This is a genomic window from Winogradskyella sp. ECml5-4 (assembly GCF_036903175.1).
GTDB classification, from domain to species: Bacteria; Bacteroidota; Bacteroidia; order Flavobacteriales; family Flavobacteriaceae; genus Winogradskyella; species Winogradskyella damuponensis.
This window is the reverse complement of record NZ_JAYJLF010000008.1, coordinates 57672-173014: the sequence shown is the minus strand read 5'-3', so window position 1 is coordinate 173014 and position 115343 is coordinate 57672. Positions and strand designations below refer to the sequence as shown.

110 protein-coding genes (2 of these 110 cut by a window edge) are annotated in these 115343 nt (G+C 33.1%); 49 read left to right on the top strand and 61 right to left on the bottom strand.

Features of this window, described 5'->3' with window-relative positions:
• From VDP25_RS09660 to VDP25_RS09635, 6 genes are all read left to right on the top strand, one after another.
• Positions 1-457, top strand: partial view of a M16 family metallopeptidase gene (locus tag VDP25_RS09660; RefSeq protein ID WP_334469227.1) — the final stretch only. Its footprint begins 2516 nt before the window's first position; the window shows 457 of its 2973 coding nt (coding positions 2517-2973); its start codon lies off the left edge, out of view; its stop codon occupies positions 455-457.
• A 230-nt stretch (positions 458-687) separates the two neighbouring features.
• Positions 688-1434, top strand: a complete 747-nt coding sequence (gene fabG, locus VDP25_RS09655; RefSeq protein WP_215925702.1) for a 3-oxoacyl-[acyl-carrier-protein] reductase — start codon at positions 688-690, stop codon at positions 1432-1434.
• A gap of 50 nt (positions 1435-1484) precedes the next feature.
• Positions 1485-3518, top strand: a complete 2034-nt coding sequence (locus VDP25_RS09650) for a VWA domain-containing protein (RefSeq protein WP_334469224.1) — start codon at positions 1485-1487, stop codon at positions 3516-3518.
• 10 nt (positions 3519-3528) lie between these two features.
• Positions 3529-4344 (top strand): prohibitin family protein, encoded by an 816-nt coding sequence (locus tag VDP25_RS09645; protein WP_334469222.1) that lies wholly within the window; start codon positions 3529-3531, stop codon positions 4342-4344.
• Positions 4345-4541: 197 nt separating this feature from the next.
• Positions 4542-7643 (top strand): GEVED domain-containing protein, encoded by a 3102-nt coding sequence (locus tag VDP25_RS09640; protein ID WP_334469219.1) that lies wholly within the window; start codon positions 4542-4544, stop codon positions 7641-7643.
• 275 nt (positions 7644-7918) lie between these two features.
• Positions 7919-9592, top strand: coding sequence for a T9SS type A sorting domain-containing protein (locus tag VDP25_RS09635; RefSeq protein WP_334469216.1), 1674 nt, complete (start codon positions 7919-7921; stop codon positions 9590-9592).
• A gap of 91 nt (positions 9593-9683) precedes the next feature.
• Here VDP25_RS09635 and VDP25_RS09630 read toward each other — a convergent pair whose 3' ends face one another.
• Complete coding sequence (locus VDP25_RS09630) at positions 9684-10631, bottom strand: DUF5694 domain-containing protein (protein WP_334469213.1); 948 nt, start codon at positions 10629-10631, stop codon at positions 9684-9686.
• A gap of 96 nt (positions 10632-10727) precedes the next feature.
• A complete protein-coding gene (locus VDP25_RS09625) occupies positions 10728-11525 on the bottom strand; it encodes a LytTR family DNA-binding domain-containing protein (RefSeq protein ID WP_334469210.1) in 798 nt (265 codons plus the stop codon).
• A 70-nt stretch (positions 11526-11595) separates the two neighbouring features.
• Here VDP25_RS09625 and truA point away from each other — a divergent pair, with 70 nt between their 5' ends.
• Positions 11596-12381, top strand: coding sequence for a tRNA pseudouridine(38-40) synthase TruA (gene truA / locus VDP25_RS09620; protein WP_334469207.1), 786 nt, complete (start codon positions 11596-11598; stop codon positions 12379-12381).
• A 91-nt stretch (positions 12382-12472) separates the two neighbouring features.
• On the opposite strand, the gene VDP25_RS09615 is transcribed toward truA, so the two are convergent.
• Positions 12473-12694 carry a hypothetical protein gene (locus VDP25_RS09615; RefSeq protein WP_215925694.1) on the bottom strand — a complete coding sequence of 74 codons (222 nt, stop codon included), beginning with the start codon at positions 12692-12694 and terminating at the stop codon, positions 12473-12475.
• Positions 12695-13077: 383 nt separating this feature from the next.
• Between VDP25_RS09615 and VDP25_RS09610 the strand changes: the two genes are divergently transcribed.
• The 3 genes from VDP25_RS09610 (at position 13078) to VDP25_RS09600 (ending at position 15022) form a co-directional block, all read left to right on the top strand.
• Positions 13078-13980 carry a mechanosensitive ion channel family protein gene (locus VDP25_RS09610; protein WP_334469202.1) on the top strand — a complete coding sequence of 301 codons (903 nt, stop codon included), beginning with the start codon at positions 13078-13080 and terminating at the stop codon, positions 13978-13980.
• 101 nt (positions 13981-14081) lie between these two features.
• The gene (locus VDP25_RS09605; protein WP_334469199.1) at positions 14082-14270 is read left to right on the top strand and encodes a hypothetical protein; all 189 of its coding nucleotides are present in this window, start codon (positions 14082-14084) and stop codon (positions 14268-14270) included.
• Positions 14271-14341: 71 nt separating this feature from the next.
• Positions 14342-15022: a DUF2461 domain-containing protein gene (locus VDP25_RS09600; RefSeq protein WP_334469197.1), complete on the top strand. Its 681-nt coding sequence runs from the start codon at positions 14342-14344 to the stop codon at positions 15020-15022.
• 2 nt (positions 15023-15024) lie between these two features.
• Here the strand turns inward: VDP25_RS09600 and VDP25_RS09595 are convergent, their stop codons facing one another.
• Positions 15025-15441, bottom strand: coding sequence for a glyoxalase (locus VDP25_RS09595; protein ID WP_334469195.1), 417 nt, complete (start codon positions 15439-15441; stop codon positions 15025-15027).
• A 179-nt stretch (positions 15442-15620) separates the two neighbouring features.
• Here VDP25_RS09595 and VDP25_RS09590 point away from each other — a divergent pair, with 179 nt between their 5' ends.
• Together VDP25_RS09590 and VDP25_RS09585 are read left to right on the top strand one after the other, a co-directional pair.
• On the top strand, positions 15621-16514 hold the full coding sequence (locus VDP25_RS09590; protein ID WP_334469193.1) for a DUF72 domain-containing protein: 894 nt from the start codon (positions 15621-15623) through the stop codon (positions 16512-16514).
• A gap of 36 nt (positions 16515-16550) precedes the next feature.
• Entirely contained in the window at positions 16551-16934 is a 384-nt protein-coding gene (locus tag VDP25_RS09585) for an acyl-CoA thioesterase (protein WP_215926074.1), read from the top strand.
• Positions 16935-16942: 8 nt separating this feature from the next.
• On the opposite strand, the gene VDP25_RS09580 is transcribed toward VDP25_RS09585, so the two are convergent.
• Both VDP25_RS09580 and VDP25_RS09575 read right to left on the bottom strand, forming a co-directional pair.
• Positions 16943-18181, bottom strand: coding sequence for a mechanosensitive ion channel family protein (locus VDP25_RS09580; protein ID WP_334469191.1), 1239 nt, complete (start codon positions 18179-18181; stop codon positions 16943-16945).
• Positions 18174-18470 carry a DUF3817 domain-containing protein gene (locus tag VDP25_RS09575; RefSeq protein ID WP_334469188.1) on the bottom strand — a complete coding sequence of 99 codons (297 nt, stop codon included), beginning with the start codon at positions 18468-18470 and terminating at the stop codon, positions 18174-18176. Before VDP25_RS09575 ends, VDP25_RS09580 begins: the two co-directional genes overlap by 8 nt.
• Positions 18471-18606: 136 nt before the next feature.
• On the opposite strand from VDP25_RS09575, the gene VDP25_RS09570 reads away from it, so the two are divergent.
• The 4 genes from VDP25_RS09570 (at position 18607) to VDP25_RS09555 (ending at position 22691) form a co-directional block, all read left to right on the top strand.
• Positions 18607-21075, top strand: a complete 2469-nt coding sequence (locus VDP25_RS09570) for a zinc-dependent metalloprotease (protein ID WP_334469185.1) — start codon at positions 18607-18609, stop codon at positions 21073-21075.
• A 2-nt stretch (positions 21076-21077) separates the two neighbouring features.
• Positions 21078-21539: a hypothetical protein gene (locus VDP25_RS09565; RefSeq protein ID WP_334469183.1), complete on the top strand. Its 462-nt coding sequence runs from the start codon at positions 21078-21080 to the stop codon at positions 21537-21539.
• Positions 21540-21700: 161 nt separating this feature from the next.
• On the top strand, positions 21701-22162 hold the full coding sequence (locus VDP25_RS09560) for a cold-shock protein (protein ID WP_334469181.1): 462 nt from the start codon (positions 21701-21703) through the stop codon (positions 22160-22162).
• Positions 22163-22232: 70 nt separating this feature from the next.
• Positions 22233-22691 carry a GyrI-like domain-containing protein gene (locus tag VDP25_RS09555; protein ID WP_334469179.1) on the top strand — a complete coding sequence of 153 codons (459 nt, stop codon included), beginning with the start codon at positions 22233-22235 and terminating at the stop codon, positions 22689-22691.
• A gap of 1 nt (position 22692) precedes the next feature.
• Here VDP25_RS09555 and VDP25_RS09550 read toward each other — a convergent pair whose 3' ends face one another.
• Complete coding sequence (locus VDP25_RS09550; protein ID WP_334469177.1) at positions 22693-24921, bottom strand: type IA DNA topoisomerase; 2229 nt, start codon at positions 24919-24921, stop codon at positions 22693-22695.
• A 59-nt stretch (positions 24922-24980) separates the two neighbouring features.
• Positions 24981-25904: a peptidoglycan DD-metalloendopeptidase family protein gene (locus tag VDP25_RS09545; protein ID WP_334469175.1), complete on the bottom strand. Its 924-nt coding sequence runs from the start codon at positions 25902-25904 to the stop codon at positions 24981-24983.
• A gap of 207 nt (positions 25905-26111) precedes the next feature.
• Between VDP25_RS09545 and VDP25_RS09540 the strand changes: the two genes are divergently transcribed.
• The 5 genes from VDP25_RS09540 to lpxD all read left to right on the top strand — a co-directional run bounded on the left by VDP25_RS09540 (position 26112) and on the right by lpxD (position 32171).
• Entirely contained in the window at positions 26112-27665 is a 1554-nt protein-coding gene (locus tag VDP25_RS09540) for a DEAD/DEAH box helicase (RefSeq protein ID WP_334469173.1), read from the top strand.
• A gap of 79 nt (positions 27666-27744) precedes the next feature.
• A complete protein-coding gene (locus VDP25_RS09535; protein WP_215925681.1) occupies positions 27745-28194 on the top strand; it encodes a KTSC domain-containing protein in 450 nt (149 codons plus the stop codon).
• A 30-nt stretch (positions 28195-28224) separates the two neighbouring features.
• Complete coding sequence (locus tag VDP25_RS09530; RefSeq protein ID WP_334469169.1) at positions 28225-29775, top strand: SDR family oxidoreductase; 1551 nt, start codon at positions 28225-28227, stop codon at positions 29773-29775.
• 92 nt (positions 29776-29867) lie between these two features.
• The gene (locus VDP25_RS09525; protein ID WP_334469168.1) at positions 29868-30986 is read left to right on the top strand and encodes a DEAD/DEAH box helicase; all 1119 of its coding nucleotides are present in this window, start codon (positions 29868-29870) and stop codon (positions 30984-30986) included.
• A gap of 195 nt (positions 30987-31181) precedes the next feature.
• Entirely contained in the window at positions 31182-32171 is a 990-nt protein-coding gene (lpxD, locus tag VDP25_RS09520; protein WP_334469165.1) for a UDP-3-O-(3-hydroxymyristoyl)glucosamine N-acyltransferase, read from the top strand.
• 117 nt (positions 32172-32288) lie between these two features.
• On the opposite strand, the gene VDP25_RS09515 is transcribed toward lpxD, so the two are convergent.
• Positions 32289-32552 carry a hypothetical protein gene (locus tag VDP25_RS09515; RefSeq protein WP_334469163.1) on the bottom strand — a complete coding sequence of 88 codons (264 nt, stop codon included), beginning with the start codon at positions 32550-32552 and terminating at the stop codon, positions 32289-32291.
• Positions 32553-32753: 201 nt separating this feature from the next.
• On the opposite strand from VDP25_RS09515, the gene VDP25_RS09510 reads away from it, so the two are divergent.
• The 4 genes from VDP25_RS09510 to VDP25_RS09495 all read left to right on the top strand — a co-directional run bounded on the left by VDP25_RS09510 (position 32754) and on the right by VDP25_RS09495 (position 35092).
• Positions 32754-32945 carry a cold-shock protein gene (locus VDP25_RS09510; RefSeq protein ID WP_215925676.1) on the top strand — a complete coding sequence of 64 codons (192 nt, stop codon included), beginning with the start codon at positions 32754-32756 and terminating at the stop codon, positions 32943-32945.
• 200 nt (positions 32946-33145) lie between these two features.
• A complete protein-coding gene (locus VDP25_RS09505; RefSeq protein ID WP_334469159.1) occupies positions 33146-33652 on the top strand; it encodes a redoxin domain-containing protein in 507 nt (168 codons plus the stop codon).
• A gap of 127 nt (positions 33653-33779) precedes the next feature.
• Entirely contained in the window at positions 33780-34664 is an 885-nt protein-coding gene (locus tag VDP25_RS09500) for a YihY/virulence factor BrkB family protein (RefSeq protein ID WP_334469156.1), read from the top strand.
• 182 nt (positions 34665-34846) lie between these two features.
• On the top strand, positions 34847-35092 hold the full coding sequence (locus tag VDP25_RS09495) for a cold-shock protein (protein WP_334469154.1): 246 nt from the start codon (positions 34847-34849) through the stop codon (positions 35090-35092).
• Positions 35093-35745: 653 nt separating this feature from the next.
• Here the strand turns inward: VDP25_RS09495 and VDP25_RS09490 are convergent.
• A complete protein-coding gene (locus VDP25_RS09490) occupies positions 35746-36540 on the bottom strand; it encodes a hypothetical protein (protein ID WP_334469152.1) in 795 nt (264 codons plus the stop codon).
• Positions 36541-37173: 633 nt separating this feature from the next.
• Between VDP25_RS09490 and VDP25_RS09485 the strand changes: the two genes are divergently transcribed.
• Positions 37174-37500, top strand: coding sequence for an HNH endonuclease (locus VDP25_RS09485; protein ID WP_334469149.1), 327 nt, complete (start codon positions 37174-37176; stop codon positions 37498-37500).
• 111 nt (positions 37501-37611) lie between these two features.
• On the opposite strand, the gene VDP25_RS09480 is transcribed toward VDP25_RS09485, so the two are convergent.
• From VDP25_RS09480 to VDP25_RS09465, 4 genes are all read right to left on the bottom strand, one after another.
• Positions 37612-39111: a BCCT family transporter gene (locus VDP25_RS09480; RefSeq protein ID WP_334469146.1), complete on the bottom strand. Its 1500-nt coding sequence runs from the start codon at positions 39109-39111 to the stop codon at positions 37612-37614.
• 317 nt (positions 39112-39428) lie between these two features.
• Positions 39429-39848, bottom strand: a complete 420-nt coding sequence (locus VDP25_RS09475) for a GNAT family N-acetyltransferase (protein WP_334469143.1) — start codon at positions 39846-39848, stop codon at positions 39429-39431.
• Positions 39848-40255 (bottom strand): GNAT family N-acetyltransferase, encoded by a 408-nt coding sequence (locus VDP25_RS09470; RefSeq protein WP_334469139.1) that lies wholly within the window; start codon positions 40253-40255, stop codon positions 39848-39850. The genes VDP25_RS09475 and VDP25_RS09470 overlap by 1 nt, the downstream gene beginning before the upstream one ends.
• 198 nt (positions 40256-40453) lie before the next feature.
• Positions 40454-44002 (bottom strand): prolyl oligopeptidase family serine peptidase, encoded by a 3549-nt coding sequence (locus VDP25_RS09465; protein ID WP_334469136.1) that lies wholly within the window; start codon positions 44000-44002, stop codon positions 40454-40456.
• 217 nt (positions 44003-44219) lie between these two features.
• Between VDP25_RS09465 and VDP25_RS09460 the strand changes: the two genes are divergently transcribed.
• Positions 44220-44606 (top strand): DUF302 domain-containing protein, encoded by a 387-nt coding sequence (locus VDP25_RS09460; RefSeq protein ID WP_334469134.1) that lies wholly within the window; start codon positions 44220-44222, stop codon positions 44604-44606.
• 108 nt (positions 44607-44714) lie between these two features.
• Here the strand turns inward: VDP25_RS09460 and VDP25_RS09455 are convergent, their stop codons facing one another.
• From VDP25_RS09455 to VDP25_RS09425, 7 genes are all read right to left on the bottom strand, one after another.
• Positions 44715-45314, bottom strand: a complete 600-nt coding sequence (locus tag VDP25_RS09455; protein ID WP_334469132.1) for a DUF6642 family protein — start codon at positions 45312-45314, stop codon at positions 44715-44717.
• 243 nt (positions 45315-45557) lie between these two features.
• The gene (locus VDP25_RS09450) at positions 45558-46646 is read right to left on the bottom strand and encodes a hypothetical protein (protein ID WP_334469129.1); all 1089 of its coding nucleotides are present in this window, start codon (positions 46644-46646) and stop codon (positions 45558-45560) included.
• A complete protein-coding gene (locus VDP25_RS09445) occupies positions 46639-47493 on the bottom strand; it encodes a DUF6602 domain-containing protein (RefSeq protein ID WP_334469127.1) in 855 nt (284 codons plus the stop codon). The genes VDP25_RS09450 and VDP25_RS09445 overlap by 8 nt, the downstream gene beginning before the upstream one ends.
• Positions 47486-49627: a ThiF family adenylyltransferase gene (locus tag VDP25_RS09440; protein ID WP_334469124.1), complete on the bottom strand. Its 2142-nt coding sequence runs from the start codon at positions 49625-49627 to the stop codon at positions 47486-47488. The genes VDP25_RS09445 and VDP25_RS09440 overlap by 8 nt, the downstream gene beginning before the upstream one ends.
• A gap of 1 nt (position 49628) precedes the next feature.
• Positions 49629-50642 carry an SMODS domain-containing nucleotidyltransferase gene (locus VDP25_RS09435; protein ID WP_334469120.1) on the bottom strand — a complete coding sequence of 338 codons (1014 nt, stop codon included), beginning with the start codon at positions 50640-50642 and terminating at the stop codon, positions 49629-49631.
• Between the two features lie 102 nt (positions 50643-50744).
• The gene (locus tag VDP25_RS09430; RefSeq protein ID WP_334469117.1) at positions 50745-51734 is read right to left on the bottom strand and encodes a helix-turn-helix transcriptional regulator; all 990 of its coding nucleotides are present in this window, start codon (positions 51732-51734) and stop codon (positions 50745-50747) included.
• Positions 51727-53688 (bottom strand): DUF2779 domain-containing protein, encoded by a 1962-nt coding sequence (locus VDP25_RS09425; RefSeq protein ID WP_334469115.1) that lies wholly within the window; start codon positions 53686-53688, stop codon positions 51727-51729. Before VDP25_RS09425 ends, VDP25_RS09430 begins: the two co-directional genes overlap by 8 nt.
• Positions 53689-54257: 569 nt before the next feature.
• On the opposite strand from VDP25_RS09425, the gene VDP25_RS09420 reads away from it, so the two are divergent.
• The gene (locus VDP25_RS09420) at positions 54258-54695 is read left to right on the top strand and encodes a TlpA family protein disulfide reductase (protein ID WP_334469112.1); all 438 of its coding nucleotides are present in this window, start codon (positions 54258-54260) and stop codon (positions 54693-54695) included.
• A 117-nt stretch (positions 54696-54812) separates the two neighbouring features.
• Here VDP25_RS09420 and VDP25_RS09415 read toward each other — a convergent pair whose 3' ends face one another.
• The 7 genes from VDP25_RS09415 to VDP25_RS09385 are packed head-to-tail and all read right to left on the bottom strand — an operon-like array spanning position 54813 to position 60332.
• A complete protein-coding gene (locus tag VDP25_RS09415; protein WP_334469109.1) occupies positions 54813-55625 on the bottom strand; it encodes an SDR family NAD(P)-dependent oxidoreductase in 813 nt (270 codons plus the stop codon).
• Entirely contained in the window at positions 55622-56599 is a 978-nt protein-coding gene (locus VDP25_RS09410) for an LLM class oxidoreductase (protein WP_334469107.1), read from the bottom strand. Before VDP25_RS09410 ends, VDP25_RS09415 begins: the two co-directional genes overlap by 4 nt.
• A gap of 8 nt (positions 56600-56607) precedes the next feature.
• On the bottom strand, positions 56608-56985 hold the full coding sequence (locus VDP25_RS09405) for a nuclear transport factor 2 family protein (protein WP_334469105.1): 378 nt from the start codon (positions 56983-56985) through the stop codon (positions 56608-56610).
• Positions 56986-57039: 54 nt separating this feature from the next.
• On the bottom strand, positions 57040-58146 hold the full coding sequence (locus VDP25_RS09400) for an L-dopachrome tautomerase-related protein (protein ID WP_334469103.1): 1107 nt from the start codon (positions 58144-58146) through the stop codon (positions 57040-57042).
• Between the two features lies 1 nt (position 58147).
• The gene (locus tag VDP25_RS09395; RefSeq protein ID WP_334469101.1) at positions 58148-58621 is read right to left on the bottom strand and encodes a cupin domain-containing protein; all 474 of its coding nucleotides are present in this window, start codon (positions 58619-58621) and stop codon (positions 58148-58150) included.
• Between the two features lies 1 nt (position 58622).
• Positions 58623-59630 (bottom strand): zinc-binding alcohol dehydrogenase family protein, encoded by a 1008-nt coding sequence (locus VDP25_RS09390; protein WP_334469099.1) that lies wholly within the window; start codon positions 59628-59630, stop codon positions 58623-58625.
• Positions 59631-59657: 27 nt separating this feature from the next.
• Positions 59658-60332: an NAD(P)H-dependent oxidoreductase gene (locus tag VDP25_RS09385; protein WP_334469097.1), complete on the bottom strand. Its 675-nt coding sequence runs from the start codon at positions 60330-60332 to the stop codon at positions 59658-59660.
• A gap of 254 nt (positions 60333-60586) precedes the next feature.
• Between VDP25_RS09385 and VDP25_RS09380 the strand changes: the two genes are divergently transcribed.
• On the top strand, positions 60587-60931 hold the full coding sequence (locus tag VDP25_RS09380; protein ID WP_334469401.1) for a winged helix-turn-helix transcriptional regulator: 345 nt from the start codon (positions 60587-60589) through the stop codon (positions 60929-60931).
• Between the two features lie 84 nt (positions 60932-61015).
• Here VDP25_RS09380 and VDP25_RS09375 read toward each other — a convergent pair whose 3' ends face one another.
• From VDP25_RS09375 to VDP25_RS09345, 7 genes are all read right to left on the bottom strand, one after another.
• Complete coding sequence (locus tag VDP25_RS09375) at positions 61016-62278, bottom strand: S41 family peptidase (protein ID WP_334469095.1); 1263 nt, start codon at positions 62276-62278, stop codon at positions 61016-61018.
• 37 nt (positions 62279-62315) lie between these two features.
• Entirely contained in the window at positions 62316-63416 is a 1101-nt protein-coding gene (locus VDP25_RS09370) for a type 1 glutamine amidotransferase domain-containing protein (RefSeq protein WP_334469093.1), read from the bottom strand.
• 38 nt (positions 63417-63454) lie between these two features.
• On the bottom strand, positions 63455-64327 hold the full coding sequence (locus tag VDP25_RS09365) for an SDR family oxidoreductase (RefSeq protein ID WP_334469091.1): 873 nt from the start codon (positions 64325-64327) through the stop codon (positions 63455-63457).
• A gap of 153 nt (positions 64328-64480) precedes the next feature.
• Positions 64481-65608 (bottom strand): serine hydrolase domain-containing protein, encoded by a 1128-nt coding sequence (locus VDP25_RS09360; protein ID WP_334469088.1) that lies wholly within the window; start codon positions 65606-65608, stop codon positions 64481-64483.
• Positions 65609-65643: 35 nt separating this feature from the next.
• Entirely contained in the window at positions 65644-66294 is a 651-nt protein-coding gene (locus VDP25_RS09355) for a hypothetical protein (protein WP_334469086.1), read from the bottom strand.
• Between the two features lie 33 nt (positions 66295-66327).
• Complete coding sequence (locus VDP25_RS09350; RefSeq protein WP_334469084.1) at positions 66328-67443, bottom strand: serine hydrolase domain-containing protein; 1116 nt, start codon at positions 67441-67443, stop codon at positions 66328-66330.
• A gap of 238 nt (positions 67444-67681) precedes the next feature.
• Positions 67682-69427 (bottom strand): tetratricopeptide repeat protein, encoded by a 1746-nt coding sequence (locus tag VDP25_RS09345; protein WP_334469082.1) that lies wholly within the window; start codon positions 69425-69427, stop codon positions 67682-67684.
• 458 nt (positions 69428-69885) lie between these two features.
• Here VDP25_RS09345 and VDP25_RS09340 point away from each other — a divergent pair, with 458 nt between their 5' ends.
• Entirely contained in the window at positions 69886-70752 is an 867-nt protein-coding gene (locus VDP25_RS09340; protein ID WP_334469080.1) for an outer membrane beta-barrel protein, read from the top strand.
• 28 nt (positions 70753-70780) lie between these two features.
• On the opposite strand, the gene VDP25_RS09335 is transcribed toward VDP25_RS09340, so the two are convergent.
• From VDP25_RS09335 to VDP25_RS09300, 8 genes are all read right to left on the bottom strand, one after another.
• Positions 70781-71785: an LLM class flavin-dependent oxidoreductase gene (locus VDP25_RS09335; protein WP_334469078.1), complete on the bottom strand. Its 1005-nt coding sequence runs from the start codon at positions 71783-71785 to the stop codon at positions 70781-70783.
• A gap of 237 nt (positions 71786-72022) precedes the next feature.
• Positions 72023-72631: a DUF6515 family protein gene (locus tag VDP25_RS09330; protein WP_334469075.1), complete on the bottom strand. Its 609-nt coding sequence runs from the start codon at positions 72629-72631 to the stop codon at positions 72023-72025.
• 261 nt (positions 72632-72892) lie between these two features.
• On the bottom strand, positions 72893-73621 hold the full coding sequence (locus VDP25_RS09325; protein WP_334469072.1) for a LytR/AlgR family response regulator transcription factor: 729 nt from the start codon (positions 73619-73621) through the stop codon (positions 72893-72895).
• Between the two features lie 2 nt (positions 73622-73623).
• Positions 73624-74661 (bottom strand): sensor histidine kinase, encoded by a 1038-nt coding sequence (locus VDP25_RS09320; protein WP_334469071.1) that lies wholly within the window; start codon positions 74659-74661, stop codon positions 73624-73626.
• Between the two features lie 6 nt (positions 74662-74667).
• Positions 74668-75888, bottom strand: coding sequence for an ABC transporter permease (locus VDP25_RS09315; RefSeq protein WP_334469068.1), 1221 nt, complete (start codon positions 75886-75888; stop codon positions 74668-74670).
• An 89-nt stretch (positions 75889-75977) separates the two neighbouring features.
• The gene (locus VDP25_RS09310; RefSeq protein ID WP_334469066.1) at positions 75978-76721 is read right to left on the bottom strand and encodes an ABC transporter ATP-binding protein; all 744 of its coding nucleotides are present in this window, start codon (positions 76719-76721) and stop codon (positions 75978-75980) included.
• A gap of 6 nt (positions 76722-76727) precedes the next feature.
• Positions 76728-77933, bottom strand: coding sequence for an efflux RND transporter periplasmic adaptor subunit (locus VDP25_RS09305; protein ID WP_334469064.1), 1206 nt, complete (start codon positions 77931-77933; stop codon positions 76728-76730).
• 11 nt (positions 77934-77944) lie between these two features.
• Positions 77945-79273: a TolC family protein gene (locus tag VDP25_RS09300; protein WP_334469062.1), complete on the bottom strand. Its 1329-nt coding sequence runs from the start codon at positions 79271-79273 to the stop codon at positions 77945-77947.
• A 486-nt stretch (positions 79274-79759) separates the two neighbouring features.
• Between VDP25_RS09300 and VDP25_RS09295 the strand changes: the two genes are divergently transcribed.
• The 9 genes from VDP25_RS09295 to VDP25_RS09255 all read left to right on the top strand — a co-directional run bounded on the left by VDP25_RS09295 (position 79760) and on the right by VDP25_RS09255 (position 88049).
• Complete coding sequence (locus VDP25_RS09295) at positions 79760-81370, top strand: glutamate synthase-related protein (RefSeq protein ID WP_334469060.1); 1611 nt, start codon at positions 79760-79762, stop codon at positions 81368-81370.
• Positions 81371-81376: 6 nt separating this feature from the next.
• Positions 81377-82120: a hypothetical protein gene (locus VDP25_RS09290; protein ID WP_334469058.1), complete on the top strand. Its 744-nt coding sequence runs from the start codon at positions 81377-81379 to the stop codon at positions 82118-82120.
• Between the two features lie 111 nt (positions 82121-82231).
• The gene (locus VDP25_RS09285; RefSeq protein WP_334469055.1) at positions 82232-82861 is read left to right on the top strand and encodes a Pycsar system effector family protein; all 630 of its coding nucleotides are present in this window, start codon (positions 82232-82234) and stop codon (positions 82859-82861) included.
• Between the two features lie 227 nt (positions 82862-83088).
• A complete protein-coding gene (locus VDP25_RS09280) occupies positions 83089-83673 on the top strand; it encodes a TetR/AcrR family transcriptional regulator (protein WP_334469053.1) in 585 nt (194 codons plus the stop codon).
• A 1-nt stretch (position 83674) separates the two neighbouring features.
• Positions 83675-84337: an NAD(P)H-binding protein gene (locus VDP25_RS09275; RefSeq protein ID WP_334469051.1), complete on the top strand. Its 663-nt coding sequence runs from the start codon at positions 83675-83677 to the stop codon at positions 84335-84337.
• A 15-nt stretch (positions 84338-84352) separates the two neighbouring features.
• Positions 84353-84985, top strand: coding sequence for an NAD(P)H-dependent oxidoreductase (locus VDP25_RS09270; protein WP_215925612.1), 633 nt, complete (start codon positions 84353-84355; stop codon positions 84983-84985).
• A gap of 15 nt (positions 84986-85000) precedes the next feature.
• The gene (locus VDP25_RS09265; RefSeq protein ID WP_334469048.1) at positions 85001-85999 is read left to right on the top strand and encodes an NADP-dependent oxidoreductase; all 999 of its coding nucleotides are present in this window, start codon (positions 85001-85003) and stop codon (positions 85997-85999) included.
• Between the two features lie 101 nt (positions 86000-86100).
• Positions 86101-87261, top strand: a complete 1161-nt coding sequence (locus VDP25_RS09260; protein ID WP_334469045.1) for an iron-containing alcohol dehydrogenase — start codon at positions 86101-86103, stop codon at positions 87259-87261.
• A 104-nt stretch (positions 87262-87365) separates the two neighbouring features.
• On the top strand, positions 87366-88049 hold the full coding sequence (locus tag VDP25_RS09255) for a type 1 glutamine amidotransferase domain-containing protein (RefSeq protein ID WP_334469043.1): 684 nt from the start codon (positions 87366-87368) through the stop codon (positions 88047-88049).
• A gap of 187 nt (positions 88050-88236) precedes the next feature.
• On the opposite strand, the gene VDP25_RS09250 is transcribed toward VDP25_RS09255, so the two are convergent.
• The 6 genes from VDP25_RS09250 to VDP25_RS09225 are packed head-to-tail and all read right to left on the bottom strand — an operon-like array spanning position 88237 to position 95172.
• A complete protein-coding gene (locus VDP25_RS09250; protein ID WP_334469041.1) occupies positions 88237-89121 on the bottom strand; it encodes a carbohydrate kinase family protein in 885 nt (294 codons plus the stop codon).
• Positions 89122-90621, bottom strand: a complete 1500-nt coding sequence (locus VDP25_RS09245; RefSeq protein ID WP_334469039.1) for a mannitol dehydrogenase family protein — start codon at positions 90619-90621, stop codon at positions 89122-89124.
• A gap of 22 nt (positions 90622-90643) precedes the next feature.
• Positions 90644-91612 carry an ABC transporter permease gene (locus VDP25_RS09240; protein WP_215925606.1) on the bottom strand — a complete coding sequence of 323 codons (969 nt, stop codon included), beginning with the start codon at positions 91610-91612 and terminating at the stop codon, positions 90644-90646.
• 12 nt (positions 91613-91624) lie between these two features.
• Positions 91625-93157 (bottom strand): sugar ABC transporter ATP-binding protein, encoded by a 1533-nt coding sequence (locus VDP25_RS09235; protein WP_334469035.1) that lies wholly within the window; start codon positions 93155-93157, stop codon positions 91625-91627.
• A 19-nt stretch (positions 93158-93176) separates the two neighbouring features.
• A complete protein-coding gene (locus VDP25_RS09230) occupies positions 93177-94238 on the bottom strand; it encodes a substrate-binding domain-containing protein (protein ID WP_215925604.1) in 1062 nt (353 codons plus the stop codon).
• A 40-nt stretch (positions 94239-94278) separates the two neighbouring features.
• Complete coding sequence (locus VDP25_RS09225; protein WP_334469029.1) at positions 94279-95172, bottom strand: hypothetical protein; 894 nt, start codon at positions 95170-95172, stop codon at positions 94279-94281.
• A gap of 237 nt (positions 95173-95409) precedes the next feature.
• Here VDP25_RS09225 and VDP25_RS09220 point away from each other — a divergent pair, with 237 nt between their 5' ends.
• Together VDP25_RS09220 and VDP25_RS09215 are read left to right on the top strand one after the other, a co-directional pair.
• Entirely contained in the window at positions 95410-96147 is a 738-nt protein-coding gene (locus tag VDP25_RS09220; protein ID WP_334469026.1) for an NUDIX hydrolase, read from the top strand.
• A 104-nt stretch (positions 96148-96251) separates the two neighbouring features.
• Positions 96252-97151, top strand: coding sequence for an EamA family transporter (locus VDP25_RS09215; RefSeq protein ID WP_334469024.1), 900 nt, complete (start codon positions 96252-96254; stop codon positions 97149-97151).
• A gap of 63 nt (positions 97152-97214) precedes the next feature.
• Here the strand turns inward: VDP25_RS09215 and VDP25_RS09210 are convergent, their stop codons facing one another.
• Entirely contained in the window at positions 97215-97640 is a 426-nt protein-coding gene (locus VDP25_RS09210; protein ID WP_334469021.1) for a hypothetical protein, read from the bottom strand.
• A gap of 960 nt (positions 97641-98600) precedes the next feature.
• Here VDP25_RS09210 and hpf point away from each other — a divergent pair.
• Both hpf and VDP25_RS09200 read left to right on the top strand, forming a co-directional pair.
• Positions 98601-98912 (top strand): ribosome hibernation-promoting factor, HPF/YfiA family, encoded by a 312-nt coding sequence (gene hpf / locus VDP25_RS09205; RefSeq protein WP_334469019.1) that lies wholly within the window; start codon positions 98601-98603, stop codon positions 98910-98912.
• A 1-nt stretch (position 98913) separates the two neighbouring features.
• Entirely contained in the window at positions 98914-99300 is a 387-nt protein-coding gene (locus tag VDP25_RS09200; RefSeq protein ID WP_334469016.1) for an arsenate reductase family protein, read from the top strand.
• 266 nt (positions 99301-99566) lie between these two features.
• Here VDP25_RS09200 and VDP25_RS09195 read toward each other — a convergent pair whose 3' ends face one another.
• Both VDP25_RS09195 and VDP25_RS09190 read right to left on the bottom strand, forming a co-directional pair.
• Entirely contained in the window at positions 99567-99968 is a 402-nt protein-coding gene (locus tag VDP25_RS09195; RefSeq protein WP_334469013.1) for a VOC family protein, read from the bottom strand.
• 618 nt (positions 99969-100586) lie between these two features.
• Positions 100587-101681, bottom strand: a complete 1095-nt coding sequence (locus tag VDP25_RS09190; protein WP_334469011.1) for an alkene reductase — start codon at positions 101679-101681, stop codon at positions 100587-100589.
• Positions 101682-102456: 775 nt separating this feature from the next.
• Here VDP25_RS09190 and VDP25_RS09185 point away from each other — a divergent pair.
• The gene (locus VDP25_RS09185) at positions 102457-102978 is read left to right on the top strand and encodes a 5' nucleotidase, NT5C type (RefSeq protein WP_334469008.1); all 522 of its coding nucleotides are present in this window, start codon (positions 102457-102459) and stop codon (positions 102976-102978) included.
• Between the two features lie 176 nt (positions 102979-103154).
• Here the strand turns inward: VDP25_RS09185 and VDP25_RS09180 are convergent, their stop codons facing one another.
• The 3 genes from VDP25_RS09180 to VDP25_RS09170 all read right to left on the bottom strand — a co-directional run bounded on the left by VDP25_RS09180 (position 103155) and on the right by VDP25_RS09170 (position 104373).
• Complete coding sequence (locus tag VDP25_RS09180; protein WP_334469006.1) at positions 103155-103604, bottom strand: pyridoxamine 5'-phosphate oxidase family protein; 450 nt, start codon at positions 103602-103604, stop codon at positions 103155-103157.
• Positions 103605-103821: 217 nt separating this feature from the next.
• Positions 103822-104199 (bottom strand): hypothetical protein, encoded by a 378-nt coding sequence (locus tag VDP25_RS09175; RefSeq protein WP_334469004.1) that lies wholly within the window; start codon positions 104197-104199, stop codon positions 103822-103824.
• A 39-nt stretch (positions 104200-104238) separates the two neighbouring features.
• Positions 104239-104373, bottom strand: a complete 135-nt coding sequence (locus VDP25_RS09170; RefSeq protein ID WP_262510799.1) for a hypothetical protein — start codon at positions 104371-104373, stop codon at positions 104239-104241.
• Positions 104374-104586: 213 nt separating this feature from the next.
• On the opposite strand from VDP25_RS09170, the gene VDP25_RS09165 reads away from it, so the two are divergent.
• A complete protein-coding gene (locus tag VDP25_RS09165) occupies positions 104587-105552 on the top strand; it encodes a sugar phosphate isomerase/epimerase family protein (protein WP_334468998.1) in 966 nt (321 codons plus the stop codon).
• 77 nt (positions 105553-105629) lie between these two features.
• On the opposite strand, the gene VDP25_RS09160 is transcribed toward VDP25_RS09165, so the two are convergent.
• A complete protein-coding gene (locus VDP25_RS09160) occupies positions 105630-105830 on the bottom strand; it encodes a CsbD family protein (protein WP_215925594.1) in 201 nt (66 codons plus the stop codon).
• Positions 105831-106043: 213 nt separating this feature from the next.
• Between VDP25_RS09160 and VDP25_RS09155 the strand changes: the two genes are divergently transcribed.
• From VDP25_RS09155 to VDP25_RS09140, 4 genes are all read left to right on the top strand, one after another.
• Positions 106044-106616, top strand: a complete 573-nt coding sequence (locus VDP25_RS09155) for a Crp/Fnr family transcriptional regulator (protein ID WP_115816498.1) — start codon at positions 106044-106046, stop codon at positions 106614-106616.
• A 64-nt stretch (positions 106617-106680) separates the two neighbouring features.
• On the top strand, positions 106681-107421 hold the full coding sequence (locus VDP25_RS09150; protein WP_115816497.1) for an acyl-CoA desaturase: 741 nt from the start codon (positions 106681-106683) through the stop codon (positions 107419-107421).
• Positions 107422-107533: 112 nt separating this feature from the next.
• Positions 107534-108871 (top strand): exonuclease domain-containing protein, encoded by a 1338-nt coding sequence (locus tag VDP25_RS09145; RefSeq protein ID WP_334468991.1) that lies wholly within the window; start codon positions 107534-107536, stop codon positions 108869-108871.
• Positions 108872-108960: 89 nt separating this feature from the next.
• On the top strand, positions 108961-109563 hold the full coding sequence (locus VDP25_RS09140) for a hypothetical protein (protein WP_334468987.1): 603 nt from the start codon (positions 108961-108963) through the stop codon (positions 109561-109563).
• Here the strand turns inward: VDP25_RS09140 and VDP25_RS09135 are convergent.
• The 5 genes from VDP25_RS09135 to VDP25_RS09115 form a co-directional block, all read right to left on the bottom strand.
• The gene (locus VDP25_RS09135; RefSeq protein ID WP_334468984.1) at positions 109560-110459 is read right to left on the bottom strand and encodes an EamA family transporter; all 900 of its coding nucleotides are present in this window, start codon (positions 110457-110459) and stop codon (positions 109560-109562) included. The genes VDP25_RS09140 and VDP25_RS09135 overlap by 4 nt on opposite strands.
• A gap of 24 nt (positions 110460-110483) precedes the next feature.
• Positions 110484-111800 carry a DEAD/DEAH box helicase gene (locus VDP25_RS09130; RefSeq protein WP_334468982.1) on the bottom strand — a complete coding sequence of 439 codons (1317 nt, stop codon included), beginning with the start codon at positions 111798-111800 and terminating at the stop codon, positions 110484-110486.
• A gap of 150 nt (positions 111801-111950) precedes the next feature.
• Entirely contained in the window at positions 111951-112463 is a 513-nt protein-coding gene (locus tag VDP25_RS09125) for a hypothetical protein (RefSeq protein ID WP_334468980.1), read from the bottom strand.
• A gap of 202 nt (positions 112464-112665) precedes the next feature.
• Complete coding sequence (locus VDP25_RS09120) at positions 112666-114423, bottom strand: helix-turn-helix transcriptional regulator (RefSeq protein ID WP_334468978.1); 1758 nt, start codon at positions 114421-114423, stop codon at positions 112666-112668.
• Positions 114424-114586: 163 nt separating this feature from the next.
• A protein-coding gene (locus VDP25_RS09115) for an ABC transporter permease (RefSeq protein ID WP_334469399.1) crosses the window boundary here: on the bottom strand, positions 114587-115343 show its final stretch. Its footprint extends 1739 nt past the window's final position; the window shows 757 of its 2496 coding nt (coding positions 1740-2496); the start codon falls outside the window, past its right edge; it ends in the stop codon at positions 114587-114589.

Below are 115343 nucleotides of genomic sequence, written 5' to 3'. Positions count from 1 at the left end.
TAACAATGCTGCAGAAGTAGGAAAACCAAATTATACAATGGCTTACGTTGGTACACAAGCCAATAAATTGGAGCAAGCCGTTGGTGCTATGATGGAATTAATGACTAATATGCCAGAAGCAGAAGATCAATTTAACCAAGCTAAAGAAGCAACTTTAAAGAAAATTGCCTCACAGCGTATCACTAAATCTAATATTTTCTGGACCTATGAAGGCTTGAAAAAACGCGGAATAGATAATGATAATCGTGAAGAAATTTATAACACGATTAAAAACATGACCATGGAAGATCTTAAAACATTCTTTAACGATAACATTAAAGGAGAAGAGTATAATGTCATGGTTATTGGAAATAAAAAGGATATGGATTTTGATGCCTTAAGTAAATTAGGAACAATAAAAGAATTAGATATCGATTATCTTTTCAATTACAATCAACCTGAAGCACTAAAGCAATAACAATATCTTTAGCATTAAAATTAAACCTCATATTTATGTTAAAATATGAGGTTTTTTTTATTTCGTACAGTTAGTAATTGGTATATTTGAAACTGTTTAAATACTCTTATAAACGTTAGTTCTAATGATTTTTTTAACTTTTATTAAGTTGAAAATAGTATTGAGTACATTATTTAGAAAAAGACGTTTAAAAGACTAACTTAGAAATAACTAACCAAACATATTAAATTATGAAACTTTTAGAAGGAAAAACAGCCATAATCACAGGAGCAAGTAGAGGTATTGGAAAAGGAATTGCAGAAGTTTTTGCAGATCATGGAGCAAATGTTGCATTTACATATAGTTCTTCAGTTGAAGCGGCAAATGCGCTAGAAAAAGAATTAAACTCTAAGGGCATAAAAGCCAAAGGCTACCAAAGTAATGCCGCTAATTTTGATGAATCTCAAAAACTAGCCGAAGATGTTTTAGCCGAATTTGGTTCTATTGATATCCTAGTAAACAATGCAGGTATCACAAAAGATAATCTTTTAATGCGAATGGGCGAAGAAGATTTTGATAAAGTAATAGAAGTGAACTTAAAATCAGTTTTTAACATGACTAAAGCCGTACAGCGCACCATGTTAAAACAACGAAAAGGTTCAATTATTAATATGAGTTCTGTAGTTGGTGTAAAAGGTAATGCCGGACAAACTAACTACGCAGCATCTAAAGCAGGAATCATAGGCTTTTCTAAATCTGTAGCATTAGAATTAGGATCGCGTAATATTAGAAGCAATGTCATTGCACCAGGTTTTATTGAAACTGAAATGACAGCAAAACTAGACGAAGAAACTGTAAAAGGTTGGAGAAGTGCCATTCCTTTGAAAAGAGGCGGTACACCAGAAGATATTGCTAATGCATGTGTGTTTTTAGCAAGTGATTTAAGTGCTTATGTTACAGGACAGACGCTTAATGTAGATGGTGGTATGTTAACTTAAACTGTCATTCCTGCGAAAGTAGGAATCTTATGATATTTCTCGAGATTTTAATGAATAAACTAACAATTATATACATAACAATTGCTGCAATTACAGCGCTTTTATTAGCGCTGTTTCAGTATTTGTATAAATCGAAATTAAAGTCTAATCTAAAATATATACTTATAACACTTAGGAGCATTTCAATCTTTGGCATTTTGTTATTGCTTATTAATCCTAAGTTTGAATCCTTTACCTATTTCGACGAAAAACCAACTTTAGTCATAGCTGTTGATAATTCGGAATCTGTCTCATATTTAAAACAAGATGAAAAGGCTAGGGAAGTGGTTGCTGCTCTAAAAGGGGATTCAGAATTAAATAAACGTTTTAATGTTCAGTCTTATAGCTTTGGTAAATCTGTTTCAACCTTAGATAGTTTAAATTTTAAGGAGCGTCAATCAAACTTAGCAATGGCTCTAAAGCAGTTTGGAGAAGTTTATGCCAATCAAACGGCTCCAATTATAGTATTAAGCGATGGGAATCAAACCTATGGTTCAGATTATAGTTATATAGCAAAAGGAGTTAAGCAACCCATTTATCCTATTATCCTTGGAGATTCTACTATTCATTCAGACTTAAGCATTAAACAACTCAATGTTAACCGTTATGTGTATTTAAAAAATAAGTTTCCTGTAGAAATTATTGCTAATTATAGTGGTAACGCATCTATCAATACTGAGCTTAAGATTTGGTCGGGAAATACTGTTGTCTTTAGAAAAACACTGCAGTTTAACGCTTCAAAACAGTCTGAAATTATCTCTACTGCATTGTTAGCAAATAGTGTAGGTGTTAAAACATGTAGAGTAGAATTAGTTGCTTTAGACAGTGAAAAAAATACCGTAAATAATTTTAAAAATTTTGGTGTAGAAGTTATTGATCAAAAAACAAATATTGCAGTAGTTTACAATCGGTTGCATCCAGATTTAGGAGCTTTAAAAAAAGCGATTGAAAGTAATGAACAGCGAAGTATTACGCTTATAAAACCCAAAGCATATTTAAATAAAATTAATGACTTTCAATTAGCAATATTATATCAGCCAGATAATAGCTTTAATGTAGTCTTAAAAGAAATTAAGGAACAAAAAGTCAATACGTTCATTATTTCTGGGGCTACAACCAATTGGAATATCTTAAATGAAAGTCAAGATTATTTTAAACAAAAAATTACCAATCAAACAGAGAACTACCAGCCAAGTTTAAATAGAAATTATGGCACTTTTATTGTTGAAAATTTAGACTTCAATAGTTTTCCTCCTTTAAAATCAGAGTTTGGTGCACTTCAAATTTCAGTTCCGCATGAAACTTTATTATATAAAACCGTCAATGGTATCACCACGGAAGATATATTATTAGCCACTTTTGAAGCAGATGCTACTAAACACGCCATTTTAAATGGAGAAGATATTTGGAGATGGAGAGCTCAATCATTTCTAAACACCAATGGTTTTAATGCATTTGATGAGTTTATAAATAAACTCGTTCAGTATTTAAGCTCAAACAAGAAACGAAAAAGAATTAATATCGATTATAAATCGTTTTATAATGGTAATGATGATGTAATTATTTCTGCACAGTATTTTAATAAGAATTTTGAGTTTGATAATTCGGCATCATTAAGTGTTGTGTTAAAAAACAAGGATACTGAAAGCGTTAAAGAAGTTCCGCTGTTATTAAATAATGGAAATTATAGCGTAGATTTAAGTGGTATTGATGCTGGTTTGTATGATTTTACGGTTAAACATAATTTAGAATCTGTTGCTGCATCTGGAAGTTTTCAAATTTTAGAATACAATGTAGAACAGCAGTTTTTAAATGCAGATGTTATTAAGTTAAATGCCTTGGCAAATAATAGTAATGGTGAAGCGTATTTTACATCTCAATTAGAGCTATTAACAACCAATATACTTAGTGACAATCGTTATAAAACCATTCAGAAAAGCACTAAAAATATCGTATCTTTGATTGATTGGAAATATCTACTCGGTTTAATAGCTTTAAGCCTTTTTATTGAGTGGTTTATTAGAAAATATAACGGATTAATTTAAATAAATAATAATGGAAAAATTACCAAAAATAGGATTGCCAATTTTAATAGGAGTGATACTTTTAATTATAGTTTTAGCTAAATCTGCTGTAACCTTAGATTCTGGTCATGCAGGTATATTATATGAAACGCTTAATGGAGGTGTAGATCCTGATAAAGATCCATTGGGTCCTGGTTTTCATATAATAGCACCATGGAATCGTGTAATTGATTATGAAACACGTCAGCAAGAAGTACCTGAAAAGATGTCTGTTTTATCTTCAAATGGATTAGATATTAAACTGGATGCTTCTGTGTTATACCAACCAGATATTAAAAATTTAGGACGATTACACAACCAAAAGGGTGAAAGTTACTTGAGTCGTGTTTTACAACCTGCTATTAGAAGTGCAGCTAGAAGTGTCGTAGGAAGATATACTCCTGAGCAGTTGTATTCTAGTAAAAGAGATGCAATTCAAGAAGAAATTTATGAAGAGACTAAAAAAATCGTAGAGCCACAATTTATTCAACTGAATGATATCTTAATTAGAGACGTTACTTTACCACCAACAATTAAGGAAGCTATTGAAAGAAAATTAAAACAAGAGCAAGAATCTTTAGAATATGAATTTAGATTGGTAACGGCACAAAAAGAAGCTGAAAAAGTAATTATTGAAGCACAAGGTAAAGCAGATGCTAACCGAATTCTAAGCGCATCTTTAACGGATAAAATCTTACAAGACAAAGGAATTGAAGCAACAGTAAAATTATCTGAATCACCAAATAGTAAAGTTATTGTTATAGGATCTGGTGATAGTGGAATGCCAATTATATTAGGTAATCAGTAAAACAAAATTACCCTATTCATATTTAAAACCCTTTTGAGATATCATTAGGGTTTTCTTTTTTTTTATAAATAAAAAATGATAACTAATGGCAATAATATATTAGGTTAAATGTATGTTTTTAACGATTAAGTTGAGGATTTTGTATTTTTTATATATAAAAAATGTATTTTGTACATGTTTAATGAATCCCAAATCTTATGAAACCGATAAACCTACTAATTGTATTACTATTTTTTTCTTTTATATCTAAAGCTCAAGAACAACAATGTGCTTTTGATGTTATAAGACAGCAACAGCGTCAAAATTCAAATTTTGTTGAGTTAGAAAGACGCGCTGAAGAAAAAATAAAAAGCGCCATTCAGAGTCCTGACTTTTACTCAAGAAGTACAGCTGGTTCTGTAATAACAATTCCTGTGGTTGTACATGTTTTACATTTGGGGGAAGCTGTTGGATCCGGTACTAATATTTCTGATGCTCAAATACAAAGTAGTATTGATAATCTAAATGATTATTATAGAGGTCAAATTCCAACTAGTCCCATAGATTTTGAAATAGAATTTGCATTAGCACAAAGTGACCCTAGTTGCAATGCTACAACGGGTATAAATAGAATAGATGCTTCTGGTGTGCCAGGCTATTTATCAGATGGTGTTTCTTTTGAAGGCGCAGGAGCAGATGAAGGAGTCTTAAAAGATTTAAGCCGTTGGCCAGAAACAGACTATTTTAATATTTGGATTGTCACAGAAATAGACGGTAATAATGGTGGTTTTGGTTATCAAGGCTATGCAAATTTTTATTATGGAAGTGCGTATGAAGGTTCTGTAATGATGTACTCTGTTTTTGGTTATGACCCTACTAATGCTAATCCGTCTTGGCCATTACATTCTGCTAGAGACAACGGAACAGTAGTACATGAAGCAGGTCATTATTTTCACTTATTTCATACGTTTCAAGGTGATGACGGAGGAGGAACATGTCCTGGAGACAATGTTGTTGGTACAGATAGTGATGGTTGTGCAGATACAGTACCTCACAAAAGAGAGACAAGTACATGTCCTGCTATAAATAGTTGTACGCTTGCGCCCTGGGTAGATAATAATACCATAAATAATATAATGAGTTATTATTATTGTGCAGATAGACTTACTAATGATCAAAAAACAAGAGTAAGAGCTGCTATGGAAGGTACATCGATTGCTAATTCTAAAGCTTCAGAGTCACCAAATTTAAGTTATGCATCTCCAAGTTCGGTATGTGCAATAAATACAGCAACAAATTTAACCAATTCTGCAGGTATCGTAAATGTTGAGTTAAATGGTTTAACATTTAGTTCTAGCACAACAGGCGAAGATGGTGGTAATATTAATAATGCTGCCAATTGTAATAATTATTTTGAAATTGACACAGCTATTTCTAATACTATTAATGTTGATCTTTGGATTAATTTTCATCAGCTTGGTATATGGATAGATTGGAATGATGATGGAGACTTTGATGATGAAGCAGAGCAACAACATCTTTCACAAGATATAGAAGATTATGGTTCAGTTTCTGTTGCTTTAACCTATCCAACAGTGATTCCTTATGGAGAATACGTAAGAGTACGTTTAATCACAGAACTGGATGACAGATATGGGTTCCCGGTATTAAGTTCGGCATGTCCTCCTTCTTTAGTTTATGGTCAATATGAAGATTACACCATTTATATAAAACCAGGAGGTCCTGTTACCTATACTTATGATAATGGTTGGTTGCCTAGTGATCCTATAGGTGTATCTAATTCTAGTGATACCATTATAATTGAGTCTGGTACTGCTAATATCTCAGCTGATACTAATTGCAATACATTAACTGTAAATCCTGGTGCGGCTTTAACTATAGATTCAGGTGTTACGCTTACGGTAACCACGGTAGATTTAAACTCGACATCACAACTTTTTTCAAGTTTAATATCTGATGGCACAATTACGGGTGTTGTAAATTATCATAAGTATACATCGCAAATAGGAACAAACGATTTAATTTCTGCACCAATTTCAGGACAATTATTTCCTGCTTTTGCTGCTTTAAATACAAACTTGGCAGCAGCTGCTATTACAATAAGAGCTTTTGCACCTTATAATACATCGGTTGGAGCTTATCAAAATTATGATGTAGCTGCAAATGCATTAACTACAATTGATGCAGGAACAGGTTACAGAGCAGCAACAACAGATGGAAGCAATTTAACTTTTACAGGTATTGCTAGAACAGATGACGTACTTGATGTACCTATTTCTGATGCAGCCGCAGGTTATGCGTGGAACTTAATTGGAAATCCTTATCCTTCGTATATTGATTTTGAAACCTTTTTTACGACTAATGCAAGTGAGTTTGATCCCAATAGTGCGTTTCAAGCCATTTATGGTTACGATGGAGATGTATCTAATGGTTGGACCGTTTGGAATTTAGCAACTATAGCAGATGGAACTGTTACCGAGTTAATTGCGCCAGGACAAGCGTTTTTTGTTAAATCTAAATCAGGAGGCGGTATGGTTGATTTTACCAAAGCAATGCGTCGTACAGGTAGTTCTGATGATTTTATTGTAGGCAGAAACCCTTCAGCAAATGTTGTTTCCTCTCAATTAAATTTAACTAGCACGTCTAAAAAAGCATCAACACAAATTTACTTTATTGAAGGTACCACTAGAGGCTTAGATGTTGGTTATGATGCAGGTTCTTATAATGCAGGTAGTGTAGATTTTTCAATATTTTCAAATTTAGTAGAAGATAATACTGGTGTAAATATGACAATACAGTCTTTACCTTATAATGATTTTAATGATATTATTATCCCTCTTGGTATAAAGGCTAATGCTAATGAAGACTTGACTATTTCTATTGACAATATTTCGGCATTACCTGTTGGTGTTAATATTTATTTAGAAGATAGTTTTGAAAACAGTTTAACCTTATTAAATGATAATGCTTATACGTTTAATTCGCCATCAGAATTAAATGGAACAGGTCGTTTTTATTTAAGATATTCGTCTGCTGTATTAAGTACAAAAACGAATGAATTTAATCATTTACATATTTATGCGACTTCAAAACCAAAAGAAATAGTCATTAGTGGTTCATTAGGTACTAAGACAGAAGCTAAAATTTACGATTTACAAGGTCGATTAGTTTTGTATACTAATTTAGAAACTACAAATGCATCAAATTATATTGATGTGTCTACTTTGTCATCAGGGATTTATATTGTTAAGGTTTTTGATGCTATTAAAGTGAAAACAAAAAAAATAATTATTAATTAAAAACTTAATTGAAAATAAAAACAGTCTTAATCTATGATTAGGGCTTTTTTTTATTCTTAATTTAAGGTGTTTTATTGAGTGAAATAGAGGTTCAACTTTAAATAAAAAACAAAAAAGCACTTAATCGTTAAAATTATTATTTTTGTCGGATAAAAAGTAGTTTAAACGATTATATATTTTTTTTAATCGATTAAATATGTGTTTTGACGATTTATTTCAACGTTTTTATAAGTTTGTGGTACTGAAACTATTAACTATATCATAACCCCAAATTTATGAAAAACTTTACACCTACTTTAACTTTATTATTTCTGTTGTGCATTTTTAATTTGTCAAAAGCACAAGGACAAGATCAAAATTCTGTAGAAAGCGAAAATGCCTCTATTACCTTTACTTATGATAATGGATGGTTGCCAAGTAATCCCTTGGGTATAGCCACGTCACTTGATAATATTATTATTAAGTCGGGTATTGCTAATATTACAATAAATACGCTATGTAGTATTTTAACTGTAGATCCTGGTGCAGCATTATATGTGGCTTCAGGTATTACACTAACGACTGATGTATTAAATTTAGAATCTACTTCTCAGCAATATTCGAGTTTAATTTCAGATGGTACTATTGTTGGGGTAATATCTTACCATAAACATACAGAGCAACTAGGAATCAATGATTTAATTTCGCCACCAATCTCTGGTCAGCTCTTTCCTGAATTTGCAGCAGAAAACTTAAACTTAGGTTATAGTGGTTTTACAAGAGCGTTTGCTCCATATAATACAGCAGCTGGAGCTTATCAGAATTATGGCATACTTTCAAATGCATCAACCCTTCTTGAAGCGGGAAAAGGTTATAGAGCTGCAACAACAGATGGAGGCACATTAACTTTTACTGGTATTCCTAGAACTGATGATGTTTTAGATATTTCAATTTCAGATGCATCAGCAGGTTTTGCATGGAATTTAATAGGAAACCCTTATCCTTCATATATCGATTTTGAAACGTTCTTTATATTAAATAAATCTCAATTTAATACAGGTACCTATCAAGCCATATACGGTTATGATGGAGATGCATCTGATGGATGGACAGTTTGGAACCAGGCAAGTATTGATTCGCCAGTAATAAATGAATTAATTGCTCCAGGTCAAGCCTTTTTTGTGAAAGCAAAATCGGGTGGCGGACTTGTTGATTTTACAACCACAATGCGTTGTGAAGGATCTTCTGATGATTTTATTTTAGGACGGTCATCGTCATCTCCACACCATGGACATATACAATTAAAATCTTCGTCTAGCGAGTCTAACTTTAGTACAGATTTTTATTTTAATAGTAATGCAACACAGGGTTTTGATCCTGGTTATGATTCTGCTTTATTCAGTGAAAATCCTCCTGCATTTTCTATTTATTCTCATTTGGTTGAAGATAATTCAGGTACTCCACTTGCTGTTCAAACATTTAATCCAATTGCAATGTATGATGTTGTAATACCATTAGGTGTTAATGCCAGTCAAGGACAAGAAGTAACACTTAGTATTACTGAAACTGATATGCCAGAAGATATCATCATATATTTAGAGGATACTTCTAATAATTCGTTTACTTTATTAAACACCAACGATTATGTGTTTACTGCTAATGATAATTTAACAGGTACAGGTCGTTTTTATCTTAGATTTAGTGGAGATGCACTAAGTGTTGATAAGTCAAACTTTACAACGGTTAATATTTGGTCTCATGATAAAACAATTAACATTAGCGGACAATTATTGAGTGAAACTAAAGCTAGATTGTATGATGTTAATGGTCGTGTAGTTTTAACTAATACATTAAATGCCAATAGTGCTAAACAAACTATAGATGTTAGTCATATAAGTGCTGGTATTTATATAATGGAATTAGATAGTAAAACAAACGAAAGACGTATTGAAAAACTAATAATTAGATAACAATTGTATGTTGTAAAACAATGTTTTATAAGAAACAGCCATAATTGTAAAATTATGGCTGTTCTGTTTTTGCGGTAATTGTTAAGAAAGTTTATTCACCAGCAAGCACAATTTTTAAATCAGGATAATTAGTCTGTAGTTCTTTTTCTAAACCAATAACATGAGAAGCTCCCACAATAACAATATTACGTTCTGAATCTGAAGCCATAACTTGTTCTCCTATGTTTTTTGCCATTCTCATATTACGCTCATTCCAATAACGTTCACCTTCTGTACAACCTTCTGTTTTTACAGCGACATAGGTAAATGAACTAGATTTATGTAATTGTTCTAATGATTTTCTTCTATTAGTGTGTTTTCCTAATCCTCTAAAAATAGCAGGAATTATAGCCGAATTGTATGCCTTTTTATTCATTTTGTTGTTAATGGCATTATTACCGTTAGATTGTCCTTCTTTACCACATTTAGTCCAAGCCTCATGATATTCTTCATTGGTTCGTTGGTCGTCCATAGACGTCAATAATTTTATATTTTGATGTAATGCGAGTTTAAAAGTAAGGTCGCCATCTTCATGTTGTGTTGGTTTTTTTGAGCCTTCAACACCATATTTCTTTATATAAGTATAAAATTCATGATTAGCATTATCTCTATTATAGGCAAACGTAGTAATCATAAAATCTAAGTCTTCAGTTGTCATATCTGAAAAAGATTTTTCTAGAATAGAATTATACGTTTTAAGATTTGGTGTAAATACCTTTTGAATAGAATCAGATAAATAATAAAAAGCTTTATAGTTTTTAGACCAGCCATCTTTTAAATATTCCCAACTTAAGGTGTCATTTCCGCTTGGGCTTTCGACATAAATTGCAGTAGGGTTATATTTTTTGGCACGTCTTAGCATTGGTTTGTAACTGCGCTTTACAATATTTGGAACAGTATGCATTGTGCCTACAATTAAAATTTCTTTTTGTGAATCTTGTGCATTTACATTTAGTGTTGAAATACATAATGCGATAATAAAAGTGATTAGCGTTTTCATAATTAATGTGTTTTTGGTGTTAAACTTTCTTAGAGCAAACTTAATTATGAAATGGCTCAAAACTCAATAATAATAGGTGTTTGGGGTGAAATGACCTTAGTTTGTGGTAGAATTAATGGTCGCTTTTATATCTTTTTGATAGGTTTTAGAAATAGGGACTTCTATATGGTGATTTAGTATTACATAAAGCTTACCGTTTTCTGTTTTCCATTGTTGGAAATGAAACGGATTAATAAGATATGAACGGTGTGCACGACGCAATTCTGGAAATTCATCTGCAATAACTGAAAGTTTATTTCTAATTAATGTTTTCTTCAAGTCATGTCCCGATAGATAAAAAACTTCGATGTAATTATCTGAAGATTGAATGCTAATGACTTCATTTAGCTGTAAGCGTAACCCTTCATAATTACCTTCGCCTTTAATTTCAATTTTTTGATCTTCTAATTGTTTTTCATAATATTTTCCAAATCCAAAACGGCCAATTAATATAATAGGCAATATGGTAGCAATTGCAGGAAGAAATATAGTTGCAAGCATATAACCTAAGGTGTTAGGATTAGGCTCATTGGCTACCACGATGAATAAATAATAGCATCGCGCAATAGCAATGCTAACTATGGAAAAGGTAATAATAAATGTTAGTTCGCTAAAAATGTTCCATTGATTTTGAAACTTACGATATAAATAGCTCTGAAAAGGTAAGAACAACAAATAGCAAAAGCCAGTAACTAAACCATAACCAGGTAAATAAATTAGTTTCTCATTGTTTGGTAATTCGCTAACATCTAAAGGTTCTGTGAAGTACAAAAATATAAAGACCCAAAGTGCCAGTAGCAAACTAATTATAATATGATGTTTTATTAACGGATCAAAGGGGTAAAGTCTTTTCAAATTTCAAGTTTTGAACTATAAAAGTAAGCATTGCTTTTGGAATCGTCAATAAAATTACGTTCTTGTGATTATGTTTGACAAGCGCTACTATTATCTTATTAAAATACAATATTTAGGCTATCGTTTTCATGGTTGGCAAAAGCAACCTGATGTAAAAACGGTTCATTTAATGATAGATCGTACATTAAAGTATATTCTTCAAGACATACGATTTAAGACTTTAGGTGCCGGCAGAACTGACGCTATGGTCTCGGCCAACGAAGCAGCTTTAGAATTATTTATTTACAACGAACCTATTCAAGATTTTGAGGAGTTCTTAGGTTTATTTAATCATAATTTACCTCAAGATATACGTGCTTTATCCATAGAGGAAGTCGATAAAACGTTTAATATTATTCAAGATTCTAAGTTAAAAGAGTACCATTATGTGTTTTCTGAAGGTCAAAAAAATCATCCATTTTGCGCACCAATTCTCACTACAATTCTAGAGCCTCTTGATGTTGATCTTATGAAACAAGGTGCCAAATTATTTGAAGGTACTCACAATTTTAAAACCTACTGTTATCGTGCTACAGATAAAGGTGAGTATATTAGAACCATTGAATCCTCAGAAATAGTCAATAATGATATTTACACGGCTAATTTTTTTCCAGAAAAATCGTATGTTTTTAAAGTGGTTGGAAAAGGGTTTATGAGAAACCAAATCCGACTAATGTTTGGATGTTTAATAAAATTGGGTAGAGGAGAAGTAACACTTGAGTATATAGAAAACACTTTAAAACACGAAAGCACTGAAGTTATGGATTATATTGCGCCAGCTTCAGGGTTAATATTACATTCTGTAGATTTTGAATAAAAAAAGAAGGCATTAAATTTTTTATTTAATGCCTTCTTTTGGATTTGTTATGATCATTCTCTTTTCAATAAGAAAAAAATGAATTCAAGAATTAATCAGCCACATGATGTTTTGGCTCTTTATCTAAAAATTTTCCGTTTACAGATTCGCCTAAAATGATCACTTCTTTAGAGCGCTCATACATTTTAATAGCGCGATGCATCTGTAATTTAGTACCACTGTATAATTTTACACCTGATCTTGAGCCTTTGTTTCTAATTTCAATATAAAAACCGTCTTTAAGTGCTGTTGGTCTTGTTGCTGGTCTACCCATAAATAATAAATATAATATCTGTTTATAAATTAGTGCATGATAGGGAAAAATATGATAACTCACAAGTTTATTTTATAACATTTATTAATGTAGTTATCCACGTTGTTAAAATCTGTTTAACAATCAGTACTTTACTAAATAAGTATAGCAATATTTTAAGGCTCAATAATTCAAGCTATTTATAAAACAGCTTGGATATCAGTGGGTAGGTTGTGTTAAAGCAAAAAAATAGACTCACAATTTGAATAAGGTTAAAACCTATAGTATAAGAGCTAAAGACAATCATTAATCATTACGATATTTGAATTCTAAGAGTGAAAAGTTCGAATTTAAAACTTAAATACTCAAAATTTATTTCAAATAACAATACAAATATATTCAACATGAAAGAGCAATTTAATACAGCACTAAGCAACCTTGTAGATAAATTAATAGGTTGGTTTAATGCTATTATAGAAAGTATTCCTAATTTAATTTTGGCTATTTTGGTTATGGTTGCAGCATATTTTACGGCTAAATATGTCAGCAGATTAGTCATTAGACTTATTGATAAACGTGTAGAGCAGGAGTCTATTAAAGGAGCCATTTCAAGAGTAAGTGCTGTTATTGTTGTGGCTTTAGGGTTATTTATGGCACTAGGTGTTTTAAATTTAGGCAAAGCCTTAACCTCCTTACTTGCAGGTGCAGGTGTTGTTGGTTTGGCTATTGGTTTGGCACTACAAGGTACATTGGCTAATACCTTTGCAGGACTTATATTATCCTTTAGAAAGAAAATACAAATAGGACATTGGGTTGAAACCACAGGATACTCAGGTGAAGTAATGGATATTAATCTTAAAGATTTTACACTTAAGGAGGCAGATAATAATATTGTTATTATTCCTAATAAAACAATCTTAGATAATCCTTTAAAAAACTATTCTTTAACAACAAAAATGAGAGTGTTTATAGAATGTGGAGTAGGTTATGAGTCTGACTTGGAGAAGGTAGAGCAACTTACCAAAGAAGTTATTGCTAATACGTTTGACCAAGTAGAAACTGCCGAAAATGTAGAGTTTTATTATACAGAATTTGGTGATAGTTCTATAAATTATTTATGCCGATTTTGGATAGATGCAGAAAATATGCTCGAAAAATTAAGAGCTAAAACTAAGGCTATTATTGAGATTAAAAAAGCCTATGACAAAGAAGGTATTAACATTCCATTCCCAATTAGAACCTTACAATTTGATAGTAAATTAGATGTTAATACATCTGATATCAAAGAGACTTTTGCTAAGAACTAGTACTAAACATTCAATTGAGTTAAAACTGATAGGATAAGAGCAAAAGGAATGGCATAAGGATAACGATATTTGCTATATATATTAATCACTAAAAACCAAAAATGATGAAGAAATTAAGTTTTTTATTTATAGCCTTATTTAGTTTAAGTATAATCACAACCAGCTGTAGAGAACAAAAATCTACAGGAGATAAAATTGAAGAAGCAGTAGATGACACAGGAGATGCTATTGAAGATGCTGCAGATGATGTTTCGGATGAAGTTGAAGATGTAGTAGACGACAACAAGTAATATTTCTGATATTTATATAAACAAAGCCATCAATTGAGATGGCTTTTTTTATTTTTATACAAAAAAATAATATGAAGAGTTATCCTGTACCTAAAGACGTCTTTACGTTCTTTAAAAAGTTAGAAAAAAACAACGATAGAGATTGGTTTAATACACATAAACCAGAATTTAAAGCGATTGAAGCTAAAATGAAAATAGCTTATAATCATTTGGGTGAGTTAATGAGTGCACATGATCAGATTGAAAAAATCAAGATATTCAGAATTTATAGAGATGTGCGATTTTCTAAAAATAAATTGCCCTATAAAACCCACTTTGGAGGTTCATTTGCCAGAAAAAAGCCAGAATTAAGAGGTGGTTACTATTTGCATATTCAGCCTAATAACGAATCATTTATTGCTACAGGTTTTTGGGACCCAAACAAAGAAGATCTATTACGTATTAGAAAAGAATTTGAAATGGATGATAGCGAAATCAGAACGATTCTTAATGACAAAACATTCAAGGCTACTTGGGGAAACTTTGTTGGTGATGAACTAAAAACAGCACCTAAAGGTTTTGATAAAGAACACGCAGCTATAGATTTAATAAGAAAAAAACAATTTATATTCACTAAAAAATATACAGATAAAGACGTTCTAGCAGAGGGTTTCCTAAATGATGTTGATGATGCCTTTAAAAAAATTAGACCTTATTTTGACTATATGAGCGATGTCCTTACAACAAACTTAAACGGCGAATCGTTGTTGTAAATTTAAACGGCTTGTAAAACATCAGTTTTAGTAAATACTTGAATACTATCAATTAGTCGTTCCTTAACAATAGTCATCATACGTTTGTTTAAAGAAGATGAATTCTGAATATATAAAGCGTACTCTTCAACCGTAAACTGACCAATAAGCATGCCTTTTACAGCATTTCTGAATTTTGTGTCTTTATGAATCGTATTATCTATATAGGCCAATTGCTTTTCTAAAGAAAGTTCATAAAACACGTTTTTATGTTTCGTAATGTAATTTTTAAAAACGACGATGAGTAAATCGTGTTGAAGTTTTACAATTGGTCGTATCGTTTTATTTTGAAATAACTCTTCAGAACCTATTGTATCATAGATTTTTGCAGATGAAATATTTGGACGAATAGCTAATAAATCTTCGGTTCTAGAAGTCATAATGAGGTTATTAAGGTGAATTCGGAATTAAATTTACTCAATAACTTACCTCGTTTAATTGAAGTGCAATTATCTTGTTAACGTGGTTATTAACAATGGTGATTATTGTATTCAATATTCTAATGCTTTTCTATTTTCAAATAAAGTGATTACACTTATCTTTGAATAAACGCAAATTCATGAAATTCGGAAGTGTCGATAATCCAAGCGATATAGATTTTACTTTACCAGCAGATCATCCAGATACTTTAAAAGTGTTGCAGAACAAACCTTCAGAAAGGTGTAATGTCTTTGTTGGTTGTGCAAAATGGAATAAAGCAGATCTAAAAGGATTTTATCCTAGAGGTACTAAAGACGAATTAGAATATTACTCGCGTCAGTTTAATTCTATTGAACTCAACGCTACATTTTATAGAATATTTCCTCCAGAGCAATTTGCAAAATGGTACGATAAGACTCCTGATAATTTTAAGTTCTTTCCAAAGCTAAACCAAGAAATTAGCCATTGGAAACGGTTGAGTGACACTATTACGCCTATTGTAGACAATTACCTCTACAGTGCCGTAAATTTAAAAGAAAAGTTGGGTTGTGTGTTTCTTCAAATGCATAACAATTTTGCACCAAAAGACTTTAATCGTGTTGTAAATTTTGCAGAGAGTTGGCCAAAAGAAATTCCATTAGCTATGGAGTTTAGACATACCAATTGGTATAACGACAAAGCCGTAGCCGAAGATTTATATCAACTTTTAGAAGCAAATAATATTTCAAATATTATAGTAGATAGTGCTGGCAGACGCGATATTATGCATATGCGTTTAACAAACTCTAGAGCTTTTGTACGTTATGTTGGCGCTAATCATCAAAGTGATTACGCAAGGTTAGATGATTGGGTAGAACGCTTAAAACTATGGAAAGCTAATGGTATTGAAGAAATAGACTTTTTTGTACATCAAAATATCGAAAAAGAATCACCATTACTTTCTGCTTATTTGATAAAACAATTAAATGCCGAATTGGGGACTCATTTAAAAATCCCAAACGACGATTCAGATAGACAACAAAAACTTTTATAAAAACATATTAAGATGGCTAATAACAACAATAAAAATATGAGATTTCATACAAGAAAATGGGTAAAACCCGAAGATTTAAATCCTAATGGTTCTTTATTTGGAGGACAACTTTTAGCATGGATAGATGAAGAAGCTGCGCTTTATACCATCATTCAGTTCGAAAATTCAAAAATTGTTACCAAATTTATATCTGAAATCAACTTTATGAGTTCTGCGGTACAAGGAGATATTGTAGAACTAGGAATTGAGGTACTAAAATTTGGTAAAACATCGCTAACATTAAAATGCGAAGCCAGAAATAAAATGACCAGAGAAACCATACTAACCGTAGATAACATTGTTATGGTTAATTTGGGAGCCGACGGAAAACCTGCACCACACGGTAAAACACAAGTGGAGTATGTTAAAGATAGATTATAAATCTGTTCTTAATTTTTGTTACCTAAGGACAGCTCGTAAATTTCTAAATCAAAATATTTTACAGATGCGAGGACATGGTCAAAGATATCACCTAATATATACTCATAATTTTTCCATCGTTGATCACTGCTAAAGGCATAGATTTCCAACGGAATTCCTTGTGAAGTGGGCTCTAGTTGACGCACCATTAATGTCATATCTTTATTTATGGCAGAATGGTTTTCAATATACGTTTGAAGGTATTTTCTAAACACACCAAAGTTGGTTAGGTTTCGTCCGTTAATTAAAACAGACTTATCTATATTGTGTTGTGCATTATAAGTATTTATTTCGGTAGAGCGTGTTTTTAAATACTCTGAAACCAATTGAATCTTGCTAAAACGTTCAATGTCTTCAGCAGATAAAAAGTTAATGGTAGAGGTCTTTATAATCACAGAGCGTTTAATTCGTCGTCCGCCAGAATCCATCATACCTCTCCAGTTCTTAAACGAATCTGAAATTAAGGCATAAGTAGGAATTGTTGTTATTGTTTTATCCCAGTTTTGAACTTTTACAGTGGCTAAATTAATTTCAATAACATCACCATCAGCACCATATTTCTCAAAGGTAATCCAATCTCCAATCCTTACCATATCGTTTATAGAGACTTGGATGCTGGCTACAAAACCTAAAATGGTATCTTTAAAAATTAAGATTATAACAGCAGAAGCAGCACCTAATGTCGTCGCAAATTTTATAAAAGAGACACCTGTTATAATGGCTAAAATTGAAAATAAGCCAAGAAGCCAAGCAAAAATCATAAAGACTTGTACATAACTATCAATAGGCTTGTCTTTGTAATTAGGTAATGTTTTAAGGTAATCTTTAATAGAACTTAAAAAACTTCTTATAATTTGAAGGGTGAGTACAATGGTAATAATCACCAAGGTTTTTTCGATAATAATATTGGCAGTTTCAAAATCTGAAAATACCTGAGGTACAAATTCAATTAAGATTAACAACGGAATTACATGCGCTATATTTCTTGGTAATTTGTTAGTGATTAGTATATTGTCAAAATCTGTTTTGGTACGTTTAGCTACACTTGCCGAGAACCTCCAAAGTAGACGTTTGGTAATATAATCAACAATAAAGGCTAAAATTAAAAGTGCCAGGAGAAGTCCAAGCATATTAAGATACTTTGCTGTATCTTCAGATAAGCCATTTTCTATTAAAATATCGTATAAGATGTGTTTAATATTAAGCACGTTTAGACTTGTTTAAGTATTTTTTTTCAATATAAAAAGTTCCAAAAGGAATAATAGAAGCCAATAAAACAATCCAAAATGTTCTTGTTGGCCATTTCATGTCTGAGCTAATTAAAACGGCTATTACAACATAAGCCATAAATAAAATACCGTGTGGCATTCCTAATAATTTCACATATTGTGGGTCTTCATATAAATACTTTATTGGAGTAGCAATAAACAATAATAAGATATAGGAAACACCTTCTAGTAAAGCCACAATTCTAAAAACAGGCAATAATTTTAGCATGATATTAAATTTTGTGCAAAAATACTTTAGAATTAAGTAATAAGAGAAGATTTTAACAGCTTTTAAGAAATTTGATAAAACTAAAATTCTATTATTTATATTTAGCAATATCTTTAATCTATTAGCATTTTAATTCATGAGAAAAACTTTAACACTAACACTCTGTTCATTCATCTTATTGTCTTGTGCAACAGCGCAAACGGCAAGCAAGAAAAAAACAAAAAACAACACAGCACAGGTAAAAACACAACCATCTAAAAAAAGCAATGAAAAAATAAAAGATTACGATAAAGTCATTACAAAAGAAGCCATTTCAGATGAAGGGCTATTTGATGTGCATTTAGTGGGAGAGAAGTACTATTTTGAAATCCCAATGGCATATTTAAATACAGATATGTTGTTGGTAAGTCGTTTTTCTAAATTACCTTCAAACTTAGGTGGTGGTTATGTAAATGCTGGTACAAAAACCAATACACGTATGATTAATTGGGAGCGTTTTAAAGATAAAATTCTCATTAAAGAAAAATCATCTAGCGCTGTTGCTGCAGATAGTTTACCTATTAACGTATCTGTAAAGTCTAATAATTACGAGCCCACCTTATATGCTTTTGACATTGCTGCGTTTTCTAAAGATTCTTCTGCTGTAGTTATAGATGTAACCAGCTTTTATGGATCAGATGTGAAAGCCATTAGTGGATTATCGTCAAGATTAAGATCGACTTACAAGGTTAAGAATTTAGATAAATCAAGAAGCTTTATCAATTCGGTTAAGAGCTTCCCGGAAAATATAGAAGTTATACAAGATTTTACCTATAACGCTTCAAACCCTCCAGTAAATACAGGAGATGAAACCATTAGTATACAAATGAATCAATCTATGATTCTTTTGCCAGAAACGCCAATGCAACCACGACTTTATGATGATCGTGTAGGTTGGTTTACTTTAAGTAAATACGACTACAGTAGCGAAGAATTAAAATCGGATAGAAAAACTTATTTAAGACGTTGGAAATTAATCCCAAAAGATATTGAAGCTTATAATAGAGGAGAGTTAGTTGAACCTGTAAAACCTATTGTTTATTATTTAGACCCAGCAACTCCAATGAAGTTTAGGTCGTATATGAAAGAAGGTATAGAGCTTTGGCAAAAAGCTTTTGAAGCTGCTGGGTTTAAAAATGCAATTATTGCAAAAGATCCACCAACTAAAGAAGAAGATCCGGATTTTAGTCCTGAAGATATTAGATATTCTGTAGTAAGATATGTAGCGAGTACCACAAGAAATGCCACAGGACCAAGCGTCTCAGATCCAAGAAGTGGTGAGATTATTGAAAGTGATATTATTTGGTATCATAACCATTTACGTTCGTACCGTAATCGTTACTTATTAGAAACTGGTGCAGCAAATCCGTTAGCAAGAACCTTAAATACTCCAGATGAAGAAATTGGTGAAATGATGAAAATGGTTATTGCTCATGAGGTTGGTCATACTTTGGGTTTACCACATAATATGAGTGCAAGTTACGCTTATGATGTAGAAAGTTATAGAGATGGTGCGTTTACGCAAAAATATGGTATTGCAGCAACCATTATGGATTATGCTCGATATAATTATATAGCGCAACCTGGAGACGAAAATATAAGATTTATAAGACAGTTAGGGCCTTACGATGAATACGCAATTAATTATGGGTATAGATATATTGACGGAGCAAAATCTGCAGACGATGAAAAAGCCATATTAAATGGTTGGGTGATGGAAAAGGCAGGTAATCCTATTTACAAATTTGGAGGTCGCGGTAGTTATGATCCTACAGCACAAACGGAAGATATAGGAAACAATAGTATTAAGGCGAGTACATATGGACTTAAAAATTTAAAGATAGTCGCTAAAAATTTACCAAGTTGGACAAGTGATCAAACAGATAATTATGAAGATTTAGAAGAGCTTTATGGTGAAATGCTTAGCGTATGGAGTCGATATATTGGTCATGTGGTTACACATGTTGGTGGAGTAGTAGAAGAAACTAAAAATCCGTCACAAGGAGGCATGGTTTATAATCCTGTATCTAAAACATATCAAAAGTCGGCAATACAATGGTTGCATAAAAACGCATTTGAAACTCCAACATGGCTAATTGATAAATCTATACTTCAGAATATAAATTATGCTGGTTATACAGATCGCATAAGAAGTTTACAGTCTAGACATTTAAATAATTTATTGCATTTTGAACGTTTAGGAAGGCTAATAGATCATAATGCAATGGATGCTAATAGTTATTCGGCTTTAGAAATGTTAAGAGATTTACGTTCAGGAATATGGTCTGAAGTAGATTCAGGATTGAATGTTTCAGTTTTTAGACGTAACTTGCAGCGTGTGTATTTAGATGCTATGGCAAATTTAATGACCAAAGATTTAGATCCAAATCGCAGCAGACAGTATTACAATGTTAACCAGTCTGATGTTAGAGCTCTGGTTAGAGGTGAGTTAAATATAGTAAAGCGTATGCTTACTTCAGCTTCAAAAACTAATGTAAACACAGAAACCAAATACCATTATAGAGATGGTATCGAACGAATTAATTTAATTTTAGACCCAAAATAATCATGAAAAAAATTATTTATTTAGCCTTACTTCTATGTTTTTCTGCAACAACCATTACAAGTGCGCAATCAAAACCAAGTCAAAAGGAAATATTTGCTTCAACATATCACAGCTCTAAAACAGCTATTAAAGCACAACAATATCAATTTGTAGGTTTAGTTGTTTATAACAATAAAGAAAGACAAAGGTTAGAAGCAGATTCTAATACGCTAAAAATTGAGTCTGATAATATTAGCGGAACACTAAGCTCATTAGGTACTTACACATTTTTAACAGATACCTCAAAGAATAAAATTACAAATTATAAAGCGTCTTTTAATGATGATGCACAAGAAATTGTGATTGAGTTTAATGTAGGTGAAGCTAAGTTTCATATTAATGTTAAAGCTAATGGCAATGCTTTTTTAACCTTAAAGTCTGGTGTTAATAATATTACTCAAACAGGAAAGATTGAAAGGATATAAGTTGTATCTTTGCAACTAGTTTATTGAAAATATACTACACAAGTAACTTTTTTCTTAAGTTATTTTACTAGATTTTAATACGATTCATTGTTAAGTTAATTAACTTGTCTGCATTAGCAATATTTTCATGAGCACACACATATTAATTTTTAAAACAACGAATGGCTAAATCACAACAAACTTTTAGTAAAAGCGAAAAAGAAAAAAAGAGATTAAAAAAGAGAGAGGATAAGCGTAAGAAAATGGAAGCGCGTAAACTCGAGAAAGAAGAAAATGGAACAGGTGGTATTCCTTTGGCTTATGTAGATCATAACGGAAACCTTACAGATACACCTCCAGATCCTTCTATGAAGGTTAAAGTAAAAGCAAAAAATATTGTTATAGGTATTCCTACAAAAGAAGAATCTGACGAAGATCCGTTTGATCCAATTAGAAACGGGAAAGTATCTTTCTACGACAGTTCAAAAGGTTTTGGTTTTATTATAGATACAGAAACTAACGAAAAGCACTTTACACACGTCAGTGGTATTATTGATGAAATTGCAGAAAACGACAAGGTTACTTTCGAGTTAGAGAAAGGACAACGTGGTATGAATGCCGTTAGAGTAAAACTAGTTAAATAGTATACCTTAAATATCATATATAGAACCATCATAATTAATACTTATGATGGTTTTTTTATACTTCTTTTTTATGCATCCACAAATAATAACAATTGAAAGCAAAATAGTCGTTGGAATAAAAAGTGCTATGCATCATAGTGAGTTTGGTAATATTGTTGCCTTATGGAAACGTTTTATGCCAAGACATAGAGAAATTCACAATAGGTTGAATAACGAATTTATAGCGTTACAAGTTTATGATGATTTTAATACTATAGAAAAACCATTTGATATTTGGGCTTGTGTTGAAGTTAAAAACTTAGATCACATACCAGAAGGTATGAAGTCGTTTACAATTCCTAAAGGTATGTACGCATTGTGTCTTCATAAAGGCATGGATGCTTCTAAAACCTATGAGCAAATCATGAAGAAATGGTTACCACATTCTGGATACACAATTGATAATAGACCACATTTTCAAATTATGGGCGAAAAGTATATAAATGGAAGTCCGGATTCTGAAGAGGACTTTTATGTTCCTGTAAGATGAATTAAAAATTAACTCTAAAATCACAACCTACCTTATAATTACTACAACCAAAAGCTGTTTTGCCTTGTAGTATTTTCCCTGTTTTACACTTAGGACAAACATCACCGGCTTTAATTGTTGGTTTTTTTACGGTTTGCTTTGGTTCAAATTTTAATTTAAAATCAGTATCAAAGCGTAATAAACCTTCCTGAGAGCTGCCTTCAATTTTAAAGCCTTTTAAGTTTACAGTAGATCCTTTAGTTAATAATCTAATAAATTGTTTTTCAGAAATTTTCTTGTCACCAAAACTAAAGGGTAAGGTAAAATCGCAAGATTTTCCATAAAGGTTACAGCCATAAGCCGATTTCCCTTTTAATAAAGAACCCGTTTTACATTTAGGACAAGAATTACCCACTAATGATTGGGACTTTGATTTCGTTTTTGCTTTCGATTTTGGTTTTCCTACAGGTTTATTATTTACCGCCGAAATTCGAGTTTGTACCTTTTCACTTCGGACTTCATAAACTAAGGCATCAACCATGCGTTTCATTCCTCTAATAAAAGCACTTGCGCTAAACTCACCTTTTTCTATATCTTTTAATTGCTTTTCCCAAGAACCCGTAAGTTCGGCAGATTTAAGCAATTCATTCTGAATTGTATCAATAAGTTGAATTCCTGTTACCGTTGGTAATATCTGTTTTTTATTTCGCTTTATATATTTCCGTCTAAACAGTGTTTCAATAATATTGGCTCGTGTAGATGGACGTCCAATACCATTTTCTTTCATTAAATCTCTAAGCTCTTCATCTTCAACTTGCTTTCCTGCGGTTTCCATTGCTCGTAGGAGAGTCGCTTCTGTATATTGATTTGGTGCTTTTGTCTGTTTCTCTATAAATGAAGGTTCATGAGGTCCTTTTTCACCTTTTACAAAAGTAGGCAGTAAGGCATCCTCTTTTTTGTTGGACTTTTCAGACTCAAAAACAACACGCCATCCTTTAGATAAAATTTCTTTTCCTGTGGTTTTAAAGTTAACATCAGCCGCTTTTCCTATAACTGTGGTGTTTGATACTTTACAATCGTCATAAAAAACAGCTATAAAACGCTTTACAATAATGTCGTAAACTTGTTGCTCATTGTATTGCAAATGGGTTTGCATTCCGGTTGGAATAATAGCATGGTGATCTGTTACTTTCTTATCATTAAAAACACGAGAAGATTTCTTTATTTTTTTATTTAAAAGAGGTGTTATAAGAGTCGAATAATCAGTTAGTTTAGATAATATGTTTTTTACTTTAGGATATACATCATCAGGTAAAAAAGTGGTATCAACTCTAGGGTAGGTTACCGCTTTTTTTTCGTATAATTTCTGAGCTATTTTAAGCGTATCGTCTGCCGAAAATCCAAATTTCGTATTACAATAAACTTGCAATCCTGTTAAATCAAACAGTTTTGGTGCGTATTCTGTCCCTTTCTTTTTAGTGGTGGATACAATCTCAAATTCGTGTTCTTTGACTTTATTAGCTAAAATTTCACCATCTTCCATTTTAAGAAAACGGCCTTCCTCATAACTAAAAAGGGTAGCTCTATATAGTGTTTGTAATTCCCAATACGGTTGTGGTACAAAGTTTTCAATTTCCTTAAACCGATTTACAAGCATTGCCAAGGTTGGTGTTTGCACACGTCCTACAGACAGTACTTGCTTATAACCTCCATGTTTTACCGTATATAAGCGTGTGGCATTAATACCTAAAAGCCAATCTCCAATAGAACGCGAAAAACCAGCATAATACAGGTTGTCATAATTTTCTGAAGGCTTTAAATTCTTAAATCCTTCTTTTATAGCTTCAGTAGTTAACGACGAAATCCATAACCGTTCTACTTTTCCTTTATAGTTAGCTTTATTAATTACCCAACGTTGAATTAATTCTCCTTCTTGGCCAGCATCACCACAGTTAATGACAACATCTGCTTTATCAAATAAACTTTTTACAATCTTAAATTGCTTTTTTATACCATCATTGTTAGCCACCTTAACCTCAAACTTTTCAGGAAGCATAGGTAAGTTGTTTAAATCCCAACTTTTCCAATAAGGTTTATAGTCGGCAGGCTCAAATAAGGTACAAAGATGCCCAAAAGTGTATGTCACAGCATAGCCATTGCCTTCATAGTAGCCATCACGTTTTGTGGTAGCTCCTAGTACAGAGGCAATTTCTCTAGCAACACTTGGTTTTTCGGCAATACAGACTTTCAATTAAAATGAATTTAATGAGTGCGAAAATACAGAAATTTATAAATGAAAAGGCTATTTTTTTAGAGTTCTAAAACTAATTTTTGCCCAATTTTTAATGGAGACGATTGTTTAATGGAGTTGGTTTTGCAAAGTTGTGATACAGACATATTATTTCGTCTCGAAATGCCATAAAGCGTATCTCCTTTTTTTACCACATACACTTTAGGAGTCTTAATTAAACTAACCAATGCAGCTTCATCGGCAGATTTAATAACTTTTACTTTACTGACACGCCTTGAGTTGTGAAACCTAGCATGCGTCCACTTTTGTGTCACCCAAACTTGTTGTGATCTGATGGCATTTTTAGATGAAAAATCTAAAAGGTATTCCGGATGAATGTATTCACCTTTATAGCTTAATTCCAGATGTAAATGGCTTCCTCTAGAATTCCCCGTATTTCCACCTTTACCTATATACTGACCCTTATAAATTGTATCGTTAGCTTTAACACCAATGTGTGATAAGTGTGCGTATGTAGATTCTAAGCCATTAAAATGGCGTACAACAATTACATTTCCAAACCCATTTGCATATTTTGCAAAACGTACAATACCATCTAATATCGTTACTACAGTATCTCCAGTTACCAAATCAATATCAATACCTTTATGAGGTCGCCCTCTGCGCCAACCATATCGTGATGTAACGACTTTTTTATGAGGAACAGGAGAGGCATAAGTGCTATCTGTAAAACTTAATTCAATTGGAAACTCTTGAATGGTATTGGCATAAGGATTGTAAAGTGTCGTATCCCAATGTTCAGCTTTAATATCTACAACTTCGGCTTTTTTTGTTATTAGAGGTATTTCAATAGCTTCAATAACAACCCGTTTAAATTTAGTTGTTTGTAATTCTATTTTTAAAGACTTAGAAATTGAATCTTCTTGGGCGAATGTTTGAATTGTACAGTAGAAAAATGTGATACAGAAAACAATGTATTTCATAGAGGGCAAATAATCTAACAAACTTTGGAAACGTAAATATATAATAAATATTATTTGAAAATTAAATTTTTGAAAGTCCTGCGAATTTTTCTAACAAAAAGATCGTTTTCATAAAATTGAATAGGTATCTATTGTTCTGAGACTTTTTTTGTGAACCAAAGTGTTGTAAATTTGCAACTTCTAAAAAGTTAACCCGAAACTAAATTTATGTCTGTAACAAATCAAGCAGTTCAAGAAAAAAAAACCGATAAAGAATTATACGACTACCAACAAGGAGCCATAAGCCAAATTTTCGAAAAGTTTGACACAGAGCGCGAAGATTATCACTTGTTATACCAATTACCAACAGGTGGTGGAAAAACAGTAATTTTCTCTGAAATTGTACGTCAATACCTTAAAAATCACAAAAAGAAAGTAGTGATTATGACGCACAGAGTAGAACTTTGTAACCAAACGTCTAAGATGTTGGATGGTTTTGGTGTGACAAATAAAGTGGTCAATAGTAAGGCAAATTTAGATGATCAAGGAGACTATTCTTGTTTTGTGGCCATGGTTGAAACCTTAAATAATAGACTAAACGATGACATGTTAGATATTTCTGATGTTGGTTTAGTAATTATTGATGAGGCGCATTACAATTCATTTACCAAACTTTTTAAGTTTTTTGAAAAATCGTTTATTCTTGGAGTAACTGCAACGCCTTTAAGTTCAAATAAGGATTTGCCAATGAAGGATAATTACGATGAACTTATTACAGGTGAAACGATTGAGAATCTTATAGAAAATGAGTTTTTGGCAAGAGCAGAGACTTATGCATACGATATGGGATTAACGTCTTTAGAAGTGGGTTCTAATGGAGATTATACCGTAAAATCGTCTGAAGATTTATACTCTAGTCCGGCAATGTTGCAAAAACTAATTGATGCGTATAAAAAACATTCGCTAGGGAAGAAGACCTTAATCTTTAATAATGGTATTAACACATCTATTAGTGTGTATTATGCATTTAAAGAAGCAGATTTACCAATTATGCACTTGGATAACACCGCGACAAAGAAACAACGTAAGCAAATTTTACAATGGTTTCATGAAACTCCAGATGCTATATTAACATCGGTAAGTATCTTAACTACGGGATTTGATGAGCCAACTATTGATACCATTATCTTAAACAGAGCAACCAAATCCTTGACATTATATTACCAAATGATTGGTCGTGGGTCTCGTATTTTAAATAATAAATCGAAATTTACAACTATAGATTTAGGAAACAACCTGTATAGATTTGGACCTTGGGGTGCAGATTTAGATTGGCAATTAATCTTTAAATCGCCAAACTGGTATGCAGATCGTATTAAGGATGATGAAGCGATTGAATCAAACTTTAAACACGATTTATCCGATGAAATCAAAGAAGAATTCTCTAAGTCTGAAGAGACTTATTTTGATATTAAGCAAACGTACAAAGATGCTGTAGATAGTGGAGAATCTTCAAAAGTAGTACTTGAACGTTCTATAGAGCAACACGCTAAAATCTGTATAGAAAATAGTGAAGATGTTTACGATGCTTTGGCATTAGCGAAACTATTAAAGGACGATATCAATCAACGTATTGAAACTTATGCCAAATGTATTAGTAGAAGTACGTATAATTTCTTGAAATGGTTAAAGGACGACTACCAAAAGAAATTAAACTCGTATTTAAGAACTAATTTTGATGAGAAATTTGAAGAAATCCATGGATTTCCTCCTGAGGATTAAAGGTTTATAATAAACAGAATTAAATTGATTTTGTATTATAAAATAGCGTAGTTTCGCGCCTTATTTTAAAACACTATAAATGAAACGTATTAATCAATACAAAAAGCTTTTTTCTGTAGAAGATTCAATTAATCTTAAAGATTTAAAAAAGACCTACAGAAACTTAGTTAAAGAATGGCATCCAGATAAATTTCAAGATGGTGACGCCGGACAGGAAGAAGCTGAATTAAAGAGTGTTGAAATCATTGATGGGTATCATTTTTTAGTGAGCATTGCGCCAGAAACTAAAGCTGCAAACCTTGAAGAATATACTGCTACTATTACAGATTCTAGCATTTTAGATTTTCAGCATAAAGGACAGCTTTTAGAAATTACATTTTTAGATGGCAGCACTTATGAGTATTTTGGTGTTCCTAAAGGAGTTTTTATTAAATTCTTAAATTCAGATAAACAAATGCGTTTTGCAAGACGAAGTATTTTCAATTCGTATTTGTACAGAAAATCTAAAAAAGAGCTTCAGGAAGCTTAGAAAAGAGTAGACTTAGTATAAAATATAGTTATGAGCAACGAAAATTCCGATACAAACGAAGACATTTCAATCCATGAGATTGAAAACTGTATTTCTATATTAGAACGATTAGTTGCTAATACAAATCAAATTTTTGAAATTCCTAAAGCCCAACGTACGGCTTTAATCAAAGCATCAGGACAATTATCACGTCCAAGTAGAGAGGAATTTTCGCGACGTAAAAAAGACGCCAAAAAAGCCGCAAAACGTAAGCAAGCGGCTAGAGATAAAAATGCTAGAAAAGTAACAGGTATCAGAAGTGCAAGAGAAGCACATATTTTTGTAGCTCCTAAATTGTTACCTGAAGCCGATTTAAAAGCTAAAGAACAGTTAGAATTAGAATCTCCAAGAAACTGCTACGTTTGTAAAACCCTTTTCACCAAATTACATCATTTTTATGATACCATGTGTGAAGAGTGTGGCGATTTTAACTATGCCAAACGTTTTCAAACGGCAGATGTTAAAGGTCAAGTTGCTGTCATTACAGGGTCGCGTTTAAAAATTGGATACCATATCACCTTAATGTTATTACGTGGTGGCGCCACAGTTATTGCAACCACACGTTTTCCTGTAGATTCTGCCTTGCGTTTTTCTCAAGAAGAAGACTTTACAGAATGGGGCCATCGTTTAAAGATTCACGGTCTTGATTTAAGACATATTCCTAGTGTAGAAATTTTCTGTAACTTTATAGAACAACGCTACGAAAAACTAGATATTCTTATTAATAATGCAGCACAAACCGTAAGACGACCAGCAGGTTTTTACAGTCATTTAATGCCAAACGAAGAACGCCCAATAGAAGAGTTACCTAAGTTTGCACGCGATTTACTAAACGATCATACCGAATGTTTACAAGAGTTACAACAATTAACTTCTGGAGCATCTTCTAATAAAAATATGCCAGTAACTTGGCATGGACCAGAACCAGGTATTGGTTTAAGAGCGTCTGCTAAATTATCGCAGATTCCGTATAGTTTTGATAATACTTTAGTAGCTCAAGAAGTCTTTCCAGAGGGAAAATTAGATGCCGATTTACAACAAGTGGATTTAAGAAAAACCAACAGTTGGAGATTAAAACTAGGTGAAATTGAAACCACAGAAATGATTGAAGTACAGCTTGTCAATTCTGTAGCACCATTTGTTTTGTGTAATCGTCTATCTGAAGTAATGAAGAAAGAGAATACAGGTAAGAAGCACATTATCAATGTTTCAGCCATGGAAGGAAAGTTTCATTCTTTTTTTAAAGAAGACCGTCACCCACATACCAATATGGCCAAAGCCGCTTTAAATATGTTAACGCATACCGCTGCTGGTAGTTTAGCTAAAGAAGGTATCTATATGAACGCTGTGGATACAGGTTGGGTAACTGACGAAGATCCTGCGGAATTAGCAAAACGAAAACAAGAATTACACGATTTTCAACCACCTTTAGATATTGTTGATGGTGCAGCACGTGTACTGGATCCTTTATTTGATGGTATTAATACAGGTAAACATTGGTCTGGTAAATTCTTAAAAGACTACCGACCTATTAGTTGGTAATTACACTTCAAACATTATCTAAATTTTAATTTTGTACTTAAATTTTCGGATTATCCAAAGTACAAATTACCTTTGCAACATAATAAAAGACTATGGCATCATTTTCAGAATTAGGAATACATAAGAATTACATCAAAGGTTTAAAAGAACTTAATATTGTAAATCCTACAGAGATACAAGAAACCGTAATTCCTATTTTATTAAAATCTAAAACCGATTTAATAGGATTAGCACAAACCGGAACGGGTAAAACAGCAGCCTTTGGCTTACCTGTGTTACACGCTATTGATACTAATAACTCTGACGTACAAGCTTTAATTATTGCGCCAACACGTGAATTAGTTCAACAAATACAAAAGCAACTCTTTAGATTTACAAAGTATATTGACCAAAAGATTTTTGCTGAAGGTGTTTATGGAGGTGAAAAAATTGACAAACAAATTAAAGCCTTAAAAAGAACCACACATATTGTTGTGGCAACACCAGGGCGTTTACTTGATTTGGTAGAACGTGGTGATGTTGATATTTCTAAAGTAAAGATTTTAGTCTTAGATGAAGCTGATGAAATGCTAAGCATGGGCTTTAAAGAAGATTTAACTAAAATCCTTAAATTCAATACGTCTAAACGTAATACGTGGTTGTTTTCAGCAACGATGCCAGAAGAAATTAAGCGTATTGTAAAAACGTATATGTCTCCAGATGCTGTTAAAATAGAAGTGAATAAAAATGCTTTAGTTAACGAAAACATTTCTCATCATTATGTAAATACGTCTATCAAAGACAAGCTCAATATGATTATTCGCATCTTAGACAAGCGTCAAGATGAAAGAGGTATTATTTTTTGTAAAACCAAAGCCGGTACACAAGCATTGGCACATCAATTACAGCAAGAAGGTTTTGCTGTTGGTGCCTTAGAAGGTGATATGCAACAAAAGGAGCGCGATAAAGTGATGCGTGCTTTTAAAAACGAAAGTTTACAAGTTTTAATTTCTACAGATGTTTCTGCACGAGGTATTGATGTTAATAATCTCGCTTTTGTATTGCATCATCAATTACCAGAGCATTTAGATTATTACACGCACCGAAGTGGAAGAACCGCAAGAGCTGGTAAAACAGGGCAGTCTATTGCTTTAATTATTCCTGGCGAAATGCAGAAGGTATTAGAGATACAAAAAGCTTTAGGAATTACGTTTAAAGAACTTACAATGTAAAAATAGAGTTCACTAAGCTTTTAAGCTAAAACCAAACGTTTTAATTTTTGATGGAATTTTATCAAAAAGCATAAGGACTAAAGGTTTGTTTTAAATTAGTGTAGTTCTTAAAACTCTTCAAATTCATAATACAGCACTTTCATATTTTAGTATTATATTGTGTCTTTAATTAATTAACACACAATTTTAATACACATGAAATCATTTTCAATAGAAGATATAAACGCCATTGTACAAGGTGAAGTTATAGGTGAAACCACCAATAAAATAAAAGGATTAGAACAAATTCAAAAAGCAAACGAAAACCAAGCAACCTTTATTGGTAATCGGAAGTTTGCTGGTTTATGGGCTACTTCTAAAGCCAGTTTAGCCATTGTTAATGATAATATAGATATTGATCCTGGAGAGAACCGTGTGTTTATTAAAGTTAAGAATGCCGATTTAGCCATGGCTAAATTGTTAGAGACGTTTACTCCAAAACCTCCACATTTTGAAACCGAAATTCATCCTTTAGCCACCATTGATAAGTCTGCTAAAATAGGGGAAGGCACTAAAGTAGGTGCTGGTTCTTATATTGGTAAAGATGTGGTTTTAGGAAGTAATGTTATTATTTACCCTAACGTGACTATTTTAGATGAAACAACCATAGGCGACCACACTGTAGTTTGGTCTGGTACTGTGATTAGAGAGCGTTCTGTAATTGGCAGCTATTGTATTTTTCATAATAATGTGAGTATTGGAGCTGATGGTTTTGGCTATCGTCCGAGTGATGATGGTAGAGGCTTAGTAAAGATTCCACATATTGGAAATGTGGTTATTGGTAATGCTGTTGAGATTGGAGCTAACTCTTGTGTAGATCGTGGTAAATTTAGTTCTACGATTATTGGTGACGGATGTAAGATTGATAATTTGGTTCAAATAGCACATAACTGTGTGCTAGGACGTTCTTGTATTATGGCAGGAAGCTCAGGACTAGCGGGTTCTGTAACCTTAGGAGATGGAGTTATTATTGGAGGTTCGGCTTCTATAAAAGATCATACTACTATTCATTCAGGAGCTACTGTAGGAGCAGGCTCTGGCGTAATGAATGATGTCGCTGCAGGGAAAACGGTATTAGGTTATCCTGCTGTAGACTCTAGAGAAATGCTAAAACAATGGGTGGCGCTTCGTAAGTTGGCTAGGTAATTAGTTAGCTATTAGCGACAGTATAAGCTCAGAAATTATATACATATATTGACGTCAGTTTGAATGCGGTTCCTTTTTAGGATTTCATTCTAACTGACGTTATTTTTTGCAATACACTTAAGCAGATTTCTGTTCTACATTTTGTTTTAAATGTAATAAACCAGCGACCATACCATCTAATTCGTGTTCTAAGAAGTTAGCGTTTCTTTTGCTAAATCCTTTAATGGTATTGGAGTATAGTTCTACACCACAATGCTTTATACAAACACTATAAGTGTCATTTTCTGCATCTAATTTTACTGAAGTTCTGTAATCGCTTGACACTAATAACCAGTAACATAAACTATTAATCTGGTTAAACAAAGAGAATTTTGTTTCCATAATATTTAGATTTAATAGATAGAGGGAGATCTACAGCAAAGGTATGTGCAAAGCTATTTGGACTCAAACTTGTTTGTTGTAGGGCTTAGTTTTATCGGTAAGCTGTTTTTAATCGCTTATAAATCCGATAATTAGCAGTATTTAATTTGTGGCATCATATTTGAATACTATTAAGTAATTATTAAAATTAAATATAATACAATGAGTAAAGGAACAGTAAAATTCTTCAATGATGCTAAAGGTTTTGGTTTTATCACCGAAGAAGGTTCAAACAAAGAACATTTTGTCCACATTTCTGGATTAGTCGATGAAATTCGTGAAGGCGATGACGTAGAATTTGATCTTACAGAAGGCAAAAAAGGTTTAAACGCAGTAAATGTAAAAGTTATCTAATATATATTACTTAACCTAAATTATGGAAGCTCATCACTATGTGATGGGCTTTTTTACGTTATAAGCGTTCTGTTTTAAGTGTGTCTTTCAATACCATTAAGATTATTATTAAATGCGGTAATGTATGGTTAGTGTTCTTTCTAATTTTATAATATTAAGACGCTTAAAAATTTAGTTGAATATTAAAAAACAAATACAAGATGTTAAAACCAAGACAGCAAACACCAGACTTAAAGATTAATTTAGTTAATGGAGCAGAATGGGAGCTAAGTAAACAGCAGCCCGAAGCCTTTACATTACTTATTGTTTACAGAGGTCTTCACTGTCCGGTGTGTAAAACATACTTAGAAACGTTACAGAGCAAATTATCTAAATTTCAAGATTTGGGAGTTAAGGTTATCGCTGTAAGTAGTGATACAGAAGCTAAAGCAAAACAAACCTATGAGGAATGGGCTATTACTGATGTCCCTTTAGGTTATGCGTTTCCTATAGCAGAAGCCCGTAAATGGGGATTGTTTATATCTAAAGGTATTAAGGATGAGCCTGATACATTTATAGAACCAGGATTGTTTGTTATACGACCAAATCAGGAGTTGTATTGTGCTTCTATACAGACGATGCCGTTTGCACGACCAGGATTGGATGATGTGATTAATGCCATCAAATTTGTATTGGATAAGGATTATCCGGCTAGAGGTGAGGCTTGATTTTAGGTGGTAGGGATTAGGTGTTAGGTGGTAGGTGTTAGGTGGTAGGGATTAGGTGTTAGGTGTTAGGTGTTAGGTGGTAGGTGTTAGGTGGTAGGGATTAGGTAAATTAACGACATTGGATTTCATGAGTGAAACACAAAATTTTAAGATTCAACATTTGCCACGTTTATTAGTAGCTGCTGGTAAATCATGGTTTGATGGTGCACCGTTTCAGCGTAGTGCTATTGTGGCGTATTATGCGGTGTTGTCCTTACCGGCTTTGGTGATTATTATTTTAAAAGTAGTTGGTAGTTTTTGGGGTGAAGATATTGTACAAGGGGAGTTGCTTAGTGAAATTTCGAGAGCTATTGGTCCAGATGCGGCTGACGCAATTAGAACTATGATTGCGAATCAAAGTGGCGCGAAAACCTCTGTTTTTGCTACTGTTATAGGTATTGGTACGTTGCTTTACGGTTCTACAGGTGTGTTTTTTCAGTTACAGTCTGCTTTAGATACCATTTGGGAACAAGAACCCTCTTATAAAAACGATGTTGTTGCAACTTTAATGAGTCGAGTAAAAAGTTTTGGTTTTATACTTATTTTAGGTTTTTTATTGTTGACTAGTTTTATACTGACCTCTTTATTAAGTACGTTTAGCAAGCAATTGAATCGGTTTTTGCCAGATAATCTCTTTGATTATGTGTTTGTAGTTGACTTTTTAGTATCGGTAGGATTCATTTATATTTTATTTGCTACGATGTTTAAATATTTACCTTCAGCTAAGATATCATGGCTGTCTGTAAGAGTAGGAGCTGCACTAACCACTTTGTTTTTTCTCATAGGTAAATATTTGTTAGCCCTCTATTTTAATACTATGGAACCAGGATCTACATACGGAGCTGCAGGTTCTATTATACTTATTATGCTTTGGGTATCTTACTCGAGTTTGATTTTATTATATGGTGCACATTTTACCAAAGCCTATGCTGATGATTATGTTTCAGGAGATTACATAACTGGAAAGGATTAGAATTTGATGTCTTTATAGGTGCTGTTTTTATAATCCTTAACATTTATAAAACGTATTTTTGTTTCTAATAGCTGTCATAATTGCTGTAAAATGGTTAGTTTTGCCGCACATAGAAGCATTGGTATTATAATTGGATACGAAAGAAAACTAATTCATGCTTATTTTGAATAAAAACAATTACTGTGTTAAAACTATTAAAGAAATTATTTTCATCTCATAAAGGAACGGCTCAACAAGAAGGCACCGTTAAATTTTTCAACTATGCAAAGGGGTTTGGTTTTATAACCATTACAGATTCTGGTGAGGAAATCTTTGTACATAAGTCTGATCTTAAAACAAGAATTAAACAAGGTAACAAGGTTTCGTTTAATGTTGAAAAAAGTGATAAAGGACCAGTTGCTGTAAATGTGAGCAAGATTTCTAAATAAGTTATAGGAATCGTATAGGCCTTTATTTTTATTTATTTCCCAGAATACATAAGTTATACTTGATACTTTATTAGAAGTAAGGCAACTCTAATGGTTTTAAATAATATTTTACATAATATAAATTATAGGACAAACTAGGTTTAAGACTTATATAGTAATCATTTGGATATTTAGTTGATTATAGGCGTTTATGTATATGCGGTATATTTTCCGTATTTGAGTATTTGTACGGTTTATTTCTTTTTACGCGATTCTCAGGACGCTTAAAACTTTTGGTTTGTTGTGATTCTAATTATTACACTTCAGTTTCTTGTAGACGTTTTATGGTGTCTTTATAGTTTAATAAAAAAAGCAAGTAAAATAGATTTGTTGTTTGGTCTAATATGTTTTGAACTTGTAGTGTCTTACATCTGTTATACCGTTTATATTGTTTTGATTTCGTGCTTAACTAGATACACAGCTTATCCGAGTGTTATCTGAAGGACACCCGACGCATACCCGAATGAGACCCGAAGGAACTACGGGTGAACCTCATATTTGATATGACAACAGATTGCTATTGCACCCAGGCTATTACTGGCTTTAAGCGCTATTAGTTGGTCTGTATTCTATTTTACATAATATTATGTAGCATTGTTTTTATTTTTATGAGCTTAGATTATGGCTATACATTGCATGGCTTGTGGGGTTTGGTATGCTTGGTAAGATTGATGTTGTTGTTTTAGATATGCGATGCCTAACCATACTGTAATGGCCACATCTGTTGGAATGCCACTTGGTGTTGGTGCCTGCCATTGCAGACTGATATTGTGGTGTGTTGTATGTAGTTCTAATGGCTGACTTTGTACAATGCCACCTAAGGTGTTATGTTTTGGATGTGCGGGTTTATACGTTTTTATTTTGGCATGCCATTGCCATTTAGATACACAACTGATGGCTGCTGAAAGCTGATAATGTGTGGCTTTTTTGGGAACTTTAGAATGTTGGTTTGCTGTGCTTTGTGGACACTTTATTGTAATTACAGTCCGTTGTGTATTGGTTGAAACTTTTGTTTTTGAGTTGTGTAAGTGGTGGAACGCTAAGTCACTATTGAGTTGAAAGCCTATGAGGTCTGAAGGGCTATTGAAAAGATTGGCCTCTCTTTCTCCGAAGGTACCACTCCCCTTTTGAATGATTTTACGACAACAACCTGTTAAACGACTCGCCATATAGTTGTGTTTGAATTGATTGGCTTTGTCTGCTAAGCCTTTTCTGATGGCTTTAGATAGTTGTGATGCTGCTGCAAACTCTTGGTTGTTGCGTTTTATGTTTATAAAGGCTGGATCGTTGTTAATGCGCTCTCTTGATGGTCCAACGGCTTTGCGTACAATGTATTGGCCATTGAGTTGGTAAAAGCACTTTCCATTTAAGGTGCCTACGAGTTTTAGGATGCCTTTTTGTCTGGACATTTGGTTTTGAGCTTGTTAGAAGTTACAAAATAGTAAAAAAAGTTTTTTTATTGGTATTAAATTACTTAGAATTAGGGTTTTAGGTGTGTACTTGTAAAATATGTTTTTAATATCTTTTGTCTTGAAACAAAAGAAACAAAAATTCAAGGCGGCATATAATTTTGGAAACGATTACGGCTCTTTTCGCTATATTTTAAGAAACATGGGAACTCCTTAAGATTGCTTTGAAATCCTATGAAAGACTAAAATTTTTAAGTGTATGTATTATTAGCCCCTTAAAATATGGACGCTGCACTCACCTATCGTTTTGCCAAAATGATATGAGGCCAGGCTAAGCATTGGAACTTTACAGGGTATATGGATCATTGAGTTGATAAAAGCACTTTCCATTTAAGGTGCCTACGAGTTTTAGGATGCCTTTTTGTCTGGACATTTGGTTTTGAGCTTGTTAGAGCTTGTAAAATACGGAATTTTTTGGATTTCTAGAATTGGGGTCAGGGTTCAGTGTGAAGGCTTTTAGAATCAAGAACCTAGAACCTAGAGGTAAGAATTAAGACAGTATATGATTTTTTCGTTTAGAAAGTTGTCTGTTAACTTGTTGATTGTTAAATTTATAGATCTAAGACCATAATCATGGAGCAACTATTTCATCTTAATGTTGAGGCTTACCGACTCATACTACTCGTTGTTTGTGTTATTATAATAGGTGTTGTCTATAGATATATATCCTCTAAAATATTATCTAGACGCCAACTTTACTACAGAAATGTTTATTTAAAATCGGATGCTTGGAAACGTAAACGCTATGTCGTTTTAAAAAGAGATAATTGGAGTTGTGTGCGTTGCGGTGCCTATGCTACGCAAGTGCATCATAAGCGTTATGCCAAGAAAAATATTGGTAAAGAACCTATAAAATGGTTAGTGTCTATTTGTAAGCCGTGCCATGATCGATTGCATTAGTTATTCTATTTTAGATTCGTTGTTGGTATTTGTTTGATGGTGGTTGATTATACACCCAATAGTTTATATATTAATCACATAAAAAGTAAAAACTAACAGATCAACGTCGTGTTATTTGCTTTCTTCAATCTTGTTTTTTCTAAGGTCTTTCATAAAATAGCCAAACATAATGATGATAAAAAAGGCAAATGGTAATGAGGTTATAATTAACAGTCGCTGCACGGCTTCTAAAACATTAATATTTGCTTTTACATTACCTAATAACACTAAAGCTATTGTGGCTAATAAAATGAAAATAGACCAAATGACGCGATGTGTTTTACTCGGATTTTTAGCGCCATTATCCGTAAACATACTTAAAACAAATACGGCAGAATCTACAGAAGTGATTAAAAAACTGATTAATAAGAGAACCGATGTTATATTTAAAAAGGTGGCATAAGGATAATGCTCAAAAAAGGTAAATATGGATGAAAATACATTACCGAATTCATTGTTATAGACGCCCCATTCATCAATTAAATTAAAAGCAGCGGTGCCAAAAACAGAAAACCAAAAGAAGGTTCCTAAGCAAGGAATAATTAAGACACCTAATAGCAATTGTCGTATGGTACGCCCTTTGGAAATACGTGCAATAAAAATGCCCGTAAAAGGCGCCCAAGCCAACCAGAATGCCCAATAATAGAATGTCCAATCCGTTAAAAACTCCGTTCCAGGATTGTAATTTCCAATGGCCAGACTCATTGGTATAAAATCTATGATATAATAAAACGTCGCTGTAGCAAAAGCCATTAAAATAGCACTCATATCGCTAGTGATAAATATAAACATCAGGATAGCAAACGTGGTTATGATATTTAATTTAGAAAATATTTGAATTCCTTTGTTTACTCCTTGCCAAGCCGAATAACAGGCTACGGCAGAAATGAGTATACAAAGTAAAATGGTTGCAATTAATCCGAAGTTAGCCCCCATTATATGATTGATACCCTCTTTTATTTGGGTTGTTCCCAAGCCTATGGCCGCAATTAAGCCAAAAATGGTGGTAATAATGGTGATAATGTCTACTGCATTTTTGGCCGTATTACTTTTTATATGATCCTCTATGGTGGCACTAATACTCACTTTCTTATTTCTTATGTATAAGCCATAACCAATAATTAAGGCAAAAAGGCCATAAAACGCCCAAGCTGTTAATCCCCATTGGTAAAAGGTAAATTCTAATGCTAAGGTATTTGCTGGTAAATTAGATGTATAAGGCGGATTCTGTTGCATAAAAACAGGCTCTTGTACGGCACGCAACAAAATGCCAGATCCCATACCTGCACTGTATAGCATGGCCGTCCATGCCCAGAGGGAGTATTCAGGTTTGGCAGATGGTTTGCCTAGTTTGATATTTCCGTAACGCGAACATGCTATCGCCAATAATGCTAAAACACATGCAAACCCTAAGTAGAGATAGAAATACCCAAAATAATTGCGGACCCATAGTGACGCTTTATCAATAACGTTATAACTCGTTTCGGTAGCAAAAAAGACCAGTATGGTACAGCTGAAAATGATGGCCACAGAAATAGATAAAATGGCATGTTTCTGAATGTATTTGAACATTAAGATGCGTTGTGTTTTTACAAAAATAAGGATTAGAATGTAAATCTTAATTCCTAAAGCTGCTGTTGTGTTGGTTTAGTGGGTAAAAAGGTAAACGTTGGAACTTTATTTTTCATTATGATGACTGGTTTATATCGTTTATAAAGTTGTTTTCTTTATATCTTTTTTTCTTGATAAAAAAAGACATCGAAGATTCACGAACACTTAAAACAATATTAACGTGTGAGCTAAACAAAAAAATCAAGGCAACATATAATTTTGGAAACGATTACGGTTCAATATACTTGTGTTACCCGTGAGTTATTTTAATCAGAGTGCTATTCGCAATGGTCATTGTGTTGTTTTTGATCTTTTGGTATGATATAAGCCGATTTTTGTTTTTTCCATCCCAGTTTTTGGTAAAACCCTTCTTTGTTTGGTGCTGCGGTTAAGGTGATAAAATTATAGCCTTTTAAATGTTCTGTTAATGTGTTAACAATAATTGTTCCTACCCCTTTTTTATGATGATTAGGATGCACCACCACATCTACCAGTAAAGCATAATATTTAGCGTCATCTACGGTTCTGCCAAAACCAATAATCTCATTATTCATCTTAATGATACAAACTACGGCACTTTTTTTAAAAGACTGTTTAATATCTTTTGGGCTTCTTTTGTCCCAACCTACCAATTGAAAAAGCTCAGACATGTGATTCCAGTCTTTTACATTCAATCTTGGATTAATTTCTACTGTCATTATTTTAAATCGTTTAGATCCTTTAATAAAAAGCAAACGTCAATTTGCGTCATTCCGATATGTGGATAGTAATTAACAGCATCTGGTGCAGCCAACAGAATTAATGTCGCTTTAGGAGTTTCTTGTTTTGTTAATCTAATGAGTTCCTTCCCTATGCCTTGTTTTTGATAGGCTTTATCTACTGCTAAATCTGATAAATAGGTACAATACACAACATCTGTAACGGCTCTTGAAACTCCTATTAATTGGTTGTTATGTCTTGCCGTAATGATTAAATCGGCATTTTTAACCATATCGATTATTCTATCCATATCATCAATTGGCCTGCGCTCACCTAATGTTGATTTGATGAGTACGTCTCTAAATTCAGTTGGCGATAGGTTGTTTTCTATTTTATAGGTTATCATGGTTTTAATTTATATGATGTGCTAATATTGGAGAATGCTACTATGACAAATAGCAATAACAAAAGCTATTTTGAGGTTATTATTGATTGATTATTAAGGTTTTGATGTTGTAATAATAACTTCTTAAAATTGTCCTCGATTTAAAAATAGCATTTTTTATGACAAAAAATTGCGTTTGAAAGGTGTATTTATATGCTTTTAAGGCTTCTGTATCTTTAACTCTTCAGCGCGTCGTAAGCGATCTAATTCATAAATCAAAGCCAATTGATAAGCACTATCTCTAAAGCCTGCGAAGCGTCCGGATCCGCCACCATGACCGTTTGAAAAGTCGGTTTTTAATAAAAGGACGTTATCATCGGTTTTAGTCGCTCTTAGTTTGGCTACCATTTTAGCCGGTTCCCAATACCCTACTCTGGTATCGTTGAGTCCGGTGAAGAACAACAAATTGGGATAGTCTTGCGCTTTTACATTATCGTAAGGGCTGTACGATTTAATGTATTGGTAGGCTTTTTTGTCTTTCGGGTTGCCCCATTCGTCAAATTCCCCTACGGTTAGTGGTAGGTTTTCGTCTAACATGGTATTGATAACGTCTACAAATGGCACATCTAATATCACGGTACTGAAAAGTTCTGGGCGTTCGTTAATGACCGCTCCCATGAGTAAACCTCCAGCGCTTCCACCTTGAGCAACAATACTACCTTTTTTTGCATAGTTTTCTGCAATGAGGTAGTCTGCACAAGCTATAAAATCGGTAAAGGTATTTTTCTTATTGAATAGTTTACCCTCTTCGTACCATTCGTTACCCATATCGTCTCCACCTCTAATATGTGCAATGGCATAGACGTAACCTGCGTTAACCAAATGATATACAGAAGCGCCACCAGGAATGCCTTGGCCAGAGCCATAAGAGCCGTACGATGTGAGGTAGACTTTGCGGTTATTGCCTTTTCGTTTTGCACGCCATTTGTGGCTGATGAGGGTTAACGGAATTAATTTTCCATCTTTTGCCGTCACCCATTTGCGCTCTACCACATATTTGTAATACTGACGTGCAAGGGGTTTGCTGTGTTGTTTGACCAGACGTTTCTTTTTGGTTGCCATGTTGTATTTGTATGTGCTCAATGGAGTCTCAAAGGAACTGTAGCTGAACTGTAAACTGTCTGTGGCAAACTCTGGGTTGTAGCCTATACCAATATTATAGAAGTCCTCTTTGAGTTTTAAGATGTGGCTTTCTTGTGTGGTTTGGTCAATGATTTTGAGTCGTGACTGTGCATTTTCTTTTTCGTTAATGACGAAGAAGTTATCAAAGACCTGAAAATTTTGAATCAATACCCCTTTTTGATGTGGTATGATATCGGTCCACTTTTCGGAAGCCACCGCATTAACAGGTACTGTGGCGACTTTAAAATTAATGGCCTCTTTATTGGTAAGGATATAGAACAGGTCTTTGTGGTGTGCTACGGCATAGATATGATCCTTTTCGCGTGGACGGATAATTTTAAATTCGCCCATAGGGTTATCTGTTTTGAGGTACCAATTTTCGGAAGCCGTTTTACTTGATGTATTTAAGAAAATATAATCTTTAGATTTTGATTTTGCGATAGATACACCAAATTTTGGATCTTTTTCTTCGTAGATGATGGTATCGGTATTGGGGTCGGTGCCTAAAATGTGGCGTTTTACTTGAGACGAACGGTAGGTGTCTTTTTCTACATTTACATATAGAAATGTTGCGTTATCTAACCAAACGGTGCCTCCTACTCTATGAATTGAATCGTTTAAAAACGTTTTGTTGCTAAGGTCTTTTATTTTTAGCGTGTAGGCATCTGTACCTGTGGTGTTTTCGTAAACCGTAATGAATTGGTTGTTGGGACTTACAGAACCGAGACTAGCGGTGTAGTAGTCTTTCTCTTTAGCCATTTCATTAACGTTTAATAAGACTTCGGTAAGGGTATCTTTAGTGATGCCTTTTCTGTAATAGATAGGATATTCATCATCTTCGGTGTAGCTGCTGTAATAGCTGTAGCCATTTTTTTCAACGGGTAGTGAACTGGTGTTTTTCTCGACGGTTTGTACCAAATTTTGGTAAATGATACGTTGCGCTTTTTTGAGTGGAATGTTATAGTTTTCGGTGTATTTATTTTCTTGACGTAGATACTCCATAACGGCTTTATTGTGTTGTGGCGCTTTAGTATCTTTTAGCCAAGCATAATTATCGGTATAGGTTTCGCCATGAATCTTAAAGCTAGACGGTTTAATTTCAGCTATTGGTGCAGGCATAGTATCATTACGAATGTGTTTGTCTCTAAATTGCTGTTCTAGAGTTTTTTCGAATTCCATATCCTTTCTAATTGCTGCATCGATGGTGGCTACAGGATTTTTGAGGGTATAATTTTGCCAGTATTCCTTGTCGTAGTCTAATGGAAACTCGTATAAGTGATTAGACATGGTATTGGCAAAGTTGTCTTCTCTAGGGAACTTTTTGACGTTTGTGGTGTTGATTTTTGAGGTCTTAAATTCGGATATCGCCGAATAATAGGTTGTGGTTTGGTTGGTGCTGTCTTTATAGATGAATTCGTCTTCGTGTCGCATATGATCAATGTAATATTTTGCTCCTTCTTTTTTGAAGCGTACATCGAGTTTATAATCGAAATGCTTGACATGGTTGTATTTGTAACCACAGAAGTATTCTTTAAGTTGGTTAGGCACCATGCACTCGTAACGGACTACAGCATAATTCTCTGGATTGATATAGATTTTACCTTTAAGTAATTTACGGTTGTTGGCCTTTCGCCATTGTTTTCTGTTTCTTGAGTTGGGAGATGCTAAATCATCAAGTTCTTCTTTGGTAGTTTTGGTTTGAAATTCTAAGACATATACCCAATTGCCAGAGTCGTCTAGTTCTTCGGAGATAGTATAGTTGAAATCGCGCGTTGCTTTTTTACCTAAAAAACTCTCTTGGTATTTTACGCGATTTCTACCGAATAACCCTAAAGGACCACCTTCAATATTGCCATGAAATTCGCGCTTGCTTAAACTAGCACTAGATCTAGAATTTATAATGTTGACCTGTTCTTCTTTTAAGGTTTGATAATGAAAGTGAAGGCGATGTAAAGAGCTGGCATCGAAACTAAAGGTACCGGCACTTACGGAAAAATCGTAAGGACTTTGGTAGTCTCTCCATTTGTATTTCTTTTTAAGGTATGGCGCTTCGTAATACTCACAAGCGGCATCAGTGTATTTGATGTATTCGCCATTTTCTTTCATGGTTTCGCGGTAGTAGCCTGTAATAAGGCTTGGAGCGTTGGAGTAATTAGAGGGGATGTTTTTAATCACTTTTCTCAGTAATGACTTGGCACTAGGTAGTTTTTCTTTTTTTTCTTCAACAAAAACTTCATCTAGAGACACAGATTCAGGAGTCATGTTAAAGGTGCTACCGTTTAGTGCTTTAAAATCTGAGATGTTAAGTTTTAAATCTTCAAAGCCTAAGTAACTTATAGTGATGGTATAAGTATCGTATTTTTTTGGAATGGTGATTTGAAATTTACCGTCCCCTTCTGTTACGGTACCTAAACCTACTTTATCTATTTTTAGATAGGCATAAGGTAGCGGAGTACCATCGGTTTTGTCTACGACGGTGCCTTTGATGGTTTCTTGGATAGTGCTGTTAGTAGACGAGTTTGTGTTTTGGGCATTAGAGAATGTTGCTATGATGAATAGCAATAGTAAAAGCGGTTTAGATGTCATGATTGTTGGGTTGATTGATTTAGATTGCTGGTTGGTGATTGATTTACAAGGTTTTGATTTTGTAATAATAGGGTCTTAAAATTAACCTTGATTTATAAATAACATTTTTTTGTGAAAAAAATTGCGTTTGGAAGGACTTGGGGTTTGTTTTGGGTTGATTTTTTGTATCTTATGGTATGTGATTTGTGTTTATTATTAACCTTGAAAACAACGTATTATGAACTATTATTTTAGTAAAATTTTAAAAGGTAATTTTAACGATACCGTAGAAAAAGTTACCGCTGCACTTAAAACAGAACAGTTTGGTGTCTTAACGGAAATAGACATTAAAGACACGCTTAAAAAGAAGCTGGATGTTAATTTTAATAATTACAAAATACTAGGGGCTTGTAATCCGCCTTATGCTCATAAAGCCTTATTAGCGGAAAATAAAATTGGGACCATGCTGCCTTGTAATGTTATTGTGCAGGAATTAGATTCTGGTGACATTGAAGTGGCTGCTGTTAATCCTATGGCTTCTATGCAAGCGGTGGAAAATGACGCTTTAAAAGGGATTGCTGAGGAGATTACTATGAAGTTAAAGGCTGTTATTGAGGGGCTTTGAGGGAAGTGTTAAGTTTAAGGAGCTAAGAGTTATGAGTTATGAGTTATGAGCCAAGAATTTATAATGGATGTGGGTTGATTGTTGGTGTTTCTTTGCCAAACAATGGGTTTAATAATACAATCTAAAGTCCAATAATTGGCAGGCGCTATAATGTTTTTGGTGCAATTCTTCTACCACAGCGAACATATCATCATCTTCTTTAAATAGATTAAAGAAGGCTTCATCTAGTTTTGTGCTGGCTATACCATTATAGGGATGACCATAGCCAGAAATCGCTTTGGCTCCTGTGATATCTAAAAAATATTGTGCTTCTTCTTCGTCTAAATCCAAAAGTTTAGCATTTGAAAAATGTAAAATCTTTCCGTTTAATTGGCCTTCAAAGAGTTCTGCTATTTCTTGTAAACTATAGTAGTAGTCATTTAAACAAATGTTATTGGCTTCTCCCCTAATTACCAAATAGATGATTTCATAATCCTTAAAGTTATGATCATCTAATACCAGTGCGTTTAAGCTGTCTTCTAGGCCTTCAATGGTGTCGCAGGTTTTATAGATACTTGCTATGCCATAGTTTAGGGCCAATTGCTCTAAGTTTTTTTGTGCTTCGGTTACCGTGTTGGCGTCTACATCATCTACCCCTTCTAAGCAATAAATAAAGTATTCTGTTTCTGTGATCTGTTCTTGGGATACTTGTGGTCTTTTTTCTAGCAAGCTTCTAAATTTATGCAGCGTTTGTAAAGTGCGAAATTAATGGAATGTTTTTAATGGTTTTAGTGGTTTGGTATTAAATTTTGTGAGGTCTTATTAACAACAATATAAACTTGCCTTTGCTTACTGTAGATGCTATTGTTGACTGTATGAAGGTGTCTAGAAGTACACTGAACTGTAGTATTTGTTTGATGAGTTGAAGGAACGGTATGGGGTTTAGGAGAGATTATTTGTTAAGTGGTTTAATTATAAAAAATCAAAGTATTTTAAAATTGAATTAGGTTGATATTTATAATCATTAAGGATATTATTACATTCTTTTTTGATAAGTAATTTATCCGATTCATCAAAATCAGTAAGTATATTATTTGTATTCTCAATACTGGTGATTCGTCTATACATTATATTTTCTTCAATATATGTAATTATCATTAGAATCTTTTTTGTAAAATCTTTTGGTATATTTCCTTTATTGAATTCAAATGCATCAATAATCAACATTTTTAATAGATGTGAACTAATTGGTATTGAATATTCTTTTTTCCAGCTTTTTAATGCTATTAATAGTTTTTGTTGAATTATAGTTAGTTTAATACTCTTCAAACTAATAATATCAGTCTTTGTGTAACTATCTTTTTTAAATAGTGAATTATTATTTACGTACAAATAACCAGCTGTTTTATTGTTAGTAGTATTACTTAATTTATAAGGAACAACATCAATCTTATAATCATCGCCATTAATGCGATAAATTATGCCTATTGATTTTTTTTGCTTTCTAAGTTTAATAAAATCTTTATCTGAATAGTTTTCGTTAAAATACTCATATAGTGTATTATACATTTCAGAAGTTGAGTTAAAACTTTTAGAACTAAAAGGAACACTTATATCGATATCAAAAGAATCTGAAAGCGATGTTCCATCTTCAGTAGAACCTATTTTTAGTGGTGAGCCACCTAAACTGTTATTAAAGTCTATTTCTAAATCATTTATAATACGATTAGATTTTATAGAAAGTTTTTTATAAATAGGATTATCTTTATCTAATCTAATGTTTGAAACAACAGTTGATAATATTGCACTTGTATTTAGACGCTCCTTTCTAGCGTTGTTGGAATCTACTATTCCGCCAACAAAAGCACCTCCTACTCCACCTAATAGAGCACCATTGCCTCCTGCTTTTAATAATTTTGACCAATCAAACTTTTGCTCAGGATTATCTTTAATTAAATTTATTTGATGTATTGCATTTATTAGAGCATTACTCAATCCAAAAATGAGTGCGCCTTTTTTTGCATATTTAATACTTTTTTGTTCAATTTTATTATTAGACATCATCATCTATTTCAAAGTTAATTGAATCAGCATACGCACCTAAATCTATTGCTGCAATAGTTCCAATACTTTGTTGAAGATATCTCATTAATTGTAAAAAAAATGAAACTAGTGCTGTATCATCACTACTAAATACTATTGAATCATCAGAATTAATCTTTCTATTATTATAATAATCAGAAATGTTACTATTAATCTTTTGATATGAAGCTTTCCATTCTGCATTATATTCTCCCTCATAATCAACATAAAAACTTCCGAAACCTACAGCACAACCCATATCAATTCCCTTAAGACCTTTAAGGGGTTTTAAATGATTTTTAACAGTCTGTTCCTTCTGCGTACTACTACTCGATAAAATCCCTCCAATTATTTTTGTTAAAGGACGAGCAGCTCCAACAACACCTGCATTAATTATTGAAGCAGACGTTCTTTTAAGTTTTCTAACACTCTCTATTTTTCTTCCTGCATATTCAATATAACTAATTGATTCTTCTTTAACTTTTACACTACCTTTTAAATCAGGTTTAACTTCAAACACAGCATAGACTCCTTCTGCTGGAATATAATGGATTCCGTTTTGAGTAAATACAAATGGCGTAAAATGTTGGTCATAAATCACTAAATCAATTTGATCACTTAGGTTGCCTTTACTATCAATTATTATAGCTTTATCAACACAATATCTATTAGGCAGATATTTTCTTAACCAATCTATCCATACATTTTCTAAAGAATCTCCTTTAGAACCTGGATGAGAAATAAACTCTCTATTAGTATTTAGTTGGGCAATCATTTGAGATTGAAGACCAACAAACAAGTCTTTCAGTTTTACTTTTTTACTCATATTTTTTTAAATTTTTATTATCATATATATATAAATCTTTACCAAAAGAGATATTGTCAACCTCTGCAATCATTAATAGAGGTTTATCAATATTAATGTTTTTATCCTTAGCAATTTCTTGCATCGCATTTATATCTGTTCGACTAGGAGTTGTTGGCCCATTAGGATGAGAATGCCATTCTCCTAAATATTCAATTTCACCATTAGTCATTTTATGAATTTCACTCAACCTTTCGTTTAAAGTTCCTGGTTCTCTAATAAAAATAGTTTTTCCATTTTTATATTGATCAGGTATTAATATATCAGTAATTATAAAGTGTAAATCTGACTTATAACCTATAAAAACTCCTCCAAACTCTTTTGGATAGTGAAACTTGGTTTCTTCTTCTATTCTCTTTAAAACACTTTTAGATATGTGTATAGCACTATTAATATTATTAAGAATATAATATTCATACTCTTGAATATCTATTATTAATTCATCTCCAAAATCTGGTTGAATAATAAAGGACTCATGTTCTTTTCTTTTGGAATAATTATTATTTATAACTTTTACACCAACATTTAGTAAGGCATTTATGTCATTATAATTAGCCTCAAAAGTTGGATATCCACATCCTGTTCCTTCAAAATAAGAAGGCTCTTCATTTTCGACAAATTCAAAAATAGTTTTAGCTTGTTTTGTTAAATTTTCACCTGTTATTGAAACAAATGATTTTGCATTATTAGTTATGGCAAGACTAAATGTTTTTCCAGTAAAATTGAGTTTGTCAATTATATATGTAACTTCTGTATCTGTAGAACAATCAAAAATAATATCAACATTATTATTAAAAACCTCTTTTATTTTTTCAATATCATAATTGTTAAGTTTAACAGATATTGTTTTTATATTTACAAAAGGAGATATAGCTTTTAGTCTTTTAGTTAAACTATTAGTTTTATGAAAGACCATATCATTTAAATCATAATTTGCTCTACATAAATTACCACCTTTAATGGTATCAAAATCTTCAAGAACTATATTCTTTGCTCCTCCTCTTACCAATATTTCTGCTAATGAACTTCCTAAAGCACCACAACCAATAATTAAAATATTTGAGCTTGTGATTTTGTTATCTAATTTTCCTCGACCAAAAAATCGACTATAATCAATGTTTTCAGTTGTTCCCCAATTGATTTTATTTCTTTTTAGGGTATACTTAAATCTTTTGTTTGAATTCTGTTGTTCGTTTTTAGGTATTCTATTATAATCAATTGGAATATTTTTTTTTGGTATCCTTATTAAATCCCAATGCTCTTCATAAGTTTCATTATTAGGGATTTTATATCCAATTATTAAGAATAAGCTGTTTTCGTGATAGTAATTATTATTAAATTCTCTTTTTAAGCCTTTATATAAATACTCAATAAATTCATCTGACAGATAATCTTTTAGTTCATTCCAATTTTCTATACCTTTTCTTCCAACATTATTCTTTCTTAAAGGTTCTTCTTCAATAAAATAATACAATCCTTTTTTGTAGGTTTTACTTTTTAATTCTTCAACAAAAGTATGCGACCAAGCATCATTTTTACCATCTTCAAAACCTAACCTGAATAATTTCTTTATAGCGAATTTTTTAATTCCAAATCTCTCGTCTGAGAATATGGAGTATCTAAATGTACCAAACGTATTTTTACGAAAATTGTTAACTGTATTAGTAAAGTATAGTTTGTCAATACGATCACTTTCTGTATTATGAATTAAGTATGAGTAATTATCATCTTCTTTTTTGTAAATGTAATAGTCTTTAATCCACTGTTTTAAGCATTTAATCTCATAAAGAAGTTTCCTATCAAAATTATCATCTTTATTAGGATGAAAACATACTGAGCCATCAGGGTTTATATGAGAAAGGCCTATATAATCCCTGTTTTTGAAAATAATAGATATGTTATCAGAATTTGGATGAGTTAAAGGATAGTTGTTAGGAATAGCAAAATTAAAGCTCAACTTTTCATTTAGATAGTTTACCTCAATTTTACCTTTGTAATAGTTATCCACTTTTTTAATCGTATCAACAATTACTAAATCTTTATCTTTTTTTAATAGACTGTATATTTTTCTTATTGTGTTATCCTCTGCTTTCAAACTATCCGAATTTACTTGTACTTAAAACTGAAGCCTTAGAAGAACTATTAGAATTTGAGTTATCTTCATTATCGAACTCATCATTTATTGGGAAATATTCTTTTATTTTATCAGAATCGTTTTCTATATCTTTAAGCGTGTTTTTCATGTCACGCTTAGTTTGAGTCTTAGCTGTATCACTCATTGAATCTGAAATAATATTACTTGAATTTGCAGGATCTACTAAATCAGTTGTTTCAATATTATCAATGATATGATTCATAACCAACTTAGTTTTTTCCCAAAGTCCACTTGGTATCTCATCTGTATTATCAAAAGCTTCTTTAGTATAGAGTTCCATCATAAATGATTTTATAAGTTTACCTCCATTTTTGTTCTTTCGTTCAGTCTTCCATACTTTGAGAAGTTTTGTTACTTTTCTTTCGTGAGTTCTATCTGCTCCATTTAATAACCCAATGTGAGTTTTAATGTTTGTTTTTATTCTAGTTTTTCCTTCATCCTCCTCTTTTTTTGATCTGTTAGAAGGATTTATATATAAACTTAAATCAGTATTGCTGTCATTATAATCATTATTGTTTGGTCTCTCTCTTCCAGGAACAACATCCATATCAAACTCTTCTCTATCAATATCAAATTTCAAGCCTATTGATACCTTTTGTTTTCTTACATTGTCTTTACTTAAATCATTATCTTCTTCAGTATATTCATTTTTTAAATATTTATATACTTCATCAAACATTTCACTTAAACTTTCAAAACCTTTTTCATCATTGTTTCCAAGAGTTTTCTTTTTAAACGGAATACAGCAATCTATATCAAATTTTGTATTAATAGCTGTGTTCTTTGCATAAGATCCTGAATCTATAGAATTAGAAGCTTTTTGGTCTGAAAACTTTTTGTTTAAAGCATCTTTAACTTTATTTTTCTTTTCAATGAACTTACTTAAATGTTCTACTTTATTTATATCGTGAGTATCAAGTACCTTTTTAAGATGTTCGTTTTTGTTTGTTGCCATAATTATCGTTTTTTTATAGTTTGTGAATTCAAACTATTTAACGTTACAAATAAACAACCACATAGCGCACTCTATTTGCGTGATAAAAAAACAATTCAAATTTTAATATTTTTCAAGGGTATTATTAAGCATTTCTTTGATTTTTGAACGAAGACTTTCAGGTTCTAAAACCTTAACAGAGCTTCCATAGCTTAATATTTTGGAGTGTAATTCATGAAATGGAACTACTTTAAAAGAAAAAGTCAATTTACCGTTTTCTTCTTTTATTAATTCTTGTGATTTATGAATTGGGGATGAAAGCAAGTATTTACCTCTCCAAGCATCAAATTCCAATATAACATCCTCCACTTCTCCGTCAGGTACTGAAATACCAAAGGCATGATTAAAGTATTTATCAGAATCAAAGCCTGTTATTTCTTCACAATCGACGTCAGTCAATTCAAAATTTATTATTCTATCAAGGGCAAAAATTGTTACAAATTCTTTTCCTTCTATTTTACCTATTAAGTACCACAAGTGGTCATACTCCTTTAATAAAATGGGGGTTACTGTATGATTCTTTATTTCTTCTGAATTATGCTTTTTATAATCAAAATTGAATTTAAAATTAGTGTCAAAACCAGCTATAATTTCTGGGATTAATTCACTTCCTTGAAATTTGGGGAAGTTTTCAGGTTGTATAATTATTCTCTTGGATGCCTTTTGTTGACTAGCTTCAATCTTAACTGCATCTACGACCTTATCTATTGCATTCGTGAAATCCTTAAAAATTCCTATATCTTTATAATGTGCTATATTCTTTGTATAAAATAATAAAGCGTTTAGTTCATCATTTTTTAATTCTATTGCTGGAAATATATCGTCAACATCATCTGGATAATAATATGCTTTTTTTTGATTAGAATATTTGATTGGTGCATGTAATTCCAATTGCATATCTCTTATATCTTTATTAATTGTAGTAGATCCAACTGAAATATCATGTCTTTCATAAAGTCTATCAATTATGTCATTAGTCTTAACATAATCCCTGTCCCTTAATAGGCTATCAATAAGTCGATGTCTTATATAAGCATTTTTATTTCTAGGCATAAACTAATTCTTTAAAGTGTTCATAAACCATTACCATAGCTAAAGTATCCAACTCACAATATTTTAGTAAAGCCGCACTCAATTCGTCGATTTCTATTTGAGTCATATCTGTATATTGCATTTTACTATAGGTGGTCATTGCTGCACCACCATCAGCTATTCCATCAATTTCAGAAAGAGTATTCTCAATTTCATCTTCAGTCCAGTTTTCAAAAACAGGGGGTAATACTTTGTATGGGTTTAATAAATTTTCTTTTTCTTGTTTTAGCCATACATGATCATCGGTGAAATTTTTACTCGTTAAATTTATTTGACCTATTGGTTGAGAATATTTATTTAATAAAAAAGGACTAGAATTGATTGAAGCTGGCAAAACTTCTTTTAAAGAATTAGAACCATTTGTTAAAGGGTTATAATAATAACGTTTTTCAATGTCCCATAAATCTACCATATCTCTTTTTCCAGACCACTGAATTGCACTATCTCTTTTGGAATGTGAAATCGTTTTAATAAAATTCATTAAATCTTCTTTATCTTTTTCATTAGAAGCTAATAATTGTATGTAAATAGCATTTAAAATTGTATTCTCATGATGAGAGTATCTAAAAATGGTACCTTCATCACTACTCAAAGCGTTCCTTAATTCTCTAATAAATTTGTAGTTTGGAAACTCTCCAATTGTATTATTAATGTATTCATTGGCATGCTCTATTTTTCCATTTTTATGATAAATATGATGAGAAAATTGGAATGCAACTTGTTCATAAGGCTTAAGGCCCTTATTAAAGGGTAAAGCAGAGGTGCTTGTTTCAAAATCAATAAAATGTAATGGGAATTTCCATTTTTTGAATTCATTCTTTAGTCCTTCTTTATCAACAAAAATTGAAGAATCTTTGTTTACTTCTTTCTCTATTTGTAGCCATTGTCGATTGGAGGTTGTAAGTTTTTCTGCTTCTATTTTTAGACCTATATTATCTTCTGTCAAATCCTTTTTAAAAATTATACCCTCTTGAAATAATTTGTTACCTTTTCTAAAATCATAAATATTAAAAATATTAGGTTGCTTAAATTCATATTCTCTCCATTTATGTTGCTTAAAAAAGCACTCTTTAAAGCCGGATTTTAATTTTGTGTCAGTCACATCTGTTAATTTAAACTCGCATTTCTTGCAAGAGCTATATGAAGTTGGCCAATTAGCATAAGTATTATTTACATACAAGTCTTTGAATAATTCAATAGATTCTTGAAAGGTTAAATTTGCGTGGTACTGATATTTATTCGACTCAATTTCATCTATAATTTGTGTAACATTTTTTCTCCCTAAAACTGAATTCCCTATTTCCTCTACTGTATCGACTTTGTTAATTATGCCAGTTCGATTATTTCCTTTTTTAGTAATCCTAAACGATTGATTTAATCCATCAATACTTGCTGTTTTGGATTTATCAGCCATCATTATAAAAGAATTTATTTTCCAGTTAGGATAACATAATTGCATAACATACTTTTGAAACGCAACATCAAATAAATAAGGTTTCCAACCTGCGACCATTCCTCCTTTTTTACCAATGAATAGATAATCATCATCTGGTAAAAATGATTTAGACTTTACTTCAATTAATTCGATAACATCACCTCTTTTTACTAGAATATCTGTTTTTATATATAATCCTTCAAATAAAAAAGCGGCTTCATATATTATTACATTCTCTTGTGTTAAAAGATTTTGAGTTAGATTCCATGCTTTTTCATACTCCCAAGTATCTTCATCTATCAGAACTCCACCTGGAAAATGCATCCTTGCAAGTTCCTCAACTTGAAAACCGCCTTGAGCTAATGCTTCTAAAAAGGTGTCTTCTTTTTTAATATTGGCATATTCTTTATTACTTGTATAGAAAAGTTTGTTCGGACATTCTAGCCCAAGCTTAAATCTTGATTTTGATAATACTTTCATAATTTTAAACACAGGTTTTAGCTATAGTATAGATACTACAGTCAGTTATGCTTATTAATTAAGGGTATAATCAAATATAATGTAATTTGTAGTAATTATCTTTACTGGAAACCGTAAACAACTGGAATTAAATTAATTTAAAACCATTCCTCATTCATATAAATGAATAATAAAGTACTTATTATCTTAAATAAGAATTCGAAAAACTTTTTCCTCTATAAAGAAATACCTACTCTTTAATCTTAGCCAACCATTCCAACTCAAAAATCAAAGCCAAATGATATGCACTATCTCTAAACCCAGAAAATCTGACAGAATCACCAGAATGTCCATTAGAAAAGTCTGTTTTTAATTGTTTACAAGATTCTCGATACATCCCAACGGAACAATCGGGACACTCCAACTCACGTCATTAAAAACAAGTTGGTATATCTCAATAATCAGAGTAACTTTATATGTGTAGTCGAGAGGTTTATTATAACATCTTTCAGAAAAATGACGTTATTAGTCTGTAATGTTTGTCGGTCTTTAGAAAACGATTATCTTCACTATTCCCTATACGTTGTACCATGACCAACCCTATTACCTCCATAAACGTCGTTGATTTAGATGGTGTTCCTGTAGATTTGATGCAAGTCTATAAACACAAGATTCTGTTGCTAATTATTTATAATAATGATTGTTTAGGTTGCACAGGTCGCGCTATTCCCTTGGCTTATGAGTTTCAACAGACCTTTCCTATCATACAAGTTGTAGGGATTCATGCGGATTTTCCGGGTAGAATAGGTACCAAAGCTAATATCAAAAGTATTTTTACTAGTGGTGACATTCCGTTTCCTATTTATATAGATAAGAATCATCACGTATTTGATCAATTTCAATCTGAAGGGACGCCACAATGGGTTTTACTTTCTGAAGATGGTGTGCTGTTTCGTTCTATTTTTGGTTCTCAAGGCAATGCTAAAAACCGTTTGTTTTATGCTTTAGAAAGTCTTGTAGAAAAATGATATTGGATTGGATTATGTAATACCCGACTTTAAGCTATTAGTCTTCTTTATTGAAACAATTTAATTTCTCTAAACCTTTTGGTCTGATACTTGTACAAGTTTTTTGCTGTAATATGTTTACTTTCCTGTTAGGCTATCTGTTAGTGCTACTAAATTTTTAATTTTTTCGTTACTGTAAGCATCGGCATGTGCTGGTGAAAAATACCCTTTTGGATCGCCCTTATCATTGTCAAAATATTTACCTGAATCGTTTTTATAGTCTTCCGATAAGGCTAAATCTACCAAAACATCCACGCCTTTTTCTGCTGGAGACCAATGTTGTCCATAGGCTTCATTAGCCATTTTGGTATTTAATAGAGACCCTGGATTTACAGCAATAACTGTAATGTTCGGTTCTTGTTTTGCTAAATGGAAAGTCCACATCGTTAACGCCAACTTACTTTGTGCATAGGTGCTATTTTCCGAGTCTTGCTCCTTCCCTATTAAAACAGCTTCAGAAACTGGAGCTTGTGCCGCAGAACTTAAATTGATAATTCGTGGTGCTTCGGATTGCTTTATGTTTGGAAGTATAGCATTGGTTAATACATAAGGTGCTAGATAATTTACCACCATCCTGATGTCTAATCCGTTGTTATTAAGCGTTTCTTTTGTTTTAAAAATTCCTGCATTATTGATGAGGATATCTATTTTAGGAATGTCGTTTTTTATTTGTTCTGCTAATTTTGAAACGGCTTCTAAATCTGAAAAATCGGCCACCAAACCATAAATGTTTTGATTGTTTGTTGCTGTTTTTATTTCTGATACTACTGCAGCTACTTTTGCTTCACTTCTACCATGTGTATAAATGGTATGTCCTTGTGTGGCTAAGTTTAGAGCGGTTAGTTTTCCTATGCCGTCTGTACTTCCTGTGATTAGTATTGTTTTACTCATGATGTTGTATGTTCTTTTTTATTGGAATGAAATTCGGGTAACACCTGTTTAGCAATGCGTTCTAAAGTCGCATCCATATTCATGGCATTGTATCTTAAGTTTAATGCTAAATGGTTGACTCCATAGCTTCTTAATTTTTCGATATAATCAACTAAATAATTGGCCCCTAATCTGAATCCTAAATGGATAGGTTCTGGTTTAAAATTATCATTCTTGTGCAAATCGATATACATAGGTTGCATAAAGGGTTTATCGAAGTCTTGCGAGGCAGCCACTAATGCTCTATACTGTCTGATTGTATTCTTTTGAGTGTATAGATCTCTGGGGTAGTTCATCCAACCATCAGCATGTTCTGCATTCCATTCTAAGGATTGTCTGCTGCTTCCCGTCATTAATAACGGAATTTTGTGTGCTGTTGGTTTTGGTAGCATGTCTATGTGGCCTTGTAAGCTTCCGTAGTTTTTCGTTTCAAAAATGGGGAAATCATCTTGTGCTTTTCTTATATAGTTGAATGCCTCTCTGAATAATTCGCCTCTGTTTCCATATGCGATTCCCATAGCTGGATATTCGTCATAACGATCGCCTGAAGCTACGCCTAGTAATAATCGTCCACAAGATAATTGGTCTATAGTCGTTGCTGCTTTTACAACGTTTAAAGGATGATGCAAGGGCAAGGCAATACTAGAAGCACCTAAAGCAATTTCTGAAGTCTGCCCCGCAAGAAAGCCTAAATATGTAAAGGGATCGAAGGTTTGTCCGGCATCTCCAAAACTAGGTACATTGAACGGAATATCTCTAAGCCAAATTGATTTAAATCCTAGCGCTTCTACCTGTTTAACACGTTGTAAATGGCCTTGCATGGTTGGAATGGCACTATCTGCATATTTTTCGATAGGTACTACGATTCCAATGCTTAGTTCGTTTGGTTTAAAAACGCTATTGTAGGCTTTGTTTATGTTTTCGAATGGTTTCATTTTAAAATTTAATACATCGTATTTTCATTCGCTGCTGTTTTAGGAATCTGTTGGATAGCGTCCCAATGTTCAACTATTTTTCCGTTCTCATCAAATCTAAAAAAATCCATGGTGACATATTGGTCATCATCAGGCCAAATTTGATGCGTATGCAAGGCGACTAAATCTCCTTGGGCAATGCTGCGTACAAAGTTTATGGACTTATTAGGGAATTCTGATTGCATACGTTCAAAATAATCAATGAATCCTTGTGTCCCATTAGCAACTGCTGGGTTATGCTGAATATAGGTGTCACCAACATAAAGTGCTATGGCTTTTTTAGGATTTCCTTCGTAAGCCATTTTATAAAAGGCAATGGCATTTTGCTTGTTTTGTTCTAAATTCATAAGGTTTGCTTTTTTATTATTGAAGACCTCAGTTCCCTAAAGGTCATCGCTTATTTATCTAAAAGATACACCTTTTACTATTGGTTTAAATCTGAAAATGTAAAATGGTTTTGTAGAGCTGTCTTTACCGTTATTAAAGACAGCACCTTTGTTGACTTGCGCTGCAGATACATACATATACCCATCTATATGATTATAACTTACGCCGTCTGGCCACACCATATTCGGGTCTTTAACCATGGTTTTTACGCTTTTATCTTTTGCTAAGACCACTGCGACGCTGTTGGTTTCTAAAGCGGTTAGGTAAATGTTTCCGTCTTTGTCAATACTCATGCCACCATTGTTTGGTTTTTCGGAATAGGTTTCAATTTTGCTATCTAATTCTGTTTCGGTTAAGGCTTCATTTACTAAATCTAAGGTTTTAATTCTGTAGATTTTAGTGCCATTTAAGGGACCATAATAGATGTATTCGAAATTGGCATCGGCAGTAATGCCATCGTTTCCGACTAATAAATCGGTACCGTTAACCGCTAAATGTTTACCGTTAATAACTGTTGGTGTGTTTTCTGGTAAGGTGGTGCGCGTCCCTTCTAATAGTCGACGTGTTTTACCGGTTTTCATATCTACAATAATAAAGGCTGCCTTGGTGCCATCGCCTCCATTTCCGATACCTTCATCTGCAATTATAAAATAACCGTTTTTGGTATCGACCACCATATCGTTAGGTTGCGCATGTTTAGGCACTGATGATTCTGGTAAATAATAAATACGTTCTAGCTGATTGGTTGTGGTATTCCAACCTACTATTTTAGGGGTTACATTATTGCGTTGTGCCATGTCTAACATCCAAACTACACCGTTTTCATCGTTTCTTATTCCTAACACATTACTTAGATAATTATCGTCTGTAGTTCGTGGTGTATTCCACGCTTTGTTAGGAAATGGTTTGCTTTCTTTGGTTTTAGCATCCATACGCATGACTCTGTTTTCTGGTGCAAAAAAGGGATGATGGCTGTAAACTAAATCGCCATTATCCGTAAAGGTAATATTACCAACGGCTTGCTCTGTAGTTGCAAAAACTTCGGTTTCGGTTACAGTGTTTTGTGCTTTTAATGATATCACTGATGTGATTACAATTAATAAAACGCTAATAGTTTTCATATTACTTGCTCTTTTTTAAATATTCTGGTAATTCTTTACTTAACCAATCTTCACGTACAGGCACGTGAACATCTAAATCTACGGTGTCTTCTAAAGCCCAAAACTCATGCGGTACATTTTCTGGAAATACAATGACTTCTCCTGCTCCAACTTCTACAAACGTTTCTTTTCCATCAATAATGGTTTTGATTTTTACTTTTCCAGACATGATGTATGTGATCTGTTCATTTGGATGATGGTGCCAAGGAATATGCGCGCCTTTTTCTAAATTAAAAATGGTCATTTGGCCTTTTTCGCCATGAAACCATTTACGTTGGATGCCTTTTCCTATCGTTTCGGATGCCATGTCATCAAAATTGAAATGTTGCACTTTTGACGTGGCAATAGTATCTTTGGTGGCGACTTGCGCATTTGCAGTATTACCTACAAATAATGCTGTTACTGCTACTGCAGCTATGATTGATTTATATTTCATATTAAAATCCTTCTAAAACCATTTTACCTTTAGCTTTTCCTGTTTCTAGAAATGCATGTGCTTTACGAAGGTTTTCTGCATTGATAACTCCGAAATTTTCACCTAAGGTGGTTTTGATGGTTCCGTTATCAATTAATTCAGCCACTTTGTTTAAAATGTTGTGTTGCTCTATCATATCTTCAGTTTGAAACATAGATCGTGTGAACATAAGCTCGATATGCGTAGACACTGCTTTTGCTTTAAAAGGCATCACGTTGAACGTTTTTGGATCGTCAATAAATCCGAATTTACCTTGAGGTTTAATTAGTTTAACGATCTCATCTGCGTGTTGCTCCGTTCCGTTTAAACTCACTACATAATCTGGCGCAGGAAGGTTGTGTTTCTCAAACTCTTCGCTTAATTTATGTCTGTGATTTATAACAGCATCTGCTCCTAAATCTTTTAGCCAGGCTGTGGTTTCTTCGCGAGAAGCCGTACCAATAATGTTCAGTTTTGTTAGCTTTTTAGCCAATTGTACCAAAATAGAACCTACACCTCCAGCAGCACCAATAACTAAAATGGATTTACTCGCATCATCGGTTGCGACTTGCAATCTATCAAACAACAGTTCGTACGCTGTAAGTGAAGTTAAGGGTAAGGCCGCAGCTTCAGCATAAGATAAACTTGAAGGTTTTTTACCTACAATACGTTCATCTACTATTTGGTATTCAGCATAACTGCCTTGACGTGTAAAATCTCCAGCATACCACACTTCGTCACCAACTTTAAATAAAGAGACGTCCTCTCCTACTTCTTTTACTATTCCGGTTGCATCCCAACCAATAACTTTCCAATCGTCACCTTCTACCGGCATACCTGCGCGGACTTTGTAATCTGCAGGGTTTACAGAAATTGCTTTTATAGCTACTAATAGATCTCTACCTGTTGCTTTTGGTGTGTTTAATTCTATGTCTTGCAATGAGTTAACATCTTCTATTGGAAGATTCTCTTTATATCCTATGGCTTTCATGTTTTTGTGTTTTTTAGATGGAATTGCTTACTTGAATGTTACGATATCTTCAAAGTTTCGTCTTGATTTTCCGAATTCTGGATCTGCTTTTCTGTATCCAAAAGCAGCCATAAATGACAAACCGTATTTATCTGTATCTACTCCAAATTTCTCTTTTAATAATGCTTCTGCTTTTTCTTGATGGAAACCTTCAATTGGACAAGAATCAATTCCTGTTAATGCTGCAGCGGTCATCATATTCCCTAAAGCAATATAGGTTTGTTTAGACGACCAATCGAATAATTTTTTGTCGGTATCTAAATCGAAATCACGCTCTTGAAACTCTCTGTAGAATTTAGAATACATTTCAATAACATCCTCTGGTAACTGTTTTACGTCCTTCATCATGTGCATAATATAGTCGGCATCATGCTTAACCATAGGTGCTTTCATACTTAAACCCAACACAAAATGACTTGCTGTATCTAATTTTAAAGGCGCTCCCCAAGCCACAGGTTTTAATAACTCACGTAATTCTTTGTCTTGAACTACAATAAAATGCCAAGGTTCAAAACCAAATGAACTTGGTGATAAATGTGCTGTTTCTAGGATGAATTTCATGTCTTCATCTGATACTTTTTTAGTCGCGTCAAATTCTTTAGTCGCATGTCTAAAATTAAAGGCGTTTAAGATGTCTTCTTTTGCAATGTTTGGTGTATTCATAATTATATATTATTATCTGATTTATTATTTTATAATTGATACTATCAAAAGTATAGTGACAAAAGTATATATAGTTTTAGTTTCTCACAATAACGGTCAAAAATGATAGTATAAAAATAATTTTACAAACACCTGTTATTCAGCATTATAGATGTTAAATAAATTACTATAAAAAGTATAGTTGTGTAATTTAATATAGTATTATATCTTTGCACTTACATAAACTATGAATACTATAATTTTTTAATTGTATGATGTATCACTATAAAGGAAAAGACTACCCTTGTTGCGCAAGTTTAACCATGGGCATTATTGGAGGTAAATGGAAGACTGTTATTTTATACCATTTAATAGGTGGTACACTTCGGTATAATGAGTTAAGAAAAGAAATGCCTACTGTTACAGAGCGCACCTTAAGTTTACAATTAAAGACTTTAGAGGAAGATGGCATTGTAAAACGAAAGGTATATACTTCTAAGCCGCCTTTAAAAGTAGAATATTCGTTAACCGATTTGGGAAAAACACTCATTCCGGTTATTCAATCTATTGCAGATTGGGGAGTGTCTGTTGTTGAAGAACAAGGAGGTCTTGTAGCGTAAGCGTTGGTTGTTATTTTTAACTATAACATTTTTACTATATACACAAATGGTATGCAATGAAGACGCTTTACAATAAAGCTGATCTTAATCTTTTGTAACATCCACATTAGAAATGTCTTTTAACACCCAATTTAAAACTGCATCTATGCTATTTTTTTGATTCGTCCATTTTGAAGAAATGGCTATATCTGGTTGAACCCCATTGCTTTTTGTCTCTTGAAAACGAAAGAGACGCTTAGAATATGTTATTAATAATTTAGAATTTGGAAGGCTAAATTGTCCTAAATCTTGATATCCATTAGGGTTTGCACCTGTAGTTTCGCCTACAAGTTTGGCGTTTAAGATTTGTTTAAATTGCATGGCATTTACCATTGCCGCAGAATATGTTTTTCTATTGATTAGTACATAAACATTAGCATTCCAATTAATAGAGTCGCAAGTGTTTAAATAGCTAGAAAGAATTAATCCTTTAAAAAAGTCACCACCATAATTATCTCGTAAATCTATGATGAGATGTTCTGATTTGTTTTCTTCGATGAATTGATAAATTTGTTTTGAGAAATTATTCATTTCATCTTCTGGAGGATATGCTTTAAAGTTAATATAAATAGTTTTGGAATCGTTTAATGAAGAAAACCAAAGGTTTTTATTCTTTGCATCTTGAGGCGGAGTAATATTGGGGTGTGTATATTTTAATTTTTCATAGCTAATACTAGCCAATGCATCTTTATTGTATGATTTTAATTTGATGGACTTATCTATACCTTGCGCATCTGTAAATGTAAATGCTGTTTGTTCTGAGTTTGTTATGATATTTAATGCTTTTAATATTTCAGAAACAAGCATATAACTACAAGTTCTATCCATTGCTGAATACTTATTTTCGGTAAATGGTGTTAGTTTTAAGACTTTTTTATAAATATCTTCAACAGGTATACCATTAATACTTTTTAGTTTTTTACCAAGAAACTGTTGGTGCGCTTTAGGAATACTAATCACTCTGATGTCTCCATCATAATTAAAAAGCTCTATTGGATATCTTGTAAGCTCCCTATTCCATAACGGCACTGAAGTATGTCCATCGCCTTTTCCTCCACCTACTTTTTGCGTAATTCGCATGAGTTCAACTATAATTTGAAAATCATTTAAGCTAGATAATTTATGCTTCAAGTTTTCAATTTCAGAATTCAATTCATTTTTTGAAATTGTATGATACAGGTTAATATGCTTTTCTTCTAATGTCTTTTGATAATACGTAATATCTTCTATCCATTCCTTTCTATTTTGAGCATTACAAAAACATCCAAAAACAAGGCTGTATATTATGGAAACAATTATGTGTTTCATTTTAGTTTATCATTTTCATTAACTTACATATAAGTACCTAAGCCGTATGATGTTCTTCGATTTCTTTTGTATAAGCTGCCAAACGTAACATATCATAAAACTTATTCAATTTACCTGTAAGTACAGCGATGGCACTGTGATCTATAAATAAGCTTCTAGAGATGTTTTGTTTCTTTTGAATACGTTCTTTAATTAAGGCCTTAGCCTTATTAATTCCTTGCGTTTCATAAGTATACAGAATTTTAACTGCATTTTCCTCGGCTGTTATGGTACGTGCTTTAGGTGTATAGCCTATTTGTTTTACCATAGCTTCCGCTAATGCCCAAACCGACCATGGGTTTTGACCTGTGATTAAATTATTATCATGACTTATTTTTTCTAAATAGGTAATACCTTCATTAAATTGGGCTCCTTGTTCTGTTAATTTGTCTTGCAACAAGAATGGGAAAATAGATTTTGCATCAGGAATTAGCAATAGCTCTTCTTTATTGGTAAATCCACTGACTTGTTTGTTTTTTAAAAAGGATTCTCCATTATCTAAGGTTATATTAACCAATGCCGCTGGTCCGTGGCAGACTGCTCCAATTACTTTATTAGATTTATGAAAGTCTTGTATTAAAGTCTGTATGTGTTTGTTATTTGGAAAATCGAACATGGCTCCTTTACCGCCCACAAAATAGACCGCTTCATATGTTTCGGACTTAACCTTTTGCAATGCAATTGTATGCTTAAGTTTACGACGAGGTATACTATCATTTAAAAAGGCATAATCAAATACTCCCATATCGTCATTATCTAGAACCATAGGAGGCTTTCCTCCCAAAGGGCTTGCCACATCGACATCAAAACCATTAGCTTTAAAGACGTAGTAGGCTCGCGCTAATTCGGTAAGCTCGAAGCCTGTCGCTTTTCCACTTAAACCCATAGTGTCCGTACTAGTAACTACTGCTAATATTTTTCCACGATACGATGGCATGGCGTCATTAATATAGGCGATGTCACTGGCATTACTATTGCTAATGTTGGTGCTTTCTTGAGGCAAAAGGCTTGCGATATAGAAGCCTAATACGATTATAAATACGATGATAAAGCCTAGACCTGTTAAAAGCCATTTTAAAATTTTATACTTTTTAAACATGTGAAGTGTATTAATTTGTTTTATATGGTTTTAGGTTATTATCGTAACGATGAAACTTCATCTTTAAAAAACGTATGCAAACGTTTGGTGCCAAATCTTGGTGCAATGTTATCTTCTGCCATTAAGGTTAAAAAAAACTCTATGGGGCCATACACCTTAGACGACGCAAAGGTGCGTAAGCTCGATATAGCAAATCGCCTTATCCAATCTGGTAAGTGCATTATTTTTATTGGTTTTTGCCAAGCATCTAAAGCCATCTCTCCTATTTCATTTAATGTTAAAATATCTGGACCACCAACTACGATTTCTGTATTTTTTGCATTAATAGCTTGCAGGCACACAATTGCCAAATCCTCTCCATGAATGGGGTTAAACTTTTGCTCACCATTGCCAAAAAGATATATTTTACCTCGTTTTGCCATGTCTAAAAAGTCTTTCATATCAGAAAAAAAGCCATTTGGTCTAATAATGGTATAATCTAATCCTGAGTTTTTTACAGCATCGACAAACTTTTCTTTAGCTTCAAATATTTTAAGATGTCTATATTTATGTCCATTAATTGCTGAGATGTAAATAAACTTTTTCACCCCCGCTTTTTTCGCTTCGTTGAGTAAGTTAAGGTTGGCCTGATAATCGACATCCATATAAGTTAAATCTTCTTTTTGTCTTGTAATGCCAACCGTAGAAATGACAGTAGTGACCCCTTCACAAATGCCTTTTAAAGTTTCGGGTTGTGTCACTTCTGCTTTTATAATTTTGACCGTTTGTTGTTCTAATGCTTGTAGCTTTTGGACTGATCTTGCTATAAGTTTTGCATTATACTTACCTTCTACTAAAGCTTTAGCGATATAGCCACCTAAATAACCTGTTGCTCCAGCAAGTAAAACGGTTTGAGTATTTGTTATATTCATTATGCTTCTATTTTTAAATTATAATTTGAGGAAGTACTACCGTACGAATGGTGAGTTTTTGACAACATAAATCTCTTACTAAACAGACACTTAAAAAAGTGCATTTAGATGGTACTTTAGTGTAACATGCTTAATATGAAAATTAAGATCATACTAATTTTTATTTTCTATGATTTGGAGTACATCGTAAACTAATATTAATGCGCTTTTGGAAGCTTCTAATTGATTTAAAGTACCAGATATGTAGGTATCTAACTGTGGGCAATACCATAGAAAAGCCGCAGTGCTTCCTGAATGTCCAATCAGTTGTACGTCTGAGTTCGTATCCATTAAATCTTTAATTGAGATCTTTCTTATTCCAAATCCGTAGGTCATACCTTTTGTTTCGTGTGTCCAACTTTGCATAGCTAAACGGGTTGCTTTGGTTACAATTTGATTAGTATTAAAAGCTTTAAGAAATGTGATTAAGTCTTTAGTTGTTGAAACTAATCCGCCACCACCCCAATCAGCGCTTAAGCTTTTAAGCGATGATAACTTTATATCTCCTGCATAAAACTCAGTCATTGAAAATGTATTTTCTATAGGCGCAGATTTTAAGTTGATATAAGAGTTATTCATTTGTAACGGCTGAAAAATATGCTGTAGCAAGAACTGATGGAACGTTAAACCACTTATGTTTTCTATTATCAATGCTAAGAGCACATATTCTGTATCTGTATAATGATAGCCAGCACCAGGACTAAAATGTGGTGTCATTTTTTGTTTAGTAAACGCAATCATTTCCTCTGCAGACCATGATTTATGAGGGTTTAATAATAACTGATTAATAATATTAGGACTCCCATCTGTAGTGTGGTCGGTAAAATAGTCTGGTAAACCTGAAGTATGTTGCAACAGGTGTGCAATGGTAAGGTCTTTTGAATAGTCGACACTATCTAAAACATGAATATTATTCAGTAAGGATTCAGGTAAATACTGAGCAATTTTGTCTTCAAACCTCAGTTTGTTATCATCCTTTAAAATTCCGATAGCTGTTGCTGTAAACATCTTGGTAACACTAGCGGTGTAAAATGTGCTGTTGTTATTAATACTATCTTCTTTACTTTTGGCTAGTTGTATATCAATTCCTCGAGATTGAGAATACACGTGCAGTATGCCACTTTTAACATGTTCTGTTTCTAATGCGGCAGTAAATAGCTTCTGTATACCCTCATCTGTAGTTTGTTGACTAAAACCGAGACATCCAATCACAAGTAGTATTGTTAAAATAATGCTTTTCATAATGTTAAACTACTTTATTTAAATTACTTATTGATTTAAAATTTAATGCCAATATAGAGGTTGGGTTCAAATAAAAAATGAGATTTCCATTTGTTATCTAGTTGTTTAAATTCATCAGGAGTATTGGTATCAATCATCCAATTTTGACAATGAAATTGAGGCTCAATAAAGAATTGTTTCTTTTTACCAAAAGCCAAATGATAACCAATATGATAAGAGGTATATAATTTAAAGCCATTGGCTATTTCTTTATTATCCAAATCTACATAGGTTTTGTATTGTGGCAACACTTCTACAGACGCAAATAGCCCTTTCCATAACATGCGTTGATACGACACCCCTATTCCGGTTTCTTTTAGGTAGCCAGGATAGAACTCACTTTCAGAATCTATTTTATCTAATAGTCCGTCCCACCATTGAATGCCCATAGGTTGAAATAAGCGCCAGGTGGCTAATTTTATCCCAATAATATTTTTAGCGTCTAATTGGCGTTTTACGTGTAATTCGATATGTTTTGTGTTTGTTCTTTCTCCACCTTTGCCAATATTACCTAGAATTATGGCGGGAAAACTTACTCTGTATTTGTGATTTGGTGTTTGATCTTTTAGTTGTTCTTGCTGACTTTGTGCAAAAACAGCATTTGTTAATAGTGTGAAGAGTATAACTATCGTTGATAACTGTTTCATGGGTAATTGTTTTAATTGTTGTTATTAATGTTTTTAATTGAATTCATTGGTTAATAGCTGTTGTATAATGGTACTGCGTTGTGTACCTGAATCATCTTGCTGGTTACTTAATAGTACGATTGTAGCATTGTATTTTGGTATAAAGCCAATCATGCTCCAATAACCATTTATGTCTCCGCCGTGCCAGTATAAGGTGGTATTACCTTCTTGTGTAGTGAACCAACCTAAACCAAAATCTACATAACCACTTGGGACGTCTTCAGCCAATATTTCGGCTTTTTCTTCATCGGTAAACCAATTGGTTTTAACAGCATTGGTCCAAGTTTCCATATCGTTTGGTGTACTACTGAAGTCACCAACCCCAAATGCAATCGCCATAGGATAGGTGCTATTACTGCTACCATTGTTATATCCTTCGGCATGTGTTTCAGTATTGATACTATTATTGCCTCTATGGGTCCCTGTCATTTCTAAAGGAGTTAATATGTTTTGCTGAATGTAGTCGTGGTAAGTCATTTGAGATAATTCTTCAATCAATAATGCTGCGATAAGAAAGTTGGAATTGCTATATTGTTTACTAGAACCGGGTGTGAAATTGAGACCGTTTTCTGAAATCATTTCGATAATAACCTCGTAAATGTCTTCTTCATCTAAGGTTTCTCCTTGTTCGTAAGCGTCTTCAACTACAAACTGATAATCTGGAATGCCAGACTGATGGGATAATAATTGGCTGATAGAAATTTGATCACCGTTTGGAAATGCGTCGTCAAATTCGTCTAAGGTTTGATTGAAACTTGTAATTAACCCATCGCGTTTTAACTGTACGATAGCCGCTGCAGTTATTGTTTTGCTTACTGAACCGATGCGGTAGGCTAAGTTATAACTTTGTGGCATTGCTGTGTTCTCATTTGCATAGCCATAACCTTGACGTACGAGGTTATTTCCGTCTTTAGTTATAATGGCATAACCTTGAAAGTCGATAGCGGTTAATAAATTTTCAGCTGTCGTATAACTTGTAGAAGGTGAATTGTCGTCATCATCTTTAGAGCATGCTGATATTAAGGTGATCATACATAATGTACAGAAGATCATAAGACGATGAACTGTAATTATTTTGACCTTTTTGGAGGTTTGATGAAATGATGTCATAATTGTTCGTTTTTTGATTGATTTAAAATATGTTGAAAGTGCAAAGTTGCCGCATAAGTTGCCTCTAATCGTTCGAAATTATAATTTAGAACGTTCGGAATTATGGTTTGAAGTTTTTTAATAAAGTTCTTATTGACTGATACTTTCCGCTGAATTTAAGATGCGCTATGTTCTACTAAGTAAGAACAGTAGTCTATAAGCTGTATTTATTGTAGAAGAAAAATGAGCTATAAAACAGTTAGTTGTTGTTTTGTTTTACCCATTGGCTAGGTGTTATACCTTCTATTTTTTTGAAGAAAGTATTAAATACACTTTTAGAATTAAAACCACTATCATAGGCTAATCCTAAAATAGTTATATGCTTAAATTTTGGATTTAAAGCCACTGTTTTAAAATGACTTAACCTAAATTGATTTATATAATCGTTGAAGTTCTTATTGAATTCGGCATTTAATAACCAAGACAATTTATTAGGATGCAAAGCTATATTTTTAGCGAGTTCTTTTAAGGAAAGGTTTGGATTTAAATAAGGTTCACTGTTTTTTATGAAATTTTCTAAAATTAACTTGTATTTAGCTATTTCGGCTGTATTTAAAGGTTTGGAATTTTCCTTGGGTATATTATAAGCAGTGTCTTTGTTTACAGCTACCAAGCCAGACGACAAAACTTGTTGTTCAATTAGCTGAAAACGTTTATACTCACGTAATGGATTTAAAAAAGGATCTAATTGGAAATTAACTAATTGTCCTATTTTTAAATTCATTTTGTCTTCAAATAGTTGTAAGGCCTGTTCTGTTTTTCCAGTATGTATAAGGAAATAGAAATGCCAAGGATAAATACTTTTAAAACTTTCTTCAATATTAATCGTGATGGATTCAATCGGAGTAGATAATGGTTTTTTATTAATAAGACAGAATAGTATTTCACACACCTCAGGGGCAATAAGTTGCGGCATTTTGGCAATGTAATCTCTAAAATTATAAGCGTCATTTAGAAGCATATAACAAGCTAACTTTGTCTCGATTGCTAAGGTAAAATTAGGATCAATTCTTAAACATTCCTCTAAATACACTATGGCTTTATTATACTCCTTATCTAAAAAGTAAATATTGCCTTTGGTAAAAAGATGATTAGGTGATAAAGGGCTTATTTCTATGGCTTTATTAATATTTAGCAATGCTTTGTCTAATTGATTTGTAGCCATATAAACTTCTGCTATTCCTTCATAAGCAATAGCGTAACTTGGATTTATTAAAAGTGTTTTTTTTAAAAACTCTATCCCTTTTGTATAATTCCAATTCAGCCAAAAACTTAGTGATGATTGAGAAAAATAACTCAAATAAGATTTAGAGTTAATCTTTAAACCTTGATTTAAAAACTGTCTCGTATTATACTCTCCGGTCTTTCTTTCAATACATCCCCAACTCGATAAAATACTGTAAGACCTAGATAAGGCAAAATAGGCATCATAAAAATCTTTATCTATGGCGATACTTTGTTTGTAGTAATTAATGGCTTCAATGTAATCTTCTAAAGCCCAATTGAGTTGATATGCCCTACCCTTTAAATAGAGCTTGTAGGCATTAATGTTTTTGGTTCCAATGATAGAAATGTTATTAGAAATATCAAAGTGACCAAAATTTTCTCTTATCTGTTCTGCGATTATTAAACTTATTTCATCTTGAAGTTCAAAAATATCGTCTAATTTGCGATTAAAATTTTGAGACCATACCTGAAAGCCATCATTTGTTCTGATTAATTGAATATTAATACGGATCCTATCCTTAAATATTCTAATACTCCCTTCTAAAATTGTAGCCACACCTAATTGATTGCCTATATGGCGCACATCGACATTGTTATTCTTAAACGAAAATGAAGAGGTTCTTGCTATAACTTTAAGACCCTTAACTTTAGTTAGTGCATTAATGATTTCTTCTGTAATTCCATCACAGAAATAATCGTTGTCAATATTATTACTCATATTGACAAAGGGTAATACAGCTATAGATTTTTGGTTAATCAAAGTATTGGTTTACATGCGCAAATGTATAAAAAGTTAATGAAGATTATCTTAGCATTTTTTTAGAGTCAGTGATTTAAACAATCATTTCTCTCTATATTTAATGGTTTATTAAATATGTAAAATCATAATTAGAGATTTGCTTAAATCTATTTTGTGAAATATGCTGAATCTTCAAGAATTTGAATAATCTCACTTATAATGAGGTCTTTGATGGAAGACGTTTTTAATAGATGAGTAAGAATTATAACTGCTTTAAATATACTATATAATTTTGGTTGTGTTCACTTGTATTTGAGGGGTAATATGGTTCTTAAATTATGTTAAGGTTAACAGAATAAAACTTAAAAACAAGTACCTTTGTAACCATTGTCATTTGAAGTCCAAATCTTCAATTTATTTTTATAAAATCTTCAATTATGAAACAGATACTTATCGTATTTACAGCCTTATTATTAAGCACAACATCTTATGCACAATTTGAAATTTCGGTTAGTGGTGGTTACGCCATTGGAAGCGCTGGAATGAAAATAGGTGAAAAACAAACGACTGGTGGTACCGAAAATACCTATGGTAGTTATGGGGAAGGATTTAACACACAATTACGTGGTACATATTTTTTTAATGAGCGCTTTGGTGCAGATTTGAGTTTAGGGTATTTGCATGGTTCTGATCAAACGGTCTCTGAGGTTCGTTTGCCAGGTTATGACGTAGATGCTATTGCAAGAGCTCGTGCTTATGGTGCTTCTGCTTCATTAGTTTACAGGTTTAACGACAATGTATATGGTCGTATTGGTGCGCTTGTTAAATTAGGAGGTAAAACTGAAGCTGTTGTACATCAGAAAGTTAATTTTTCGCAAGCAGAAGCAGATGCTTTTGGTGTCCCATTAGGATCGTATTCTGAAACCAATTATGTAGAAGACTTTCACGGTCAGTTTCCTTTAGGCTTTGTTGCTGCTATAGGTTATAGACATGACTTAAGCACATCGTTTAGTGTTTTTGTAGAAGCTGAGTATTACGGTATCAGTTTAAAACGAAAAGATTCTGAAATCACGGAGTTTAATACCAATGTTGTTTTACCTGACGGAACGGTTGCTGTAAAGGGGCTTTATTCTTTAGATAATTTACCTGCAGGTATAAATAAAACCACAACTTATGTAGATGAGTTACCTAGTGGAAATACCGATTCGTCAAAGAAATTAGCCGTAAAAGTACCGTATTCTTCCTTTGGTGTTAACTTTGGTATAATTTATAAGTTTAAGCGTTCGAATTCAGAATCTAAATAGATATTTAGGCTGGCATTATGCTTTGCTTTTAGTTTAACTCATTCATAATTTCTGCGAATAATTCGTAAGATCGAATTCTGGCATTGATATCATACAGATGCGTTACTGCAATGAGTTCGTCTGCATTTGATTGAGCTAAAAATTCTTTAACCTGTGCTTTAACTGTGGCTTTGCTACCAATAAAACTGTACTTCAGCATTTGATGGACTTGCGGGTTACGCATGATATCCTTTAAATCTTCGGTCATTTCTGTTGGTGGCTGCACGTTAGCCCGTCTTCCTGTAAATATGCCTACAATCATTCGGATTAATGAGGTCGCTAAGCGTTCTGCTTCTTCGTCTGTATCAGCAATAATGATGTTAACGCCTGCCATAAAATATGGTTCTTGTAAGGCTTCAGACGGTTTAAATTCTTTACGATATATAGCTATAGCATCCCATAGATGTGTGGTTGCAAAATGACTCGCAAAGGCATAAGGCAGTCCTTTTTTAGCTGCTAAATGCGCACTATCTGTGCTAGATCCCAAGATATACAATGGTACGTTGACGCCTTCGGCAACAGTAGCTCTTACTTGAGATTCGTCATTTTCGGATGAAAAATAGGTTTGTATTTTGTCTACTTCAGTTGGAAATGAGTGTGCGGCTTGCATAAAATCGGTACGAATAGCTTCAGCCGTTTCTCTGTCTGTGCCAGGAGCTCTGCCTAATCCTAAATCTATTCTATTGGGATAGATGGTTCCTAAAGTCCCGAACTGCTCGGCAATAATTAAAGGTGAATGATTAGGTAACATAATACCGCCAGAACCTACTCTTAAGGTTTTAGTGCCTTGCGCTACATAACCAATTAATATAGAAGTTGCACTACTCGCAATATTAGCTGCGTTATGGTGTTCTGCCAACCAATAGCGTGAATAACCATAAGTCTCTGCATGTTGCGCTAGTTTTAATACGTTAGTATAGGTGTCTTGTAATGTATGGTCTTCTGATACTAAAGCCAGATCTAATATAGAATATGATGTATGTTTAGTGCTCATAACGTTATCAATTGTATAATTGGGGTCTAAGTAAGTGTGTTAAGACTGCTTTAGTCGCTTTTTTTACTTACGAGTTACAAAGGTAAATACATTTCCATTTCTATTGTTTTTTATGTCTTTATTTTATGATTATATAAGCTGTTTTTTTTTGAGTGCTATTTATAAAATTCAAAAAGGAGCGTCGTTTTTAAAAACAACTCTCCTTTTCTACTCATCAACCAATCAATCTAACTCTTGTTATTCCATATCTATAATACCAACGACTTCATAAGCTCTAGTACCATCTACTTGTACTTTTTCATATAATACATTAGCGTATTCGTAATAGGTTTGTCCGTCTATGGTTACTTTTTCATAATCTTCTGGAAGCTCGTAAACAACAGTTCCTATTTCTGGATCTACGACTTCATACGCATTATTAATTTGAATATAAAAGATGCCTTGTGAGATGTAATAATTATGTGTGTTAAAACGTACGCGTTTGTGGTTTGCTGGTAAAGTCTTTATTCTAAATCCTACTTTTGGAGCAATAACAATGTAACGTCCTCTAGATTGGGTATAAAACTTATTATTTGCATAATAGTAATTTTGCCCCTTATGTTTTACAATGGTTTTGTTTGGTATAGATCTTACAGAAACGACTTTACGTGTTGGTTTTTTGTAAATAACCTTAGTGCTTGAGACTCTTCTGTTATTAGCCTTATTAACGGCTGTGGTCGTTCTTTTTGTTGTAGTAACTACCGTTTTTTGTTTTGCATTACTACGCTTTGTTTGTGCTGAAACCTGTGTTGCTGTCCCTATTAATACCAGTGCTGGTAATATGATTGTTTTTATAAGTGTTTTCATAATCTTAATATTTAATAATTCAACGTTTTCAATCTGTACCTAAGACTTTATTTCTGTTTGATGGTTTAAAGGTATTTGTAATATTCATGTTAAAAAAAGCCAATAGACGTATGCAGAGATTGTGTCTACCAATGCAATAATTATATAGATTAGATTTGTGAATAATGGCTAATAGCGGCTTTGTGGTAGCACCATAAAAAAAGACCTATCGTTTTAAATAGGTCTTTTTATATCTGTATAGACATTTATATATGGCTGTTTTTATAAGGAGTTGTTATTGATAAACTCCAAGAATTTAGATTTGTATTGTTCAGATACTGTAATTCGTTGTTGGTTGATAATAATTTGACTGCGTTCAATGACATCTATATTATGTAAGGATACAATAAACGAACGGTGTACACGCATGAATTGTGTTTCGGGTAGTTCTTCTTCTAGAGATTTTAAGCTCATGAGGGTTAAAATAGGCTTTGGGTTGTCTTTTAACCATATTTTGATGTAATCTTTTAAGCCTTCAAAATATAAGACGTCTGCTAATTTAACGCGTAGTTGTTTGTATTCTGATTTTACAAAGAGGAATTCTTTTTCTTTAGAAAGGATACTTTCTCGTTTCCCTTTTACTAGCTCAAACCAGGTATTGGCTTTGTTGGCCGCGGCTAAAAATTCAGCATAATCAAACGGTTTTAATAAATAATCTATAGCTTCTACCTTAAAACCTTCTAAGGCATAATGATCGAAGGCTGTGGTAAAAATAACACGAGTGTCTTTTGGAAGCATTTTAGAAAACTCAATACCGGTAAGATCTGGCATTTGTATATCTAGAAAAAGTAAGTTCACCGGATTGTTTTTAAGAACTTCCATGGCTTCAATAGCACTACTAAACTTATGCTTTAGATCTAGGAACGGCGTTTTCTCTACGTAACTTTCTACTAAATTGAGTGCCATTGGCTCATCGTCTACAATACTACAGGTGATTTTAAAGTTACTCATGTTTAGTTGGTTTGAATTTCTAAAGTGACTATAAAGCGATTGTTTTTTAAGATGGTTTTAAAGCTGAACTTATCTGGGTACAATAATTCTAGTCGTTTTTCTAAGTTTTGAAGTCCAATTCCAGACCCACTTTTATCATCTGTCTTCTTTGGAAAATTATCGTTTTCTATAGAAAATAAAACCGTATTATCATCACAAGTCATGTTAATATCAATACTACTAGTTTGAGATGCAGAAACACCATGTTTAAATGCATTTTCGATTAGTGAAATAAATAATAACGGCGCTATTTGAATGCCTGTTTCTTTGATAGGAAAACTATAACTCACAGTTGTTTTGTCTGACACCCTTAACTTCATTAGATCGATATACTTTTTAAGAAAATCAATTTCTTTAGTAAGCGGAATGGACTCTACATTGGTTTCATACAGCATATAGCGCATCAATTTGCTTAAACTATGTATAGACGATTTGGCTTGGTCTGGGGAAATATCGACTAATGAATAAATATTATTTAAAGAGTTAAAGAAGAAATGCGGTTGCAATTGGTAGTGTAAATGCTGTAATTCTGACTTTAATTTTATATTGGTTGCCTCTTTGCGTTCTGCTTCTGTTTTACTCCAACGTTTTGTTGTTTTTAAAGCAATTGAAAACAACAGTGGCGCCATATAAGACAAGATTTGTATATAGATGGCCATTTTAAATGGTGGTGCAACTCTGTTCTTGTTTTCAAGTCGTTTTTTTATGATTTGTTGAAAGAAGTTATCTTCAATATATTCTTTTAAAAACAAGAAGAAGGCAATTAATGCTGCGTTTATAAGTATAAACTGCAGCATTTTTTTAGGAAACAAAAAGCGATCTACTAAGACAAAGTAATTGAAGTAGAAGATTATGGTAGAAAAGAACAAGGGAATCCAAAAATGTGCTTTTACTCTATCTAACTCTTGTTCTTGGCCATACGACAACAAGTAAGGTAAACTAAATAGTGTTAACCAAACTAGTAGATGTGTAAGGATTGTAATTGTTTTATTCTTGTACATGATTTATTATTCGTAACGTAAAGCTGTTATTGGATCTAAAGCTGATGCTTTTCGTGCAGGATACCATCCAAAAAAGATACCAGTTACCGCACAAACGGCAAACGAAATCACAATGGAATACAGTGCCACGCTTGTAGGCCAATTTAAGAATTTTTCTATGAACACAGTTGCTCCAAGCCCTAATAATACTCCTAAAACACCACCTGTGATGCTAATTAAAATGGCTTCGATTAAAAACTGCATTAAAATGTCGGAGCCCTTGCCTCCTACTGCCATACGTAATCCAATCTCTTTAGTTCGTTCTTTTACAGAAACATACATAATGTTCATGATGCCAATTCCGCCAATTAATAGTGAGATGCTAGCGACTGCCACGAGGAGAATGGTTAACATTTCGCTGGTAGAACTAAAGGTAGAAATTAATTCTTCCATAGAACGTACATGAAAATCATCCTCTTCAGTATCCATTAGTCTATGTTGTTCGCGTAAAATTTGAGAGACTTCTATCACCGCATTTGGCGCTTCTTCTTCGCTTACCGCAGATGCCATAATTTGATTTAAATGCGTGATAGCCAAAATACGCTTTTGTACTGTGGTGTATGGTGCAATAACCACATCATCCTGATCTTGTCCAAAGGTGTTCTCCCCTTTTTCTTCTAACACACCAATCACTTTAAATGGAATATTATTAAAACGAATCATTTGCCCAATAGGATCTTGACCGTCTGTAAACACATTATCAACGACGGTCTGGCCAATTAAAGCCACTTTAGCAGCCGTTTGTACTTCAGCATCTGTAAACATACTTCCGCTTTGTAAGTCGACAACTTTAATTTTTAAATACTCCGGATTTACTCCGTAAATAGAAGAAGGCCAGTTGTTAGAGCCGTTAATAACTTGACCTTTACCTTCTACTACAGGTGTACTGTAGCTCAACAGTGAAGCCTGTTTTTTTATCGCTTGATAATCACTTAATGTGAGTGATTCCATAACACTTGCTTCTTGTCTTACTCCACCTCGCGTATCTGCTCCTGCTTTGATGGTAATCATATTAGAACCCATAGCGGAAATAGTAGTACGGATACTTTCTTTAGAGCCTTCACCTATGGCTAACATGGCAATTACAGAGGCTACACCAATGATGATGCCTAACATGGTTAGCAAGGTTCTTGTTTTATTAAGAACAATAGCTTTTGTAGCGATTTTAAATAGATTTAATAGTCTCATCTGTTTAGATTTATTATTTTTTAAAGGTCAAATGGAATACCACAATTACATATAAGTTTATATTGGAATTTTGATATAGCATTTCCTAATTAATGGTCTTGTTTGGGTAGTTTAGCCAATTCATTTGCTGCAGATTGTATATTATCATTGTTATAATCTTGCATAATGTCTCCGTCTTTTAATACAATAGTTCTGCTACTAAACGTGGCTATATCAGGTTCGTGCGTTACGAATGTGATGGTAATACCTTGTTTGTTTAATTCTTGAAATAAAGACATGATTTCGTACGAAGTTCGTGTATCTAAGTTTCCTGTAGCCTCATCGGCTAATATCATTACGGGATTGTTAACCAACGATCTGGCAATGGCCACACGTTGTTGTTGTCCTCCTGAAAGCTGCGAAGGTGTATGGTGCAATCGTTCACCCAAACCAACCATCTCCAAGGCTTTGATTGCTCGTTCCCTTCGCTCTTCAGAAGTTACTTTACTATTGTATAATAAGGGTAATTCAACGTTTTCAATAGCCGATGTTCTAGCTAATAAATTATAAGATTGAAAAATGAATCCAATCTTTTCGTTTCTAATGGTTGCTAATTCATTTCTGCTGAGATCTTTTACACGGACCCCATCAATTTCATAAGTTCCAGAGGTGGGTTGATCTAAACAGCCTAAGATGTTAAGCATGGTACTTTTACCAGAACCACTCGATCCCATGATGGTTACAAATTCCCCTTCTTTGATATCAAACGAAATACCTTTTAAGGCATGAACCGTTTCGGTTCCCATGGTAAATTCTCGTTTTAAATCTTCAATTTTTATGATTGCTTTACTCATGATTCTTTATTTTTTCTTGCCTCCTGGACGTTGTGGTATAAAAGGACTTGTACTTTTTTTAGTCGTAATAGCTTCAGATTTTGACACACCTTTTAAGCTATACACTAGTTTTTCACCTTCTGAAATTCCGCTTAAAATTTGAACATTAACACCATCACTGGCACCAAGAATTACTGGTTTAGGAGTTATAGCTCCGTTGCCTTCTAATACCCAAAGCGTAGTTTCATCTCTAGGGTATTCTGCTGTATTCCCCTCTAATTGATGTTGTAGATTATAGGTATTTAGAACTTCTCTTTCAGGATCAAAGTTGATGGCTTTAGCTTCTGCCGTTAATACATCACTTAATTCTAAAGTGTAAATTGAGATGGTTGCTGTTAATCCTGGTTTTAGTTTTAGTTCTGGGTTATGTGCTTTAATAACAACAGTATAAGTTACAACATTTGAAGTAACAGTTGGATCTAATCGTACTTGAGTAACTTCACCTTCAAAGGTCTCACCTATGTAAGCATCTACAGTAAATTCTACACGTTGGCCTTCTTTAACTTGCCCTATATCTGCTTCATCAACATCGGCTTCCACTTGCATTTCTTTTAGGTCTTGTGCAATGGTGAATAAGGTTGGGGTGCTTAAACTTGCCGCTACGGTCTGCCCTTCGTCAATCGCTCTCGATAATACGACTCCGTCTATAGGAGAATAAATATTGGCGTATTCTAAATTGGTTCTTGCCTGTTGTAAGTCAGAATAACGTTGTGTTACTGTTCCTTTTGCAGTTTGATAATTGTATTCGGCATCATCAAAATCGGATTTGCTTATGACTTGATTATCGTATAAGGTTTTCTGTCTGTCGTAAATTGTCTTCGTGTAGTTTCTTTGGCTTACAGCATTGTCATAAGCTGCTTGTGCTTGGGTTTTAGCTGCATTGAGATTGGTTTTATCCAATTCGGCAATCAATTGACCTTCCGTTACCACACTGTTATAGTCTACATATATTTTTTCTACGACACCAGACACTTGTGTTCCAACTTCTACTTGCGTAATTGGTTCTATAGTTCCTGTTGCAGTAACCATTGTGGTGACGTCTGCTTTTTTTGCTACTATTGTTTTCGCTTCAATAATCATAGCATCGTCTCCCTTTAGAAAAGCGTAGCTTGCAAAGGCTATTACTATAACAACTATGCTGGTTATGATTATGGTTTTTTTATTTTTTTTCATGATGGTTATATTTAAAGTTTGATAGTGTTTCCTTGATAAAATTGTAATAATTGATGGTATAAAATGCTTAAGTATTTCGCTTGTAAATAGTTTTGCTGCGCATTGGTATATGTGTTTTGACTAATCACTAAATCGGTAGTACTTAAGCCACCTAATTCGTATTTCTTCTGCGCTAGATTATAAGATTGTTCTGCCGCTGCTTTAGAGGCTTCGGCTGCTATAAGCTGCTCTTGTGCAGATACGGCGTTTTGGTAAGCCGTCTCCACTTTTTTATACACTTCTTTTTCGGTTTGTTGTTGATTAATCTGTGCTTTTTCTATACTAATCTGTGCCGATTGTACTGCTGCTTTAGTCTGATTTCTATTAAAGATGGGAATGTTTAAAGACAGTCCGATACGCTGATTAAAATTGACATTAAACTGATCTGAGAAGTTATTATCATTTATGCTGGTATATCCAGAACCTAAACTGCTCACCAGCGATAAGGTTGGTAAATACGCTCCTTTGGCAATGTCTAACTCTTTTTCACTAAGCTGTATTCCTATTTTACTAGCATTAATTTCTGGTAAAATACCAAGTGCTTTATTGTAAATTGCCAGTTTATCGAGCTCTAAGGCTATATAGTTATCATTGTCACCTAAGGTTTCAATTTCTATATCTTGCGTTGGGTCTAACTCTAATAATTGTTTTAAGGCGATAATATATTGCTGATAAGTGTTTTTAGCCGTAATAACAGCATACTTATTTGTTGCGGCTTGGCTCTGTGCTTCAGTGTAATCACTTAAAGCAATAGTACCAGCATCTAATCTTGCTTTGGCACGTTCTAGTTCTTTTTCTGATGCTAATACGTTATTTTCTGCTATTGTAATACCTTCTTTAGCATATAAAATTTGTAAATAATTTTCTAAAATGCTTAAGATGATGTTGTTTTTGGTTTCTTCTTTTAGAAACACACTTTGATTCACTAATAATGCATTTTGCGCAATTTGATTATTAATCTGATTGCCTTGAAACAAGGTTACAGAGCTATTAAGGCTAACGTTAGTACTGTAAATTTGCTCAGAAACAAAATCACTAGTAATTGGATCAATAGAATTTCCGTTTGAAAATGTTTCGGATGCAGAACCATATAGGTTGGGTAGTCTAGATGATTTTGCCTTGCTAAAATTTACAGCTGCTTGTTCGTAATTTAAAGCCGCATCTTTAATAGTGATGTTGTTTTCTAAAGCATACTGAAGACATTCTTCTAATGTCCATAGTTTTGATGGTTCAGAATTGCTGTCTTGCGATAAGGTAACTTGAGTTACTAATAGCATTATGATGATAAAAAACTGTTTCATTTTTAGGTGTATTTAATTTTACACTACAAATATGAAACGATATCCTATCCTAATATAAAGCGATAGACGTTTGCACTGATTCACTATACGAATTGTAGGATTGTATCGATGAGATTTTTGGCCATATTAAGACATCGTGAATAGCGGTTCTGTTAACTGTTTAAAACGCACAGCAACGAAACCATTAACTGACACTACTTTTTTTGAAAGGAATTTTAACATCTCTCGACAAACGCAAAACCAACTGATTAACAACAATATGCAGTTCACCATTTTTTTTTAGGCTATCTTGGTGTTTTCGCTTTTAATATCGTCAGGTTGGACGAATATTTCCTAGGCTATTTAAATTCAATTTTAAAATATTCTGAGAATTATGAGCTTTTTAAAGTGTAAGCTTAGAGCCTCTTTATACTGAATATTGATAAAATAAGACTTTGTATTAGTCTTTTGCCTTTTAAATAAATTAATAACATATACGATACTCACATGAAACAACCCATAGTCATTGCTCAAGTAAGCAGCTTAGAAAATAAGCAACCAGAACACGCTCTAGTTAACGGATTAGATTTAGTCATTGTAAAATTTGATGATGCTATTTCTGTACTCTACGGCAGATGTTTACACAGAGGAGCGCTAATGTCTGATGGTTATGTAGATGGAGATAATCTAATTTGTGGAGTTCACGGATGGGATTATCGTGTAGATTCAGGAGTTTCAGAGTATAATAATAAAGAGGTGCTTCATAAGTTTTCAACTAAAGTTGAAGGAGATGATTTACTTGTAGACGCCTTTGAGATTGATGCCTTTTTAGTAAGTAATCCCCAACCTTTTAATCGTGATACGTATTTAGGAGCATACGCAGACACACATCCAGAAGAGACAGAGCCTTACACGGGCTATATAAAAGAATTGGCTCAAAATGGTTTAAAAAACATAGGACATCATGGATTTTCTGCCTCTATGGGAGTGGATAGAACCACGCTTCCTCAATGGAACGATATTCAGTTTCTACCAGCGCAATTAGCTTCGAGACCTTTATTAGATCATGAAGCTGTTGCTACTAAAGTGGTAATTGGCCCTAAAGCAAAAAAGCCCTTAGAATTAGATATACCACTTTTTGTAAGTGATATGAGTTTTGGTGCTTTATCTCGTGAAGCTAAAATTGCACTATCTAAAGGAGCTGAATTGGCAGGAACAGGCATTTGCTCTGGTGAAGGAGGTATGTTACCAGAAGAGCAAGCGAGTAACTCCAAGTATTTTTACGAATTAGCTTCGGCACAATTTGGTTTTTCTTGGGACAAATTAGACCATGTACAAGCTTTTCACTTTAAAGCAGGTCAAGGTGCAAAAACAGGAACAGGTGGTCATTTACCAGGTACTAAAGTTAGTAAAGAAATTGCTGAAGTTAGAGGCTTAAAAGAAGGCGAAACAGCCATTTCACCAGCTGCAAACCCAAACTTTCATACTGTTGAAGACTTTAGAGTATTTGCCGAAAAAGTAAGAACACATACAGGCGGGATTCCTATTGGATTTAAACTGGCTGCAAGTCATATTGAAAAAGATATCCAGTTTGCACTCGACGTTGGTGTGGATTATATTATTTTGGATGGTCGTGGTGGCGGAACAGGCTCTGCACCTACTATTTTAAGAGATCATATTAATGTGCCAACTATTCCTGCCTTAGCTAGAGCGCGAGCTTATATGGATAAAGTTGGAGCAACAGATGTTACTTTAATCATTACAGGAGGTTTACGAGTAGCCGAAGATTTTGCAAAAGCGATGATGCTTGGTGCAGATGCTATTGCAGTATCTAACTCGGCCTTACAAGCTATTGGTTGTTTAGGGATGCGTGCTTGTGGAAGTAATAACTGTCCTGTTGGTATTGCTACTCAAAAAGAATCTTTACGTAGCAGATTGCTTATTGATGCTTCAGCAAAGCAATTACAAAATTACTTTGAAGCAAGTAACGATTTAATAAAAGTTGTGGCACGCGCTTGTGGTTATAATGATATCTCTAAATTTAATCAAGAAGACCTTTCAACTTACGATAACGATATACATCAACTTACAGGAATTAATTACGCAGGAATAAAATAATATACTATGGAAAAACAAATGCATTTAGCAGCACAATACTTAGCTGCGGCTGGAATTAGTTTTCTAGAAAAGGAATCAGACGACAGTCATACAAACTTAGGTTTTAACATCGAAAATGGATGTCTTTGTACGCATACACTTTCAGACAAAGGAGATCAATTATGTTTGAATTATGAGACCTTTTCCTTAGAATGGAAATCTAATAAAGGCATTACAACTTTTGAGTTAGATGGAGCTATGCATGCCGAAGTTTTAAATTGGCTAGAAGACACGTCTAAAGCCCATTTAAATAAAACTTATAATTATGAGTTTCACTACGATTTACCTTATGCAATAAATCATTCTTTTACGTTTGAATTATTAGATTCCGACCAATTAGACGCACTCAAAAACCTACGTGTTTTAGCACAATTAGCCCTTGAAAAGATTGACAGGATTTATGGTCTTGATGCTTCTATAAGAGTGTGGCCACATCATTTTGATACCGGAATTTATAGTGCACTACCTAATTCTGATATCACTATTGGATTAGGTTTAGCTATTCCTGACACAATTAGTAATAAGCATTATTTATATATCTCTGGATATAAAAATGGTGGTAAAATAGAGACGTCTCAATTACCAAAATTAGAATTTGGAGAATGGAAATCTGGTGACTTTATTGGCGCAATTCTTAAGGCAGATACTATTGTAGAATCTGAAGGTGTTGCCTTTTTTGAAGCAGCTATTACTCAACTAAAAAATAGCTAAAGCCATACTGTAAATAGGTTTTGGAATATAAAAATAGTATCATAAGCTATTACTTTTGGTAAGAGTAATAGCTATATTTATAAATAGGTTTAAATTATAAGGTATCTAGTTATGAGTGCTAAATCAAAAGAGAAAGCAGAAGATCAATATTTAATGGAAGAGTTACATATTGACAAAGAAGCCTTAAAAAAATTGAAAAAGAAACTGTCAAAAATTTCACCACGCTCAGAAAGAGGTGTTGAAACCTTGTTTCGGTTATTGTCTAGAAACCAGTACACCTTAAATACAATGATAGACACCAAATCCAATATTTTAATCTCTATAAATGCCTTAATTCTTTCATTAATATTAGGTACTGTTATGAGTCAGTTAGATACCGATCCTCATCTCATTTATCCTGTAGTCATGATTTTGATTACAAACCTCGCCTCTATCACATTTGCCATTTTTGCAACACGACCAGAATTAGTACATGGAAAAGCAGAAACAAACAACTTAATGTTTTATGGCAACTTTCAAGATATGGAAGAGGATGAATATGTAAACAGTATAACAAATCTAATGAATGAAGGAGACGAATTATATAGAACTATTGCAAAAGATACTTACCATTTAGGAAAAACGATAGACCGTAAGTTTAAGTTGCTTCGTAAATCGTTTAATATCTTTTTAATAGGCATTATTTTATCTGTAATTGCATTTATAGCTTGTCATACCTTATTTAGCTCACTAATGTCATAAGAGCTACTTTACTTGCATAAAAAAACCTGTTATACACTTCCGCCTTATGCTCTTTTTAAGCTATTTTTAAAGACTATAACTCCTTATTATTTAGTTGGTTTATTGAACTTTCGTACATAAAATACGACCCTATTATCAATACATTTTTTATCTCAATATTTAAACCTTTGTTAAAAAAAGAATGAACGTTCATTTTTAATGTATATTTGTATCAGAATTAAAACACGATGGCAAAACTTCAAAAAAGTATAGATAAACGTAATGCACTTGTTAAAGCAACTATAGAGTTGGTTAACAATAATGGGTTTCATGCAACGCCTATGAGCAAAATTGCTAAAATGGCAAATGTATCACCAGCAACTATTTATTTATATTTTGAAAACAAACAAGATTTAGTGAATCAAACGTACATAGATGTGAAGGCAGAATACACCAAGTATGCATTTGCTAATTATGATCCCACTATGCCTATTGAAGAAGGATTTAAAATGATTTGGAAACGTATTGCAGATTTTAAACTGAACGAAAGTGAACATGCCATGTTTTTAGCACAGTGTGATAATACTCCAATGATTGACGAGGAAAGTAGACAAGAAGGTATTAAGCACTTACAGCCTCTACTCGATCTATGGGAACGTGGCAAAAAAGAAGGGGTTATAAAACCGCTTTCAGATTATTTATTGTATGCTTATGCTATCAACCCTTTATCGTTTTTAATGATGACTCAAAAACGAGGCGCATTTACATTAGATAAAACACATTTAGAAGAAGCTTATCAATCTGCTTGGAGCAGTATAAAAATGTGTCAATAAGATGAAAAAGACAGCAATCATATTAGGTGCATCTGGTTTAACGGGTGGTTTTGTACTTCAAAAATTAATTGAAGACGAGCGTTACGACACTATAAAATTGTTTTCACGCTCTAAAATTGAAGGTCTACCTGATAAAGTCCAACAGTTTATTGGTGATCTTTTAGAGCTCAACCAATTTAAAACTGATTTTACAGCAGACGACGTGTATTGCTGTATTGGTACCACAGCGAAAAAGACACCAGACAAAACGCTTTATAAAAAAATAGATTTCGGAATTCCGGTTGCGGCTGCAAAGCTTTCAAAAGAAAATAACATCTCTACATTTTTAGTCATTTCAGCAATGGGAGCGAATAAAAATAGCACTGTGTTTTACAACAAGACCAAAGGCGAAATGGAAAACAGCGTCTTAAAGCAGCAGATTAAAAATACATATGTTTTAAGACCATCTTTAATTGGTGGTGATAGACAAGAAACTCGATTATTAGAAAAAATAGGATTGGTGATCTTCAAAGTCATTCAGCCCTTATTTATCGGTAAACTAAAAAAGTATAAAATAGTGAATGCAGAGACCATAGCGCAAGCTATGATAGGCTTAGCTAATACCAATTATTCAGAAGTGATTATCACTTCTGAACACATAAACAAATTAGGAAACAACGCTTAAAAAGAAAATAGAATTATGGAATTATTAGATAAATTAAATTGGAGATACGCTGCAAAAGCAATGAATGGTGACACTGTTCCTGATGAAAAACTTCAAAATATTTTAGAAGCAGCACGTTTGGCTCCTACATCAAGTGGTTTACAACCTTTTGAAATTATTGTTATTGAAAACAAGGAATTAAAAGAACAGATTAAACCAGTAGCTTGGAATCAATCGGTAATTACAGACTGCTCTCACCTACTCGTCTTTGCGGCTTGGGATACTTATACCGAGGAACGTATAAATTACATGTTCGATTTAACCAATGATATTCGTGGTTTTAAAAATGAAGGTTGGGAAAATTATAGACAAATGTTATTGAGCTCTTATCCACAGAAAGATGCTGAAGAGAACTTTAACCACGCTGCAAAACAGGCTTATATTGCATTCTCACAAGCTTTAGCAGCAGCAGCTTTTGAAGGTGTAGACGCCACTCCTATTGAAGGTTTTGATCCAGATGCTGTAGATAAAATTCTTGGATTACGCGAAAAAGGATTACGCAGTGCTGTTTTAATGCCTATTGGTTATAGAAAAGAAAATGAAGATTGGTTAGTAAATCTAGTTAAGGTAAGAAAACCTATGGAAGATTTAGTAACTGTAATGAAGTAAAAAAAACAAAACATTATGATTAAGACCATTTTATTAAATAGTAGACCTGAAGGGAAACCCTCTGTATCTAATTTTGAATTTAAAACTGAAGATATAGAACTAACAATTAAAGAGGGAGAACTGCTCTTAGAGACAGAATATGTATCGGTTGACCCGTATTTAAGAGGACGTATGAGTAATGCTAAATCATACGTACCACCTTTTGAATTAAACCAACCTGTACAATCCGGAGTTATTGCTAAAGTTAGCTCATCTAAAAACGATAATTTTAAAGAAGGAGATTATGTTTCTGGTATGCTTAGTTGGAAAACACTACAAGTGTCTAATGGTGAAGGCTTAAATAAAGTAGATCCTTCTAAAGCTCCATTAAGTGCTTATTTAGGAATTCTAGGTATGACAGGCTTAACAGCTTATTGCGGATTAACAGAAATAGGGCAACCAAAAAAAGGCGAAACTTTAGTGGTTTCTGGTGCTGCTGGTGCTGTAGGATCTGTTGTAGGACAAATAGGTAAAATATTAGGCCTAAGAGTTATTGGAATTGCAGGTTCAGATGAAAAAATTGAGCTCTTAAAATCGAAATTTGGTTTCGATGCTGGTATTAATTACAACACTACTAAAGATATGACAGCGGCTATCGCTGAAGCTGCTCCTAACGGAGTGGATATCTATTTTGATAATGTAGGTGGCCCTATTTCAGATGCTGTATTAGTTAATATTAACCGATTGGCCAGAATTATAGTTTGTGGTGCTATTTCGGTTTATAATAATACAGAAGCACCAAAAAGTTTAAGTGTACAACCGTTCTTAGTAAAAAACAGTGCCTTAATGCAAGGGTTTATTGTTTCTAATTATGCTGAGAAATTTTCAGAAGCAATGACACAATTAACGTCTTGGTTAGCAGAAGGTAAACTCACCTATTCTGAAACCATAGTTGAAGGTTTTGATAATATACCTCAAGCTTTTATTGACTTATTTGAAGGTAAGAATAAAGGAAAAATGGTTGTTAAAATTTAAGACAATACTGCTCTCTAATCGTCCTATTTAGAGTGTATACTATCTAAAGGAATATTGAGCGTGGTTGTATAACAAGAATTAATAATTAAAAAGAAAAGAAGATGAATAATTTTGAATTTAAAAATCCTACCAAAATCATATTTGGTAAAGACACTATAGAAAAACTAGAAAACGAAATCCCTAAAGATGCCAAAGTATTATTGCTTTATGGAGGCGGAAGTATTAAGAAAAATGGTATTTACGATCAGGTAAAGACAGCCTTATCTAAAGTAGACGTTGTTGAATTTGGAGGCATTCCTGCAAATCCAGAATACGCTAAGTTAATGGAGGCTTTAAAAGTGATTAAAGACGAAAACATTACGTACTTATTAGCCGTTGGTGGTGGATCTGTAATTGATGGAACAAAGTTTTTATCAGCTGCAGCCTTGTATGAAGGTGATACACCTTGGGATATTTTAACCCAAAATATTAGAACTGAAAAAGGAATGCCTTTCGGAACCGTTTTAACGCTTCCTGCTACAGGGTCTGAAATGAATTCTGGTGCTGTAATCACAAGAGCAGAAACAAAAGAGAAACGTACCATGGGAGGACCTGGTTTATTTCCTGAGTTCTCCATATTAGATCCTCAAGTGATAGCATCGATTCCAGAACGTCAATTAGCTAATGGATTAATGGATTCATTTACCCATGTTTTAGAACAATACATGACGTATCCTATTGGTGCGTTGCTACAAGATCGTTTTGCTGAAAGCATTTTACAAACCATCATTGAGGTGGCACCGAAAGTATTGAAAGATCCTACAGATTATAAAGCAGCCTCTAACTTTATGTGGAGTTGTACTATGGCCTTAAACGGATTAATTCAAAAAGGTGTACCAAATGATTGGGCTGTTCATGCGATGGGACACGAGTTAACAGCGTTATTTGGTATTGATCATGCGCGTACTTTAGCCATAATCGCACCAAGCCATTACAAGTTTAATTTTGAAGCAAAGAAAGAAAAATTAGCACAATACGCAGAGCGCGTTTGGAATATTACGGAAGGTAATACCGACGATAAAGCCTATGCAGCCATTGAAAGAACAACAGCTTTTTTCCACGAATTAGGTATCGACACCAAATTATCAGATTATACAGACGATTACGAAGGTACAGCTGAAGAAATAGCAAAACGTTTTACCGATCGTGGTTGGAAAACATTAGGCGAGCACCAGACTTTATCTCCAGATAAGGTAGAGAAAATTGTAAAAATGGCGTATTAATTTAAACTGAAGGTCTGTTCAATTGATTTTGAGACCAGATTTTAAAGCAAGCATACCTTCTGAAACCGTTTCAGAAGTACAAAAAAATTAAAAAAGAAAAGAAAATGAACGTATTATTCGTATTAACATCTCACGATAAATTAGGAGATACAGGAAAGAAAACAGGATTTTGGGTTGAAGAATTCGCAAGTCCATATTACACCTTATTAGATAAAGGAGCAACTATTACTATTGCGACACCAAAAGGTGGTGCTGCTCCAATAGATCCAAGTAGCGATTCGCCAGATGCAGCAACCGAGGCTACTGAGCGCTTTAACAAAGATGCCCAAGCCAAAGATAAAATTGCAAACACTAAAGTATTAGCAGATATGAATCCAGATGATTTTGATGCTGTATTTTATCCAGGTGGTCATGGTCCTTTATGGGATTTAACCAATGATGCTAATTCAGTGGCATTGATTGAAAAGTTTGATCGTCAAGAAAAACCAATTGCTTTTGTATGTCATGCACCAGCTGTATTAAAAGATGTAAAAAATGAAGACGGAACAGCATTGGTAAAAGGTAAGAAAGTAACTGGTTTTTCAAATTTAGAAGAAGCAGCTGTGGGCTTAACTGAAGTTGTACCATTACTATTAGAAGATATGCTTATTGAAAATGGAGCACATTATTCTAATGCTGATAAATGGGCAGCTTATGCTGTGCAAGACGGCAACCTTATTACAGGGCAAAACCCTGCATCTTCAACTTTGGTTGCAGAGAAATTAATAGAAGCGCTTAAAAAGGCGTAGTATAATGATTTGATTTTGATTTGATTGATAGCGAGAGAGCCTGTATAACATAATGTATGCAGGCTTTTTTATTGCTTAAAACAATGATTTTAAGTCTCTACACAGACCTTATACAACAAAAAAGCCTCACAATTTTTGTGAAGCTCTTAAGTGCTATTAAACAACCAAGTAAACTTAGCGTTTCCGTTTAAATGCTAAGCATTAATTTTTCAATATCTTCTTTTTCAAATTTAGGGTTTGCACCTGCTTGGCTTGCGACATAAGCTCCTACTGCACAAGCATAATTTATGGCTTTCTGTGGTGTACTACCTGTTAATAATTTATGTGTTAGTGTAGCGAGAAAGGCATCTCCTGCTCCAACAGTATCTATGACGTTTACGGTATAACCAGCATTATAATAGAACTCATTATCCACAAATAACACAGCTCCTTTAGCACCCAAGGTCACGCAGATTGATGCCGTTGAGGTTTGTTTTGATATGAGTCGAATACATTCTTCTAAAGCAATGCTTTTTCCATATAAGCTGTTACAAATTTCAAAGATTTCATCGTCATTAAATTTTATAAAATCAGCAGCATTCATCAAATAATTCAATTCTTCTAAGCTGTAATAAGGGGCTCTAAGATTAACATCAAATATTTTATATGGAGCACAATCAATAAGACGATATAACGTTGCTTTAGAAACTGCTGTTCTTGCCACCAAGCTTCCAAAAATAAAGGCATCTGACGTCGCAGTTATTTGTTTTGCCGCTTCAGTTAGTTCAATAGCATCCCAAGCTCTCGGTGCATGTATAACATAGGTTGCAGAACCTTCTTCATTTAATGAGACTTCAACTTCACCAGTCTTTAAATGGTCGTCTTTTTGAATATAATCGACTTCAACTCCATTTGTTTTAATGTATTCAAAAATGGTTTCCCCCAATGCATCTTTTCCAATTTTGGTTATCATAGCCACTTTATGTCCAAAAGACTGTAGCCGCAATGCCACATTTAATGGAGCACCTCCAATGGTTTTGTGGTTAGGAAACACATCCCATAACACTTCTCCAAAACAAACAATATTTTTCATTTATATAGAATTAATTTGGCTAAGGTTAATGTTTTGAACAGCTATAATTACACCTTCTTTTGTTATTGTTTTATACGCTTTAACATAAGCATCTACAAAAGGTTTAGACGTTTTTAAGTTTCCAAAAACAGATTCAATTTCTAGAAAATATTCAGGATGATTTTGGGATGCCAACTCCGCCTGTTTATGTAAGGTATCTTTTAGAGCATCTTTAATATTTAAATGTTCATCTTTTTCATTAGTGCCTAAGCTATAAATAGCCCAAGCAGCTACAACAAAAGCAGCTAATTCAGTTTGTCTAGATAACTTTAAATTAGCTTTAACGGTAGGCAAAATAAATATTGGAAACTTAGCCGAACTTTCTGAACAAATACGGTCTATTTGGTCTTTAATACTAACATTTCCAAAACGCTGTAATAATGATGCTATATAGGCTTCTAAGTCAACATTTTCTAAATCACTAAGCGTTGGAACGACCTCTTGTTTTAAATAATGTTCTAAAAACGCGTTGATATTCTTATCATTTACGGCTTCGTCAATAGTTGTATATCCAACTAAAGCTCCTAAAATCCCTAAAACCGAATGCCCTGCATTTAAAAGGCTTAACTTCATTTTTTCATAAGGTTCGACATCTTTTACAAATTGTGCGCCTACAACTTCCCAAAGAGGTCTTCCATTACTAAATTGGTCTTCTATAACCCATTGCTTAAAAGGTTCGCATACAACAGGCCAAGCATCTACAATACCTTCTTCTGTTTTTAGTTGTTCTATATCTGCAGCTGTTGTTGCTGGTGTTATACGATCTACCATGCTATTTGGAAATGCAACACGCTGTTCTATCCATGGGATTAATGCTGGATCTGCTAGTTTTACGTAGCTTAATAACATTTGCTTAGTCATATCACCATTACCTTGAATATTATCACAAGATTGAATTGTGATGCCTTTTAAACCTTTTTGCTGTCTTAGCTTTAAAGCTTGAGTTAAATACCCAAACACCGTTTTAGGTTGTGTTGGATATGCGATATCATATAAAATAGATGGATTTTTATCATCAAAAGCACCTGTAGCTTCATTGTAGTTATATCCACCTTCAGTGATAGTTAAAGTAACGATTTTAACTTCTGGACTCGCTATCTTTTCTATCACTTTGGAAGGATCTTCTGGAGCAAAAAGTAATTCTGTAATTGTGCCTATAACACGCTTACTTAAAGAACCGTCAAATTCCTTAACCATAAGGGTGTACAAGCCATCTTGAGCTTTAAGAGTTTGGTATATTTTGGTGTCGTGCGGTAATAAAGCCACTCCACAAATAGCCCAATTAGTTATGGATGTGTCGTGTAATAATTGATCCGTATAAAATGCCTCATGAGCGCGATGAAACCCACCAATACCAATATGTACAATACCTGTTGTTAATTGCGTTCTATTGTATTTAGGTGTAGAAACACGTTCTGAAATAGCATTTAAATTTTCTTGATTCAGTGTATATGTTGTCATGATTTTTTATGCTTTAGTTGTGTTATTTGCTTTCAAATCGTTGTAGTAATACTGCAAAAATGATAATAGCGCCTTTTACCACTTGCTGTGGATATGAAGGCACATTTAAAAGGTTTAAAATATTGCCAATTAAACCTAAAATTAAAACTCCCATTAATGTGTTTATAGCGGTACCTCTACCTCCATTTAAACTCGCTCCTCCAATAACTACAGCTGCAATAGCGTCGAGTTCCCAAGCCATACCCATATTTGGCGAGCCTAAATTGGTTCTAGAAGCCACAACAATAGCCGCAACCGCTGCTAAAGCACCAGAAATGGCATACACCAGAAACTTGTATTTATTCACTTTAATACCCGATAATCTTGCTGCTTCTTCATTACTACCAATGGCTATTACTAGTCGACCAAACACATTGTATTTTAGCATGATCATGGCGATAATAACCACTAAGAAAAATATGATGGAAATATTTGGTAATCCTAAAGTAGAATTGTTTGCAAAATCAGACATAAATACACCACCTGCTGTTTTAAATGTAACAGGCGAACCGTTAGAGTAAATAAACCCTAATCCTCTGGCAATGGTCATTAAAGCTAAGGTTGCTACAAAGGGTGCCATTTTTTGAAATGCGACTAAGTAACCCGATATACTTCCCAAACCAAAACCAATACAGATGGTAAATAGTATGGCTAATGGTAAAATAATAACGTTGATTAACATGGCAAATATCACTGCTAAAAGCGCGACCATGGAACCTACGGATAAATCTATACCTCCTGTAAGAATCACAATAAGCATTCCTATACTTATAATACCAATACCCGAAACTTGTTTTAATAAATTTGAGAGATTAGCAGATGTAAAAAAAACATCAGATATAATAGCTGAAAATATAACCAGTAGTACAAAAATAAATATGGTATTGTACTTTACTAAAAACTTAAGTAAACCACCTGGACTATTTAGTTGCTGTTTAATTGATAAAGCCATAACTTAATTTTTTTAAGAGATTAATGTTTCTTGTTTTAGAGGTTTGCCAATGGCATAGCGTAAAATATTTTCTTCTGAGAATTCTTTTTTAGAAAGTTCACCATAATTACGACCTTCATGCATGACTAAAATACGGTCTGATATTCCCATAATCTCAGGCATATCTGAAGAGATGACTACAACAGCAACTCCTTTTTTAGCGACTTCATTAATGAGGTTGTATATTTCAATTTTAGCACCTACATCTACTCCTCGTGTAGGCTCATCTATAATGATAACTTTACTGTCTATACTTAACCATTTGGCTAAGGCGACTTTTTGTTGATTTCCTCCACTTAAATTCTTAACATCAACTTCAGAATGAGGTGTTTTAATATTTAAGCGTTGTATGAGGTCTAAAATATTTTTGTATTCATCTTTAGTGTTTATAAAACCGAGTTTGCTTGATATAGAGTCAAAATTTGTAACACTAATATTTCTACGAATTGATAAAGGTAAAAAGACGCCTTCTTCTTTTCGATCTTCAGATACAAATCCAATTTGATATCCTACAGCATCAACAGGGCTCTTAGCGTGTATTTCAACTCCATTTAAAGTGATAATGCCTGACTTCTTTCTATGGGCACCAAAAATTAATTTTCCTGTTTCGGTTCTACCACTTCCTCCCAAACCTGCAATGCCTAAAACTTCTCCTGCATGTACCGAAAAAGACACATCTTTTACAATGCCTCGTTTGCCTTCTAAATTTTTAACAACGAGCACTGGTTTTTTTCCTATTTCTATGGTACGTGTTGGGTATAAATCTTCTAAGGCTCTACCAATCATTAAATGAATTACTGCATCCGTATTGGTCTCAGAAACTGCTACACTACCTGTATCTACTCCATCTCTTAAAACCGTAATGGTATCTGCTATTTCAAATATTTCATCCAGATGATGTGATATATATATGATAGAAACTCCATCTTGTTTTAAACGTCTTAGATTGTTGAATAACTTCTTAATGTCATTAGGATCAAAAACGGTTGTAGGTTCATCTAATACTAAAACCTTTGTGTCTTCAGCGATAGCTTTAGCAATTTCTACCACTTGTTTTTGAACGATACTTAAATTTCTCACTTTAGCAGTGACATCTATTGAAAATCCTAAAGAATCTACTAGCGCTTTAGCTTCAGAGATAAGCTTTTTCCAATTCATCCAAACTTTATTAGCACCTAGTTTGTGCAAATAAATATTTTCAGCAACTGACAAATCATTAACTAAAGACAACTCCTGATATACCACATTAATGCCTAACATTTGGCCTTCGTGTGTATTTTTGGGTTGTATAGTTTCACCATCCAAAAGCACGTTACCTGCATCTTTTTGATGAACACCACTTAATATCTTTATTAGGGTAGACTTTCCTGCTCCATTTTCTCCAAGCAATGCGTGTATTTCACCTGGCTTTACCTTTAAATTAACTCCTTTTAATACTGAAACTAAACCAAAACTTTTTTCAATTCCAGTCATTTCTAATCGGTAATTGTTCGCTGTATCTTTCATATTTGCTCAGGTATTAATGTTAAAACAAGGCGTTCGGGTTATAATACTTGGCAGCATTTTCTTTGGTAATAAGCAAAGGTGGTGTATATGTAGTTTTAGAAAATTCTCGCTTACCGTTTAAATATTCCACCGCATGTTTAATTGCTTTTCTTCCTATTTGCACAGGACTATTCATTGCTGTACATCCATAAAAATCTGTTTCCATGATGTATTTTATAGCTTCTTTTTGGCCATCTGCTGCCGCTACAATTAAAATATCATCGGTTTTACCAGCTTGTGCAATTGCTTTAATGGCACCTAATACGCAGACATCAGATTCTGTAATTACTACATTAATATCTGGATGTGCTACTAATATGTCTTCCATAGCTTTTAATCCTCCGGCATACGACCAATTGGTATAGGCTTGTGTTTTTATATTAAGATTAATATAACCTAAACTTCTCAACTGTTCTTCAGTAATGCCTTGCAATAAACCTTGTTTACGTGTACGGCCAACAGGATTACCTGCATTTCCGCTCAATAATGCAATATTCATATTGGATCTTCCAAATTTTTTAGCCAGCCATTCTCCTGCTAACTCACCATTTGCTAGATTATTAGACTGTATAATGGTCACAAAATCTGCAGAAGGATTAATAGCGCTATCAATAATAAACACAGGGATATTTGCTACTTTTGCAGCTTTGGTTGCTCCAACTAAGGCATCCGGATCTAAAGGGTTTAATAATAAAACATCAATACCTTTTGTAATTAAATCCTCAACTGCGGCGACTTGTTTTGTAATGTCATTTTGACCATCTGCTGATAAAAACTGCATGCCATTTGCTTCAGTTGTACTTTTTATACTTTGAAACAAAGCCTGGTAATACGGAGCATTTAACGAAGGAGTACAATAACCTATTTTTTTTCCTGTAAGGTCTATTTTACTTTCTATGAGTTCTCCAGCAGCATCACTATTATTAGTGTTAGCTTGTACAGTGTTTAATTCTTCTACACAACTCATTAAATTAATACCTAAGATAAGGGCAATAATCCCTATACGGTAATTGAAAACGGTAGCAAGGTGTTTAAAGTTCATAGTCTTATTATTTAGTAGTTAAATCGTGTTTTGTCTCAATTTAAAAAAGTCTTATATCTAGCTGTAGTACGGTTCTCTCCTGTTCCGGATTCCACATAGCCATAACTTCTACAGGAACGCTGTAATTACCAATTTTAAGCTCCTTATTAAGTGTAGCACCTACATTAATAATGTTTCCAACTCCAGCTGTATAAAAGGTTTTATCTGTAATAAAAGACCAAGCCCCTCCTGTAAATAACGATAAGCTAGTCGCGTCTTTTTCCCAAACTTTATGCTTAACTTCAAAATAATGAGTCCATGAGTTTTTTAAAGTGCCATCCGCTTGTACTTCATAATCCCCAGAACCACCTCCTAATATTGTAGCAAAATACAATAAGGTCTTAGGTGTGACATTGTAACCAAAATTAAGATCAACAAAATTGTAACCTTGTGTTTTATCGTAACTCCAATAGTGTAATTTATCTCCGCGCTCCTCTACTCCTGTGTAATTATTATGAGAAACCGCTTCTACAAAAAAGCGTTCGTTAAATTTGTACTTAGTATATATAGAAAACTCTTTATAGTTGGCGCTTGTTAATTCACCTGTGTTATAATTTTCTACATCAATGCTAGAAAAACTAGCACCACCCCAAACACCAAATGTAAACTTTGTGTTTCGAGAATTATATTCCAAACTGGTAGCAAACACAGCTCCAGGATGCACTAAAAAGCCATGCCATGTATGCATGTTTTTTATATGGCCATGAACCACAAAAGGAGTATAATCCTCTTTAGCCTCTTGAGCAAAGGCCCTGCCTTGTGCAATAAAAATAAGAATAATTACGCAGATACTTGTCGTAGCCTTAGGTAGTTTAACGTTTTGAAACTCAAAATGTTTAGAAGTGATGCTTCTAAAAACAAACCTTACGAAATAGAGTGTTTTGTACGTTGCCATCTTTATAGTTTATAAGTTACTTTTATTAAACGTCATTATTACGTTTATTTTTCAAATGTATAAATTATTTTTATATCTTTTCCTATTTCACTTAAAAAAAATGTGTTATTTTAGCTTTAAAATATGCTATATTGATATTTTAAGCCTGTAAACAAAAGGTTTTAAAGAAAAACCTAAAAGATGTCAAAATGACGTTTATTAATATGTTTTAATACTAATTATTATCTAATTTTGCTTATGAAGTCTGAATTAATCTCTAATTTATCTGTTGATTGTGTTGTATTTGGGTATGATATTATTACCAAATCGCTCAACGTTTTATTAATTAAGCGTTATCTAGAATCTGAAGATAAAAAGGATGTACTAGTCAATGATTATGTCCTTACCGGATATCATGTTTTTGAAGATGAAACACTAGATAAGGCAGCGGAACGTGTACTTAAAGAGCTTACTGGGTTAAATAATTTATACAAAAAACAATTTAAAGCCTTTGGAGATCCAGACCGATTAACCAACCCTAAAGACTTAATATGGATTGAAAGTCAGAAATTTAACTTAAGAACCATTACAATAGCATATTACTTTTTATTAAAAACTGAAGATGTAGAGGTTACAGATAATGTTTCTAAAGCGAAATGGTTTCCAGTAGGTGATTTACCAGAGCTAGGTTTTGATCACAAACAAATTATAAAAGAAGCTTACGAAGATTTAAAAATAAAATGTTTAGCTGAACCTATTATTTTTGAATTGTTACCCGATAAATTCACAATTAACGAGGTACAAGACGCGTATCAATCTATATTAGGTATAGAAATAGATAATCGTAATTTTAGGAGAAAGTTAATTAATAAAAAGTACATCATTCCCTTAGATGAAAAGCAAGTGGGTGTTTCTAAAAAACCCGCACAACTTTATATGTTTAGCAAAGATGTTTACGATAAAATATTTCAAAAAAACTATTTAATCAGCATTTAGTATTTGGCTAATATATTCAGAAAGCTCAAAGTAATTAAGCCTAACAAAAAAGCAGTATCATTAGAAGTCTTTAAATAAAACTAAATACTATCTTCGCACCCATTATGTGGATGTATCTTGGTTTATTAGCTGCTCTTTTCTTAGGATTACACAACTTATGTAAAAAACATGCCGTACAAGGAAACGAAGTATTTCCTGTGCTTTTAGGTACAGTTTCAAGTGGGTTTTTATTTATAGCGGCGTTTTATGGTTTGTCTGTTTTTTATCCAGATTACGCACTTGATCACGGTTATAATTTTCAAAAGATTTCGTGGCAAACTCATGGTTTTATCTTTATAAAATCAGTAATTATGGCAAGTTCTTGGATATTAGCTTACCAAGCGTTGAAGCATTTACCCATTACTATTGTCACTCCTATTCGTTCCGCAGGACCGTTTTTCACCTTTATTGGTGCGATTTTAATCTACCAAGAAAAACCAAACACTTTACAATGGCTTGGCTTTTTCCTCATTATATTCTCTGTCATGCTTTACTCCAAAATTGGAAAGAAAGAAGGCATTAATTTTAAGCGCAACAAATGGATCTTTGCTATTATTGGTGCGACGTTTTTAGGCGCTTCTAGTGGTTTATACGATAAATTCTTAATCCAAAACCTAAGCCTTAACCCACAAACCCTTCAATTCTGGTTTTGTCTATACACCATACTTATTTTACTCGTCATTCTAAGCATCACATGGTTTCCCTATGCCGAAAAACGAAAAGCTTTTAAATTCCGTTGGTCCATTATCGCTGTTGGTATTTTATTGCAAGCCGCAGATTACTTCTATTTTAAAGCGTTGCAAGATCCTGATGCCTTAATTATGCTATTGTCAGCCATTAAACGAAGTCAAATATTAATAGCTGTAGTTGTTGGTGGTTTAGTCTTTAAAGAGCATAATAAGCGCAAAAAATTAGTTCCTTTAGCAGGGATTTTAATTGGTGTTGGTTTGATATTATATTCTTAGCCAAATGCCTGCCAGACACTCCGTATATTTATGACTTTAAGGTTTAGGTACGTATAAAATCAATTAATCTTCTTTCCTTTTAAAATTTGCACCACCTATGCTTAATATATTATTAGAAATTGTATAACTACTTATGTGCATTTCCCAAGGAATATCCGTTGATAGTTTGCAGGTAGATCCATTTTTATGATCATATTTAAAGTCTATTGTGTTATCAGTAAATGTGTAGGTTATTTTTGCAATAAAATTACTATCTGTACAAATTTTATTACAATTATTAGAATTAACCTCTCCTGTACCATCTGAATTAAATTTAAAATAATATGGATTGCCATTTAGGTCTGAACATTTGTCACTCATTAATAACCAAGTTCCAAATAAAGAGTTTGATTTACTATCTGTTTGTTTTAAATATTCAAAATCATAAGTTGTTAACTGTCCTTGAAAATCAGTTACTAAGCAAAGTAAAATTATTATTAAGTACCTCATAATTAAATAATTGATTGTTTTCTCAAATATAAAAACCGTATTTATATAAATCAATACCCTGTATTAGGTATTTTTTAATATTGTTATTGAGTATATAACTTGTATTCGAAATTTAGATCTTATAAAAACCTCAAAATATTAATGCAACTGCGAATGATGCTTGCAATTTCCTAATAAATCGTTTTGAAATCGAAGATTCACGTAATCAAATGTATTAAAATAGAAGATTGAGTACTTTTTGGTTCGTTTATTCGTATAAATCTATTATTTATTTTGGAACTCATGATATGCTTCGCAGTTTGTGTCAGGACAAATGCGAAAGCATTCATGAACACTAATTCAATAAAATAAAAACCTAGTGAACTAAAATGAACATATAAAAAGAGTAAGGTAACCAATCAACATAAAGCCTTAAAAACTTAAGTATTCATATGATACAAAACTAAAAAAAAACCACTAAGAGCTTCGCTCGGTAGTTTCAAAACAAAATATATTTTGCTTTTCACTAATCCTCAAGGAGACAATCCACATAATTAAATTTTAAGTAATAAATGAGCTTAAATTTTTAAAAGCAAACAAACCAATAGCAAAAACTCAACCCCCAAATTCCGACAGCGTCGGAAGCAACGATTTTCAGAAATAGTGAGCTAAAAACAACGTTAATTTCCAAAATCTAGTACAGAAAATATAAATTTTATAAAGACCTCAAAATATTAATGCATCAGCGAATGATACGAAGTAATTTCCTAACAAATCGTTTTGACTTTTTGGTTCGTTTTGTGTCAAGACAAAATGAACATATAAAAAGAGTAAGGTAACCAATCAACTTTTCGTAATAATTACACTTATAATTTAAAAAAAACAGTCCCAAACCAAACAAGCGAACATTTATCGCATATAAGTTAAGCAAACACTAGCATTAGCTTTAATTTTAACTATAACCTTAAAAACAAAAAAATTATGGATAATAACACAATCATTTTCGAATATCATGATATTAACGCTAGCGATACTTTAGAAAATTTCACAAAAGAAAAACTAGAAACCATTTTTACACGATTCGATTTTGTACATCGAGCAGATGTATTTTTTAAAACTGAAAACACAAGTTCAGACGAAACAGGAAAGAAATGCGGTATTAGATTAAGCGCACCAGGTCCTCGCCTATTTGCAGAAGCTTCACACGACACCTTTCAAGATGCTGTTTCAGAAAGTATTAATGAACTAAAAAAACAATTACAAAAACGAAAAGAACAAGTTAAAACATATTAAAATGGGAGTGATAAGCGACGATAAAAAAGAAATTACAATTATTTATAATACCAATGACAAAAGAGATAAACAAACGTTTGGTTATTTAAGTGCTTCAGAAAAAAGCCTTTCACCAATCGATATATCCAATCAGAAATTAACAGGAACACAGTGGGCAGAAGTATCTACACGACTCAACAAAAGTCTGAATTCGTTAATCAATTCCGAAAAAATTGAAGGTGCAATAGAAAGCTTTAGTGACGACGATTGTATCAAAATCCTTCGTGAAAACCCAGATGCTTTAAATGGAGCGATTGTATTTACAACCGATAAAGCAGAGCAGATTAAAAATCCATCTAAAGTGTTAGAGTTTTTAGATCCTGACAGTGCGGCAATAGATAAAACATAGTATCGCGTCAATTAAAGACTTACTAAAACTATAAACAATTAGTGTAGCAACGTTTCAAAGCGTTGCTTTTTTTTATATGATTTAAAGTGAACGTATTCAGGATAAAAATAAATCTAAACAATTGAAACATGAAAGATCATAAGCTCGTTATTAATAGATTATAAGGTAATCTTAAAACATTTCTTTATCAAAAAAAGCACAGCTTTTACACTGTGCTTTTTGTCTGTAAACGCGATTATGATCAACGTTTTCACCCCAATAGTATATTACTTTTTATAATTCACCATCCAGCTCACATTGTATTGGTCAGAACACCTACCATAAAAAGCATCCCAAGACATTTCTTGAAATGGTGTATGTACAGTTCCTTGTGCACTCAACTGATTAAAGATAGATACTGCATCTTCCTTAGAATCCAAATCAATACTCATATTAATATTAGTACCATTGGTTAATGGTGTATCTGGTGAGGCATCATAAGCCATAATATGAAATCCTTTTCCTTTCAATTCTGCATGCTGTAATTTGTCTCTATAGTTAGCAGGAATATCAATTTTAACATCGTTATAGGTTTGTTCGTTTTGAATGCTTCCACCTAAAACAGATTTATAGAATTCTAATGCGTTTTTACAATCGCCTTTAAAGGCTAAATATGGTTGTACTTTCATAAGGTTTTGTTTTTAAATTAAACTTCATTATAGATACATCCAATTTACAATCAAACGGTTAAATCAATTGTCGCATATGATAGAAATACTAATGGAAATCAAAATAAACCATCAACACCCAAATGCCGACAACGTCGGAAGCAACGATTTTTAGAAATAATGAGCAAAGAATAAAGTTAATTTATCCTATCAAGTATTGAAAATATAGGTCTATAAAAACCTCAAATTATTAATGTATTGGCGAATGGCGCGCAGACAAATGCGATAGCATTCACGAATTCAAACTTAAAACAATAAAAATTTATGAGTAATTTCCTAACAAATCGTTTTGACTTTTTGGTTCGTTTTGTGTCAAGACAAAATGAACATATAAAACTCCAAAAATGCTACAATAGCATTCATGAATTAAACAATAACTAATTCTTAATATTTTTTGGTTCGTTTATTCGTCTATGAATCTCATAATGCGCCCTGCAGTTTGCATCAAGACAAATGCGATAGCATTCATGAACACCAATTTAATAAAATAGAAACCTAGTGAACTAAAATGAACAAATAAAAAGGCATCGCAAAACAAAAGCCCTACAATGCCAATTCTAATATCAAAAGAGACCAAAATTACTCAGCAGCAAAAGGATAATCTGTATACCCTTTTTTTCCAGGAGTATAAAACGTATCCTTATCCCATTCCGTTAATGCTAAATGCTTCTCAAAACGTTCCACTAAATCCGGATTAGAAACAAAAGGCTTACCATAAGCCACTAAATCCGCATCTCCATCAGCAAGCACCTTATTCCCTTTTTCCTGATCAAAATTAGTATTAATCATCAGTGTTCCATTATACAACGGACGAAAATGCTTAGCAATATCAGTCACAGCAAACGGCACCTCAGAAACATCGGTAAACGGTTCTGACAAATGCACATAAGCCAAATTATAGTCATTCAGTTTTTTAATAATATATTCAAATGTCGGAATGGTCTCTTCATCTACCGTAATACCAAACAGCCCATGTAACGACGGATTAAAACGTACTCCAATTTTTTCTTGTGGAATCACGGTTTTCATAGCGTCTAAAACTTCAAAAAAGAAACGCGCTCTGTTTTCAATAGAGCCACCATACGCATCCGTTCTAGTGTTAGAACAGCCATTAAAAAACTGCTGAAACAAATACCCATTTGACGAATGCAACTCAATACCATCAAAGCCAGCTTCCACAGCATTAGCAGCCGCATTTTTAAAATCGTTAACGGTTCGTTTAATATCTCCAGCCGTCATCGCTTTTGGAGTTACGGTATCTTTAAAACCATTTGGAGTAAAAGACTGGGCATTCGGATTGATAGCAGACGCAGATACTGGCAAGGCACCATCATGAAAATCGGGATGCGAAATACGACCAACATGCCATAACTGAATAAAAATAGTACCACCTTTGGCGTGTACACGTTTGGTGACCGTTTTCCACCCTTCCACTTGCGCTTTAGAGTGAATACCAGGAGTATTAATATAGCCCACAGCTTCCTTAGAAACCTGAGAACCTTCGGTAATAATTAAACCTGCCGAAGCACGCTGTTCGTAATATAAACCTTGTAAATCGTCTGTAGCAACTTTTTCCTTATTATCTGCACGACTACGTGTCATAGGTGCCATAACAACACGGTTTTTTAAAGTAATATTTTTATGATAGGGTGTTAATAAGGGTTGTGTATTCATGGTGTTTTTTTCGTATTAATTTGAAGTATAAAGTTACGATTTTCAAACACCAATTTAGCGGATAGATAGCAATTAAGATAGATTTAACCTTTCCTATAAATGACTTAACAGATCTTAAAGAATAATAGGAATACTAAACCAAACACACCCAACCCAACGTCAGTTCTAGTGTCCGACTTTTTAGTTGGGATGTATCGAGAACAGAAATATTTCAAATAAAGTACTCCAAGATCAAAGAAAAGAAGTCTAAACCAAAGCAAACAATCAACACCCAAATTCCGACAGCGTCGGAAGCAACGATTTTCAGAAATAATGAGCTAAGAATAAAGTTAATTTATCCTATCAAGTATTGAAAATATTAGTTCTATAAAAACCTCATATTATTAATGTATTAGCGAATGGCGCGCAGACAAATGCGATAGCATTCACGAATTCAAACTTAAAACAATAAAATTTTATGAGTAATTTCCTAACAAATCGTTTTGAAATCGAAGATTCACGTAATCAAATGTATTAAAATAGAAGATTGAGTACTTTTTGGTTCGTTTATTCGTATAAATCTATTGTTTATTTTGGAACTCATGATATGCTTCGCAGTTTGTGTCAAGACAAAATGAACATATAGAATATTACACATTTTAATATATCATTTTAATCCATCAATATGAAGTATCTAAGCAAGACCAAACACCCAAAACATTAAATAAATATTAAATAAACCACCTCGTCTTGGCATTTCAATCCATAATCAAGAACTTCGCAAAAAAACAACCCAATGACAATATTTGTAGACATGGACGATGTGTTAGCCGACACTTACGGTAAGCACATAGAATTATATAACAAGGAGCATCAACAAGACTTACATATCAACCAAATCACCTCAGGTGAAATATGGCATAACGTTCCAGAAATACACAAAAAAAGCATAAAAGATCACGCTTTACAGCCAGGCTTTTTCAGAAACTTAAAACCGTTTAAAGATGCCATACAAGTTATGGAAGCCTTATACAACAAACATGAAGTGTACATTGCAACGGCAGCCACACAGTTTCCTAATTCCTTATTAGAAAAAAGCGAATGGTTAGACGAGCACATGCCGTTTGTAACATGGCAACATCGTATAATGTGCGGAGATAAGTTTATTTTAAACGGAGATTTATTAATAGACGACAGAACCTACAACTTAGAAAAATTTGAAGGAGATACTTTGCTTTACAATTCGCCTCATAACGTCAATGACACAGGCTACACAAGAGTATCTAACTGGTTAGAAATCGCAGAACGCTTGTTGTAAAAACGGATAATAGATCTAAAAGTGCTTATTCGGGTCTCATCCAGAGCTCCGTCGGGTCTCCTTCGGGTATGCGTCGGGTATGCGTCGGGTGAGCTATGGTAAATTCCTACAATTAGTAAAAAGATATTAAAGAGCGAAAATTAAACGCAATTATTAGGTTCCACAGACTATAACTTTCAATTACGTGTACCCGTAATAGCATCAATTTCAATAGTAAATATAATAGGAATATCGTTATCATTCACCTTATTAGAAAACTGATTAATAAAGTCTAATTGGCTTTCATTCTTATTTCTCATAAGTTTCTGTACACCTAAATACATATTGTGGAGTATTGATTTAGCTCCACTGCCTGTGTGTTCTTTAAAAGTGCCATGCACTAAAACTGATTGCCAATCATTAATAGAATTAATAGCAGAAACACATAAAGACACGTTATTGTTTTCTCGTAAAGCTTTTATTTTATGCATATTACTTAAATGACACGTAATATTATTTTCGTCTTCATTATAGAAATAGGTAATTGGTGCAATTGATAGTTCATTATGATTTAAATAGCCTAAATCACCAATATAATTAGTATGAAGTATTATGGCTTTTTCTGAAGTATTTAAGTTATTGATCATAATTTCTCTTATTTAGTTTTATAAGTAATATAGTGTTAAGACCTTTGTCAGTACAAAGGTCAACGCTCTTTAATAAGCCATTGACAACACTGTTTTTTTTGCTATACCCTGTAATATTTAAGGCTTTTAAAGCACCTATTCCACAACACTTTTGTGCACTATAGAACTGGTGCTTATGCCTTGTTTGCAATCGCTTATGTAATTAATACCCTAACAATTACTTGTTAAAATAGTTTTCTACAAAAGCAACTTTCTCATTATTTGTCATCTTATCTGCCGATTCTACTTTAATAGTAATATCCTTAAAATGTAAATCGGTATTTAAGTAATTATACAATTCTGTTTTTGCATGTGTTGGTCCAAATAAAAGCACCTTATTATAGTTTAAAATAACAGCTGCAATGTCTTTGTAATAATCACCTTGCATTTGCTGTCTTTTGTTATGCATAAGGCTTTCACTTCTATTTAATGCATCTTCTTTTGTATCGAAAGTAAATTTTGATTCGATAGCGTAACTGTTTTTCTTGGAGGTTAAATCAATCAAATTTGCGGTTGAATGATCCATCCATATCCCTAATTTTTTTTGTGTATTCATTATATAAATTGTATTGTTTAATTAATAATGGTTAAACTTTTAACTTCTACTTTGATTTTCATCAATAGATTTTTTATCAATATTAAATTTCCTATTCTTAATATCGGTTCCACCTGTTGGATTTGTAGGATTGGTTTGAGTTACTTTTGTTTTAAATTTTCTGTTATCGCTCATTGTTCTATTTTATTGATTTTTAATTATTTATAAGGTAATCATTTGATTGCGAATGCACAATAAAACAAGGTTAAGTCTTTGTTAAAAGGTGCTCTAAAAACAATAGAGAGAACTAGTAGAAAAACTAAATGATCGCTTAGAAAATTAAGACCTCCAAATGCCAAGTGAAGATAAAAATGGCTACCTTTAATTCTATAACTAACACACAACAAGATGACTAAGCCTTCCAACACCTATTCACGACGAGATTTCACCAAATTATCAGCGCTAGGTTTAGCAGCACTACCACTACTCTCTTTTCAAAATGGATTAAAAACAACAGGTTCTACGTCAGAAAAAGGACTCAACGTGCATTTATTCTCAAAACACTTACAGTTTCTTAATTATAACAACATGTCAGATGCTGCAGCAAACCTAGGTTTTAATGGCTTAGACCTTACCGTTAGAAGAAAAGGGCACGTACTACCAGAAAACGTTGAGCAAGACTTACCTATTGCTGTAGAAGCTATGAAAAGCCATGGACTTCAACCAAAACTAATGTCTACCAATGTTTGGGATGTGAATAATCTTGTAAACATTAATGTTTTAAAAACCGCAAGCCAATTAGGCTTTACACACTACCGAACCGATTGGTTAAAATATCCAGAAACCCAATCTATAGAAGAAAGTCAGAAACAGTTTGCCAAACAAGCCGAGCAACTAGAATTACTAAACAAGGACCTAAGACTAATAGGTGGTTATCAAAACCATTCGGGTAAACATGTTGGTGCTCCTGTTTGGGATTTACTACCCATTTTAGAAGCTACAAAAGGCCAATTTCTAGGTTGCCAATACGACATTAGACATGCGGTTGTTGAAGGAGGTGGCAGTTGGGAACTCGGTTTACAACGCATAAAACCATTGATTAACTCTATAGTAATTAAAGATTTTAAATGGGGAATTAAAGACGGTAAATGGCAACCTATTAATGTACCACTTGGCGAAGGTATGGTCGATTTTAAACGTTATTTTTCACTACTTAAAACCTATAAAATTAATGTACCTGTGTCGTTGCACCTCGAATACGATTTAGGTGGTGCCGAAAAAGGCCGTTCCAAACTCACAATGGATAAAAAAGAAGTGTTTAATTATATGAAAAAAGATCTGCAGTTTATAAAAGATACATGGAAAAGTGCTTAATACGAATAGATCTGTAATCAGCATAAAAAAATCCCGCAATTGCGGGATTCTCAACATAATCAATCAAATATATGAGCCTAAAACTTTAAATCATTCAAAAACGCATTAACGCTTTCTTTTGTTTCGCCAGTGCGTTTCTGAATTCTTCCTAAGACTTCATCTTCTTTACCTTCACGGTAATCCAAATCATCATCAGTAAGTTCTCCCCATTTTTGTTTCAATTTTCCTTTTGCAATATTCCAATTGCCTTTTACTTTATCTTGCCATGGTTTAGACATAATTTCTATAGTTTTAAGTTATCAACGTAAACCGCTATGATTTACTACCATAAAGTTACTTGAAATCCTAAGGACTATTTAACGCTATTCATTAAGATATTAATGCAAACACGAATAAAAAAATATGTAATAAGTCTGCTGGTATTGCTTAAAATATTAGTGAAGAAATGAAGAATATGTATCTTTACATTTCAATAATTACATGCAAAACTTGTGGATCAAATTAAAGCTTATATAGAGCAAATTGCGACATTATCTGATGCGGATTGGGAATACTTTATGTCTAAATTAGAACGACGTGTTATTCCTAAAAAAACAATCTTTTTAAAACGTAACGATATTGAAAAACACATCTCTTTTATAGAGTCTGGTGTGGTACGTTTGTTTATTCCTAAAGATAATCCTGAAAAAGAAATTACATTTGGTTTTAGCTTTAAAGACCAATTTATCAGTGCTTACGATTCGTTTTTAACCCAACAGCCATCTGCTTATGAATTACAAGCATTAACAGAAACAACCATTTTAAGTATTAACTATAACGATCTACAAGACGTTTATAATACCACACAGATTGGAAATCTTATTGGTAGGCTAACAGCAGAACGTCTGTTTTTAATAAAGTCTAAGCGCGAACAGAACCTACTAAACCTCACAGCAGAAGAACGTTACATTAAGTTATTTAAAGAACGACCTGAAGTTCTAAAAGTCATTCCTTTAAAATACGTGAGCTCATATATTGGTGTAACACCACAAGCGTTAAGCCGAATTCGCAAACGATTGGTATAGTGTTTTATTGATTTAGGTTCATTGTTTGGTGCTTCTTATCAATTTATCTTTGTAAAAAAACATTATGACAATAGTTATTTTTGTAGTGGTACTTTGGTATGGAGGCTTATTCTTTCAGTCGTTCTTTTTACATCGCTACGCAGCACACCAAGTGTTTACAATGTCCAAAACCATGGAACGTATCACCTTTATTTTAACATGGATTTTTCAAGGTTCTAGTTATTTAAGTGCTTATGGTTACGGAGTGATGCATCGTATGCATCATGCTTATACAGACACCGAAAAAGATCCGCATTCTCCATCTTATGATGCCAATCTTTTTGCTATGATGTGGAAAACAAAAACCATATATCAAGATATAAACAAACAACGTATTGCAGTAGATGAACGCTTTACCAAAAATGTCCCACAATGGAAAAGCTTCGATACTTTTGCAAGTTCTCGTATTTCTAGACTTTTATGGATTTCTAGCTATGTGCTGTTCTTTGCACTTTTTGTAACCGCTTGGTGGCAATGGCTATTACTGCCAATAACCTTTTTAATGGCACCTATTCATGGCGTGATTATTAATTGGTTTGGTCATATTTATGGCTATGTCAATTTTAAGATGAAAAACACGAGTAAAAACTTATTTCGTTTCGATTTTCTAATGATGGGCGAAGGCTACCATAACAACCACCATAAGTTTGCGAGCAGAGCTAATTTTGGTGTAAAATGGTATGAAATAGATATGACTTATGTAATTATAAAATTACTTAATGCCTTTGGTATTATTCGTTTAAAACCAATAAAGATAAAAGCATAGTTGATTGTATCTTGATTTCAAATCCCCACTAAAAGGCAGTATCTTGCTGGTTCTATAAAAGTTCTCACATACATATTGTAAATTGTGGGTACTAAAAGTACAAGTACCAAGCATGATGTATACTATTATTGATGTTGAAACTACAGGGCAAAGCAATCGTATGACCGAAATTTCGGTGTTTAAATACGATGGTGAAACTGTAATTGATGAGTTTACATCATTGGTAAATCCTGAAACCTACATTCCACAGCACATCACAGCACTTACAGGTATTGATGATCATATGGTAGCTGATGCTCCACGTTTTGCAGATATAGCACAAGACATTCTTAATATTACAGAAGGTACCATATTTGTAGCCCACAACGTTAACTTTGATTACAAAGTGATTAGCGGAGAATTTGAACGTATTGGTATAGAATTTACCAGAAAGAAACTATGTACAGTGCGTTTGTCTAGAAAGCTATTGCCAGGCCATCGTTCCTACAGTTTAGGAAAGCTATGTAATGCGCTTAATATAGATCTACAGAATAGACACAGAGCCAGAGGTGATGTACAAGCTACAGTTATTCTATTTGAGTTATTACTACAACAACCAGAAGCGACCGAAGTATTTAAAGAATTTTTAAACAAGAATTCTAAAGAAGCGACCTTACCTCCTAACCTACCTAAAGAAACTTTTGAAGCCTTGCCAGATACGGCTGGTATCTATTATTTTAAGGACAAAAAAGGAACAGTCATTTATGTAGGCAAGGCCATAAACATCAAAAAAAGAGTCCTCAGCCATTTTTATAGCAAGACTAAAAAGGCACAAGATATGGTAAGAGAAATACGCGATATCGATTTTGAAAACTCTGGAAGTGAATTAATAGCATTACTCATGGAAGATGCTGCTATAAAGCACCACTTTCCTGTGTATAATAAAGTCGCCAAGCGCACCATTCAGTCCTTTGCCATTTTTTCTTATGAAGACCGAAATGGAATTCTACATTTAGCCAGTAATAAAGCACGACTGACACCAAATCCTATCCTTACGCTTTTTAATCTAAGAGATGTGCGTACATACATGGAAAAGCTTTGTGCACAATACAACTTATGTCCAAAATATTGTCATTTACAAGAATCTGTCTCTGAGTGTTCGCATTATAGTATCACAAACTGTAAAGGGGTTTGTAGGAATGAAGAATCTACAGAAGCTTATAATAATAGAGTCTTAGAAGCCATACACGCTATGTCTAACCAAAAAGAAGATGTTATTATGAGAGAAAAAGGCAGACACAGTAATGAGGAAGCCTTTGTAATGATAAAAGGTGGTGAATATTTAGGCTACGGATTTATTGATAAGGAAGAACAAATCAGCCATGTTGATGATTTAAACGCTTTCCTTATTCCACAGAAAAACAGTATTGATATTCAGAAGATATTACGATCACGTTTGATGGAAATCTAGTATTTCAGGAAACATTTCACACCATTTTGACATGGTTTTGATACGGCATACCAATGCGCTAATTAATTTTAGTACCAAGAAAATGAATTATGATAAAATTCGATTTAAAAGTAATGTTGCTAATAGTGTTTCTATTAGGTGCTTCATCAACAGCTATTGCCCAAAACACAGATGAATTAAGTATTGTAAGAGTTGATAGTACTTGGGGAAAAGAGATTATAGAATTCCCGATAGATTGGGCTTCAAAATTAACTATTGAAGGCTATGAGGAACTGAGATTTGCACCAAATTGGGCTGATAAAACAAGTGAAGAATTTTGGACGCTTGTGATGTCTTGGAATGTAAAAACCGAGACAGAGCTACCTCTTTATGAACTACAATTTAATTTTACACATTATTTCGATGGATTAATGAAACCTAATCATTGGGCTAATGAGTTTCCTGAACCAAAAGTAGAATTCTTTGAGCCTGAAACAACAGAAAACGGATTCATTTTTAAAGGGAAAATGTTTTTTTTTGATGGCTTTCATACTGGCAAACTAACAACAGTTTATATATTAGGTCAACAAGAGCATTGCGATACCACAGGAAAATCCATCATCATATTTAAAATTTCAAGCAAAGCTTATACTGAGCGCGTATGGGAAAAACTAAATAGCATCAATATAAAAGAAGATCTCTGCAATTTCTAAACAATATCTTTCTTTCTAGTTGTAATAAAATAAACACCTGTAAGTAATACTACAGCAGCAACTATAGATTGTGTACTCAAGGTTTCATCTAAAACATACCATCCTAAAATCATAGCGACAATAGGATTTATATAAGCTGAAGTTGCCACTTTTTCTGTAGAGACTTGTTTTAATAGGTAATTAAAAGCCGTAAAAGCAGCAATACTTCCAAATGTAATAAGAGCCAACATCGCGAGTTGCACTTTAGGACTCCAAACTAATGGAGAAGTCCAATCCTCTCCCAAGGTTAGACTTCCGCAAGCTAACATAATACTAGCAATGCCCATTTGGTAGCCTGTACTTACAAAATAATTTTTAGGCACGTCTGCTTTGGCGACATATACACTGCCATAACTCCAACTTAAAACACAAGTAAAAATCATAAAAATACCTAATAGGGTTTCTTCGTTTGTTACCAGTTCTTTTTGACTCACTAGTAAATACATGCCAAGAATACCAAGACCAACTCCTATTAAGGATTTTGGTCTCATTTTTTTATGATCTATTAATCGCATTAATAATAACACAAACAGTGGTTGGGTAGCGGCTAATAACGCACCAAACCCACTATCAACATATTTTAAAGCCCATACAAAAACACCATTACCATACACCAAAAACAAAAAGCCAACAAGCGCTGAATTTAGGAACTGTTTTTTCGTGATTTTAAGACTAAACTTTAAGACTTTAGCGATACCAAAAATTAAGATACTCGCAACAGAAAAGCGTACAGCAGCTAGAAATAAAGGAGGTAATTCTGTTACAGAAATTTTATTTAGCAAATAGGTAGAACCCCAAATAATGTAAATAGCAATAAACGCTATAATAATTAAAGATTTAGAGCTAGGTTTAGGCATGGTCAGATTTTATATGAGATTCAATTAAATAGGATAAACTCTAACCTTTTTCTTCTTTAAGCGTACATTATTAAGCTTATTGACTAAGTCATCAGAAATTGACTTAGGAACAGCGACAAAAGCACAGTCTTGTTTTAACTCAATAACACCTAATTGATCTTTACTAATACCACCTTGTTTAAAGAATAAACCAGCAATATCTCCTTTAGATATTTTATCTTTTCTACCTCCAGAAATAAATAATGTGGTCCAAAATGAAGGTTTTATTTCCCCAGATTTTTTAAGCGTTAGTATTTTAGATTTTTCTACAAACTCAGGAAATACTTCTCTATCCCCTTTAATCAGATAAGCTGTTCCTTTAGCATTTACTCGAGCTGTTCTACCATTTCTATGGGTATATTCTTGGATAGCTTCAGGAATTTCATAATGAATAATATAACTCATTTCAGGAATATCAATACCTCTAGCAGCCAAATCACTCGCCACTAAAATATTTACACTTCCATTTCTTAACTTAATTAAAGCACGTTCACGATCGCGCTGCTCCATACCTCCATGAAAGCATGTATGTGCAATTTTTCGTTTGTCTAAAAAACGACTTAAATCTTCTAAACGTTCCTTTTTATTACAAAATACAATACCAGGCGCATTACCTAAATGGTATAATAGGTCAACTAAAGTATTATGTTTATTAGCCGATGGTGACAACACTGTTTTTACCGTTAATTTTGGACTTGATTTATCTTTTAAGAAATTTAAAGTTTTGGCACCATTCATTTTAAGATAAGCAGGAATTGATGCTCCCTCTGTTGCAGAAGTTAAAATTCGCTTGTTAACATTTGCCAAATAGCCCATTATAAACTTCATCTCACCTCCTGCACCAACTTCAATTGAAATATCAAACTCATCTATCACTAAAGTTTTTATAAATTTAGTAGTAAATCGAGCTTGCTCAAAATGATCGGCTAAACGTCCTGGTGTTCCAATTAATATGGTAGGTGTGTGTTTTAATTCTATTTTATCCTTTGAAATAGCACGTCCTCCGTATATAGCATTAGCTTTATAACCAGAGCCCATATTTCGAATTACGGTTTCAATTTGAATTGCTAATTCACGAGAAGGCACAATAATTAAAGCTTGGACTTCTTCTTCAATAGTTGGATCTAAAGCATCCAATAAAGGCAATAAAAAGGCTAATGTTTTTCCAGTTCCTGTTGGAGATAAGAGAATAGTATTTGTGTTTTTTTCAATCGCTTCAATAGCAGATTCTTGCATTGCATTGAGTGCGTATATGTTTAATTTCTCGAGAATATCTTGTTGATCTTTAATGCTATTAGCCATTGCTATTTTTTGTTTGTTTTAGAATTGTCTGACGTAGAACTTTCTGAATTATCGGACAAAGATAGGTATATCATTCTTGAGAATTAACAAAACAAAAGCAACACCTTAAAAGATGTTGCCTTCTTAGCAAGTTATTAATAACGGTTAAGGTTATCTTGTAATCAATTTAGATTTATTTCCTTTTTTAAGTACTATTGTATAGGTGAATTTTGATGCCTCTTCCTTAGAATAAAAAATCTTGCAATTGCTCTTATTAAAAGACCATCCAGGATAGTCTTTAGCCAATTGACTTGTTAAATCATAAGGTATCCTTACATCTTCATAATACTCTTCTGATTTTATAATCTCACCATTATGGTCATAAACAGCTTTAATATAATTTTCGTTGGCTTCAAATACAACATCATAAGTAACCGATTTATTATTACTGTAAATAGACTCCTTAGAAATATCATAAGTAGCGGCTATTTTTTGTAATTTTTTAATGCGTGCAGCCAAATGTATAGTTTCATTAGTATTACTCATTACATACGATTCATTTTTGATTTTTGAAGCTTTAATAGTAATGTCGTTATCATTAGCTGTTGCCATAGCTAAGTCATTCTGCGCAGAGATAAGGTTGGTTAAACCTAAAATACATAAACCAAGAAGAAATTTTTTCATGAGTGATACAATTTTATGGGTTATACTTATTATTAATGATGTTTTATAAACAGGCTGTAATTAATAAGATATTAGGACATGACGAAGTTACTAGACATGATACTTCTAACCATAAATTTGAGATAGACTGCTAATGAACAAGCAATAGACAATTAATAGACAACGGAACAAAACCTAACACAAATAATTAACAATAAGTGTTTTATAAATTTTGAATAAAAAAGTCTAAGTCGACATCTTCTGAGAGATTTAGTTTTTTTCTTAAACGGTAACGACTCGTATTTAGTGACGCTAAAGTTATATTTTGAAGTGTGGCAATACTACGACTTTCAATTTTTAAGCGAATTAATGAGCAAAGTCTAATTTCATTTTTACTCAAATTTGGGTAACTGTGTGTGAGTTTACTATAAAAGGTATGACTTAATTTGTCTAAGCGTTCAAAGAAATCTTGTGTATCACTATCTACATTAATTTTATTGGCAATAGCGTGATCTAAGGTTTTTATTAAGGATTCGCGTTCTTCTGATGAAGTCTGCTTTATGGCCTCTAATTGCGCTGCTAATTCTTTTGCCCAATCTTGATCTTGGGTAAGTTTTATAGCAAAATCTGACAAATCACGTTCTTTAGATTTAATCTCTGAATTAAGCTGCTCGACCTTTAAGGCTGAGTTTTCTAGTTTCTGTTCAGCTAATAATTGTTTATTTTTTGCATTGATAAGGTGTTGCCTTCTACTAATAATAAGTGTCATTAATAGAATAATGAAAATAGACGATAAAAGCCCAATAAACCAAAGTTTAGCACGCTGATTTTTAATCATATTCTCTTTTTGAATGCGATCTATTTTAAAATTTAATTCAATTTTGTCTATCGTAATATCATTCAATTCTTCTTGCCATTTTTTATCAGCATGATTAGATATGGCCTGAAGACTATCCGAAAAACGTTCTATCGTCTTTACTGTAGCATAGGCTTCTAAAATATTGTTTTGAGCACTTAACAAACGTTCTTTAGCTCTTAAAAATTCTAATTTAGAACTAGACGTTATACTGTTATTCAATTCTTGATATTTTACAATGGTTTCTAACTCTTTAAAAACCCGTTGTGCAGCGTCTAACTGACTTAATTGTGTATTGGTAGTTACTAATTGTGATCCTGCACTAATTAACCGAGGAATATCTTTAGCTAAGGTTGCTTCATTAATGGCTGTTTTGAAATACTCAAAATTTTGCTGATATAATGGCTGTGCCTTTTTATAATCTTGCTGGTCTATATAAATATCTGCAATATTATCGCGTATACTTCCATTTAAAGTATGCTTTGGAAATTTAGACTTTGTAAGCGCATAGGCACGTTCAAAGAAATACATCGCAGAATCAAGGTCTTTTTTATGCCAATAAAAAAAAAGGCCATAATTGTTTATTGAAGACGGATGGTAAATATAGTTTAGATTCTTAGTAAACGCCATATTTGCTTTATGTTGAAATGCGGCGCTATCTAATAAACCAAGCTTTGCATAACTCTCTGCAAGCATGCTTCGCGCATAACTTCGCATTTCCATATATTTATTGCGCTCAGTTATATCTAATTCATTTTCATGATCTTCGTAGTAATTAAAAAAGTTGAGATAAGATTTAATAGACTCTTTAGGAAATCCTACTTCTCTAAACCAATTTCCCGAATGTAGATAACTGTCTAAAACAAATTTAACGTGTCCTTCAATATGATTTAATATGTCTAAACGCTTAAAATGAAGTGATAAATACCTTTGCATTTGGACATCAGAAAATGATGCGCGTCGGTATGTTTTTATATCATCTTCTGGAAATACAGAAGACATAGAGTCGCTAATCTGTTGGTACTCCTTAAAAGCTGATTCACTAGTAATTGCTGTGCTTTGAGACCATAACTGTGGTATGGCTATACTGCACAAAAGCAATAGTGATGCGTAATACTTAAACATTAATTATCAATAGGTTAGGATTCTCTAAATATACCTATTTTTTTAGAGTAACAGTATAAACCAGAAAAGACTTTAATAAAAGTAAGCCTTAAAAAATCTCTTCAGAAGTTCATTATTCTGAAGTGACCTTCCTACTTCAAACAAAAATCAATATTTAAAGCAACTATCCTTCTTTACGCAAGACTTCTAAAGGCGAACTTCTAAGTACGGTTTGAATATTACTCAGCCCAATTCCTAATACCAATATAGTAATACCTGGTAAAAAGACTAAAAATGGAATTAGTGAAGGGGTAAACGGTTCTTTAAATACAAATAGAGCTAAAAATAAGCTACTGACTAAAGCTAATAAAATACCAACTAAACTGCCTAAAAGTCCTAAAAACACGTATTCAAAAGCTGAAATTCTTAATATCTGAGAATTCTTAGCGCCAAGTGTTCTTAGTAATACACTTTCTTTAATACGTTGGTATTTACTAGTTCTTACAGAGCCAATAAGGACTATAATTCCTGTGAGAATACTAAAGAAGGCCATAAAATTAATAATCCATGACACCTTATCTAAGATATCTTCAATAATAGTAATGACTTGTCGTAAATCTAGAATAGATACATTAGGAAATTTTTGAACCAAATCGCGTTGTAAGTTTGCAGAAGCCACTTCATTTGGTGCAGAAGTAGAAATAACATTAAACTGCGGAGCTTTCTCTAGGACTCCTTTAGGAAACACAATAGAAAAGTTGAGTTGTATTTTTCCCCAATCTACCTTTCTAATACTACCAATTGTTGTTTCCATAAGCACTCCTTGCACATTAAAAACAATAGCATCACCAACACCTACTTTAGCATCCTTGGCAAGATTATCTGAAATAGAAATAACGATTGGGTCTCCCGGCTTTAATTCTGATGTCCACACACCTTCT

What these genes read in the sequence shown, in the direction of transcription:
- fabG (WP_215925702.1), top strand. Translation starts at nt 688, where the DNA reads ATGAAACTTTTAGAAGGAAAAACAGCCATAATCACAGGAGCAAGTAGA.
- VDP25_RS09650 (WP_334469224.1), top strand. Translation starts at nt 1,485, where the DNA reads ATGAATAAACTAACAATTATATACATAACAATTGCTGCAATTACAGCG.
- VDP25_RS09645 (WP_334469222.1), top strand. Translation starts at nt 3,529, where the DNA reads ATGGAAAAATTACCAAAAATAGGATTGCCAATTTTAATAGGAGTGATA.
- VDP25_RS09640 (WP_334469219.1), top strand. Translation starts at nt 4,542, where the DNA reads ATGAAACCGATAAACCTACTAATTGTATTACTATTTTTTTCTTTTATA.
- VDP25_RS09635 (WP_334469216.1), top strand. Translation starts at nt 7,919, where the DNA reads ATGAAAAACTTTACACCTACTTTAACTTTATTATTTCTGTTGTGCATT.
- VDP25_RS09630 (WP_334469213.1), bottom strand. Translation starts at nt 10,631, where the DNA reads ATGAAAACGCTAATCACTTTTATTATCGCATTATGTATTTCAACACTA.
- truA (WP_334469207.1), top strand. Translation starts at nt 11,596, where the DNA reads ATGTTTGACAAGCGCTACTATTATCTTATTAAAATACAATATTTAGGC.
- VDP25_RS09615 (WP_215925694.1), bottom strand. Translation starts at nt 12,694, where the DNA reads ATGGGTAGACCAGCAACAAGACCAACAGCACTTAAAGACGGTTTTTAT.
- VDP25_RS09610 (WP_334469202.1), top strand. Translation starts at nt 13,078, where the DNA reads ATGAAAGAGCAATTTAATACAGCACTAAGCAACCTTGTAGATAAATTA.
- VDP25_RS09605 (WP_334469199.1), top strand. Translation starts at nt 14,082, where the DNA reads ATGATGAAGAAATTAAGTTTTTTATTTATAGCCTTATTTAGTTTAAGT.
- VDP25_RS09600 (WP_334469197.1), top strand. Translation starts at nt 14,342, where the DNA reads ATGAAGAGTTATCCTGTACCTAAAGACGTCTTTACGTTCTTTAAAAAG.
- VDP25_RS09595 (WP_334469195.1), bottom strand. Translation starts at nt 15,441, where the DNA reads ATGACTTCTAGAACCGAAGATTTATTAGCTATTCGTCCAAATATTTCA.
- VDP25_RS09590 (WP_334469193.1), top strand. Translation starts at nt 15,621, where the DNA reads ATGAAATTCGGAAGTGTCGATAATCCAAGCGATATAGATTTTACTTTA.
- VDP25_RS09585 (WP_215926074.1), top strand. Translation starts at nt 16,551, where the DNA reads ATGAGATTTCATACAAGAAAATGGGTAAAACCCGAAGATTTAAATCCT.
- VDP25_RS09575 (WP_334469188.1), bottom strand. Translation starts at nt 18,470, where the DNA reads ATGCTAAAATTATTGCCTGTTTTTAGAATTGTGGCTTTACTAGAAGGT.
- VDP25_RS09570 (WP_334469185.1), top strand. Translation starts at nt 18,607, where the DNA reads ATGAGAAAAACTTTAACACTAACACTCTGTTCATTCATCTTATTGTCT.
- VDP25_RS09565 (WP_334469183.1), top strand. Translation starts at nt 21,078, where the DNA reads ATGAAAAAAATTATTTATTTAGCCTTACTTCTATGTTTTTCTGCAACA.
- VDP25_RS09560 (WP_334469181.1), top strand. Translation starts at nt 21,701, where the DNA reads ATGGCTAAATCACAACAAACTTTTAGTAAAAGCGAAAAAGAAAAAAAG.
- VDP25_RS09555 (WP_334469179.1), top strand. Translation starts at nt 22,233, where the DNA reads ATGCATCCACAAATAATAACAATTGAAAGCAAAATAGTCGTTGGAATA.
- VDP25_RS09545 (WP_334469175.1), bottom strand. Translation starts at nt 25,904, where the DNA reads ATGAAATACATTGTTTTCTGTATCACATTTTTCTACTGTACAATTCAA.
- VDP25_RS09540 (WP_334469173.1), top strand. Translation starts at nt 26,112, where the DNA reads ATGTCTGTAACAAATCAAGCAGTTCAAGAAAAAAAAACCGATAAAGAA.
- VDP25_RS09535 (WP_215925681.1), top strand. Translation starts at nt 27,745, where the DNA reads ATGAAACGTATTAATCAATACAAAAAGCTTTTTTCTGTAGAAGATTCA.
- VDP25_RS09530 (WP_334469169.1), top strand. Translation starts at nt 28,225, where the DNA reads ATGAGCAACGAAAATTCCGATACAAACGAAGACATTTCAATCCATGAG.
- VDP25_RS09525 (WP_334469168.1), top strand. Translation starts at nt 29,868, where the DNA reads ATGGCATCATTTTCAGAATTAGGAATACATAAGAATTACATCAAAGGT.
- lpxD (WP_334469165.1), top strand. Translation starts at nt 31,182, where the DNA reads ATGAAATCATTTTCAATAGAAGATATAAACGCCATTGTACAAGGTGAA.
- VDP25_RS09515 (WP_334469163.1), bottom strand. Translation starts at nt 32,552, where the DNA reads ATGGAAACAAAATTCTCTTTGTTTAACCAGATTAATAGTTTATGTTAC.
- VDP25_RS09510 (WP_215925676.1), top strand. Translation starts at nt 32,754, where the DNA reads ATGAGTAAAGGAACAGTAAAATTCTTCAATGATGCTAAAGGTTTTGGT.
- VDP25_RS09505 (WP_334469159.1), top strand. Translation starts at nt 33,146, where the DNA reads ATGTTAAAACCAAGACAGCAAACACCAGACTTAAAGATTAATTTAGTT.
- VDP25_RS09500 (WP_334469156.1), top strand. Translation starts at nt 33,780, where the DNA reads ATGAGTGAAACACAAAATTTTAAGATTCAACATTTGCCACGTTTATTA.
- VDP25_RS09490 (WP_334469152.1), bottom strand. Translation starts at nt 36,540, where the DNA reads ATGTCCAGACAAAAAGGCATCCTAAAACTCGTAGGCACCTTAAATGGA.
- VDP25_RS09485 (WP_334469149.1), top strand. Translation starts at nt 37,174, where the DNA reads ATGGAGCAACTATTTCATCTTAATGTTGAGGCTTACCGACTCATACTA.
- VDP25_RS09480 (WP_334469146.1), bottom strand. Translation starts at nt 39,111, where the DNA reads ATGTTCAAATACATTCAGAAACATGCCATTTTATCTATTTCTGTGGCC.
- VDP25_RS09475 (WP_334469143.1), bottom strand. Translation starts at nt 39,848, where the DNA reads ATGACAGTAGAAATTAATCCAAGATTGAATGTAAAAGACTGGAATCAC.
- VDP25_RS09470 (WP_334469139.1), bottom strand. Translation starts at nt 40,255, where the DNA reads ATGATAACCTATAAAATAGAAAACAACCTATCGCCAACTGAATTTAGA.
- VDP25_RS09465 (WP_334469136.1), bottom strand. Translation starts at nt 44,002, where the DNA reads ATGACATCTAAACCGCTTTTACTATTGCTATTCATCATAGCAACATTC.
- VDP25_RS09460 (WP_334469134.1), top strand. Translation starts at nt 44,220, where the DNA reads ATGAACTATTATTTTAGTAAAATTTTAAAAGGTAATTTTAACGATACC.
- VDP25_RS09450 (WP_334469129.1), bottom strand. Translation starts at nt 46,646, where the DNA reads ATGTCTAATAATAAAATTGAACAAAAAAGTATTAAATATGCAAAAAAA.
- VDP25_RS09445 (WP_334469127.1), bottom strand. Translation starts at nt 47,493, where the DNA reads ATGAGTAAAAAAGTAAAACTGAAAGACTTGTTTGTTGGTCTTCAATCT.
- VDP25_RS09435 (WP_334469120.1), bottom strand. Translation starts at nt 50,642, where the DNA reads ATGGCAACAAACAAAAACGAACATCTTAAAAAGGTACTTGATACTCAC.
- VDP25_RS09430 (WP_334469117.1), bottom strand. Translation starts at nt 51,734, where the DNA reads ATGCCTAGAAATAAAAATGCTTATATAAGACATCGACTTATTGATAGC.
- VDP25_RS09425 (WP_334469115.1), bottom strand. Translation starts at nt 53,688, where the DNA reads ATGAAAGTATTATCAAAATCAAGATTTAAGCTTGGGCTAGAATGTCCG.
- VDP25_RS09420 (WP_334469112.1), top strand. Translation starts at nt 54,258, where the DNA reads ATGACCAACCCTATTACCTCCATAAACGTCGTTGATTTAGATGGTGTT.
- VDP25_RS09415 (WP_334469109.1), bottom strand. Translation starts at nt 55,625, where the DNA reads ATGAGTAAAACAATACTAATCACAGGAAGTACAGACGGCATAGGAAAA.
- VDP25_RS09410 (WP_334469107.1), bottom strand. Translation starts at nt 56,599, where the DNA reads ATGAAACCATTCGAAAACATAAACAAAGCCTACAATAGCGTTTTTAAA.
- VDP25_RS09405 (WP_334469105.1), bottom strand. Translation starts at nt 56,985, where the DNA reads ATGAATTTAGAACAAAACAAGCAAAATGCCATTGCCTTTTATAAAATG.
- VDP25_RS09400 (WP_334469103.1), bottom strand. Translation starts at nt 58,146, where the DNA reads ATGAAAACTATTAGCGTTTTATTAATTGTAATCACATCAGTGATATCA.
- VDP25_RS09395 (WP_334469101.1), bottom strand. Translation starts at nt 58,621, where the DNA reads ATGAAATATAAATCAATCATAGCTGCAGTAGCAGTAACAGCATTATTT.
- VDP25_RS09390 (WP_334469099.1), bottom strand. Translation starts at nt 59,630, where the DNA reads ATGAAAGCCATAGGATATAAAGAGAATCTTCCAATAGAAGATGTTAAC.
- VDP25_RS09385 (WP_334469097.1), bottom strand. Translation starts at nt 60,332, where the DNA reads ATGAATACACCAAACATTGCAAAAGAAGACATCTTAAACGCCTTTAAT.
- VDP25_RS09380 (WP_334469401.1), top strand. Translation starts at nt 60,587, where the DNA reads ATGTATCACTATAAAGGAAAAGACTACCCTTGTTGCGCAAGTTTAACC.
- VDP25_RS09375 (WP_334469095.1), bottom strand. Translation starts at nt 62,278, where the DNA reads ATGAAACACATAATTGTTTCCATAATATACAGCCTTGTTTTTGGATGT.
- VDP25_RS09370 (WP_334469093.1), bottom strand. Translation starts at nt 63,416, where the DNA reads ATGTTTAAAAAGTATAAAATTTTAAAATGGCTTTTAACAGGTCTAGGC.
- VDP25_RS09365 (WP_334469091.1), bottom strand. Translation starts at nt 64,327, where the DNA reads ATGAATATAACAAATACTCAAACCGTTTTACTTGCTGGAGCAACAGGT.
- VDP25_RS09360 (WP_334469088.1), bottom strand. Translation starts at nt 65,608, where the DNA reads ATGAAAAGCATTATTTTAACAATACTACTTGTGATTGGATGTCTCGGT.
- VDP25_RS09355 (WP_334469086.1), bottom strand. Translation starts at nt 66,294, where the DNA reads ATGAAACAGTTATCAACGATAGTTATACTCTTCACACTATTAACAAAT.
- VDP25_RS09350 (WP_334469084.1), bottom strand. Translation starts at nt 67,443, where the DNA reads ATGACATCATTTCATCAAACCTCCAAAAAGGTCAAAATAATTACAGTT.
- VDP25_RS09345 (WP_334469082.1), bottom strand. Translation starts at nt 69,427, where the DNA reads ATGAGTAATAATATTGACAACGATTATTTCTGTGATGGAATTACAGAA.
- VDP25_RS09340 (WP_334469080.1), top strand. Translation starts at nt 69,886, where the DNA reads ATGAAACAGATACTTATCGTATTTACAGCCTTATTATTAAGCACAACA.
- VDP25_RS09335 (WP_334469078.1), bottom strand. Translation starts at nt 71,785, where the DNA reads ATGAGCACTAAACATACATCATATTCTATATTAGATCTGGCTTTAGTA.
- VDP25_RS09330 (WP_334469075.1), bottom strand. Translation starts at nt 72,631, where the DNA reads ATGAAAACACTTATAAAAACAATCATATTACCAGCACTGGTATTAATA.
- VDP25_RS09325 (WP_334469072.1), bottom strand. Translation starts at nt 73,621, where the DNA reads ATGAGTAACTTTAAAATCACCTGTAGTATTGTAGACGATGAGCCAATG.
- VDP25_RS09320 (WP_334469071.1), bottom strand. Translation starts at nt 74,661, where the DNA reads ATGTACAAGAATAAAACAATTACAATCCTTACACATCTACTAGTTTGG.
- VDP25_RS09315 (WP_334469068.1), bottom strand. Translation starts at nt 75,888, where the DNA reads ATGAGACTATTAAATCTATTTAAAATCGCTACAAAAGCTATTGTTCTT.
- VDP25_RS09310 (WP_334469066.1), bottom strand. Translation starts at nt 76,721, where the DNA reads ATGAGTAAAGCAATCATAAAAATTGAAGATTTAAAACGAGAATTTACC.
- VDP25_RS09305 (WP_334469064.1), bottom strand. Translation starts at nt 77,933, where the DNA reads ATGAAAAAAAATAAAAAAACCATAATCATAACCAGCATAGTTGTTATA.
- VDP25_RS09300 (WP_334469062.1), bottom strand. Translation starts at nt 79,273, where the DNA reads ATGAAACAGTTTTTTATCATCATAATGCTATTAGTAACTCAAGTTACC.
- VDP25_RS09295 (WP_334469060.1), top strand. Translation starts at nt 79,760, where the DNA reads ATGAAACAACCCATAGTCATTGCTCAAGTAAGCAGCTTAGAAAATAAG.
- VDP25_RS09290 (WP_334469058.1), top strand. Translation starts at nt 81,377, where the DNA reads ATGGAAAAACAAATGCATTTAGCAGCACAATACTTAGCTGCGGCTGGA.
- VDP25_RS09285 (WP_334469055.1), top strand. Translation starts at nt 82,232, where the DNA reads ATGAGTGCTAAATCAAAAGAGAAAGCAGAAGATCAATATTTAATGGAA.
- VDP25_RS09280 (WP_334469053.1), top strand. Translation starts at nt 83,089, where the DNA reads ATGGCAAAACTTCAAAAAAGTATAGATAAACGTAATGCACTTGTTAAA.
- VDP25_RS09275 (WP_334469051.1), top strand. Translation starts at nt 83,675, where the DNA reads ATGAAAAAGACAGCAATCATATTAGGTGCATCTGGTTTAACGGGTGGT.
- VDP25_RS09270 (WP_215925612.1), top strand. Translation starts at nt 84,353, where the DNA reads ATGGAATTATTAGATAAATTAAATTGGAGATACGCTGCAAAAGCAATG.
- VDP25_RS09265 (WP_334469048.1), top strand. Translation starts at nt 85,001, where the DNA reads ATGATTAAGACCATTTTATTAAATAGTAGACCTGAAGGGAAACCCTCT.
- VDP25_RS09260 (WP_334469045.1), top strand. Translation starts at nt 86,101, where the DNA reads ATGAATAATTTTGAATTTAAAAATCCTACCAAAATCATATTTGGTAAA.
- VDP25_RS09255 (WP_334469043.1), top strand. Translation starts at nt 87,366, where the DNA reads ATGAACGTATTATTCGTATTAACATCTCACGATAAATTAGGAGATACA.
- VDP25_RS09250 (WP_334469041.1), bottom strand. Translation starts at nt 89,121, where the DNA reads ATGAAAAATATTGTTTGTTTTGGAGAAGTGTTATGGGATGTGTTTCCT.
- VDP25_RS09245 (WP_334469039.1), bottom strand. Translation starts at nt 90,621, where the DNA reads ATGACAACATATACACTGAATCAAGAAAATTTAAATGCTATTTCAGAA.
- VDP25_RS09240 (WP_215925606.1), bottom strand. Translation starts at nt 91,612, where the DNA reads ATGGCTTTATCAATTAAACAGCAACTAAATAGTCCAGGTGGTTTACTT.
- VDP25_RS09235 (WP_334469035.1), bottom strand. Translation starts at nt 93,157, where the DNA reads ATGAAAGATACAGCGAACAATTACCGATTAGAAATGACTGGAATTGAA.
- VDP25_RS09230 (WP_215925604.1), bottom strand. Translation starts at nt 94,238, where the DNA reads ATGAACTTTAAACACCTTGCTACCGTTTTCAATTACCGTATAGGGATT.
- VDP25_RS09225 (WP_334469029.1), bottom strand. Translation starts at nt 95,172, where the DNA reads ATGGCAACGTACAAAACACTCTATTTCGTAAGGTTTGTTTTTAGAAGC.
- VDP25_RS09220 (WP_334469026.1), top strand. Translation starts at nt 95,410, where the DNA reads ATGAAGTCTGAATTAATCTCTAATTTATCTGTTGATTGTGTTGTATTT.
- VDP25_RS09215 (WP_334469024.1), top strand. Translation starts at nt 96,252, where the DNA reads ATGTGGATGTATCTTGGTTTATTAGCTGCTCTTTTCTTAGGATTACAC.
- VDP25_RS09210 (WP_334469021.1), bottom strand. Translation starts at nt 97,640, where the DNA reads ATGAGGTACTTAATAATAATTTTACTTTGCTTAGTAACTGATTTTCAA.
- hpf (WP_334469019.1), top strand. Translation starts at nt 98,601, where the DNA reads ATGGATAATAACACAATCATTTTCGAATATCATGATATTAACGCTAGC.
- VDP25_RS09200 (WP_334469016.1), top strand. Translation starts at nt 98,914, where the DNA reads ATGGGAGTGATAAGCGACGATAAAAAAGAAATTACAATTATTTATAAT.
- VDP25_RS09195 (WP_334469013.1), bottom strand. Translation starts at nt 99,968, where the DNA reads ATGAAAGTACAACCATATTTAGCCTTTAAAGGCGATTGTAAAAACGCA.
- VDP25_RS09190 (WP_334469011.1), bottom strand. Translation starts at nt 101,681, where the DNA reads ATGAATACACAACCCTTATTAACACCCTATCATAAAAATATTACTTTA.
- VDP25_RS09185 (WP_334469008.1), top strand. Translation starts at nt 102,457, where the DNA reads ATGACAATATTTGTAGACATGGACGATGTGTTAGCCGACACTTACGGT.
- VDP25_RS09180 (WP_334469006.1), bottom strand. Translation starts at nt 103,604, where the DNA reads ATGATCAATAACTTAAATACTTCAGAAAAAGCCATAATACTTCATACT.
- VDP25_RS09175 (WP_334469004.1), bottom strand. Translation starts at nt 104,199, where the DNA reads ATGAATACACAAAAAAAATTAGGGATATGGATGGATCATTCAACCGCA.
- VDP25_RS09170 (WP_262510799.1), bottom strand. Translation starts at nt 104,373, where the DNA reads ATGAGCGATAACAGAAAATTTAAAACAAAAGTAACTCAAACCAATCCT.
- VDP25_RS09165 (WP_334468998.1), top strand. Translation starts at nt 104,587, where the DNA reads ATGACTAAGCCTTCCAACACCTATTCACGACGAGATTTCACCAAATTA.
- VDP25_RS09160 (WP_215925594.1), bottom strand. Translation starts at nt 105,830, where the DNA reads ATGTCTAAACCATGGCAAGATAAAGTAAAAGGCAATTGGAATATTGCA.
- VDP25_RS09150 (WP_115816497.1), top strand. Translation starts at nt 106,681, where the DNA reads ATGACAATAGTTATTTTTGTAGTGGTACTTTGGTATGGAGGCTTATTC.
- VDP25_RS09145 (WP_334468991.1), top strand. Translation starts at nt 107,534, where the DNA reads ATGATGTATACTATTATTGATGTTGAAACTACAGGGCAAAGCAATCGT.
- VDP25_RS09140 (WP_334468987.1), top strand. Translation starts at nt 108,961, where the DNA reads ATGATAAAATTCGATTTAAAAGTAATGTTGCTAATAGTGTTTCTATTA.
- VDP25_RS09135 (WP_334468984.1), bottom strand. Translation starts at nt 110,459, where the DNA reads ATGCCTAAACCTAGCTCTAAATCTTTAATTATTATAGCGTTTATTGCT.
- VDP25_RS09130 (WP_334468982.1), bottom strand. Translation starts at nt 111,800, where the DNA reads ATGGCTAATAGCATTAAAGATCAACAAGATATTCTCGAGAAATTAAAC.
- VDP25_RS09125 (WP_334468980.1), bottom strand. Translation starts at nt 112,463, where the DNA reads ATGAAAAAATTTCTTCTTGGTTTATGTATTTTAGGTTTAACCAACCTT.
- VDP25_RS09120 (WP_334468978.1), bottom strand. Translation starts at nt 114,423, where the DNA reads ATGTTTAAGTATTACGCATCACTATTGCTTTTGTGCAGTATAGCCATA.